This is a genomic window from Acidimicrobiales bacterium (assembly GCA_041394245.1).
Lineage (GTDB): Bacteria > Actinomycetota > Acidimicrobiia > Acidimicrobiales > Aldehydirespiratoraceae > JAJRXC01.
The window spans coordinates 2,802,273-2,916,008 of sequence record JAWKIR010000002.1; the positions used below are offsets into that span (position 1 = coordinate 2,802,273).

General features: G+C 68.6%; 106 protein-coding genes (1 of these 106 cut by a window edge). 45 read left to right on the top strand and 61 right to left on the bottom strand.

The features are described from left to right. Together R2707_13920 and R2707_13925 are read left to right on the top strand one after the other, a co-directional pair. Positions 1–956 carry the end of a xanthine dehydrogenase family protein molybdopterin-binding subunit gene (locus R2707_13920; protein ID MEZ5246193.1) on the top strand. 1,327 nt of this gene lie to the left of the window's left edge, so the window shows 956 of its 2,283 coding nt (coding positions 1,328–2,283); its start codon lies beyond the left edge, outside the window; its stop codon occupies positions 954–956. A 67-nt stretch (positions 957–1,023) separates the two neighbouring features. Beyond that, positions 1,024–1,989 carry a type IV toxin-antitoxin system AbiEi family antitoxin domain-containing protein gene (locus R2707_13925; protein ID MEZ5246194.1) on the top strand — a complete coding sequence of 322 codons (966 nt, stop codon included), beginning with the start codon at positions 1,024–1,026 and terminating at the stop codon, positions 1,987–1,989. 23 nt (positions 1,990–2,012) lie between these two features. Here R2707_13925 and R2707_13930 read toward each other — a convergent pair whose 3' ends face one another. Further along, positions 2,013–3,581, bottom strand: coding sequence for a long-chain-fatty-acid--CoA ligase (locus R2707_13930; protein MEZ5246195.1), 1,569 nt, complete (start codon positions 3,579–3,581; stop codon positions 2,013–2,015). A 72-nt stretch (positions 3,582–3,653) separates the two neighbouring features. Here R2707_13930 and gnd point away from each other — a divergent pair, with 72 nt between their 5' ends. Together gnd and zwf are read left to right on the top strand one after the other, a co-directional pair. Continuing rightward, positions 3,654–4,679 (top strand): decarboxylating 6-phosphogluconate dehydrogenase, encoded by a 1,026-nt coding sequence (gene gnd, locus R2707_13935; GenBank protein MEZ5246196.1) that lies wholly within the window; start codon positions 3,654–3,656, stop codon positions 4,677–4,679. Continuing rightward, on the top strand, positions 4,676–6,055 hold the full coding sequence (gene zwf, locus R2707_13940; protein ID MEZ5246197.1) for a glucose-6-phosphate dehydrogenase: 1,380 nt from the start codon (positions 4,676–4,678) through the stop codon (positions 6,053–6,055). The genes gnd and zwf overlap by 4 nt, the downstream gene beginning before the upstream one ends. A 67-nt stretch (positions 6,056–6,122) precedes the next feature. Here zwf and R2707_13945 read toward each other — a convergent pair whose 3' ends face one another. Continuing rightward, complete coding sequence (locus R2707_13945) at positions 6,123–7,535, bottom strand: ABC transporter substrate-binding protein (protein MEZ5246198.1); 1,413 nt, start codon at positions 7,533–7,535, stop codon at positions 6,123–6,125. 175 nt (positions 7,536–7,710) lie between these two features. Here R2707_13945 and R2707_13950 point away from each other — a divergent pair, with 175 nt between their 5' ends. Then, positions 7,711–8,262 (top strand): TetR/AcrR family transcriptional regulator, encoded by a 552-nt coding sequence (locus R2707_13950; protein ID MEZ5246199.1) that lies wholly within the window; start codon positions 7,711–7,713, stop codon positions 8,260–8,262. Between the two features lie 72 nt (positions 8,263–8,334). Next, positions 8,335–9,756 (top strand): carotenoid oxygenase family protein, encoded by a 1,422-nt coding sequence (locus R2707_13955; GenBank protein ID MEZ5246200.1) that lies wholly within the window; start codon positions 8,335–8,337, stop codon positions 9,754–9,756. 39 nt (positions 9,757–9,795) lie between these two features. On the opposite strand, the gene R2707_13960 is transcribed toward R2707_13955, so the two are convergent. Both R2707_13960 and R2707_13965 read right to left on the bottom strand, forming a co-directional pair. Continuing rightward, positions 9,796–10,797, bottom strand: a complete 1,002-nt coding sequence (locus R2707_13960; GenBank protein ID MEZ5246201.1) for an LLM class flavin-dependent oxidoreductase — start codon at positions 10,795–10,797, stop codon at positions 9,796–9,798. After that, entirely contained in the window at positions 10,779–11,147 is a 369-nt protein-coding gene (locus R2707_13965) for a PGPGW domain-containing protein (protein ID MEZ5246202.1), read from the bottom strand. Before R2707_13965 ends, R2707_13960 begins: the two co-directional genes overlap by 19 nt. A 60-nt stretch (positions 11,148–11,207) precedes the next feature. On the opposite strand from R2707_13965, the gene R2707_13970 reads away from it, so the two are divergent. The 4 genes from R2707_13970 to R2707_13985 are packed head-to-tail and all read left to right on the top strand — an operon-like array spanning position 11,208 to position 14,788. Continuing rightward, positions 11,208–12,026 carry an arylamine N-acetyltransferase gene (locus R2707_13970; GenBank protein ID MEZ5246203.1) on the top strand — a complete coding sequence of 273 codons (819 nt, stop codon included), beginning with the start codon at positions 11,208–11,210 and terminating at the stop codon, positions 12,024–12,026. Between the two features lie 41 nt (positions 12,027–12,067). Then, positions 12,068–13,498, top strand: coding sequence for an AlkA N-terminal domain-containing protein (locus R2707_13975; GenBank protein MEZ5246204.1), 1,431 nt, complete (start codon positions 12,068–12,070; stop codon positions 13,496–13,498). Continuing rightward, the gene (locus tag R2707_13980) at positions 13,498–13,995 is read left to right on the top strand and encodes a methylated-DNA--[protein]-cysteine S-methyltransferase (protein MEZ5246205.1); all 498 of its coding nucleotides are present in this window, start codon (positions 13,498–13,500) and stop codon (positions 13,993–13,995) included. The genes R2707_13975 and R2707_13980 overlap by 1 nt, the downstream gene beginning before the upstream one ends. A 22-nt stretch (positions 13,996–14,017) precedes the next feature. Continuing rightward, positions 14,018–14,788, top strand: a complete 771-nt coding sequence (locus R2707_13985) for a class II aldolase/adducin family protein (protein ID MEZ5246206.1) — start codon at positions 14,018–14,020, stop codon at positions 14,786–14,788. 7 nt (positions 14,789–14,795) lie between these two features. Here R2707_13985 and R2707_13990 read toward each other — a convergent pair whose 3' ends face one another. The 3 genes from R2707_13990 to R2707_14000 form a co-directional block, all read right to left on the bottom strand. After that, positions 14,796–15,182: a VOC family protein gene (locus tag R2707_13990; protein ID MEZ5246207.1), complete on the bottom strand. Its 387-nt coding sequence runs from the start codon at positions 15,180–15,182 to the stop codon at positions 14,796–14,798. A gap of 9 nt (positions 15,183–15,191) precedes the next feature. Continuing rightward, the gene (locus R2707_13995; protein ID MEZ5246208.1) at positions 15,192–17,348 is read right to left on the bottom strand and encodes a malate synthase G; all 2,157 of its coding nucleotides are present in this window, start codon (positions 17,346–17,348) and stop codon (positions 15,192–15,194) included. A 125-nt stretch (positions 17,349–17,473) separates the two neighbouring features. Next, positions 17,474–19,744 (bottom strand): arylsulfatase, encoded by a 2,271-nt coding sequence (locus R2707_14000; GenBank protein ID MEZ5246209.1) that lies wholly within the window; start codon positions 19,742–19,744, stop codon positions 17,474–17,476. Positions 19,745–19,817: 73 nt separating this feature from the next. Between R2707_14000 and R2707_14005 the strand changes: the two genes are divergently transcribed. From R2707_14005 to R2707_14015, 3 genes are all read left to right on the top strand, one after another. Next, complete coding sequence (locus R2707_14005; GenBank protein ID MEZ5246210.1) at positions 19,818–20,951, top strand: hypothetical protein; 1,134 nt, start codon at positions 19,818–19,820, stop codon at positions 20,949–20,951. A gap of 115 nt (positions 20,952–21,066) precedes the next feature. Next, on the top strand, positions 21,067–21,843 hold the full coding sequence (locus R2707_14010; GenBank protein MEZ5246211.1) for an SDR family oxidoreductase: 777 nt from the start codon (positions 21,067–21,069) through the stop codon (positions 21,841–21,843). A 7-nt stretch (positions 21,844–21,850) separates the two neighbouring features. Then, positions 21,851–22,357 (top strand): N-acetyltransferase family protein, encoded by a 507-nt coding sequence (locus R2707_14015; GenBank protein ID MEZ5246212.1) that lies wholly within the window; start codon positions 21,851–21,853, stop codon positions 22,355–22,357. A gap of 13 nt (positions 22,358–22,370) precedes the next feature. On the opposite strand, the gene R2707_14020 is transcribed toward R2707_14015, so the two are convergent. Next, positions 22,371–23,411 (bottom strand): TIGR03857 family LLM class F420-dependent oxidoreductase, encoded by a 1,041-nt coding sequence (locus R2707_14020; GenBank protein ID MEZ5246213.1) that lies wholly within the window; start codon positions 23,409–23,411, stop codon positions 22,371–22,373. Between the two features lie 55 nt (positions 23,412–23,466). On the opposite strand from R2707_14020, the gene R2707_14025 reads away from it, so the two are divergent. Both R2707_14025 and R2707_14030 read left to right on the top strand, forming a co-directional pair. Further along, positions 23,467–24,147 (top strand): hypothetical protein, encoded by a 681-nt coding sequence (locus tag R2707_14025; GenBank protein MEZ5246214.1) that lies wholly within the window; start codon positions 23,467–23,469, stop codon positions 24,145–24,147. Further along, a complete protein-coding gene (locus R2707_14030; protein MEZ5246215.1) occupies positions 24,144–25,343 on the top strand; it encodes an MFS transporter in 1,200 nt (399 codons plus the stop codon). The genes R2707_14025 and R2707_14030 overlap by 4 nt, the downstream gene beginning before the upstream one ends. A 26-nt stretch (positions 25,344–25,369) precedes the next feature. Here R2707_14030 and R2707_14035 read toward each other — a convergent pair whose 3' ends face one another. The 5 genes from R2707_14035 to R2707_14055 are packed head-to-tail and all read right to left on the bottom strand — an operon-like array spanning position 25,370 to position 30,239. After that, positions 25,370–26,242, bottom strand: a complete 873-nt coding sequence (locus R2707_14035) for an ATP-binding cassette domain-containing protein (protein MEZ5246216.1) — start codon at positions 26,240–26,242, stop codon at positions 25,370–25,372. Beyond that, positions 26,239–27,021: a hypothetical protein gene (locus tag R2707_14040; GenBank protein MEZ5246217.1), complete on the bottom strand. Its 783-nt coding sequence runs from the start codon at positions 27,019–27,021 to the stop codon at positions 26,239–26,241. The genes R2707_14035 and R2707_14040 overlap by 4 nt, the downstream gene beginning before the upstream one ends. Further along, positions 27,018–27,557: an RNA polymerase sigma factor gene (locus R2707_14045; protein MEZ5246218.1), complete on the bottom strand. Its 540-nt coding sequence runs from the start codon at positions 27,555–27,557 to the stop codon at positions 27,018–27,020. Before R2707_14045 ends, R2707_14040 begins: the two co-directional genes overlap by 4 nt. A gap of 10 nt (positions 27,558–27,567) precedes the next feature. Then, positions 27,568–28,587, bottom strand: coding sequence for a sterol desaturase family protein (locus tag R2707_14050; GenBank protein ID MEZ5246219.1), 1,020 nt, complete (start codon positions 28,585–28,587; stop codon positions 27,568–27,570). A 44-nt stretch (positions 28,588–28,631) separates the two neighbouring features. Beyond that, entirely contained in the window at positions 28,632–30,239 is a 1,608-nt protein-coding gene (locus R2707_14055; protein ID MEZ5246220.1) for an S-layer homology domain-containing protein, read from the bottom strand. A gap of 120 nt (positions 30,240–30,359) precedes the next feature. Between R2707_14055 and R2707_14060 the strand changes: the two genes are divergently transcribed. Together R2707_14060 and R2707_14065 are read left to right on the top strand one after the other, a co-directional pair. Next, positions 30,360–31,214, top strand: a complete 855-nt coding sequence (locus tag R2707_14060; protein MEZ5246221.1) for a TauD/TfdA family dioxygenase — start codon at positions 30,360–30,362, stop codon at positions 31,212–31,214. Further along, positions 31,204–31,668 carry a nucleoside deaminase gene (locus R2707_14065; GenBank protein ID MEZ5246222.1) on the top strand — a complete coding sequence of 155 codons (465 nt, stop codon included), beginning with the start codon at positions 31,204–31,206 and terminating at the stop codon, positions 31,666–31,668. Before R2707_14060 ends, R2707_14065 begins: the two co-directional genes overlap by 11 nt. On the opposite strand, the gene R2707_14070 is transcribed toward R2707_14065, so the two are convergent. Then, positions 31,665–32,795: a glycerophosphodiester phosphodiesterase family protein gene (locus R2707_14070; GenBank protein MEZ5246223.1), complete on the bottom strand. Its 1,131-nt coding sequence runs from the start codon at positions 32,793–32,795 to the stop codon at positions 31,665–31,667. The two genes, R2707_14065 and R2707_14070, sit on opposite strands and share 4 nt — an antisense overlap. Before the next feature lie 17 nt (positions 32,796–32,812). Then, positions 32,813–33,613, bottom strand: a complete 801-nt coding sequence (locus R2707_14075; protein MEZ5246224.1) for an exodeoxyribonuclease III — start codon at positions 33,611–33,613, stop codon at positions 32,813–32,815. Between the two features lie 33 nt (positions 33,614–33,646). Here R2707_14075 and R2707_14080 point away from each other — a divergent pair, with 33 nt between their 5' ends. After that, positions 33,647–34,465 (top strand): methyltransferase domain-containing protein, encoded by an 819-nt coding sequence (locus tag R2707_14080; GenBank protein ID MEZ5246225.1) that lies wholly within the window; start codon positions 33,647–33,649, stop codon positions 34,463–34,465. A gap of 13 nt (positions 34,466–34,478) precedes the next feature. Here R2707_14080 and R2707_14085 read toward each other — a convergent pair whose 3' ends face one another. The 4 genes from R2707_14085 to R2707_14100 all read right to left on the bottom strand — a co-directional run bounded on the left by R2707_14085 (position 34,479) and on the right by R2707_14100 (position 39,648). Then, on the bottom strand, positions 34,479–35,186 hold the full coding sequence (locus R2707_14085; protein ID MEZ5246226.1) for a dienelactone hydrolase family protein: 708 nt from the start codon (positions 35,184–35,186) through the stop codon (positions 34,479–34,481). A gap of 68 nt (positions 35,187–35,254) precedes the next feature. Next, positions 35,255–35,716: a proteasome activator gene (locus R2707_14090; protein ID MEZ5246227.1), complete on the bottom strand. Its 462-nt coding sequence runs from the start codon at positions 35,714–35,716 to the stop codon at positions 35,255–35,257. A 48-nt stretch (positions 35,717–35,764) separates the two neighbouring features. Then, on the bottom strand, positions 35,765–37,582 hold the full coding sequence (locus tag R2707_14095) for a hypothetical protein (protein ID MEZ5246228.1): 1,818 nt from the start codon (positions 37,580–37,582) through the stop codon (positions 35,765–35,767). Continuing rightward, a complete protein-coding gene (locus R2707_14100) occupies positions 37,582–39,648 on the bottom strand; it encodes an alpha/beta hydrolase (GenBank protein ID MEZ5246229.1) in 2,067 nt (688 codons plus the stop codon). Before R2707_14100 ends, R2707_14095 begins: the two co-directional genes overlap by 1 nt. 34 nt (positions 39,649–39,682) lie before the next feature. Here R2707_14100 and typA point away from each other — a divergent pair, with 34 nt between their 5' ends. Then, the gene (gene typA / locus R2707_14105; protein ID MEZ5246230.1) at positions 39,683–41,542 is read left to right on the top strand and encodes a translational GTPase TypA; all 1,860 of its coding nucleotides are present in this window, start codon (positions 39,683–39,685) and stop codon (positions 41,540–41,542) included. A gap of 16 nt (positions 41,543–41,558) precedes the next feature. On the opposite strand, the gene R2707_14110 is transcribed toward typA, so the two are convergent. From R2707_14110 to R2707_14125, 4 genes are read right to left on the bottom strand one after another with little or no spacing between them, the layout of a single operon-like run. After that, the gene (locus R2707_14110) at positions 41,559–42,185 is read right to left on the bottom strand and encodes an RDD family protein (GenBank protein MEZ5246231.1); all 627 of its coding nucleotides are present in this window, start codon (positions 42,183–42,185) and stop codon (positions 41,559–41,561) included. Between the two features lie 31 nt (positions 42,186–42,216). Continuing rightward, on the bottom strand, positions 42,217–42,822 hold the full coding sequence (locus tag R2707_14115) for an RDD family protein (protein MEZ5246232.1): 606 nt from the start codon (positions 42,820–42,822) through the stop codon (positions 42,217–42,219). After that, positions 42,822–44,015 carry a cytochrome P450 gene (locus tag R2707_14120; GenBank protein MEZ5246233.1) on the bottom strand — a complete coding sequence of 398 codons (1,194 nt, stop codon included), beginning with the start codon at positions 44,013–44,015 and terminating at the stop codon, positions 42,822–42,824. The genes R2707_14115 and R2707_14120 overlap by 1 nt, the downstream gene beginning before the upstream one ends. Positions 44,016–44,021: 6 nt before the next feature. Then, positions 44,022–44,399, bottom strand: coding sequence for an FKBP-type peptidyl-prolyl cis-trans isomerase (locus tag R2707_14125; protein MEZ5246234.1), 378 nt, complete (start codon positions 44,397–44,399; stop codon positions 44,022–44,024). A gap of 151 nt (positions 44,400–44,550) precedes the next feature. Here R2707_14125 and R2707_14130 point away from each other — a divergent pair, with 151 nt between their 5' ends. Further along, positions 44,551–44,781 carry a hypothetical protein gene (locus R2707_14130; protein ID MEZ5246235.1) on the top strand — a complete coding sequence of 77 codons (231 nt, stop codon included), beginning with the start codon at positions 44,551–44,553 and terminating at the stop codon, positions 44,779–44,781. A 21-nt stretch (positions 44,782–44,802) separates the two neighbouring features. On the opposite strand, the gene R2707_14135 is transcribed toward R2707_14130, so the two are convergent. Genes R2707_14135 through R2707_14150 form a run of 4 tightly spaced genes read right to left on the bottom strand, consistent with a single transcriptional unit; the run spans position 44,803 to position 48,915 of the window. Further along, positions 44,803–45,687 (bottom strand): aldo/keto reductase, encoded by an 885-nt coding sequence (locus R2707_14135; protein MEZ5246236.1) that lies wholly within the window; start codon positions 45,685–45,687, stop codon positions 44,803–44,805. Positions 45,688–45,709: 22 nt separating this feature from the next. Further along, positions 45,710–46,306: a ribosome biogenesis GTP-binding protein YihA/YsxC gene (yihA, locus tag R2707_14140; GenBank protein ID MEZ5246237.1), complete on the bottom strand. Its 597-nt coding sequence runs from the start codon at positions 46,304–46,306 to the stop codon at positions 45,710–45,712. 9 nt (positions 46,307–46,315) lie between these two features. Then, on the bottom strand, positions 46,316–47,962 hold the full coding sequence (locus R2707_14145; protein MEZ5246238.1) for an alpha/beta hydrolase domain-containing protein: 1,647 nt from the start codon (positions 47,960–47,962) through the stop codon (positions 46,316–46,318). A 14-nt stretch (positions 47,963–47,976) separates the two neighbouring features. Further along, positions 47,977–48,915: a haloalkane dehalogenase gene (locus R2707_14150; protein ID MEZ5246239.1), complete on the bottom strand. Its 939-nt coding sequence runs from the start codon at positions 48,913–48,915 to the stop codon at positions 47,977–47,979. A 36-nt stretch (positions 48,916–48,951) separates the two neighbouring features. On the opposite strand from R2707_14150, the gene R2707_14155 reads away from it, so the two are divergent. Continuing rightward, entirely contained in the window at positions 48,952–50,211 is a 1,260-nt protein-coding gene (locus tag R2707_14155) for an aspartate aminotransferase family protein (GenBank protein ID MEZ5246240.1), read from the top strand. 4 nt (positions 50,212–50,215) lie between these two features. Here R2707_14155 and R2707_14160 read toward each other — a convergent pair whose 3' ends face one another. The 13 genes from R2707_14160 to R2707_14220 form a co-directional block, all read right to left on the bottom strand. Next, positions 50,216–50,683: a VOC family protein gene (locus R2707_14160; GenBank protein MEZ5246241.1), complete on the bottom strand. Its 468-nt coding sequence runs from the start codon at positions 50,681–50,683 to the stop codon at positions 50,216–50,218. Between the two features lie 63 nt (positions 50,684–50,746). After that, entirely contained in the window at positions 50,747–51,499 is a 753-nt protein-coding gene (locus R2707_14165) for an SDR family oxidoreductase (GenBank protein MEZ5246242.1), read from the bottom strand. Next, positions 51,496–52,569 (bottom strand): DUF2855 family protein, encoded by a 1,074-nt coding sequence (locus R2707_14170; protein ID MEZ5246243.1) that lies wholly within the window; start codon positions 52,567–52,569, stop codon positions 51,496–51,498. The genes R2707_14165 and R2707_14170 overlap by 4 nt, the downstream gene beginning before the upstream one ends. 54 nt (positions 52,570–52,623) lie before the next feature. Then, on the bottom strand, positions 52,624–53,253 hold the full coding sequence (locus R2707_14175) for a DUF480 domain-containing protein (protein ID MEZ5246244.1): 630 nt from the start codon (positions 53,251–53,253) through the stop codon (positions 52,624–52,626). A gap of 27 nt (positions 53,254–53,280) precedes the next feature. After that, positions 53,281–54,246: an alpha/beta hydrolase gene (locus R2707_14180; protein ID MEZ5246245.1), complete on the bottom strand. Its 966-nt coding sequence runs from the start codon at positions 54,244–54,246 to the stop codon at positions 53,281–53,283. Positions 54,247–54,273: 27 nt separating this feature from the next. Beyond that, the gene (locus R2707_14185; protein MEZ5246246.1) at positions 54,274–55,467 is read right to left on the bottom strand and encodes a DUF6596 domain-containing protein; all 1,194 of its coding nucleotides are present in this window, start codon (positions 55,465–55,467) and stop codon (positions 54,274–54,276) included. Between the two features lie 60 nt (positions 55,468–55,527). Next, the gene (locus R2707_14190; protein ID MEZ5246247.1) at positions 55,528–55,887 is read right to left on the bottom strand and encodes a YciI family protein; all 360 of its coding nucleotides are present in this window, start codon (positions 55,885–55,887) and stop codon (positions 55,528–55,530) included. A 115-nt stretch (positions 55,888–56,002) separates the two neighbouring features. After that, positions 56,003–58,015 carry an ATP-dependent helicase gene (locus R2707_14195; protein ID MEZ5246248.1) on the bottom strand — a complete coding sequence of 671 codons (2,013 nt, stop codon included), beginning with the start codon at positions 58,013–58,015 and terminating at the stop codon, positions 56,003–56,005. Between the two features lie 22 nt (positions 58,016–58,037). Further along, complete coding sequence (locus tag R2707_14200; GenBank protein ID MEZ5246249.1) at positions 58,038–59,150, bottom strand: EAL domain-containing protein; 1,113 nt, start codon at positions 59,148–59,150, stop codon at positions 58,038–58,040. Next, positions 59,147–60,289 carry a response regulator gene (locus tag R2707_14205; protein ID MEZ5246250.1) on the bottom strand — a complete coding sequence of 381 codons (1,143 nt, stop codon included), beginning with the start codon at positions 60,287–60,289 and terminating at the stop codon, positions 59,147–59,149. Before R2707_14205 ends, R2707_14200 begins: the two co-directional genes overlap by 4 nt. Beyond that, positions 60,286–61,512: an HDOD domain-containing protein gene (locus tag R2707_14210; protein MEZ5246251.1), complete on the bottom strand. Its 1,227-nt coding sequence runs from the start codon at positions 61,510–61,512 to the stop codon at positions 60,286–60,288. The genes R2707_14205 and R2707_14210 overlap by 4 nt, the downstream gene beginning before the upstream one ends. Beyond that, positions 61,509–62,810 carry an ATP-binding protein gene (locus tag R2707_14215; GenBank protein ID MEZ5246252.1) on the bottom strand — a complete coding sequence of 434 codons (1,302 nt, stop codon included), beginning with the start codon at positions 62,808–62,810 and terminating at the stop codon, positions 61,509–61,511. The genes R2707_14210 and R2707_14215 overlap by 4 nt, the downstream gene beginning before the upstream one ends. After that, on the bottom strand, positions 62,803–63,384 hold the full coding sequence (locus R2707_14220; GenBank protein MEZ5246253.1) for a heme NO-binding domain-containing protein: 582 nt from the start codon (positions 63,382–63,384) through the stop codon (positions 62,803–62,805). The genes R2707_14215 and R2707_14220 overlap by 8 nt, the downstream gene beginning before the upstream one ends. A gap of 130 nt (positions 63,385–63,514) precedes the next feature. Here R2707_14220 and R2707_14225 point away from each other — a divergent pair, with 130 nt between their 5' ends. From R2707_14225 to R2707_14235, 3 genes are all read left to right on the top strand, one after another. Next, a complete protein-coding gene (locus tag R2707_14225) occupies positions 63,515–66,190 on the top strand; it encodes an adenylate/guanylate cyclase domain-containing protein (protein MEZ5246254.1) in 2,676 nt (891 codons plus the stop codon). A 67-nt stretch (positions 66,191–66,257) separates the two neighbouring features. Continuing rightward, positions 66,258–68,285: a hypothetical protein gene (locus R2707_14230; GenBank protein MEZ5246255.1), complete on the top strand. Its 2,028-nt coding sequence runs from the start codon at positions 66,258–66,260 to the stop codon at positions 68,283–68,285. Then, positions 68,285–68,665, top strand: coding sequence for a hypothetical protein (locus R2707_14235; GenBank protein ID MEZ5246256.1), 381 nt, complete (start codon positions 68,285–68,287; stop codon positions 68,663–68,665). The genes R2707_14230 and R2707_14235 overlap by 1 nt, the downstream gene beginning before the upstream one ends. On the opposite strand, the gene R2707_14240 is transcribed toward R2707_14235, so the two are convergent. Beyond that, a complete protein-coding gene (locus R2707_14240; protein ID MEZ5246257.1) occupies positions 68,662–70,245 on the bottom strand; it encodes an ABC-F family ATP-binding cassette domain-containing protein in 1,584 nt (527 codons plus the stop codon). The genes R2707_14235 and R2707_14240 overlap by 4 nt on opposite strands. A 77-nt stretch (positions 70,246–70,322) precedes the next feature. Here R2707_14240 and R2707_14245 point away from each other — a divergent pair, with 77 nt between their 5' ends. Further along, positions 70,323–71,342, top strand: coding sequence for an alpha/beta hydrolase fold domain-containing protein (locus tag R2707_14245; protein MEZ5246258.1), 1,020 nt, complete (start codon positions 70,323–70,325; stop codon positions 71,340–71,342). Positions 71,343–71,369: 27 nt separating this feature from the next. Here the strand turns inward: R2707_14245 and R2707_14250 are convergent, their stop codons facing one another. Beyond that, positions 71,370–72,134, bottom strand: coding sequence for a DUF429 domain-containing protein (locus R2707_14250; GenBank protein ID MEZ5246259.1), 765 nt, complete (start codon positions 72,132–72,134; stop codon positions 71,370–71,372). Between the two features lie 23 nt (positions 72,135–72,157). Here R2707_14250 and R2707_14255 point away from each other — a divergent pair, with 23 nt between their 5' ends. After that, the gene (locus R2707_14255; GenBank protein MEZ5246260.1) at positions 72,158–72,592 is read left to right on the top strand and encodes a nitroreductase family deazaflavin-dependent oxidoreductase; all 435 of its coding nucleotides are present in this window, start codon (positions 72,158–72,160) and stop codon (positions 72,590–72,592) included. Here the strand turns inward: R2707_14255 and R2707_14260 are convergent. After that, the gene (locus R2707_14260; protein ID MEZ5246261.1) at positions 72,568–73,773 is read right to left on the bottom strand and encodes an MFS transporter; all 1,206 of its coding nucleotides are present in this window, start codon (positions 73,771–73,773) and stop codon (positions 72,568–72,570) included. The genes R2707_14255 and R2707_14260 overlap by 25 nt on opposite strands. Positions 73,774–73,850: 77 nt before the next feature. Between R2707_14260 and R2707_14265 the strand changes: the two genes are divergently transcribed. The 5 genes from R2707_14265 to R2707_14285 are packed head-to-tail and all read left to right on the top strand — an operon-like array spanning position 73,851 to position 81,490. Then, a complete protein-coding gene (locus R2707_14265) occupies positions 73,851–76,136 on the top strand; it encodes an SGNH/GDSL hydrolase family protein (protein ID MEZ5246262.1) in 2,286 nt (761 codons plus the stop codon). Positions 76,137–76,141: 5 nt separating this feature from the next. Next, positions 76,142–77,113: a TerC family protein gene (locus R2707_14270; GenBank protein MEZ5246263.1), complete on the top strand. Its 972-nt coding sequence runs from the start codon at positions 76,142–76,144 to the stop codon at positions 77,111–77,113. 20 nt (positions 77,114–77,133) lie between these two features. Further along, positions 77,134–78,765, top strand: coding sequence for a glycerol-3-phosphate dehydrogenase/oxidase (locus R2707_14275; GenBank protein MEZ5246264.1), 1,632 nt, complete (start codon positions 77,134–77,136; stop codon positions 78,763–78,765). Next, complete coding sequence (locus R2707_14280) at positions 78,762–80,156, top strand: FAD-binding oxidoreductase (protein MEZ5246265.1); 1,395 nt, start codon at positions 78,762–78,764, stop codon at positions 80,154–80,156. The genes R2707_14275 and R2707_14280 overlap by 4 nt, the downstream gene beginning before the upstream one ends. Continuing rightward, positions 80,153–81,490, top strand: coding sequence for an FGGY family carbohydrate kinase (locus R2707_14285; protein MEZ5246266.1), 1,338 nt, complete (start codon positions 80,153–80,155; stop codon positions 81,488–81,490). Before R2707_14280 ends, R2707_14285 begins: the two co-directional genes overlap by 4 nt. Here R2707_14285 and R2707_14290 read toward each other — a convergent pair. Continuing rightward, a complete protein-coding gene (locus R2707_14290) occupies positions 81,480–82,352 on the bottom strand; it encodes a hypothetical protein (protein MEZ5246267.1) in 873 nt (290 codons plus the stop codon). The genes R2707_14285 and R2707_14290 overlap by 11 nt on opposite strands. Positions 82,353–82,392: 40 nt before the next feature. Continuing rightward, positions 82,393–84,555, bottom strand: a complete 2,163-nt coding sequence (locus tag R2707_14295; GenBank protein MEZ5246268.1) for a hypothetical protein — start codon at positions 84,553–84,555, stop codon at positions 82,393–82,395. A 55-nt stretch (positions 84,556–84,610) separates the two neighbouring features. On the opposite strand from R2707_14295, the gene R2707_14300 reads away from it, so the two are divergent. Beyond that, positions 84,611–85,741 (top strand): adenylate/guanylate cyclase domain-containing protein, encoded by a 1,131-nt coding sequence (locus R2707_14300; protein MEZ5246269.1) that lies wholly within the window; start codon positions 84,611–84,613, stop codon positions 85,739–85,741. Here R2707_14300 and phnE (R2707_14305) read toward each other — a convergent pair. From phnE (R2707_14305) to R2707_14330, 6 genes are all read right to left on the bottom strand, one after another. Then, complete coding sequence (phnE, locus tag R2707_14305) at positions 85,682–86,584, bottom strand: phosphonate ABC transporter, permease protein PhnE (protein MEZ5246270.1); 903 nt, start codon at positions 86,582–86,584, stop codon at positions 85,682–85,684. The genes R2707_14300 and phnE (R2707_14305) overlap by 60 nt on opposite strands. Next, positions 86,584–87,390, bottom strand: a complete 807-nt coding sequence (phnE, locus tag R2707_14310; GenBank protein ID MEZ5246271.1) for a phosphonate ABC transporter, permease protein PhnE — start codon at positions 87,388–87,390, stop codon at positions 86,584–86,586. Before phnE (R2707_14310) ends, phnE (R2707_14305) begins: the two co-directional genes overlap by 1 nt. Continuing rightward, positions 87,387–87,662 carry a hypothetical protein gene (locus tag R2707_14315; protein MEZ5246272.1) on the bottom strand — a complete coding sequence of 92 codons (276 nt, stop codon included), beginning with the start codon at positions 87,660–87,662 and terminating at the stop codon, positions 87,387–87,389. The genes phnE (R2707_14310) and R2707_14315 overlap by 4 nt, the downstream gene beginning before the upstream one ends. 9 nt (positions 87,663–87,671) lie before the next feature. After that, a complete protein-coding gene (locus R2707_14320; GenBank protein MEZ5246273.1) occupies positions 87,672–88,160 on the bottom strand; it encodes an ATP-binding cassette domain-containing protein in 489 nt (162 codons plus the stop codon). Positions 88,161–88,275: 115 nt separating this feature from the next. Beyond that, the gene (locus tag R2707_14325; protein ID MEZ5246274.1) at positions 88,276–89,469 is read right to left on the bottom strand and encodes a PhnD/SsuA/transferrin family substrate-binding protein; all 1,194 of its coding nucleotides are present in this window, start codon (positions 89,467–89,469) and stop codon (positions 88,276–88,278) included. 71 nt (positions 89,470–89,540) lie between these two features. Continuing rightward, positions 89,541–90,128, bottom strand: a complete 588-nt coding sequence (locus R2707_14330; protein ID MEZ5246275.1) for a hypothetical protein — start codon at positions 90,126–90,128, stop codon at positions 89,541–89,543. Between the two features lie 44 nt (positions 90,129–90,172). Between R2707_14330 and R2707_14335 the strand changes: the two genes are divergently transcribed. Continuing rightward, positions 90,173–90,832 carry a hypothetical protein gene (locus tag R2707_14335; protein ID MEZ5246276.1) on the top strand — a complete coding sequence of 220 codons (660 nt, stop codon included), beginning with the start codon at positions 90,173–90,175 and terminating at the stop codon, positions 90,830–90,832. A gap of 10 nt (positions 90,833–90,842) precedes the next feature. Continuing rightward, entirely contained in the window at positions 90,843–91,304 is a 462-nt protein-coding gene (locus R2707_14340; GenBank protein ID MEZ5246277.1) for a nitroreductase family deazaflavin-dependent oxidoreductase, read from the top strand. A gap of 3 nt (positions 91,305–91,307) precedes the next feature. Here R2707_14340 and R2707_14345 read toward each other — a convergent pair whose 3' ends face one another. Beyond that, complete coding sequence (locus R2707_14345; GenBank protein MEZ5246278.1) at positions 91,308–91,577, bottom strand: DUF4404 family protein; 270 nt, start codon at positions 91,575–91,577, stop codon at positions 91,308–91,310. Between the two features lie 136 nt (positions 91,578–91,713). Between R2707_14345 and R2707_14350 the strand changes: the two genes are divergently transcribed. From R2707_14350 to R2707_14380, 7 genes are all read left to right on the top strand, one after another. Then, entirely contained in the window at positions 91,714–93,078 is a 1,365-nt protein-coding gene (locus R2707_14350; GenBank protein MEZ5246279.1) for a M20/M25/M40 family metallo-hydrolase, read from the top strand. A 25-nt stretch (positions 93,079–93,103) separates the two neighbouring features. Next, the gene (locus R2707_14355; GenBank protein ID MEZ5246280.1) at positions 93,104–93,235 is read left to right on the top strand and encodes a hypothetical protein; all 132 of its coding nucleotides are present in this window, start codon (positions 93,104–93,106) and stop codon (positions 93,233–93,235) included. A 1-nt stretch (position 93,236) separates the two neighbouring features. Continuing rightward, on the top strand, positions 93,237–93,527 hold the full coding sequence (locus R2707_14360; protein ID MEZ5246281.1) for a DUF1971 domain-containing protein: 291 nt from the start codon (positions 93,237–93,239) through the stop codon (positions 93,525–93,527). Between the two features lie 71 nt (positions 93,528–93,598). After that, positions 93,599–94,480: an SDR family NAD(P)-dependent oxidoreductase gene (locus R2707_14365; GenBank protein ID MEZ5246282.1), complete on the top strand. Its 882-nt coding sequence runs from the start codon at positions 93,599–93,601 to the stop codon at positions 94,478–94,480. 75 nt (positions 94,481–94,555) lie between these two features. Further along, on the top strand, positions 94,556–95,740 hold the full coding sequence (locus R2707_14370) for a sulfotransferase (protein MEZ5246283.1): 1,185 nt from the start codon (positions 94,556–94,558) through the stop codon (positions 95,738–95,740). After that, positions 95,740–96,798, top strand: coding sequence for a zinc-binding dehydrogenase (locus R2707_14375; GenBank protein ID MEZ5246284.1), 1,059 nt, complete (start codon positions 95,740–95,742; stop codon positions 96,796–96,798). The genes R2707_14370 and R2707_14375 overlap by 1 nt, the downstream gene beginning before the upstream one ends. Positions 96,799–96,822: 24 nt before the next feature. Continuing rightward, on the top strand, positions 96,823–97,743 hold the full coding sequence (locus tag R2707_14380) for an aldo/keto reductase (protein MEZ5246285.1): 921 nt from the start codon (positions 96,823–96,825) through the stop codon (positions 97,741–97,743). 12 nt (positions 97,744–97,755) lie between these two features. On the opposite strand, the gene R2707_14385 is transcribed toward R2707_14380, so the two are convergent. Next, positions 97,756–99,012: a saccharopine dehydrogenase NADP-binding domain-containing protein gene (locus R2707_14385; GenBank protein ID MEZ5246286.1), complete on the bottom strand. Its 1,257-nt coding sequence runs from the start codon at positions 99,010–99,012 to the stop codon at positions 97,756–97,758. 256 nt (positions 99,013–99,268) lie between these two features. On the opposite strand from R2707_14385, the gene R2707_14390 reads away from it, so the two are divergent. From R2707_14390 to heR, 3 genes are all read left to right on the top strand, one after another. Then, positions 99,269–103,051, top strand: coding sequence for a pre-peptidase C-terminal domain-containing protein (locus R2707_14390; GenBank protein ID MEZ5246287.1), 3,783 nt, complete (start codon positions 99,269–99,271; stop codon positions 103,049–103,051). 94 nt (positions 103,052–103,145) lie between these two features. Further along, on the top strand, positions 103,146–104,471 hold the full coding sequence (locus tag R2707_14395) for an oxygenase MpaB family protein (protein MEZ5246288.1): 1,326 nt from the start codon (positions 103,146–103,148) through the stop codon (positions 104,469–104,471). An 80-nt stretch (positions 104,472–104,551) separates the two neighbouring features. Next, complete coding sequence (gene heR, locus R2707_14400) at positions 104,552–105,349, top strand: heliorhodopsin HeR (GenBank protein ID MEZ5246289.1); 798 nt, start codon at positions 104,552–104,554, stop codon at positions 105,347–105,349. Between the two features lie 305 nt (positions 105,350–105,654). On the opposite strand, the gene R2707_14405 is transcribed toward heR, so the two are convergent. Further along, the gene (locus tag R2707_14405; protein ID MEZ5246290.1) at positions 105,655–106,920 is read right to left on the bottom strand and encodes a DUF3089 domain-containing protein; all 1,266 of its coding nucleotides are present in this window, start codon (positions 106,918–106,920) and stop codon (positions 105,655–105,657) included. Between the two features lie 251 nt (positions 106,921–107,171). Here R2707_14405 and R2707_14410 point away from each other — a divergent pair, with 251 nt between their 5' ends. Continuing rightward, positions 107,172–108,656, top strand: coding sequence for an NAD(P)/FAD-dependent oxidoreductase (locus R2707_14410; GenBank protein MEZ5246291.1), 1,485 nt, complete (start codon positions 107,172–107,174; stop codon positions 108,654–108,656). A 13-nt stretch (positions 108,657–108,669) separates the two neighbouring features. Here R2707_14410 and R2707_14415 read toward each other — a convergent pair whose 3' ends face one another. The 7 genes from R2707_14415 to R2707_14445 form a co-directional block, all read right to left on the bottom strand. After that, positions 108,670–109,734 (bottom strand): glycoside hydrolase family 43 protein, encoded by a 1,065-nt coding sequence (locus R2707_14415; protein ID MEZ5246292.1) that lies wholly within the window; start codon positions 109,732–109,734, stop codon positions 108,670–108,672. Positions 109,735–109,750: 16 nt separating this feature from the next. Beyond that, on the bottom strand, positions 109,751–110,323 hold the full coding sequence (locus tag R2707_14420; protein MEZ5246293.1) for a GerMN domain-containing protein: 573 nt from the start codon (positions 110,321–110,323) through the stop codon (positions 109,751–109,753). Between the two features lie 98 nt (positions 110,324–110,421). Further along, positions 110,422–110,910: a hypothetical protein gene (locus R2707_14425; protein MEZ5246294.1), complete on the bottom strand. Its 489-nt coding sequence runs from the start codon at positions 110,908–110,910 to the stop codon at positions 110,422–110,424. A 208-nt stretch (positions 110,911–111,118) separates the two neighbouring features. Continuing rightward, positions 111,119–112,072 carry a tyrosine-type recombinase/integrase gene (locus R2707_14430; GenBank protein ID MEZ5246295.1) on the bottom strand — a complete coding sequence of 318 codons (954 nt, stop codon included), beginning with the start codon at positions 112,070–112,072 and terminating at the stop codon, positions 111,119–111,121. A gap of 14 nt (positions 112,073–112,086) precedes the next feature. Next, entirely contained in the window at positions 112,087–112,305 is a 219-nt protein-coding gene (locus tag R2707_14435) for a hypothetical protein (protein ID MEZ5246296.1), read from the bottom strand. Positions 112,306–112,423: 118 nt separating this feature from the next. Beyond that, a complete protein-coding gene (locus tag R2707_14440) occupies positions 112,424–112,957 on the bottom strand; it encodes a hypothetical protein (protein ID MEZ5246297.1) in 534 nt (177 codons plus the stop codon). A 333-nt stretch (positions 112,958–113,290) separates the two neighbouring features. Further along, positions 113,291–113,698 carry a hypothetical protein gene (locus tag R2707_14445; protein MEZ5246298.1) on the bottom strand — a complete coding sequence of 136 codons (408 nt, stop codon included), beginning with the start codon at positions 113,696–113,698 and terminating at the stop codon, positions 113,291–113,293. Between the last annotated feature and the right edge of the window lie 38 nt (positions 113,699–113,736).

Genomic DNA, 113,736 nt, shown 5'->3' on the forward strand with positions numbered 1-113,736 from the left:
TCTCGTCGGTCGCGTCGCTTCCCCCGCTCGCCGACGGCGATCCGAGCATCGTCCGGGGCCGCGGGTTCGCGGCCGGCATGAAGAACGTCGGCTTCAGTTTCGGGTTCCCCGAACGCTGCGAAGCCGAGGTGCACTACCACGGCGAGCCGGGCGACGAACGGCCGACCGCGGTCGACGTCTTCCACGGCGGCGCCGAGGTCGGACAGGGCAACCATGCCGTCATCCTCCAGATGACCGCCGACGCCGCCGGTGTCGATCTCTCGGTTGTCCGGGGCCACTTCTCCGACACGGCGACGAGTGGCGACTCGGGTTCGGCGTCGGCGTCGCGGCTGACCTTCATGGCGGGCAACTCGGTGCTCGGCGCGGCCGAGGAGGCCGAGAAGGCGTGGCGCGACGGGCAGCGGCCCGCGATCGGGTCGTTCCGCTACACCCCGCCCCCGACCGAGGTGCTCGATCCCGTCACCGGCGCAGGCCAGCCCAACTTCTCCTACGGCTACATGGCCCAGGTCGTCGACGTCACCGTCGACACCGCAACGGGCCACATCCGCGTCGATCGGGTCGTCTCGGCCCACGACGTCGGCCGCGCCATCAACCCGGAGCTGGTGAAGGGGCAGATCGAGGGTGCCGTCGTGCAGGCCCACGGCTACGTCCTCAGCGAGAACCTCGTCGTGGCCGAGGGTCGGATCCGCAACCCGCGGCTCTCGCAGTACCTCATCCCCGGCATCGGCGACGTGCCGACCAGGGTCGAGAGTGTCATCCTCGAACTCGCCGACCCGGTCGGGCCGTGGGGCGCCCGGGGCGTCGCCGAGATGCCCTACATCACCTACGCCCCTGCGGTGATCGCCGCCGTCCACGACGCGACCGGCGTGTGGTTCGACAGCTTTCCGCTCACCCCCTCCCTCGTCCTCGCCGCCCTCCGATCTGCGTCGGCAAGCCCGTCGCCGGGCGAGGGGTAAGTCGACACAGATCCGGCGGGGAGGGGTGCGACGGCGGGGTGTCACACCCGTTTGATGGACTCAGGGCATGCGAGACCTCACGAGGCTCGTTCGGACGGCCACGAGTCAACACGGCCTCCTCTCCACCGCACAGATCCGCGCTGCGGGAGTGTCGGAGCCGGCCCAGACCCGGCTCGTGGTCTCTGGCGTGTTGGCGCCCGTCCGACGCGGCGTGCTGCGCATCGCCGGGTCGACGGCGTCGTGGGAGCAGGAACTCATGGCGGTGACCATGGCGCCTGGGCCGCAACGCGTCGCGAGTCATCGCAGCGCGCTTCGCCTCTGGGGGCTCCGGAGTCGCGACGACGTGCTCGAAGTGTCCGTCCGGCGGCCGGCGACGGGTGCGCTGAGGGGCGCCGTGGTCCACCGGAGTGTCGACCTCGATCCCGACGACATCACCGAGTGCGACGGCATCGCCGTGACGACAGTCGCCCGAACCCTCTGCGATGCCGGGCTGATCTTTCCGGCTACGGAAGTGCAGCGCCTCGTCGATCATGCAGTGGCGACGAAGATGGTGGCTGCAGCGGAGCTCCGCTGGCTGCGCCGGCGCGTCGGCGAGCACGGCCGAAACGGCGTCGTGAAGCTCGAGTCCGCGATTGACGGATTACCGGGGAATGCTCACTTCACCGACTCGGGGCCCGAGATTGCCCTGCTTCGTGTGATCGAAGCGGCGGGGCTGCCGGCGCCGGTCCTGCAGCACCCGGTGCCGGTGTCGGGTGGGCGTCGGTTCATCGACGTGGCCTACCCGTCCTTGCGGCTGGCGCTCGAGTACGACGGGGTCGACGAACACACGCGTATCGATCGATTCGTCGACGACCGGGTTCGACAGAACGATCTGACGCTTCGGGGTTGGACCGTTCTGCGCTACACCCACGTGCAGCTGCGCGACCGTCCGTGGGAGGTCGTCGCACAGATCCGCCGCCTGATCGCCCAGCGATCTGCGCTGGAAATGCCCTCGGCGGGCATGGGGCAAGTCGACACGAATGGGGGTGGTTGACACAGATCGCCGGGTGGTGGGGGCTAGTTGACGCCTCGGCCGTGGCCTTCCCAGTAGGGCGCCCGCAGGTCTTTCTTCAGGACCTTCATGGCGCCCGAGAGTGGCAGTGGTTCGTCGCGGAACTCGATGGATTTCGGCACCTTGTAGCCGGCGATCGACTCCTTGGCGAAGGCCTGGAGCTCCTCGGCAGTGGCCTCGGCGCCGGCGGCGAGGACGACGACTGCGTGGACCTGCTCGCCCCACGTGTCGTGGGGGATCCCGATCACCGCGACCTGCTCGACGGCCGGGTGCTTCGACAGCGCGCTCTCGACCTCGGCGGAATACACGTTCTCGCCGCCGGTCACGATCATGTCCTTCACGCGATCGACGAGGAAGAGGTAGCCGCCGTCGTCGAGATAGCCCGCATCGCCGGTGTGGTACCAGCCGCCCTCGAAGACATCCTCGGTGGCTTCGGTCTTGTTCCAGTACTTCTGCATGAAGTTGCCCCCGCGGGCCCAGACCTCACCGGTCTCGCCCTTGGCGACCTCGTTGCCGTTGTCGTCACGAATCGACAGGATGACGCCGGGGACGGCACGACCTGCGGAACGCAGCCGGGGCCCGCCGGCTCGGTGGTCGTCGGCGTTGAGCATGGTGAGGATCGCCGAGCATTCCGTCATGCCATAGCCCTGGATCACATCGATGTCGGGGAGCAACTCCATGATCCTGTCGAGGATCGCCGCCGGCATCGGCGACGCGCCATAGATCAGCTGTTGCAGCGACTGGATCCGCTCCGGTGCGAACTCCGGATGGTTCAGCATCATCCCGATCATCGTCGGGACCATGACCGTCTGGGTGACGCCGTGCGCCTCGATCAGCGCCATCGCTCCCGCCGGGTCGAACAGCGGCATCGTGACCGCGGTGCCACCCGTCATCGGCGTGCCGAGGATCGCGCCCATCGATGCCGCGTGGAACATGGGGGTCTGGACCAGGTTGACGGCGCCCTCCTCGAAGCCGAAGGCGATCGCCACGTGGTAGAGGTTCAGGATCTCGGCGCGATTGTCGAGCAGCACCCCTTTCGGGAGGCCGGTCGTTCCGCCCGTGTACATCAAGACGACGGGATCGTCTTCTTCGGGTTCTTCCGGAACTACCACGTCGACGCCGTCGATGAGGTCGTCGTATTTCATGTCGTGCGGGACGTCGCCGTCACCGATGAGAACGATCTGGCGGACATGATTCGGTTCGTCGGATGCGTCGAGCGCCTGGGCGATCGCGTTGGCGAAGAACTGGTCGGCGAAGATCACCTCGGTCCCGGAGTCGCGGATGATGTAGTCGAGCTCCTTGCCCGCCAGACGGAGATTGAGCGGGTTGACGATGCCGCCACCGAGATACGCCGCATGGTACAGCTCGAAGTATTCGTGGCTGTTGAGGGCCATCACGGCGAAACGGTCGCTACGGCTGAGGTCGAGTCGCTCGCCGAGCGCCCGCGTCAGTTGCATGGCCCGGTCGGCGTGTTGTCGATAGGTGGCGCGATAGTCGCCGTCGATGATCGCCGTGCAATCGGCGTACTTCTCAGCCGCAGGGAGGAAGGTTCGCTGGTAGATGAGCTCTTTCATGGGGAAAGACTCGCACGTTCTGGTGCGTTGTGAGAGAGGATGGCCACTCGGCTCTTCGAAGTGGAGAAGCGAATGCGGATTGCGATGGTCGGACTCGGACGGATGGGCGGCGATCTCAGCCGCCGTCTGATGGCAGGTGGACACGAGGTGGTCGTCAACGATCTCGACGCGGCGGCGGTCGACGCCCTGGTGGCCGACGGTGCCATCGGGGCGCGCTCGCTGCTCGATGTCGCGGCGGCGTTGCCTTCGCCACGAGTCGTGTGGGTGATGGTTCCGGCCGGGGTGACCGGTGCGGTCGTGGGTGCGGTCGCCGAGGTGCTCGACGCAGGCGATGTGATCATCGACGGCGGCAACACCAACTGGAACGACGACCTGGCTCGCAGCGCCGTGCTCGCCGAGAGGGGCATCACCCTGGTCGACATCGGCACGTCGGGCGGTGTTCACGGCCTCGAGCGCGGGTACTGCCTCATGGTGGGCGGCCCCGACGAGGTCGTGGCCGAGCTCACGCCGATTCTCGACACGATCGCGCCGGGCGAGGATGCGGCCGAGCGCACCCCGGGTCGCACCGGCCCGGCGGTTCCCGCCGAGAAGGGATGGCTCCACTGTGGGCCGAGCGGTGCGGGCCACTTCGTGAAGATGGTCCACAACGGCATCGAGTACGGGATGATGGCGGCGATCGCCGAGGGGTTGAACCTGCTCGACCACGCCGACCTCGGCTCGCTCGACCGGGAGGCCGATGCCGAGACGGCGCCCCTGCGAGATCCCGCCGCCTATCGCTACGACTTCGACCTCGCGGCGATCACCGAGGTGTGGCGGCGGGGCTCGGTCATCGGGTCCTGGCTCCTCGATCTCACGGCGGGAGCGCTGGCGGCCGACCCTGAACTGGCGGCCTTCGCGGGCAGGGTCAGCGATTCCGGCGAGGGTCGCTGGACGGCCCAGGCGGCGATCGACGTCGGTGTTCCAGCGGCGGTGCTCACGGCTGCGGTCCACCAGCGGTTCGCGAGTCGCGGCAACGACGAGACCGCGGGCAAGGTGCTCTCCGCGATGCGCCACGCCTTCGGCGGACATCACGAGAAGTCGACCGAGGATCGCGCATGACGACCCCCGGTGATGTTCTCGTGCTCTTCGGCGCCAGCGGCGATCTGTCACGGCGCAAGCTGTTCCCTGCGCTCTACGAACTCGAATGCAACGAACGCCTCCACGTCCCCGTGGTCGGGGTCGGCCGCACGGAGATCGACGACGAGGGGTTCCGGGCCCACGGCCGCGCCGCGCTCGAGGAGTTCGGTCCCGAACTCGACGAGGCGGTCGTCGATCGGCTCCTGGCTCGGTTGCGCTTCGTGTCGGGCGACTACCGAGACGGCGAGATGTTCGACCGGCTGGCCGAGACGCTCGACGGCGCCACGCACCCGGTCGCGTATCTCGCGGTGCCGCCCGGTCTCTTCGACGACGTCGCCTCGGGCCTGGCCCGTGTGGGGCTCAACAAGGGCGGCCGCATCGTGGTCGAGAAACCGTTCGGACGCGACCTGGCGTCGGCGGTGCAGCTCAACGAGATCCTCCATCGCCACTTCGACGAGTCGTCGGTCTTTCGCATCGACCACTTCCTCGGCAAGGAGCCGGTGCAGAACCTCATGGTGTTCCGTTTCGCGAACTCGATCCTCGAGCCGGTCTGGAACCGCAACCACGTGGCGTCGGTTCAGATCACGATGGCCGAGAGTTTCGGTATCGAAGGACGAGGCAGCTTCTACGACGATGTCGGGGCGCTGCGCGACGTGGTGCAGAACCACCTGCTCCAGATCGTCTCGCTCCTCGCGATGGAGCCGCCCGTCTCGAAGCACCCCGACGCGATGCGCGACGAGAAGGTCAAGGTCATGCGGGCCATGAAGTCGCTCACGGCCGACGACATCGTGCGCGGTCAGTACCGCGACTATCGCGACGAGGACGGTGTCGACCACGCCTCCGACACCGAGACCTATGTGGCCGTGCGTTTGGAGATCGACTCGTGGCGGTGGGCGGGTGTCCCGTTCATCATCCGTGCCGGGAAGGGTCTGGCCACGACCGCCACGGAGGCGGTGGTCGAGTTCCGCGAGCCGCCGAGTGCGATCTTCGACGATGGGGGTGCGCCGACGGCGAACATGCTTCGGTTCCGCATGAAGCCCGACGATGTGATCACCCTGACGATGCAGGCCAAGGTGCCGGGTCTCGGGATGATGGCCCGACCGGTCGATCTCGAGGTCGACTACGACGAAGCCCTCGGGGGAGGTGCGACGGAGGCCTACGAGCGCCTGCTCGGCGACGCCCTCGCCGGTGATGCACGGCTTTTCGCCCGCCAGGACAGCGTGGAGGAGTCGTGGCGCATCGTCGAAGGTGTGTTGACCGACGCGCCGCCCGTTGCGCTCTACGAGCGGGGGACGTGGGGGCCCGTCGAGGCCGATCGTCTGCTCCCCGACGGGATGTGCTGGCACCGCTGCGACTGAAACACGCCGCTGCTGCGGAGGTCTGACCCCCGCAGCAACGGCGTGCTCGGTGCTTCGAACGCCTCGCCTACTCGAAGATGTCGACGAGGTCGCCGACGGCGACGGCCTGGCCGTCACCCGCGGTGCTGTCGTACACCGCAAGCGAGTACATGTCGTCGGCGTAGAACTTCTCGGGCGACAGCGACGCGTTGGGCGAGCCGGCGAACGAGAAGTCGCTCAGCGACTCGGCCGCGGCGCGGAACGTGTCGTGGTTGAGCTCGGGCCCGGCCGCGTTGGCGATCACCGCGAACAGGTCGATCAACCGGCAGCCGTAGCGGATGCCGTTGAACCAGTTCTCCTCGTTCTCGGCGTAGTCGAGCGGGGGACGGATGTCGGCTTCCGGCAGGGCGGCCGCAACCACCTCGCTGCACTGCGACTGGTAGGTCGGATCGTCCCAGATGTCGGTGTCGCTCGGACCGGCTGCGGTCACGACGCCGTTCGCCACCGACTTGTCGGTGATGGTGTTGCCGAGGTTGGCGAGACCGGCCGGGTTGTTGGCCCAGATGTCGAGCTCGGTGATGAGGCCGGCAGCGGCGAGACCGCGGATGCTCGACGACGGGGTGCCGTGGATGAAGACGGCTGTGGCGCCCGAGCTCTTGATCTGCTCGGTGATGATGCCGAGCTCGTCGTCCTGTGCCGCAGTGTCGCCGTCGACGGCGAGAACGAGGTTCTGGCCGACCACTTCGACGCCACGGTCGGCGAGCTCCTGGAGTACCTGTCCCTGGCTCGCCTCGTCGGCGAGTCCGCCCATGACGAACACCTTCGCGCCGTCGAGCGCGCCGCTCTCCTCGAGCAGGTTGAGCAGGATGACGGTCGAGGCGTTGGCGGCCTGGCCGGGCATGTACCACGGCGCGACCGACTGGGCGAGCTCGTCGTCGTTCTGGTCGCCACCGATCAGGATGGTCTCGTTGAGACCGGTGATGCACGGATCAGCGGTTCCGGCCAGCGGGCCGACGAATCCACCGAGGACCGCGAAGACCTCGTTGTCCTGGGTCAGGGCGGTGCAGACACGGTCTGCGTCGCCCGGGTCGACCGGGGAGTACAGCTCGTAGACGGCTTCGACCTGACGCCCGGCGATACCGCCGGCGGCGTTGACCGAGTCGAACATCGCCTCCCATGCGGCGACCTGATCACCCCAGCCCGCGGGGCTGAGGTTGAGGTCGACCAGCTTCTGGAAGTCGAGCAGCGAGACGCCGACGGTGATGGTCGTCTCGGTGACGCCGGTGTACGACGCGGTCAGGACCTCGTCGGTGGTGTCGTCGGGCGGCGTGGTGTCGTCGGGCGGGGTGGTGTCGTCGGGCGGGGTGGTGTCGTCGCTCGGAGTGGTGTCGTCGGTGGCGGTGTCGCCGTCGCCGCTGTCGTCGCCGCACGCGGCGGCGATGAGCACGAAGCTCAACAGCAGGGCGAGGAGACGCAGCAGACTGCGTCGTCGAGAACTCATGGATTTACCCTCCAGGGTGGATGTCGTTTCGGGACTGGTTCTGGGATTTGTCCCAGGGTGGGACATTAATCTGGGTATCGTAGCGCCGATGGCCGGTCGACAACCAGCTCTTGCGTCTTCGGACGAGACACTCGTGCGGCGCGGGCGACCGCCGATCGGTGAACATCGGGTAGCCGTGCTCGAGGCCACGCGCCGGCTGCTGGCCGATGTGGGCTATGAGCAGATGACCCTCGAAGCGGTCGCCACCGAGGCGGGCCTCTATCGGCGCTATCTGTCGCGGACCTGGCGATCGAAGGCCGAGCTCGTGCGTGATGCGCTGTTCGAGGATGTCGCCGCCTTCGTCGTGCCGAATACGGGCGATCTCGTCGAAGATCTCCGCGTGACGGTTCGCCAACACGTCGAGCTGATCCTTCGGCCGGAGTTCCTCCGGGGCCTGCCTGCGCTGCAGGAGGCGTTCCGGGTCGATCCCGAACTGTGGGCCACCACCGTCGCGCGACATGTGCGACCGCCCGTCGAGGCGTTCCGGCAGGTGCTCGACTCGGCGATGGGTCGAGGTGAGATCATCGCCCACCTCCCGCCCGACGTGGTGCTCAACACGATGACCGGAGCGCTGCAGCAGCTCGCCCGGCTCGGCTCGATGGACTTCGACCAGCTCGTCGAGCACGGCGTGCAACTGGTGGCCGGCGCAATGGTCGAGTGGCCGGACGCACTATCTCTCCAACCCTGAGCGGCGGGTGGAATTGCGTTGAACGGCGCCGCAGGTTAACACTGTTAACCTCGACGTTCGAAAGGTCCCTCCATGACGCTCACCGGTCACGTCACCAACGCCGCCGCACAGTCGGACCTCGGGGGCAACATGTTCCCCGTCGATCGGGAGATCGATGTCGACCGGTGCGAGGTGATCGGCGAGATCCCCGCCGGTCTTCGCGGCTCCTTCGTGCGCAACGGACCGAACCCGATGTTCGAGCCCATCGGCAAGTACCACATGTTCGACGGTGACGGGATGCTCCACGGCGTCGATTTCGCCGATGGCGCGGCCTCGTATCGCAACCGCTGGATCCGCAGTCGAGGGCTGGGCGCCGAGATGAAGCTCGGTCGAGCCGTCTATCCCGGCCTGAGCGACGTGATGAACTTCCCCGACGCGTCGCTCACCGGTGATGCCGGACCGGTCAAGAACCCGGCCAACACTCACATCGTCCGTCACGCCGGCAAGCTGCTGGCGCTCTGGGAGCAGGGCCTGCCGACCGAGATCGCGCCCGATCTCGAGACCATCGGCGAGTGGAACTTCGGCGGCGCGCTCCAGGGGGCGATGACCGCGCACCCGCGCATCGACCCCTTCACCGGCGAGATGTTCTTCTTCGCATACAACTTCTTCCCGCCGTACCTCAGCTACTACGTGGTCGACCCGAGCGGCGCGATCGTCAAGCAGGTCGGCATCGACATGCCGGCTCCGGTGATGATGCACGACATGCTCATCACCGAGAACTACTCCGTCTTCATGGACAGCCCGATCGTGTTCGACATGGACGGCATGGCCAATGGCGAGTCGATGGTCAAGTGGAAGCGGGAGAACGGTACTCGGCTGGGCATCATCCCGAGGATGGGCGACGCCGACGACGTTCGCTGGTTCGAGGTGCCCACCTCACACGTGCAGCACTTCTGGAACGCATGGGAGAACGGCAACCGCATCGAGGTCACCGGTGTGCGCTTCGAGCAGGTCGACTTCGGGATCGAGTCGGAGAGCTCCGACAAGGGCAGCGGCGTCGAGACCAATGCCGGCTCGCCGGCCCGGTACTGGATCGACCTCGACACCGGTACTGCCGGCAGCGACTACTTCGACGACTTCAACGGCGAGTTCTGCCGGTTCAATGACGACCTCACCGGCCGCGAGACGAACTGCCTCTACATGTCGGGTTTCACCCGGCCGAATGCCGCCGCCGGCGATTTCGACACCGTCGTGAAGTACGACACCACGACCGACACGCGCACCATGTGGTACTCGGGCGACCATGGCCACATCGGCGAGGGCGTGTTCGCTCCCGACCCGAACGGCACCGCGGAGGACGACGGCTGGATCGTCAACTCGATGCATGATTCCGAGACGAATCAGAGCGAGGTCATCGTCCTCGACGCCCGTCGGATCGAGGACGGCCCGATCGCCCGGGTGCAGATCCCCCAGCGGATGCCGTTCGGCTTCCATGCCAATTGGTTCCCCTCCTGAGGAACGTGCCAACTGGTTCCCCTCTGGGGAACGTGAGCGTCAGCCCAGGAGCTGACGGGCCAGGAGCTCGTAGCTGCGGGCCCGGGCTTCGTGGTCCCACGTGATCGTGACGGCCATGAACTCGTCGGCGCCGTAGGCGTCGGCCATCGCCGTCACGTTGGTGGCCACCGTGGCGGGGTCGCCCTGGATCATCGGTTTGCGGCTCGGCTGGACCGCCAGCGGCCCGGGCGACGCGTCGCGAACCTGCTGCGGCGAAGGAATCGGGCCCTGGAGGCCACGTTGGCGCCACAGCTTCACACCGGCGGCGAGCTCCTCGGCTTCCTCGTGGGTGTCGGCGCAGATCACGCTGGCGGCGACCAGGATCTCGGGCGTGGGGTGCCGGTCAGTGGGCCGGTAGTTCGCCCGGTAGTTGGCAGCGATCGCCGCGCCGTCGGACTGGGAGATGAAGTCGGCGAAGGCGAGCGGCAGACCGAAGTGGGCGGCGTAGGCGGCGCTGTCGGGGCTCGACGCCAGCAACCACAGCTGGGGTGCGTCTCGCGGCACCGGTGTTGCCGTCACGCGGCCCTTGAAGGGATTGCCGTCGGGGAGGTCGTCGTGGAGGAAGCCGTCGAGCTCGGCGATCATGGCCGGATACTTCTCGATCGAGATCGGCTGGTGATCGGCGGCAAGGGCGACCATGGTGGCCTGGTCGGAGCCGGGAGCACGGCCGACACCGAGGTCGATCCGGTCTCCGTGCAGGCTGGCGAGCATCCGGAAGGTCTCTGCCACCTTGTAGGGCGCGTAGTGGGGCATCATCACCCCGCCGGATCCGACCCGGATCCGTTCGGTCGCCTCGGCGATGTGGGCGATCAGGATCTCGGGCACCGAACCGGCGAGGCCGCCCGTGTTGTGGTGCTCGGCCACCCAGTAGCGGTGATAGCCGAACCCTTCGCACCGGCGGGCGAGGTCGATCGAGTTGCGCAGGGCCTCGCCGGCGCTGGTCCCGGCAGGGACGGGTGACTGGTCGAGAACGGAGAGGCGCATCACCGGATCAAGAACCACCAGACCGACGCGAGAATTCCTGCGGTGCCCGTCATCGCCATCGTGACGAGCGCGCTGCGGCTGATGCCGCCGTCGTCGTCGGTCGGAATCCGATCGGTGACGTGCGCGAGCAGACGCTCGGCCCAGGCGACGTCTCGGGCGAGGATGGCCAGACCGGCGGCGACGATCGGGAGCCCCGGGCCGGGCAGCGGCATCATGGCCAGACCGGCGAGGGTGAGGATGCCGCCGACGGTGATGCGGGTGATCCGGATGGCGACATGGGCCTTGGCGCCTGCCTCGGTTCTCTCTCGGCGACCCGTCTCGTACTCGGCCGCGATGAGCGCATCGGCCAGCGTTTCGTCGTCGTGCACCCGGTATTGGTAGCAGCTGGGGTTCGGTGGGGCAGCGCGGGCCTGTGGCAGATTGAGACCATGGCGATCAAGCCCCTCTCGTCGACGGCGGTCGATCAGGTCGTCGCACGGCTCGGATTCGTCGAACGGCCGGCGGCCGACGTGGCCGGACTGCATGCCGTCTACTCGGCGTGGTGTCGCCGTGTTCCCTTCGACAACCTGCGCAAGCTCGTCGGGCTGCACTTCGCCATGCCCGAGCTCCCCGGCATCCACCCCGACGACTTCTTCGCGGCATGGCAGCTCACCGGCGCCGGTGGCACCTGTTGGGCGAGCAACAACGCGATCCATGCCCTGCTGGTCGGGCTCGGATTCGACGCGCGGCTCTTCGCCGCATCGATGTTCGACGGCGAGATCAACCACGGCACGACGATCGTGACGATCGACGGCGATCAGTGGCTGGTGGACACGGCCGTACACGGCGACGTGCCCGCTCCGCTCCGAGGCGTCTCGACGTCGGTCGAGCACGAGGGCTACGTGACGACGGTTCGTCCCGACGGTGGCAGCTGGGTGTTCGAATGCCCGACCCCCGATCCGGGGATGCGTATTCCGTGCCGGATCCACGGCACGATCGATGCCGCGTTCACTCTCGAAGCCAGCGAGAAGAGCCGCGGTTCGAGCCCGTTCAACCAGGGGATCATGGCCGGCATCAATGACGAGGCCGGTGTGTGGATGCTGAAGGAGGGCAGGTTGGTGCGATACGAGTCGAGTGCGACCACCTCGCGAGAACTGTCCGACGCCGAGGCCGACGAGTGGCTGGTCGAGGTGGCGGGGCATTCGCCCCAACTCGTGGCCGAGGTGCGCGCGATCCTCGATTTTCAGGCGGAATCCGCCGATTCGTGACATGTCCGAATGTGTCCGGACGAAACGGGCATGCTGGGCTCGTGAGAACGACGGGCACACAGGTCAGCGCAGTGGCCACGACCGGTATCTATTGCCGACCCCAGTGCAGCGCCCGCCCCGACCCGAAGAACGTCGCGCCGTTCGCCTCGCCCGTCGCTGCTGAGGCCGCCGGCTACCGGTCGTGTCTCCGCTGCCGTCCCGACCGTCATCTCCCCGGGTCGTCGACCCCGGTCGGTGTCCCGCCGGCGGTGGCAACCGCGCTGGCGTTGATCAGCGACGGCTTCCTCGACCGTTTCGACGAGGAAGCCCTCGCCGACCGCGTCGGCTACTCGACGCGGCAGCTGCGTCGACTCTTCGAGCAGCACGTGGGGGCGACTCCGGCGTTCGTCGGCCGTTCCCGTCGGGCCCACTTCGCCCGGCGACTGCTCGACGAAACCGACCTGGCGATGCCGGTCGTCGCGGCGGCATCGGGATTCGGCTCGGTCCGTCAGATGAATCGGGTGGTCGAGAGCATCTTCCGGTTCTCGCCGGGTGAGCTGCGTCGCAAGCGGCGTGGGGGCGACGTGCTGGTGGCCGACGGAGGTCTGCGGCTGCGGCTGCCCTTCGTGGAGCCGCTCGACCGGACCGCCGCGCTCGCCCATCTTCTGCCCCGGGTCACGCCCGGCGTCGAGGCCATCGAGGGATCTGTCTACCGCCGGACGCTCGAGGTCTGCGGCAACCCCGGGATCATCGAGGTCCATCTCGGCGGGAGTGACGCCCACCTGGAACTGGTGGCCCACCTCCCGACCTTCGACGCGATCATCGACGATGTCGCCCGCACCCGCTCGATGTTCGGGCTCGACGACGACGTGCGGGCGGCCGAGGACCACCTCCTCGCCGACCCCCTGCTGGCGCCGGTCGTGCGGGCACAGGCGGGACTGCGCGTGATCGGTGGTTGGGACCGCTTCGAGACGGCAGTGCGAGTGATCGTCGGTCAGCAGGTCTCCGTCGTCGGCGCCACGACCATCACCGCCCGGATCGTCGAGCGACACGGCCGGCGACTTCCCGGCGAAGCGCTCGGTCTCACCCACCTGTTCCCGACGCCCGACGCGCTCGTGGAACTCGATCCGGACGGACTCGGGATGCCGGCGTCACGCACCGCGACGATCGCGGCGCTCGCCGCCGCCGTGCTCACCGGCGATGTCGATCTGGCGGCATCGCCGGACCACCTGCGCTCGCAGCTGCTCGACGTGAAGGGCATCGGCCCGTGGACCGCCGACGTGATCGCGATGCGGGCCACCCGCGACCCCGATGCCTTTCCTTCGGGCGATCTCGGTGTCCGCCAGGCGGCAGGTCGTCTCCTCGGGCGGGACGGACCGCCGACGGCCGAGGAGGTCGCCGACCTCGCGAGGGTGTGGAGCCCCCACCGTTCACTGGCTGCCCAGCACCTCTGGGCCTCATTGCGTACCGTTGACCCCAAGGAGCGTTCCTGATGCAGATCCGTCGCCTCGACAGCCCCATCGGCTTGCTGACGCTGGTCGCGTCCTCCGCCGGCCTCACGCATGTGCTCTTCGAGGGCCAGCAACCGACCGACGTCGGTCTGCCGGCCGATCTCCCCGAAGCCGACGACGACCCCGCTCTCGAAGCAGCGGCCGCGCAACTGGCCGAGTACTTCGAGGGGCATCGGCGTGAGTTCGACATCCCGCTCGACCTGCACGGAACCGAGTTCCAGAAGGCGGCGTGGATGGCCCTTGCCGCGGTTCCCTACGGCGAGACCCGGTCCTACGGCGAGCAGGCCGACGCCATCGGACGTCCCGGTGCGTTCCGGGCCGTCGGTGCGGCCAACGGCCGCAATCCGGTCCCGGTGATCCTCCCGTGCCATCGCATCGTCGGGGCCGACGGGTCGCTCACCGGCTTCGCCGGCGGACTCGACACCAAGCGGCGGTTGCTGAACCTCGAGCAGGCCCAGCAGGGGCTTCCCGGGTTCTGAGCGAGGGATCTACGCTGCGCCCATGTCGCTGACCCTCGACCGCTACCCGGACCTCAGCTACGAGGCGGTGCCGCCGTCGACCGACGACCTCGAGGAGCTGCGGCTGCTGCGCAAGTGGGAGGTCGCCATCGGGTACCGGATTTTCGCCGGTCATCGCTGGGGTCTCCTCGGCGACGGTCACATCTCCGCTCGGGACCCGATCCTCACCGATCACTTCTGGGTGCTCGGCTACGGGACTCCCTTTCGCGACGCCACGGTCCACAACCTCACCCTCGTCGGCCCCGACGGTCGGGGAGCGGACGGGTCCGAGGTCAACACCGCCGGCTACTGCATCCACCACCCCATCCTCGAGTCACGGCCCGATCTGGCGTCGGCGGCTCACACCCACACCGGCTTCGGCACGCCCTGGTCGGCCAACGTGGAGCCCTTCCAGGCGATCAGTCAGGAGGCCTGCGCCTTCGTCTTCGACCAGTCGCTGTTCGAGGGCGAGGACCTCGAGGTGCTCACGACCGAGGTCGGCCATCGCATCGCTCGGGCGATGGGGAGCAGCAAGCTCTGCATCCTGCGCAACCACGGTCTCCTGACCGGCGGGAGGTCGCCGGCCGAAGCGGTCGGGTGGTTCGTGATGGCCGAACGGGTCGCCGAGGTCCACGTGAAGGCAACTGCGGCCAAGGCGATCTCCGACGCAGCGGCGAAGGAGGTCGCGTCGACGCTCGCGGTGCCCGACGTCGGCTGGCGGCTCTTCCAGTGGGCCGCTCGCGGCCTCGTCCCCGATCCCTCGGTCGTGCTCTGAGGCGACCTCAGTCGCCGGCGAGTGGTGCGTAGAGATCGACCGGGTTCATGTCGGGATCGTGAACGGTCGCGTAGCGCTGGCCCCAGGGCGCGTCGAACGGCGGGGTCTTGACCGTCGCTCCGGCGGCGGTCACGGCGGCGAAGAGGGCGTCGACCTCGGCCGGGGAGGCACATCCGAACGCGAGCGCGACGTTGCGACCACCCGAGGACGCTTCGTAGGTCGAGAACGACTCGATGGTCGCCACGCTGTCGAGCATCAACCGGAAACCGCCCGTCGTGGTGGCCTCCTGGTGGCCCTCGCCGAAGGCGGTGAACTCGAGACCGAGGCGGCGGTAGAACGCCACCGAGGCGTCGAGGTCGGCAGCGATGATTCCGATGGCATCGAGTTGCGGCATGGGCCGACGCTATGCGGTGAGGCTCGCCTTCATGGCCCGACGGTTCTTGCGCAGGATGCGTTCGGTGTAACCGTTGTGCTCGTCACGCCCGCCGAGCACGAGCTCGAGTGCGGCCTGGAACGGGATGCTGTGCTCCAGGTCGGTGGCCATCGGGTGGTAGTCGGCGTCGTCGGCGTTCTGCTTGTCGACGATCGCGGCCATGCGGCCCATCGTCTCGCGGACCTGCGCCTCGGTGAGCACACCGTGGTGCAGCCAGTTGGCGACGTGCTGGCTGGAGATCCGCAGCGTGGCGAGGTCCTCCATGAGGCCGACGTCCTCGATGTCGGGCACGGTCGAGCAGCCGACACCGATGCCGACCCAGCGCACGATGTAGCCGAGGATCGACTGGCTGTTGTTGTCGAGCTCGGTCTGGATCTGCTCGGCGGTGAGGTCTCGGTCGAGCAGCGGGATCGCGGTGAGTTCCTCGATCGGCCGCGGGGTTCGCGAGAGGAGCTCCTCCTGACGGGCGGCGACGTTGACGTCGAAGTAGTGCGTGGCGTGCAGGGTCGCCGCGGTGGGCGAGGGGACCCACGCGCACGTTGCCCCGGCCGACGGGTGGCCGACCTTCGTCTCGACCATCTCGGCCATCTCCGAGGGTTTCGCCCACATGCCCTTGCCGATCTGGGCGCGGTTCTGCAGACCGCAGGCGAGGCCGGTGTCGACGTTGGCGTCCTCGTAGGCCAGGAGCCAGGTCGCACCCTTCATCTCGCCCTTGGGAAGGACGGGGCCGGCCTCCATGTCGGTGTGGATCTCGTCGCCGGTGCGGTCGAGGAAGCCGGTGTTGATGAACACGACCCGGTCGGCGGCCTGCTCGATCGCTGCGGCGAGGTTGAGCGACGTGCGGCGCTCCTCGTCCATGATCCCCATCTTCATGGTGTGACGCTCGAGCCCGAGGGCGTCCTCGACGCGGCCGAACAGCTCGCAGGCCCAGGCCACCTCGTCGGGGCCGTGCATCTTCGGCTTCACGATGTAGATCGATCCGGTGCGGCTGTTGCGGAAGGCGCCGTGGCCGAGCAGGTCGTGTTTTGCGGCGAGCGCGGTGACCATCGCGTCGAGGATGGTCTCGGCGATCGGTTCGCCGTCGTGGGTGACCGCGTCGGTGGTGAGGTGATGGCCGACGTTGCGCACGAGCATGAGTGAACGGCCCTGCAGCACGAGCTCGGACCCGTCGGCGGCGGTGTAGGCGCGGTCGGCGTTGAGCCGGCGCTCGAGGGTCTGTCCGCCCTTCGGGAAGGTGGCGACGAGATCGCCCTTCATCAGGCCGAGCCAGTGGCGGTAGACGACGACCTTGTCGTCGGCGTCGACCGCGCTGACCGAGTCTTCGCAGTCCATGATCGTCGAGACGGCCGACTCGAGGTCGATGTCGGCAACACCGGCGGCGTCGTCCTTGCCGATGCGGTCGGTGCGGTCGATGCGGATGTCGGCGTGGAGGCCGTGCTTGCGCACGAGGATCGACGCCGGGTCGGCGGCGTCGCCGCTGTGGCCGACGAACTGCGTGGTGTCGGCGAGCCCCGAGCTGGTGTCGCCGAGTCCGACGACCAAGGCCCCGTCGACGACGGAGTAGCCGGTCGCGTCGGCATGGCTGCCGGCGGCGAGGGGGAAATGGGTGTCGAGGAACCTCCGGGCATGGGCGATCACCTTGGCGCCGCGGACCGGGTTGTAGCCCGTGCCTGCCTCGGCGCCGCCCTCGTCGCTGATCACATCGGTGCCGTAGAGGGCGTCGTAGAAGCTGCCCCATCGGGCGTTGGCGGCGTTGAGGGCGTAGCGGGCGTTGTCGAGCGGGACGACGAGCTGCGGTCCCGCGGTCGACGTGATCTCGGTGTCGACGTTCTCGGTGCGGATCGACACGTCGGTGGGCGCGTCGTCGAGGTAGCCGATGCTGCGCAGGAAGTCGATGTAGGCCGCATGGTCAGGGTTGTCGCGATGGTTGGTGTGCCACTCGTCGATCCGGGCCTGGAGCTCGTCGCGGCGGGCGAGAAGCGCGGCGTTGCGGGGACCGAGGTCGGTGACGATCGCCTCGAGCGCGGCCCAGAACTCGACCGCCGACACGCCGCTGCCGGGCGTCAGTTGTGTCTCCACGAAGTCGTGCAGAACCGGGGCAATCTCGAGAGAACCGATCGTGACCATGACCCGACAGGCTACCGAGAAGGTATGCGGGGTCAGACACCCATACCTTCTCACGGCTCCTGCCGAGATCTGGGAGCCGCCACCGAGGCCGTGCGAGAAGGTATGGGTGTCTGACCCCGGCGTACTTACTGGGCGGCCATGGCGGTGGCGGTGTCTTGTTCGGGGTCGTGGTGGGCGGGGCCGGCGACGTCGATGACGACGGTCTCGAGGTGATCGGAGAACGAACGGGCAGCGCCGGGGTCGTCGCACGGAGGCAGTGCTTCGGGGCGACCGATCCGCAGGCCCGAGCCCGTCATCGACCAGCGGGTGAGGCAATGCCACGACACGTCGCCCTCGGCGACGGCCTCCCCGTCGACGAGCAGTGTCGCCCGCCCGCCGATCTCGGTCGTCTTCACGTAGCGGACCGCGAGCTCGTGGCGGCCCGGGGAGAGCGCCACCGGTGCCCGAACCTCGTGGATGCGACGCGTGGCGACGTTGCAGTGCCAGACCAGCTCACCACCGTCGAGGTGGAAGGACCAGCCGCCGAGCACGTTGCCCTGTTGGGCCAGCACGCCCTCGGGCGTGTGCTCACCCACGTGGATCGTCGCGGTCACCCGATGGTCGCGGTTGCGGATGTCGGCAGCCGACTCCTCGGGGATCATCCCGGAACTCGGCCGGTAGACGTAGCGCTCCCGGGCGGGGACCGCGTTCGGTCGGTCGACGACGCGGTCGCTGAACGCCCGATTGTCGATCGGCAGCACGTTGTGCGCTTCGGCCCGCTCCCACCACGTCGCGATCATGGCGGCGAGCCGCTCCGGCTCGCGGTCGCTCAGGTCGTGCAGCTCCGTCGGATCGGATCGGAGGTCGTAGAGCTCCCAGTGTTCGTCGTCGAGCGGCGCGTCGTCGTCCTGGATCGCTACATAGGTGACGGCCTTCCAGCCCTCGTCGTAGAGCGCCCGGCAGCCGAGCATCTCGTAGTGCTGTGTGGTGCGGATCTCGTCGGCCCCGGGGTCGGCGAGCACCGGTTGCATCGCCGTTCCCTCGATCGGACGCTGCTCGACCCCGCCGATCATCGCCGGTGGCTCGACACCGCAGGCCCGCAGGATCGTCGGTGCGAGGTCGATCGCGTGCACGTAGTGGTGGCGCAGCGCACCGCGTGCCTCGATGCCCGCAGGCCAGTGGACGACGAGCGGATCGGCGATTCCGCCCTCGTGGACCTCGCGCTTCCAGCGACGGAACGGCGTGTTGCCGGCCACCGTCCAACCCCACGGGTAGTTGTTGTGGATCCGAGGGCCGCCGATCTCGTCGATGCGCTCGATCGACTCGCGCAGCGAGGTGCCCAGCCCGTTCCACTGTCGGATGTCGTTGAGCGAGCCGCCGACTCCTCCCTCCGAGCTGGCGCCGTTGTCGCTCAGCACCATGAACAGCGTGTTGTCGAGGTCGCCGGTGGACGTGAGGTGGTCGACCAGACGGCCGATTTGTTCGTCGGTGTGGCTCAACATGGCGGCGAACGCCTCCATGAACCGGGCGTGGACCCGGCGTTCATCGTCGCTCAGATCGGCCCAGGCCGGCACCCAGTCGGGTCGAGGCGACAGCTCGGCGTGTGCCGGGATCACACCGAGCTCCTTCTGGCGGGCGAAGGCTCGGTCCCGCCAGACGTCCCAGCCCTCGTCGAACGCGCCGAGATAGTGGTCCAGCCAGCGGCGCGGGGCCTGGTGCGGCGAGTGGCAGGCACCCGGCGCGACATAGAGGAAGAACGGCTTGTCGGGATCGGCGTTGCGAAGGTCGGTGACATGGTCGATCGCATGGTCGAGCAGGTCCTCGGTGAGGTGGTAGCCGTCCTCGTGCGTGGCCGGCGGCGGTACCTGGTGGTTGTCGTGCATGAGCGACGGACCGAACTGGTGGTTCTCGCCCTCGAAGAAGCCGTACCAGCGTTCGAAGCCCCGACCTGTCGGCCAGGTCGTGCGGGGCGACCCGAGATGCTGGAGATCGCGTGGGGTGAGATGCCACTTGCCGACCATCGTCGCTTGGTAGCCGGCGGGAACCAGCATCTCCGGCAGGAAGCCGTTGGCCTTCGAGATCGTCGCGTCGTAGCCGGGGAAGCCCATCGCCAGATCGGTGATGCGGCCCATGCCGACCGAGTGGTGGTTGCGGCCCGTCATCAGGCACGCCCGGGTCGGCGAACAGAGCGCGGTCGTGTGGAAGTTCGTGAACGTCAGTCCTCCCGCGGCCAACCGATCGATGGTGGGCGTCGCGATGTCGGACCCGTAGGGCCCGGTCTGGGCGAAGCCGACGTCGTCGAGCAGCACGACGACCACGTTGGGGGCGCCCTCGTCGGCCCGAACCGGGTCAGGCCACCATGGTTCGGCGTCGGGATACCAGCGGCTGATGCGGCCTTCGAACTGTCCGGGTTCCATACCCGGACGCTAGTCACCCCCGGTCGGTCGTTGTCGAGTGGTGCGTGGGGCGGGCGTCGACTACCACTGAGCCATGCTCTCCCCGCTCGACGACTATCCGATCCACCAGGCACCACGGCCGATTGCGGTGCCCGCCACCGGTGACCGCAACCACTACGGCCGCTACTGGTTCGGGGCCTTCCATCGCAACGCCGAGTTCTCGGTCGAGGCCGCCTTCGGTCGCTACACGAACCTGGGCGTGGCCGACTGCTCGCTGTCGATCGTGAAGGGCGACCACCAATACGCGTTCCACGCGTCGGGCCACGCCCCCGAGGATCCGATGGTGACGACGATGGGGCCGTTCCGGCTCGAGATCGTCGAGCCCATGAAGGAGCTGCGGATCACGGTCGAGGAGAACGACACCGACCTCACCGCCGATCTGGTCTGGCGCGCCCGCGCCGGCGCGCTGGCCGAGGACCACACCTACATGGACGCAGGCCCGGTGCGCGTCATCGACATGATCCGGTTCACCCAGTTCGGCACCTGGGCCGGTGAGGTGACGGTGCGGGGCGAGACGACGACCTTCACGCACGACGAGATGGTCGGGGTGCGCGATCGCTCGTGGGGCATCCGTCCCGTCGGGGAGAAGCCGGCCGGCCGCGAGATGCGCGCCGGCGGCAACTGCTGGTTGTGGGCGCCGATCCACTTCGACGACGAATGCCGGCTCTTCGGCTACTTCCAGGAGCCGGGCGGGAAGTTCTGGCGGGCCGACGGGTTCCGGGTGCCCATTCTCGAGCCCGTGCCCGCGTCGATCGACGAGTCCACCCCCGGTGTCTTCCGCCTCGACCCGGTGGCGCAGCGGCTCGAGTTCCGATCGGGCAGCCGATGGATCGAGCGGGCCGAGTTCGATCTCGTCCCCGAGGAGGGCGACCCCTACACGATCACGCTCGAGCCGCAGCTCCGCTTCCAGATGAAGGCACTCGGCTACGCCAACGTCGACTGGGGCCACGGCTTCCACCACGGCGAACTCGCAGTGGGCGCGGAGGAGTGGGACCTGTCGACGCTCGACCCGGCCGACCCCACGGTGCAGCACGTCCACCACACCGTTCGGGCGACCATGCCCGACGGCAACGGCGGCGAGAAGGTAGGTGTCGGTCTGCTCGAGCAGATCATCTACGGCCCCCACACCCAGTTCGGCTTCAACGAACTGCTGGACCTGGCGCCCTGAACCGACGCCGGCCCGTGTCTGCCCGCCCGCCCGTCCGATCGGTCGGGCCCGGGTACGATCCGCGGGAACGCCACGACAACACGACGAACACGAAGACGACGAAGGGGACACGGACATGGGGCAACTGGACGGGCGGGTAGCCGTCATCACCGGAGCGGGCGACGGCATCGGGGCGGGTCTCGCTCGCGTGTTCGCCCGCGAGGGCGCGAAGGTCGTGATCGGCGAGGTCAACGAGGGCACCGGTCAGGCCATGGCCGACGAGCTCGGTGACGCCGGCTCGTTCATCCGTACCGACGTCGGGAAGCGCGACGAATGCGAGGCGATGGTCGAGCACGCCGTGTCGACGTTCGGTGGCATCGACATCCTCGTCAACAATGCGTGGGGCGGCGGTCAGGTCTCCCGCGTCGAGAACAAGACCGACGAGCTGATGCAGGGTGGTCTCGACGTGGGCTTCCTCGGTCCGTTCTGGACGATGGTCGCGGCCCACTCCCACATGGCGCCGGCCGGCTACGGCCGGATCATCAACATGTGCTCGCTCAACGGCGTCAACGCCCACATGGGCACCGTCGAGTACAACACGGCAAAGGAAGCGCTGCGGGCCGCCACGCGGACCGCAGCGAGGGAATGGGCGCCGACGGGGATCACCGCCAACGTCATCTGTCCCGCAGCGATCTCGGCGTCGTTTCGCGCCGTGATGGAGCGCAATCCGGAGTTGGTCGCCTCGGCCGGCGCCAACAACCCGATGGGACGGATGGGCGATCCCGAGACCGACATCGCCCCGGTCGCCCTGTTCCTCGCGAGCGAGGGCAGCCGCTACATGACCGGCAACACCCTGTTCGTCGACGGCGGCGGCCACATCAACGGGTCCAGCTGGAAGCCCGACCTCGATTGAGCCGGTCATGATCCACGTGCGTGAGGCGCGGGCCGCTGATGTCGGTGACATCACCCGGATCCTCAACGCACTGATCGAGACCACGACGATCACGTGGCGGACCGATCCCCACCCGACCGGGGAACGAGAGGAATGGTTCGAGAGGCAGTCGGCCGCCGGGTTGCCGGTGCTGGTCGCAGTCGACGACGGCGTGGTCGTCGGGTTCGCCAGCTATGGCCCGTTCCGTGACAACGAGAAGTGGCCCGGTTACCGGTTCACCGTGGAGCACTCGGTCCATGTCGACGAATCGGCGTGGGGCTCCGGCGTCGGACGGCGGTTGATGGACGAGTTGATCGTGCGGGCCGCAGCCGCCGGTGTGCACGTGATGGTGGGCGCCGTCGATGCCGCCAACGCGGGTTCGGTCCGGTTCCACGAGCGGGTCGGCTTCGTGGAGCAGGGCCGGCTCCGTGAGGTCGGGTGGAAGCACGACCGATGGCTCGATCTCGTCTTCATGGTGCGGCGAATCGACGGGTGACCGCCGGGGTCTCTCAGCCGGCGTAGGCCGCGACGATCGGTGCGAGTTCGCTCGGCGTCGCCCCGTGCATGATCACGCCGTCGCAGCCGAGAGCCAGCTGGCCCTTGATCGCGTCGGCGCACTGTGCAGGCGAGCCGCTCGCCATCGGGGCCAGCCATTCCTCGGGGAGCAGCGTCGCGACGTGGGCGAGCACCTCGGGCGTGCCGGCCACGTCGAGGCCACCGTGGAAGTTGGCGACTGTCTCGTCGGCGCGGAAGCGCTCGAGCACGGCCGGGTCCCAGTTGTTGGTCGACACGAGCAGGTCGCCGTAGCCCTGGAGGTAGGTGGCGAGGCGGCCCACGGTCTTCATCAGCCGGCGTTCCTCGGGGATCTGGTCGCTCACCGTCGCGAAGCAGGACCACACCTTCACGTCGTCGGGGTTGCGGCCCGCATCGGCGGCTGCGTTCTTCACGGTCTCGACGGCCCGCTTCGTGGTCTCGTCGGTGAAGAAGGTGTGGAGGACGATCTGATCGAAGCAGCGGCCGCCGAGGGCGAGCGAGTTCGGTCCGAAGGCGGTGAGCCCCATCGGCAGGTACTCGTCGAGATCGGCCGACAGGTGCAGGACGGGGTACTTCCCGGCCGGGCCGTCGTGACCCATGATGACCTCGCCGCGGAAGAGTCGCCGGAGCAGATCGACCGCGTCCTCCATCTGCGCCGTCGTGATCCGGCTGATGCCGTAGGCGTCCTGCATCCGGGCGATCCCGCGTCCGAAGCCCAGGACGAAGCGGCCGCCGGTCAGGGACTGCATGGTGCGCGCGAATCCCGCCGTGACCATGAGGTGGCGGGTGTTGTGATTGGTCGATGCGGTGGCGATGCCGATGCGATCGGAGACCGCACCCGCCGCGCCGCACAGGGTCGCCGCCTCCTTCTTGTCGTAGCGCTCGGAGATGAACGTCCACCCGAGGCCGAGATCCTCCGCGGCGCGGACCTCGTCGACGAGATCGCGTGAGCTCGCGGCCTGGCCGGCGAGTGTGTAGAAGCCGAGTTCGGGGAATCGGAGATCGTTGCCTGACATGATCGGGACAGTATTCGCTGGGGTACTCCGGCTCCCCATTTGGCATGCTCGTGGCGTGGGGGAATCTGACGCAGTGGCCGATGCGCACGTGGTCGACGACGACGGTGTCGTCCGGATCGGGTCGGTGGTCTTCGCCATGATCCGGCCGGCAGCGGGCCACGAGCGGGCCTTCAATCACTGGTACGAGCGGGACCACTTCTACACGGCCGGTTGCGCGGCCCCCGGGGTGTTCTCCGCCGGCCGTTTCGTGGAGCCGATCACCGGCGTTCATCTGGCGTTGTACTTCGTGCTTCCCGGCTACGACGACGCACGGATCGCCTTCGCCATGGAGCAGGTGGCGCTCGCCGCGACCGAGAACCGGATGTTCACCGAACGCGAGCATCTCCACACCTGGAGCTACGCGGTCGAGTCGGCGACGCCGGGGACGGACGGGGTCCCGCTCGCACTCGCGCTCGACCATCGCTACGGCGCGCTCGCCGTTGCCATGGTCGATCTCGCCGGGCCCGACGATGCCGGCCCCCCCGGGCCGGGTCCCTCGCTGACGCTGCGTCCCCGCACGGCGATCATGCCGTCGGACTGGGAGGGTGAGATCGACCCCGACCGCCGACGGATCGTGATCGACTTCCACCGTGAGGCGCCGGCACCCGTTCGAGACGACGCCGTCTGGTCCGGGGCCTTCCTGCCCGTCGTCTTCGGAACCGACACCCACGTCACCGACTCGTCGCCTGCGGGATGACGACCACGCCGCCGTTGCGGCCGGCGCTGCGCCGTCTGCTGCTGCCGCTCTATCTGCCGTGGGGGATGGCAACCCTCGGGGCCGGCATCGTCCTTCCCGTCCTGCCGCTGTACCTGGAGGAGTCGGGTCTCAGCCTTGGATCGATCGGGACCGTTCTCGCCGCGAGCGGGATCGGCTCCGCGCTGGGCGGTGTGCCCGCGAGTTCGCTGGCTGAACGGCGCGGCACCGATCGACTGCTCCTGGTCGCGACGGTGTTCCTCGCGGCGACGACCGTGATCCTCGGCCTCACGAGCGCGGTCGTCGCGCTCGTCGCCATGCGGGTCGGCTACGGCTTCGCCTTCGCAGGGTTGTCGCAGTCACGCCAGCTGGTCGTCGCCCGTCAGGTGGCGGTGGGCCTGCGGGGGAGGATCAACTCGTTCGTCGGTGGGATGCACCGTCTCACGTATGTCGTCGGGCCGATCCTGGGGGGCCGGGTCTACGAGAGTTGGGGCGCCAACCCGACGTTCATCCTCTCGGGCGTGCTCACCAGCATCGGCCTGCTGGCGCTGGTGCTTCCCGGCGGGAGAGACCAGCACCCCATCGCGCCGGCCACGGAACGGGTCAGGATCGCGGCGTCGTTGTGGCGCCATCGCCGACGGCTGGTCGTCGCCTCGCTGGGGCCCCTCCTCGTCGCGTCGGCCCGGCAGGGCCGCTACGTCGTGGTGCCGCTGATCGGCGACGAGCTCGAGCTCGACGCTGCGGCGATCGGTCTCCTGGTCGCGGTCGGCACGGCCGCCGACTTCGTGCTGTTCCCGATCGCGGGCTGGCTGAGCGACCGTTTCGGTCGGCTCACGGCGATGGTCCCGGCCTTTTCGCTCATGGCGCTCGGGCTGGCCCTTCTCGGTTTCGCCGACACCGTGACCCAGGCTGTGGTCGCGGGGGTGATCATGGGGTTCGGCAACGGCCTGAGCGCGGGAAGCATGCTGACGCTCAGCACCGACCTGGCCCCGGTCGACGAGCCGGGCCCCTTCATCGCCGGATTCCACACCCTGTCGGGTGCCGGCACGTTCGTCGGCCCCTTCGCCGTCGGCTGGGTCGCCGATGCCCACGGCCTCGGCACCGCCGCGTTGGTCCTCGCCGTCACCCTCATGGCCGGCGTCGCCTGGCTCGCGTTCGTCATCGGCGAGACCGCCCGCCCCGCCTCAACACCCCTCTGACCCGCCACACCGGTGTCAGACACCCGTCACAGCTGTAGCGGGTGTCTGACACCGGTGTGGCGGGGGAGGGAGGCGAGGTAGCCGTCGGCGACCGTGGGGACGACGGGGCGGGTGCCGGGCGGGAGTGCGTTGCCGACACAGCGGAAACGCCCGGGGCCGACGGCGCGGGACACGGCTCCGGGTGTCTGTTCGCTCGACTCCCAGACCCGGCCCTCGGCCAGCGCCGCGAGGTTCGTCGGCGTGCCCACGAAGACGGGCCGGCCGCCGTCGACGACCACGACCCGATGGAACAGGCCGGCCAACTCCTCGGCGTGGTGGGTGGCGCAGATCACCGTGGTCGATGTCGACATCGACACCAGCAGGTTGCCGATCTCGGCTCGTTGCTCCGCGTCGAGACCGGCGAGGGGTTCGTCGAGCACGAGCAGGTCGGGTCCGCCGAGCAACGCCTGCGCGATCGAGAGCCGCCGCTGCATCCCACCGCTGAGGGTGCCGATCCGATCGCCGGCGACCTCGGCGAGGCCGACGCGGTCGAGGGCCCACGCGGTCCAGCGGCGCCGCAGCCGGCTCGACTCGATCTCCTTCAGTGCACCGACGTAGTTGCAGAACGCGTCGACCCGCATCCTCGACGGCAACCCGTCGCGCTGGGCGACATAGCCGAGCCGGCGACGGATGGCGGTGCGCTCGATCTGATCAGCGGGATCGAGATCCCCGACGCTGATCGAGCCGGACTGCCGCTCGGTCACGGTCGCGAGGAGGCGCAGCAGGGTGCTCTTGCCGGAACCGTTCGGCCCCAGCACCGCGGTCGAGCCCGGCTCGAAGACGAGCTGGTCGACCGCCAGCGCGTCGGACGAGCCGTAGCGGTGGCGTACTGCATCGAGGGCGACGGTCGGCGCGCTCATCGGTCGGTCATCACGTCGAGTCGGCGCCGCCGTTGCGCGAAGGCCACTGCGCCCCCGGATGCGACGAACAGGCTCAGTACCTGCATCGTCGGTCCGAAGGCGGCCGCAGCATCGGTTGCCGACACGGCAACGGTCACGATCAGGATCCACATCGCGGACACCACGCCGGCGGCGACGCGGGGATCGAGCCGGGTCGAGAGCGCCATGGTCACGGAGGTGGCAGCCAGCGACGGCAGCAACCAGGCGACCCGATGGGGACCGCCGGCGGGAGCAAGCATCGACGCGAGCAGCAGGACGATCGTGCTGGCGCCCACGACCGTCAGGGCCCGGATCAGGAAGAGGCGAAAACCATCGATCGGGGCCGCCACCGCCACCTCGTGCGTGGGGTCGACCCGCGGCCCGAACGCAACGGCCACGCCGGCGAGCGGGATCAACGGGGCCATGGTGAGGAAGACGACGATGCGGTCGACCCCCTCGGCCGACGTGTTGTTGTTCGCCGCCGACAGCGCGAACAGCACGGCGACAACGACCGAGACGAGGAACGACCGTCGCAGCGCCGGAGTGGCGGTCACCAGTGGCACCGTGCCCTCGCCGACGCCGAGGCGCAGCAGAATGCGGGCGAGAAGGCCTGGCGTCGGCGCGTCGAGTTCTGCCTCGATGACGGCGAAGTTGGCGGCGAGCCGTGCCGCGGGCACGTCGTCGGCGGACCCCTCTCCGGCGAGGAACCGGGGTCGGCCGGCCGCCCGCTCCAGGGCGGCGTCGAGTTGGTCGATGGTCATCGGAGGTGCTCCTGGAGGATCTGGCGGGCCCGCGCGAGCCGCGATTTCACGGTTCCCGCGGGGATGCCGAGCAGGTCGGCGGCTTCGCGATTGGTGAGTCCGTCGAGCGCGGTTGCCGCCATCACGGCCTGCAGCTCGGGCTCGAGGGCGGCGAACGCGGCGCCCAGGTCGGTGTGGCCCAGTGCCAGGGGGATCTCGTGCACGATCACCTCGGCGAGCGGCACGACGTCGGCCACCGGGTCGGGTGGCGGTCGCTTGCGGAGCTGGTCGATCAATCGTCGGATCGCGATCGTCCAGAGCCAGGCACCGACCTCCCCGGTCGGCTGGTATCGATCGGCCTGTCTCCACACCGCCAGGAAGGTGTCCTGCAGCGCCGTGTCGACGAGTTCGGCGTTGCCGCACCGCCGTTGCAGGCGCACTGTGAGCCAACCGGCATGGCGCTCGTAGAGTTCGGCCAGCGCGACACGGTCGCCCTTGCCGATGCGCTCGATGATCAGCGCGTCGTCGGCGACAGGCGCTGCGGGGTCGGTGGCCACTGTTGCCATGCTAGGAAGCCAGCGTTCGGCGCCGGCGGAAGGGCACGAGTCGTGCCAGCCGGGTCCGCCATGCGGGAGGGAACGGGTAGCGGTCGCGAAGCGGCCGCCGGAACGGGGCCAGCAGCTGGCCGGGCACGCTCGGCGGCGTGTGCTCGCCGTTCCCGTAGACCTCGGGTCGACGATCGGCCGGCATGTAGTAGGTGCCCCACACCGTGTCCCAGAGCGGGAGGAACACCGAGTAGTTCGAGTGGATGGATTCCGGGGTGTTCGAGTGGTGCCAGTGGTGGAACTCGGGTGTCATGACGATGCGATGCAGCGGCCGTAGTCGCCATCGCACGTTGGCGTGGGCGAACAGACCGAGGATCGTCTGGATGACGGCCGCCGCGCCGACGACCTCGAGCTGGAATCCGGCGGCGATCAGCATCACGGCGGGAACCGCGACGATGACACCGTCGAAGGGATGCACCCGGATGCCGGAGATCCAGTCCATCCGTTCGCTCGAATGGTGGATCGAGTGGAATCGCCAGAAGAAGCCGACCTCGTGGCTGAGCTTGTGTGTCCAGTAGATGAGGACGTCGAGCAGGATCACGCCCTCGATCGCCATCACCCAGCCCGGCTGACCCATCACGAGTGGCCGGAGCAGCAACATGGGGACCCAGAGCGGGAAGACGATGAGGGCGAGTCCGACGCCGACGACCACCTGGGCGACGTTGAGCGCCGGCGAGACGAGTGCGTAGGTGAGGTCGGTGCGCAGTCCCGGCCGCCGCAGCTTCTGGTCGTGTCGTCGGAACAGTTTCTCGAGCGGGACGACGAGGACGAACAGTGCGACGATCGCGCCGGCACCCTCCAGCCCGAAGGAGATCCCGGCCGCGATCGCGACGGCCAGGGCGACGATGTGCGCCCACCGCAGCAGCCGCCACCGCAGCGGGCGTCGGTCGACGTCGGCCCGGGGCGGCGGCGGGGAAAGGGTGGAACGCCGGCTCTCGGCCGTCGGTGGACGGAGTGGCGGTGGGGGAAGTGTCGACCTCATCAGGCCTCCTTTCCCCCTCTATCGAGTCGACCAGCGGATTCGGTTCAGTGGAGGGCAGAGGCGAAGCGGGCCAGGAGGGCGGCCGCCTGGCCGCGGGTGACCGTTGCGTCCGGGGCGAACAGAGAAGCGCTGATGCCGGTGGTGACCTCGGCGGTCGCCGCCCATCGGATCGGTGCTGCTTGCCACGGCGCGGTGAGGTCGGCAAAGGGGATCGAGGTGTTGGTCGTGGGCTGGTCCACCAGCCGCCAGAGGAAGGTCACGAACTCGGCTCGGGTCGCAGGGGCGGAGGGTGAGAATCGGTTGCCGCCGGTGCCCGTGGTGATGCCGTGGCGGGCCATCCAGCGGACGGCGTCTTCGTAGTAGCTGCCGGCGGGGAGGTCGACGAAGGTCGGCGCGTCGGGCGGCGGGGTCGGGGAACCGGCGAGGCGCCAGATCAGGGTCGCCGCCTGGGCCCGGGTCAGCGAGGCGTCGGGCTGAAAGCTCGTCGGACTCACCCCGGTGGTGATGCCGTTGCCGACGAGCCAGGCGACGGGTTCGCGCTGCCACGTCGCGGTGACGTCGGTGAAGTCACCCAGGGTTCCACCGTCGCTCCAGCACGGCGCCGTCCAGACCGCGAACTCGATCGCCGCGCAGTTCCCCGGGTCGGATTCGGAGTCCGAGAGCGGCTGCGACGAAGGGTCGAAGTCGGGATCGATCACGCACGTGCGGTAGGTGAATGCCGGCTCTGTGGCACCGCCCACCCGCACGCCCGAGATGGTGACCGTGTAGCACTCATCGCCGTTGTCGGGGGCCGCGAGCAGGGACGAGTCGGTGTCACCGCCGACGGCCCAGACGATGGACGCTTCGGGAGCGATGCGGCTGGACGGATTCGTCGGCTGGATGCGTTCGAGGACCTGGACCCCGATCGCGCCGAGGGAGTCCCGGACCGAGACGGTCGCGGCCGCGAAGTCGGCGCCGGCGAGAGAGAACGACCATCGCCCCCACACCGTGTCGGGCGGGACGTAGCCCGAGGGCGGCCATGCGATGAACCCTCGGCTTTCGCGTACGGCGGGACGGGCTCCCCAGAGATTGTCGTCGAAGACGTGCAGCGTGTTGGCCGCCGAATGTCCGCCGCCGCCGGCCACGTCGCCGCTCCCGACCTCGCGCAGCTGTGGGTACAGGATCGTGCGGCGGTGTCCGACGGCGTGATTGTTGCCGCCCGGGTCGCGGATGTAGGCATCGATCGCGTCGATGCCGTTGAGGCCCAGCGCGAGGTTGCTCTTGCCGGCCGCGGTGGCTCCGGCGTCGGTGTGGCAGGCCCAGCCGGCGCCGGGAGTGTGCGACAACGACCCCTGCGCCGACATCATCGTCGACGTCTGCTGCGTGGCCGCCGAGTAGGCGGAGCGCTCCGACACGGTGCCGAGTCCGGCCATCCGGCGGTACCAGTTCACGCGTTGCACGACGCTGTCACGAAAGGCCTGTGAGGTCGTGCCGGCGTTGCAGGAACCCACGTCGCCCGTGTGTCCGAGGTCGGGTTCGATCCGCTCGAACTCGGCGAGATAGGCGGCGAGCACTTCGGCACGGTCGCTGGTGTCGATCCAGGGACCGTCGGTGGCGGCGGCAGGTGCGGCCTGAGCGAACGACAGGAGAGGAGCCAGGAGCAACCCCGCCATCACCGATCCACGCAGACGCCCCGTTCTCATGCAGGGGGCAACGGCAGCTTCGCGCGGTCACTTGACCCTGACATGATGGGCCGTTCGGCTCATATCCGGTCGGGCGCGTAGCATGCCGTGATGGATGAACCGATCGAGATCCGACCCGCTGCGGGGTCCCTCGGCGCCGTGGTCCACGGCCTGTCGGCCGATCAGGTCGACGAGTCGGTTGCCCCGCTGCTGATGGATGCGTTGGCGACACACCTCGTGCTGTTCCTGCCGGGGCTGGCCCCGACCATCGAGCAGTTCCGCGACATCGGTGCGCTCTTCGGCGACCTCGAGGTGCATCCCTACATCCCGAAGGTCGACGAACGGGTCCCCGAGGTCGTCGAGCTCGACTCCGAGGTGTCGCCCAAGGCCGACCTCTGGCACACCGACGTCACCTTCTCCGAATCGCCTCCCGTCGCCGCGTTGTTGCACATGGTCGACGGCCCGGAGTTCGGCGGCGACACGATGTGGATCAATACGCTCGACGTCTACGACACGCTCAGCGAACCCATGAAGGCGATGCTCGACGGGCTCACGTGCACGCACCACGACTCGCGGGGGACCTTGACCGCCGAGCATCCGGTGGTTCGGGTCCAACCCGGCACCGGCCGGAAGAGCCTCTTCGTCAACAAGCAGTTCAGCCGCAGGATCCCTCAGCTGTCGAGGCCCGAATCGCAGATGCTGCTCGCGTATCTGTTCCGCTGGCAGGAGCAGGTGAGGTTCAGCTGCCGGTGGCGCTGGTCGACCGGCGACGTGGCCATCTGGGACGAGCGGTTCACACTGCACGCCGTGGTCGACGACACCAAGGAACGACGCCTCCTCCATCGGGCGACGGTGCTCGGCGACGGTGCGTCGCTGGCGGTGCCCGATGCTCCCGCATGGCCTGCGCACGAGCGCGACAAGATGGCCTCCAGTGGCTTCTACGGGATCGGTGGATATGAGTTCTGACCTGGGCCCCGACGACCGACGAGGCCTCGACGCGGCGATCGCCGAGGCCCGACTCGGCCGCGACGAGGGCGGCATCCCGATCGGTTCGGCTCTGATGATCGACGGCGAGATCGTCGGGCGGGGCCACAACCGTCGTGTGCAGCGCGGCAGCGTGGTGCTCCACGCCGAGATGGACTGCCTCGAGAACGCCGGCCGCTTGCCTGCGTCGGCCTACGCCCGGGCGACGCTCTACACCACGCTCTCGCCGTGCGACATGTGCACCGGCGCGGCCCTGCTCTACGGCATCCCGCGGGTCGTGATCGGCGAGCACACGACCTTCATGGGGGGCGAGGACCTCCTCGCCCGGCGCGGCGTGGCGACGGTGGTGGCCGACGACCCCGAGTGCGTCGCGATCATGCGCGATTTCATCGCCGCCGAGCCCGCCCTCTGGAACGAGGACATCGGCGAGGACTAGGGGATGGCGCCGATCTCGCGCCAGCGTTCGACGGCGATCTCGGGGTGCCCGGCGATGAGTCCGTCGATGTCGAATTCGAGGAGTGCCTCGTAGAAGTCGGCGTTCTCCTGGGTCCCGGCGTCGTTCGGCCACACCCAGATGCCCAGTCCCTCGGCGCGGGCCTTCTCGAGGAAGCCGGGGAGACGCAGGACGTCGAGGTCGTCGAACTGTGGTGGCACCTGCAGCACGCGATGGCTCTCGAGCAGCGGCTCACCGGCGAGGAACCAGTCGGTCAGCGCCCCGGTACCCGGGCTCGTGGGGATGTCGGGTGCGAACTCGTGGAACGCGGCGATCACGTCGTCGTCGAAGGACACGACCACGACGGAGTCCTGCCGGCCGAGCGCGTCGATCTCCTCGGCGAGCACCCGGGCCCCTTCGATCGCGAAATCGAGATCGGGCTCGCCGTCGTCGCCTCGGGGGATCTTGATCTCGACGTCGAGGACGTGGTCGGGGAACGCCTCGGCGATCGCCCGGAAGGTCTCGACGCGGAAGTCGTCGGCGGTGTAGCCGGCCGGAGGATCGACCTCGCCGACACGAACCCCCCGCCACACGTAGTCCTCGTCGGGCAACGACTGGTCGCTCCACTCGCTCGACCACCAGTGGCCGTTGTCGAGGGCCTGGAGCTCGTCGTAGGTGAAGTCGCGCACCCGGCCGGTGGTCTCGGTCGTGCGGTCGACGGTGTCGTCGTGCTGGACGACCAGGACCCCGTCGCCGGTCAGCTGCACGTCCATCTCGAGCACGTCGGTGCCGGCGAGCGCCGCCTCGCGGAACGCGAACATCGTGGAATGGGGCCACGACTGGTCGCCGCCCGCATGGCCGATCACGACCGGGCGACCGAGGGCGAACAGACCCTCGACGGTGCTGGCCGCGGGGGTGGGGATCTCGGGGAGTGGGGCGACCGTCGTGGTCGTGGAGGTGGTCGGCGAGGTGGTCGTGGGCGGCGCTGTCGTGGTCGAGGAGGTGGTCGACGACGCAGGCGTGGAGGCGGTGGTCGCGTCGTCGGCCGTCGTGTCGTCGCCGCACGAGACGGCGAGGAGGGCGGCCACGGCGACCGCCGCGGCGAGTCGGAGACGGAGGGGACGGCGCATGATCGCGACGCTACCGCTCAGGGAGCCGGTGTGGCGATGTCCACGATGAGCGGCGCGTGGTCCGACGGGCGGGGCAGCGCCCGGGCGTCGCGGTCGATCCACACGCGACGGATCGCCCGTGCCGCGTCGGCGGAACAGAGCGCCAGATCGATGCGCAGACCGTGGTTCTTCTCGAACTGACCCGGCCGGTAGTTCCACCAGGTGTAGACGCCGGGATCGGGCAGATGGTCGCGGGTCACGTCGCGCAGGCCGATGTCGACGAGCGCCCGGATCCCGGCCCGTTCGGGTTCGCTGGCGTGGGTGCGCCGGCGCCATCGCGACGGCATGTAGATGTCGTCGTCCGTCGGCGCCACGTTGAAGTCCCCCGCCACGATCGACGGGACGCCGGTCGCGTGCGCCTCGAGCAACTCGTGACGGAGGCGTTCGAGCCAGACCAGCTTGAACGCGTAGTGCGGGTCCCAGAGCTCGCGCCCGTTCGGCACGTAGACCGACCAACAGCGGATGCCACCACAGTCGGCGGCGATCAGCCGGGGCTCGTCGAAGGGCTCCGCCTGCGGCCCGCGGAATCCCCGGGCCACGTCGGTGAGGCCGATCCGACTCGCGACAGCGACCCCGTTCCAGTGGTTCACCCCGTGATGGGCGACCTCGTAGCCGGCACTGGCGAAGGCGTCGAACGGGAAGTCGCCGTCGCCGCACTTCGTCTCCTGGAGCAGCAACACGTCGGCGTCGGCCCTCTGAGCCCACTCGATCACCTGGTCGACGCGGGTCCGGATCGAGTTGATGTTCCAGGAGACGATTCGGCGCAGCTTTCCGGGCACCGGGTGACCGTAGCTGTGTCAAAGTGGCGAGCAATGCCCCGCACCGACGCCCACGATCCGTCCGACTGGCGAGCCCTCAACCTCGCGTGGTGGGACGAGAGAGCCCCGTTGCACGAGGAGTCCGTCTTCTACCGCACCGGGGGAAGTGGCCTCGAGGACTTCGAATGGGACGATCTCGGGTCGGTCGAGGGCCTCGACGTGTTCCACCCGCAATGTCACATCGGCACCGACACCTTGTCGCTGGCCGCGCGCGGGGCTCGCGTGGTCGGCCTCGACTTCTCCGCGAACGCCACGGCCGCTGCGGCCCGACTGGCCGCGGCAGCCGGTGTCGCCGACCGGGCCGAGTGGGTCACGGGCGATGCCTACGACAGTGTGGAGGCGGTCGGGGGGCGGACCTTCGACCTCGTCTACACGGGCAAGGGGGCGCTGTGCTGGTTGCCCGACATGGACCGCTGGGCTGCGGTGATGTGGCGGCTGTGTCGGCCCGGCGGGACGCTCTACGTCTCGGAGTTCCACCCGCTGCAGGACATGCTCGAGGAGGAGACGACCGAGATCGAACGCGACTACTTCCCGGTGGGTGGCGACGTCTTCGACGACGGGCCCGGCTCGTACGCCGACCCGGATGCGACGACGACCCACAATGTCATCGTCGACTTCATCCACCCGCTGTCGGAGGTGATCCAGGCCTTGCTCGACGTGGGTTTCCGCCTCGAGTTGCTGCGTGAGTTCCCGTTCACCGTCTACCACCGCTGGCCGTTCCTCGAGGAACGCGAACCGGGCGTCTGGTTCATGCCCGACGACCGGCCACAGCTGCCGCTGATGTACTCGTTGCGGCTACGTCGTCCCGACTGACACCCCGCGGCGGTCAGCTCTTCAGGTTCGCGGCGAGGAAGGCCGAGGTCTTCGCCCAGGCCGCGGCGGCGGCATCGGGGTTCGAGAACATCGGGTTGCGATGGTTGTCGAACGCGTGACCGGCGCCCTCGGCGACATGGATCTCGACATTGCCCATCCCCTCGGTGGCGGCGCGGAGCGCGTCGACGTCGTCATTGGGGAGGAACGCGTCGTCGCTGCCGAAGTGGAACTGGATGGGGCAGGTGATCGACGCGGCCTTGTCGAGGTTCGCGCCGATCATCGACCCGTAGTACGAGACCGCACAGGCAGGATCGTGGGCGGCGGCCGCGAGATAGGTCATCGAGCCGCCGAAGCAGAAGCCCATGACTCCGACCCGGCCATCGACCTCGGGGCGTTCGGCGAGGTGGGCGAGCGCGGCGCCGACATCGGCCACGCCGTCGTCGGGGTCGTGCTGACCGGCCACTGCGAACGCGGTGGGTAGATCGTCGGGCCCGGTGGCCTCGACGGCGAAGTCGGCTTCGATGCGCCAGTACATATGGGGTGCGAGAGCGACATAGCCCTCGTTCGCCAGGCGCTCGGCAACGTCGCGGATGTAGTCGTTGACGCCGAAGATCTCCTGGACGAGCACCACGCCCGGGCCGCTCCCCGAGTCGGGGACGCAGAGGAGGGCGGGGATGTCGCCGTTGGCGCTCGGCACGAAGATGTCGGATGACGTGGGCATGGACGGATCGTAGGCGACGCGCGACCGCGCCACGACGGGCGACCGTCTCTCCCCGGGGGGAGCCTCTGTCAGAGGTAGGGGCCGTTCTGCTCGGGATGGCCAGGGGTCCCCGCCGAGCTCATGCCCTGGCCGGACCCCGGCCCTCGGCCGGCGCCGAGTTGACGGAGGTGTTGGGCGGCCGCGGCCTGCTGTGCCGCCATGGAGGCCTGCAGGCCCTGGAGCAGCCCCTGCAGCCACCCGACGAGCTGGGCCTGGGCGACGCGGATCTCCGCCTCGGTGGGAACACCGTCGTCATCGCAGGACTTGGTGAACTCCGAGAGCTCCGCCATCAGGTCGGACGAGAGGATCGTCCCGAGCTCCTCCATGGTCTCGGCATGGATCCGGGCGAGCAGGCGCCGGCTCGGCTCGTCGGTGTCGGCGCCGCGCACCTCGGCCATGAGGGTCTGCAGCATGGTGCCCAGACGGATCAGCTTCGCCGGATCGGAGATCATCGGCTCGGGTTCGGCGGGCGGCTCGTCGGTTTCCGTCATGGGGAGAATCTGTCACAGATCCTTGCCCGGTCGCTTCGCGTCCTCGCCTCAGCGCACCACGATGGCGTCGAGTGCCGGGATGAGGACGTCGTCGGCCAGCCGGGTGGCCTCGGCCTCGGACGATTCGAGGATGACGGCCACGATGGTGTCGTCGATGCGGCTCGTGGCGATCTGGATGGCGGTGTCGACATCGCCCGTCCCCTGTGCGATCAGCCAGATGTGTTCGCCGAACTGGGTCGAGGAGAGCTCGGGGTCGATCACCCCCCATTCCGAGACGATCTCCTCGCGGGCCGTTTCGGCGTCGGTGGCGTCCCAGACGTAGACGTCGAGGTTGGTCAGGTCGAGCGGATCGGCGTCACGCCACCAGGTCCCGAAGCCGGAGTCGGACCAGCTGTCGGGAACGGACAACTCGATGGTCCGGTCGCCGCTGTCGTAGACACCGCGGATCAGCACCGCCGGCTGGGTCGGATCGCCGATCGCGAGCGGTGTGGCGCATTCGGAGTCGTCGACGTCGTTGCGACCGAACCAGGCCGCGGCGGCGGCGCGGACACAGCCCGACGTGGGTGGTCCGACGGTGGGTTCGACGATCACGGGACCGGCAGCGACCGCAGTGTCGTGGTCGGCCCCGTCGGTCGGCGCCGACCGCGTCAGCACCGTGAGCCCTGCGAGGGGTGGCGGCCGGTCGGCCCGAGGTTCGAGGGGCCAGACGGCGCAGGCGTTGGCGAAGACCTCGATGCCGTCGGCGACGTCTTCGCGAAGAGGTGACGGAAGGGTTGCCGCGGCGGAACGCTCCGGGTCGAACAGCGAACACGTGACACCGAGGAGGTTGACCTCGGTCGAACCCGAGCTCGCGGCCTGGACGAACGCGCTGACCGTCTCGGCGTCGCGCTCGAGGATCGCGGTGTGGATCAGGGGCAGGTAGGAGAGGTCCGACGCCCGGCCGCTGTTCGACACGATCGCCCCGATGAGCCGTTCCGCATCGATCGGGCGAGGTTCCTCGGAGAAGGCGTCGGCGGTGTCGTCGAGCGGGCGCGCATCGAGGCCGACGACCGCGGCGAGGAACTCGTCGACCGTCCCGGGCGTCGTGCACGACGCCACTTCTGCGCATCGCTCCCACACGGCCTCGATGGATGCGAGGGCCGACGCGGCTGCGCCGACCGCGCGATCGGTCGAGAGCCACGGGTCGACGTAGACCACCCGTCGCACCCGCACGTGGTCGGCGATCGTCGCAACCGTCAGGGCCCGCCAGCTGGGTGCGATCAGGTCGACCTCGTCGTAGCCGAGCGCTGCGATCGTGGTGCCGGCGTCGTGGCCCAGCTGCGACGGCAACGTTCCGGCCGGATCGATCCCGGCGACCCGGAGCCGTTCGGTGCAGCCGGTCATCAGTGCCTCGACGTCGGCATTCGTCTCCGCCCGATACAACTCGGGGCAGGAAAGGCTCGGGCCCCCGGGGGCGAGGCCACGGGAGCCGAGCACCACGAGCGGTCGATCCGGCAGGGCATCGGTCGTGAGCAGTTCCTCGCCCGACCCGTCGGCGAGATGGACGACGGGGACGCCGGACCCGGTGCCGGCGAGCACGCGGTACTCCAGGGTGACCATGTCGGCCGCCCCCTCGGTCTGGGGCACCGCGGCGACCCCGCACCGCACCTCGTCGAAGAAGCACTCGTCGTCGATCAGCCGGACGGTGTCATCTTGCCCGATGTCGTCGTTCCCGCTGCTCGCGGTGTCGACCGGGGTCGGCAGTCGATCGACATCCGGTGATGTCCAGGGACTCTCCGGGGTCGATGAACACCCGGCCGCGACGACGCCGGCGGCCAGCACGGCGAGGGCCCAGCGGGTGAGCGATGGAGCGGACCTCGTGCCCATCAGGAGGCACCGCCGATGGATCGTGCGACCGGAACGAGCACGAGACGTTCGAGGTCGTCGGGCTCGCCGGGTTCGAGGACCAGCACGAGACCGACGCCGCTGACGTCGTGTGTGTAGCGGATCATCGTCCCCGCGGTGGTCACCATCTCGTCGCGTTCCCAGCCGGCGGGGGTACCGGGCACGGGACGCGGCTCCCAGTCGGGAATGCGGCCGCCGAACGGCAGATGGTCGATCACCTCGTAGGAGGAGTCGACGTCGAGCAGGATCAGTGCGGTCTGGTCGAGCTGATCGAGGGCTCGCCAGAGGATGAGTGCATCGTCGGCCCACTCCGGACTCCAGTCCGGACCATCGAACACCACGGCTTCGCTGTCGCCGTCGAAGTCCTGGGTGTGGTCGACGAGCGACAACGGCTCACGGAATCGTTCGGCCATCTCGTCGACTTCGAGGTGATCCGAGAACGCGGCGCAACTGGTGTCGAGCAACACCTCGGGTTCGCGAACGAAGTCGCCGATCAGCCCCTCGGCGCACCATCCCTCGTCGCTGTCGTGGGCGAGGTCGGCGATGTTGACGAGGCGGGCCCGCGGCAGCCGCTCCGCCATCGCCGCCGCCCACTCCGGAGGAGTGATCGGATCGACGGCTCCGGCCAGCAGGAGGGTCGGCACATCCCATGTCACCGGATCGTCCTCGATCGGATCGGTGGGGCCGGTCTCCCACTCGGCGCAGATCGTGAGGGAGTCGACGCCGTTCAGTGAAGGGGCCAGATCGGCCGCCCGGAGGAACTCGTGGTCGAGCGGCCGCGCCAGGAGATCGGCGGTGGCGAAGGCGGCCTCGTCGGCGCATTGGACGAGGATGAAGACGGTGATGTCGGAGTGGTCGAACACACTCACCCGTGCCAGCCGTTCGATCCGGCGGACGTCGCCGTCGAGCCAGTCGATCAGCAGATCGGGCACGCCGGCGGCCTGGAATCCGACATAGAGGAGCGAGTGCAGCCCGTTGAGCAGGTCGGTGCCGTCGAACACGAGCGTGAAGGTGTCGGAGGCGGTGGTGGACACCTCGACGACCATCGGGTCGGCATCGAGGCTGCGCACGAGCGCCTCGAGTGTCGCCCACGGGTCGGGAAGCGCTTCCGCGCAGCGCTCCGAGGCCGCGCACCCGGCGAACACCGCATCGAGCGACGACTCCATCGAGACCGGCACCGAGCCCATGAGGTTCACGTCGGTGGGATACACACCGGAGAGCACCAGCGACCGCACGCCCTCGGGGGCATCGCGCATGATGGTCTGGGCGAGCCGGGTGCCGTAGGACGACCCGTGCAGGTTGTACTCCTCGATCCCGAGCGCCCACATCAGGTCGACGAGATCCTGCGCGTTGGCCGCACTGTCGAAGGCGGTGAGGTCGACATCGCCGTTGTCGCGGATGCGGTTGGCGCACTCTGCGAGGGCGGCGAGGAAGTCGTCGCGCAGCGCGTCGTGGCGTGCGCCTTCGGTGTAGAAGCGGTCGCTCGACTCGCCGGTCTCGCGGCACGACGGCAACGGCGTCGAACGACCGGCGCCGCGCTGGTCGTAGAGGATGACGTCGCGGGTCGCGATGTGGGGGCGGACGATGCTGTCGTACCAGTAGTCGGCCGACTCCAGAATGGCGCCGCCCGGGCCACCGTGGAGGTAGACGACGGGATCGGGCTGCTTCTCGTCGTCGCTGCCGGTGGCACTGAAGCGGACGAACGACAGCTCGATCGTGTAGTCGGGGTCGGCGCCTCGACCCGGGAGCTCGATCTTCCCGCAGCGAGCGGTCGTGGTGAGGGTGCGATCGAACGGGCAGCGGAACTGCTGGATCTCCGGGCGTGGACCGCGACGCGTCACGTCGTCGGCGGTGTCCGCCGACAACCAGGGCTCGTCCTCGTCGAACTCCTCTTCCGAGAGGTCGGTCGACGGGTCACGGGAACCGGTGTCGAGTGACGCCACGGTCTGGTCGAGCAGGGCCTGTTCGTCGGCAGAGATCTCGGCGCAGGCCGATGTCAGCAAGCCGACGACCGCGAGCGCGGCGATGTGGCGCAGGGCACGGCGCATCTCGACCACCCTATGTGTCGGTACCATTCCGGCGGTGACCACCACCCCCGCGCCCGCGTTGCAGCGAGTCGAATCGCTCCGCAACGTCGCCATGATCGCCCACGTCGACCATGGCAAGACCACCCTCGTCGATGCGCTGTTGCGCCAGGCGGGAGCATTCCGCGAGGGAGCAGAGCTCACCGATCGGGTCATGGACTCGATGGACCTCGAGCGTGAGAAGGGCATCACGATCCTCGCCAAGAACACGGCGATCCGTTTCGGCGACGTCAAGATCAACATCGTCGACACTCCGGGCCATGCCGACTTCGGCGGCGAGGTCGAGCGGGCGCTGACGATGGTCGACGCGGTGGTGCTGCTCGTCGACGCGTCGGAGGGGCCGCTGCCGCAGACACGTTTCGTGTTGCGCAAGGCGCTGGCCCGCCGGCTCCCCGTCGTTTTGGTCATCAACAAGATCGATCGGCCGGACGCCCGCATTTCTGATGTTGTCGACGAGGTCTACGAACTCTTCCTCGATCTCGACGCCGACGAGGAGCAGATCGACTTCCCGATCGTCTACACCGTTGCTCGCGAGGGGTTGGCCACGCTCGACCCCGATGTGCCGGGCACCGACATGCAGCCGCTGTTCGACGTGTTGCTCAACACCGTGCCGGCACCGCTGCACGACCCCGACCATCCGATGCGGGCCTGGGTCACCAACCTCGACTCGTCGCCCTACGTCGGCCGCATCGCGGTGTGCCGTGTCGAACACGGCACGATCCGCAAGGGTCAGGCGATCGCCTGGTGCCGCGAGGACGGCACGATCGCCAGCGCACGTGTCGGCACGCTCACGATCACCGAGGCGCTCGATCGGGTCGAGGTGGATTCGGCCGGTCCGGGCGAGCTGATCGGCGTCTCGGGGATCGACAACGTCACCATCGGCGAAACGCTCGCGGACCCCGACGATCCTCGTCCGTTCCCCGCCATCACCGTCGACGAACCGACGCTCTCGATGACGCTCGGCGTCAACACCTCGCCGCTCGCGGGTGCCGACGGCACCAAACTCACGGCCCGTCAGATCAAGGCCCGCCTCGACACCGAACTCATCGGCAACGTCTCGATCCGGGTCTTCACGACCGAACGCTCCGACACCTGGGAAGTGCAGGGTCGCGGTGAGCTCCAGTTGGCGATCCTGGTCGAGACGATGCGTCGCGAGGGGTTCGAGTTGACGGTGGGCAAGCCGGCGGTCCTCACCAAGGAGATCGACGGCACGATCCACGAGCCCACCGAGCGGCTCACCATCGACGTTCCGGAAGAACACGTCGGCTCGGTCACCCAACTCCTCGGCGAGCGCAAGGCCAAGATGGAGGACATGTCGAACCACGGCACCGGCTGGGTGCGGCTCGACTATGTCGTGCCGGCCCGGGCCCTGATCGGCTTCCGTACCGAGTTCCTCACCGAGACCCGTGGCACCGGCATGCTCCACCACATCTTCGAGGGCTACGTGCCCTGGGTCGGCGAGATCCGCAACCGCACCAAGGGCAGCGTGGTCGCCGACCGCACGGGCGACACCACCGGCTACGCGATCGCTGCGCTCCAGGAGCGTTCGGCCCTCTACGTCCCGCCGGGTGTGAAGGTCTACGAGGGGATGATCGTCGGCGAGAACCCGCGGGCCGAGGACATGGATGTCAACATCTGCCGCGAGAAGAAGCAGACCAACATCCGCACCCAGTCGAGCGACGACACCATTCGGCTCACGCCGCCCAAGCTGTTCTCGCTCGAGCAGGCGCTCGAGACGATCGCCGACGACGAGTGCGTCGAAGTGACGCCCACCAACGTCCGCATGCGCAAGACCGTCCTCGACGCCGGCGAGCGGGCCCGCATCGTCAAGAAGATGAAGGCACCCCGCGACAGCTAGCCGTGGTCGGCCCGCGCTACTTGCGGACCACCCTGGTGTTGGCGATTCGATCGAACAGGCTGCGACGTTCGGTGTCGCTGCTCATCATGATGAGCGATCCGATGACGACCCCCAGCCAGGCGATCACCCCGAGAAAGGGGATCATCGTCGGGAGCCAGGGCAGGACTCGGATCGTGGCGGGCCCGTAGCCGATGGGCGTGGTGCCGTCGGCCATCGTGACGCGGAGACCGAGCATGAGCTTGCCGGGCGACCCGCCCCGGGTCGCGACGAGAAAGATCGTGAGCGCCAACATGGCCAGTGGGCCGATGAGGGTGCTCACCCCGGTGGCCTGGAACTCGAACGAGCCACTGTCGGGGTCGGTGTCTTCGAGGAACGGCACCGTGGTCGCGATGGCGAGGACGAAGAAGACGAGCCCGTCGAGAAGGATGGCGCCGATCCGCACGCCGGTGTCGGCGAAGTTGCCCGCCGCTCCCTGCACAGCACCCGGAGGGGGCGGCGCCGCCGCCGACCCTGGAGGCGCAGGGACCGGGCCGCCGACCCACTGGGTCCCGTCCCACTGGCGAACGGTGCCGGGCGGGTCGCCTTCGGCGTGGTACAGACCCGGCGCGATGTTGCCGGAGGAGTCGGGTGTGGGACCGGTCATGGTGCCTCGTTGGGGATCGGGTCGAAACCGGTCACAGGAGGCGCTTGCGGACGACCCGCGTGCCGGCGATTCGATCGTAGGCGCTGCGTCGCTCGGGATCGTTGTTCACCATGATCAGGCTGGCGATCGCGAAGCCGACCCCGACGAGCGGTCCGATGAGCGGGATGATGCCGGCGAACCCGGGAAGGGACCGCACCGCGGCCGGCGCGAGACCGGGTGGTGTGGTCGTGCCGTCGGCGAGCGTGACCCGCAGGCCCAGGAGCAACTTGCCCGGTGAACCACCGAGGAAGGCGACACAGAGCATCCACGCCACGCCCAAGACGAACCCCAGCAGGTACGTGGCACCGGGCAGCTCCACCGAGGTGCCGTCGCCGCCTGCGTCGATGTCCTCGAAGACGTCGATGAGATACGGAACCAAGAAGACGAGACCGATGGCGGCGCTGATGAAGCCGTCGATGAGGGTTGCGCCGATGCGGACCCAGACCGTCGCGAAGCGTTCGTCGCCTGGTCGTCGGTCGGGATCCCATCCCGGCGGCGGAGGCATCGGCTCGGCCGACCACTGGATGCCGTCCCAGTAGCGGACGGTTCCGGGCGGGTCGCCCTGCGCCGGGTAGTAGCCGGGTGGCGCGGCCTCCATCAACCCACTCGAACCGGCAGCGACTTCAGCGAGTTGTTGAGGTTGGACTGCTGATGGCGGGGCTCACCAGCGAGCTCGATCGTCGACCACCGATCCAGCACCTCTTCGAAGAACACCCGGCCCTCGAGTCGAGCCAGATGCACCCCCAGGCAGAAATGGGTGGCGATGCCGAACGAGAGATGGTGGTTCGGGGATCGGGTGATGTCGAACGCCTGTGCGTTCTCGAAGACCGTCTCGTCGCGATTCGCCGAGGTGTACATCATCGCGACCTTGTCGCCGGCGGCGATCGACTTCCCGCCGAGCTCGGTGTCGACGACGGCGGTGCGCCGGAAGTAGTGCAGCGGGTTGGCCCACCGCAGGATCTCCTCCACTGCGGAAGGAATGAGCGAGCGGTCGGCTCGCAGCATGTCCATCTGATCGGGGTGTTGCAGCAGGGCCAGGAGCCCGCTCGAGAGCATGGTGCGGGTCGTGTCGTTGCCTGCCGTGACGAGTTGTACGAAGAATCGACCGAAGTCGATGTCGGTCATCTGCTTGCCGTCGAACTCGCCACCGAGCAGGAGGTCGGTGAGGTCACCCTGCTCTGGCATGGTGCGGCGGCGGGCCGCGAAACCGATGCCGTACATCGCCATGTCGACGCTCGAGTCGTTGAGGTCGGCGCTGTCCGCGATGTCGGGGTCCTGTCCGCCGCTGTTGCGTTCGGCCATCGCGTGGATCGCCGGCCAGTCCTCGCGGGGCAGACCCATCAGCTCGCCGACGACCTGGCTCGGGAGATGGGCGCACACGTCGTGGACGAACTCGAGCTCGGCGCCGAGGTCGTCGGCTCGGCCGAGGATCTCCCGGGTGATGGTGCGAATGCGGTCTTCCATCTCGCCGATGACGCGGGCCTTGAACTCCGGGGCGATCGGTCGTCGGTAGGCGGTGTGGCGGGGCGGGTCCATCGCCAGCAACATGTCGCGCATGCGTTCGAGCGACACCTCGTCGAGGTCTTCGAGCACCACACCACCCTCGCTCGCCGAGAAGATCTCGGCGTGCTTCGCGACATGCACCACGTCGGCGTGGCGGAGCACCGCCCAGTAGCCCGGCTGGTCGTCCATCTCCTGGAAGACGACCGGCTCCTCGACCCGAAGCCGGGTGAAGAGCTCGTGGGGTGCTCCGTCGACGTAGGTCTCCGGTCGGTGGAGGTCGTAGCCCACGGTCGATCAACCCACCCGACGGAGGTCGACGACGAAGATCAGGGTCTCGTTGGGGCCGATGACCCCGCCGGCGCCGAACTGGCCGTAGCCGAGATCCGGCGGAATCGTGAGTCGGCGTCGTCCGCCGACCTTCATGCCCTGCACACCCTGATCCCAGCCGGTGATGACCTCGCCGGCCCCCAGATTGAACGAGAATGTGTCGTTGCGGTTCCACGACGCATCGAACTCGTCGCCGGTCGACCACGACACGCCGACATAGTCCACGGTCGCCAGCATCCCGGCGGCAGCCACGGGTCCGTCGCCCTCGACGAGGTCGTCGATCAGGAGTTCGGCGGGTGGTTCGCCTTCGGGCACGGTCACGGCTGGTTTCACGTCGGTGCTCATGAGCCCGAAAGCTACACGCCGAAGAGCGACGTTGGGGAAGCCATGGCCAGCCCCTACCCTCGATAGTCGGCCACGCGTGGTGGTCGTTCGGCTCGAGGAGGACGACGTCATGGCAACAGGACGATCAAGCTTCGCGAAGCGTCAGCGTGATATGGCCAAGAAGGCCAAGGCGTCGGCAAAGCGTGACAAGAAGCTCGAGAACAACGAGGAAGATCTGGACGACGTCGACGACACGACCGTCGACGACGGACCTCAGTTGTCCAACGAGACGATCATGGACAAGGTCGCCGACCTCCATCGCCGCTACGACGACGGCCAGATGGACCTCGACACGTTCGACGAGGAGCGAGCCAATCTGATGGCTCAGATCAGCATCGACTGATCCTTCGCCGGGTCCCGGTGATCAGCTGATCACCTCGAGATCCGCACCGTCGAAGATCGGCGTTATCCCGGCTTCGGCGCGGTCCCGCTCGAGTTGCTCGGCGTCGGGTGCGTGTCGCTCGCCCGCGGCGACCGTCAGGATCTCCTCGAGGAGTCGGGCGTCGCTCGACGTGTTGAGGAAGAGGTCGGGTTCGGCGAGGACGAACTCCGTCGCGCGGGCCCGGGCCCCTTCCTCGTCGATCGGCTCGTACCAGCTGAAGCGCGGTCCGTCGTCGTCGGTCCACCTCCGACGGGCGATCGACTTGATCGACTGGGCGGCGATGCCCTGTTGTGCGCACACGTCGCGCAGGAGCCCGACGTCGGCCGCGTAGTCGGGGAACGTCGCCGCCAGCGAATGGTTCCAGGGGAAGAGCACCGATGCGAAGGGCGCCTCACCGAGGCTGCGCAGATGCATGCGGGCGATGCGCAACCCGTGGCCGGTGACGCCGACATGGCGACACAGGCCGGCGTCGCGGGCGGCGAACAGGGCTGGAACGGCACCCCCGGGGGAGAAGGCGGTGCGCCACTCGTCCTCCTCGACCAGGTTGTGGAGCTGGATCATGTCGACGTGATCCACGCCCATTCGTTCGAGGCTGGTCTCGAGGCTGCGGCGGGCGCCGTCGCCGTCGCGGTCGCCGGTCTTCGTGGCCAGGAACACCTCGCGACGGTGGTCTTCGAGAAAGGGCTTGAGTCGGTCCTCGGATGCGCCATAGCTCGCGGCGGTGTCGATGTGGTTCACGCCGAAGCGCATGACGGTCTCGAGGGTCGCGTCGGCCCGCGCCTGGCTCATGCCGCCGAGCGCCGCCGCACCGAAGATCACCTTCGTGCTCGTGTGGCCGGTGCTGCCGAAGGGTTGCCGCGTGATCATGTGGTCGCTCCTGGGAAGGCGGTCAGGTGATGCCGAGGGTCTCGAGTACGAGTGCGCGCAGTTCGGGAATCCCCGTGCCCTTGTCGGCACTGACCCACCGCACGTCCTTTCGTTCCACGCCCAGCTTGCCCGTCAGCTCGGCGCGGCGCTTCTGGCTCTTCGACGACCGGACCTTGTCGGCCTTGGTGGCCACGTAGAGGATCGGGCGCCCGAGGTGGTGGAGCCAATCGACGGTCTGGAGATCGAGCGCGGTCGGCCCGATCTCGCCGTCGATCAGGAGCAGGACCGCGACGAGGTTCTCCCGCTGCTCGACATAGGCGTTGAGCATCTCGGCCCACTTGGCCTGCTCGGTCTTCGAGACCTTCGCGTAGCCGTAGCCGGGCAGGTCCATCAGCCAACGACCGGAGTCCTCCCGGCCGACCTCGAAAGCGTTGAGCAGGCGGGTCGCTCCAGGGGTCTTCGACGTCTTGGCCAGTCCCTTGTGTTGGGCCAGGGCGTTGATCAGCGACGACTTGCCGACATTGGAGCGACCCATGAGGGCGACCTCGGCGTTGACGAACGGCAGCTCGTTCGGATCGGCGTACGAGCGCAGGAAACGCAGCGGGAGCGGGGCGGCCACCCGCCGACCCTACAAGCCGATGTCGTTGTCGGCGGCGTACTGGAGGATCAGCTCGGCATCGAGGGGCCGCAGGAACCCGTCGGCCACCGACTGGTCGATCGACGCGGTCATCGCGTCGAGGTACGCGGCCTTGGTCGGGTAGAGCTCGGCCAGCGTGGCGTCGTCGAACAGCGTCGTCGATCCGAACAACCCGCAGAACGAACTGCCGCCGACGGGCTCACCGGTGAGCCGGGCAACGGGGACGTCGACCCACGCGGTGCGCACGCCGCCGAGGATGTTGCCGTAGTCGTCGGTCACCGGGGCGTGGGTGGCCTGCCGGCCCTCCGCGTCGGGGTCGACCTCGACCTCGACCACCTCGGCCCGGGGTGCCGACGTGGGCGGCTCGCCACCCGCGGCCCAGCGGGCCAGCGCGTGGACCGCGGCGTTCATCACGTAGTGCTGGGGACCGGAGTTGATCGGGCCCCCGCAGTCCATGATCCCCGGAATCGGCGACGCGACCTCGACGACCGCGGCGATGGCAGGATCATTGCCGAGGTCCTGGGGCCCGACGTCGAGCGAGATCGAGTAGACGTCGCCGTGGGCGGTGCCGGCGACCTCCCACAGCACGAAGTTGTCGCTGTCGGGTTGGCGGTCGGGCACCCAGCCGAGCAGCAAGAGGTCGGAGTCGGTCTGGAAGGTCAACACCGGCACCCGGACGTCGTCGCGGATCAGGACCTGTTCGGGGGTGGGGGACTCGGCCTGTGGCCCCTGCGACAGGTCGGCCGAACCGCCACCGCGGCTGTGGATCAGGAACCCGTCGAAGAGTTGGGCGACGGGGTCGATCGCGTTGACATAGGTGGTGAGACGGAACGCCGACTGCGACTCGCCGACGGCGATGACGTGTTGGAGCGGGAGACCGCCGAGCGGGTCGATGCTGTCCCCGGGGTTGCGGACCGCCTGGGCGGCCTGGCTGAAGATGTCGTAGGAGAACGAGTCGCCGGGGTGCTGCAGTGGTGCGTAGCGCTCGGGCTCGGCGCCCTTCAGGTGGATGGGGAAGCCGACGTCGACGCCGCCTCCGCCACCCTCGATGCCGCGCTCCTGGGCCGACACGCCCACGTAGGCATAGCCCTCGCGCAGCTGCTCGACGTGCGACATCGTGAAGTTCGGTGCCGCATCGAGTCCGCCGCTCACGTTGAACCACTCCATCATCACGGTGCCGTTGAAGTCGGCGGGGTCGCTCGGCCGGACGACGACGATGCGGGTCGTGTAGTCGGCCTCGTCGGCGGCTTCGACCACCCACCGGCCGTCGGGCGTCAGTTCGCCGACGGGAGCGAACGAGCGGGCCGTTCCGGTCAGGAAATACTCCGACTGCTCGTAGCCGACGAGCGAGAGGTCGAACCCGACGCCCTGGTAGAAGGTCGAGCCGGCGTCGGGGGGAAGGCGCACCTCGGGGTTCGGGGTCGGGACGGGATCGCCGATCAGGTCGTCGGCGGGACTCGGCGGCTCGGCGACGGCATCGGTCGTCGTGGTCGTGGCGGCCGGCCCGAACGTGGTCGTCGATCCGTCCGACGGGTCGGTGGTGTCGCCGGCATCGCCGGTGTCGTCGCTGCAGGCGGCGGCGAGCAGTGCCAGCAGGGACAGGATCGCGAGTGCTGACGTGACGGAGCGGCGGTGCATCGCGAAAGGATCGCTCAGCGCAGGCCGGAGAGCCAGTCGACGACGGCGTCCGCCAGCGGCGCGCCGATGTCGTCCTGGATGAAGTGGCTCGCCGCATCGAACGCCTGGTGGGGTTGACCCGCCGTGCCCGGGATGAGCTCGAGCAGGTCGTCGCGGAGGGGGCCGAGCACGAAGTCGCTCATGCCCCACAACGACAGCACCGGCGAGTCCCACGCCGCCAGCACCTCTCGGGCTGCCGTGTTCTCGGCGACGCCCCCGTGCTCGGGGGTGATGGCCACGAGGCAGGGGAACTCACGAGCGCCGGCCATGTACGACTCGTCGGGGAATGGCGCCCGGTAGGCGTCCTTCTCTGCATCGGTGAGGTCTCGGGTGGCGATCGCCTGGTCGACGAGGGCGCCGGCGTCGAACGGGTCGACGGTCTGGGAGAGTTCCAGCCAGAAGTCGAAACCCGGCCCGAGGTTCTCGCCGTGCGGGAGCGCGGTGTTGGCCACGACGAGATGGCTGAACCGAGAGGGCCGTTCGGCTGCCACCCGAAGGCCGATCAGGCCGCCCCAGTCCTGGAGGAAGGCCGCGAACGAACCGATCCCCTCCGTGTCGATGATCTGGTCGAGAAACGCGTGCATCCAGCCGACATGACCGTTGTAGGAGTACGCCGCGCGATCGGTCGGCTTGTCGCTGCGCCCGAACCCGATGAGGTCGGGGGCGATGATCCGGTGGCCGGCGTCGACCAATGTCGGGATCATCCGTCGGTAGAGGTAGCTCCATGTCGGCTCGCCGTGGAGCAGGAGGATCGTCTCGCGGTCGCCAGCGGTGGGGCCCTCGTCGAGGTATGCCATGCGAAGGCCGTCGACGGTGACGTACTTCGGTTCCCACGGGAAATCGGGCAGGTCGACGAAGCGCTCGTCGGGAGTGCGGAGGAACTCGATGCCGGTTTCGGTCGTGTGGGTCGTCATCGGATCGACGCTATGGCCACGCGGTACGGTCACGCCATGCCCGAATCCGAACTGAGCCAGCAGGGCCGATCGGTCGACGATGTCATCGCCGACCTCGAGGCGAAGCGCACCCACGACGTCAAGTGGGCCGACGGCCGCGCCTTCGGCATGGTCTACGACGGCGGCCCATCGGTCCACGAGGTGGCCGAGCGGGCCGCCATGATCTACCTCCACGAGAACGCGCTCAACACGAAGGCGTTCCCGTCACTCGGTGAGATCCAGTCCGAGGTCGTCTCCTGGACGGCCGGACTGCTCCACGGCGACGGCGCCGCAGGCTTCCTCACCAGCGGCGGCACCGAGTCGATCCTGTGCGCGGTCAAGGCCGCGCGGGAGCGGGCGAAGGCCGAACGCGGCATCGTTGCTCCCGAGATGATCGTCGCAGAGAGCGCCCACGCCGCGTTCCACAAGGGCGCCCACCTGTTCGGGTTGACGCTCCACAAGACACCGGTGCTCGACGACTGGACCGCCGACGTCGACGCGATGGCCGCCATGGTGAACGACAACACCGTCCTCATCGTCGGATCCGCTCCCCAGTATCCGCAGGGCGTGATCGACCCGATTCCGGAGATCGCCGCCCTGGCCGCGTCGGCCGGTGCCAACTGCCACGTCGACGCGTGCATGGGCGGGTTCGTGCTCCCGTTCGTCGAGCGTCTCGGGCGCGAAGTCGGCCCGTGGGATTTCAGGGTCGAGGGTGTCACCTCGATCTCGGCCGACATCCACAAGCTCGGCTACGCGCCCAAGGGCGTGTCGGTGATCCTGCATCGCAACAAGGAGCTGCGCCGCTACCAGACCTTCGTGTTCGACGACTGGCTCGGCGGGTTCTACGCGTCGCCCAATCTGCAGGGCACCCGCAGCGGTCTGCCCATGGCGGCCGCCTGGGCGGTGATGCAGCACCTCGGGATCGACGGCTATGTCGAGCTGACCCGCCAGACGCTCGAGAACGCCGACGAGATGCGGGCGGGGGTGGCCGCGATCGACGGCATCAGAGTGCTCGGCGACGGGCAGTTCCATCTCGTGGCGATCGCGTCCGACCCCGAGGCCGATGATCCCGTCGACGTGTTCGCGCTGGGCGACGCGCTCGAGCGCCGCGGCTGGTTCCACGACCGGCAGGGTCCGCCCGACTCCCTGCACTCGACCGTGTCGAACTCGAACACCGGGGTCATCGGCGACTATCTCGAGGCGCTTCGGGCCGGTGTCGACGAGGTGCGGGGCACCACCACCGACGACCGCTCGACCAACTACGCGACCCTGGAGTAGGCGCTCACTGCGCTGCCATCTGCTCCATTGCCGCGGTCATCTCGTCGTCGGAGACGTCGCGGACGTGGGTGTGAAACGACCAGAGGTGCCCGAACGGGTCGGCCACGAGGGCTGCTCGATCGCCGTAGAACTGGTCCGCCGGTTGTCTGAGAATGGTGCCGCCCGCCTCTGCGGCTCGCGCGACGACGGCGTCGACATCGCTCACGTACTGGTGCAGGAGGACACAGGTGCCGCCGAGCTTCGCCGGGTTGGCTGCCTCGTGCTCCATGTCGTCGGGAGCATCGCTGAGGTAGACGGTCGCCCCGTGGACCACGATCGCCGCGTGGCCGATGCTGCCGTCGGGCATCTCGAGGCGGCCCTCCTCCGTGGCCCCGTAGGCGCGCACGTAGAAGTCGATCGCGTCGGCGGCGCCGTCGATCATCAGATACGGGACGATGCGGTCGCTGAGACCCTCGGGTACGGCGTGGACCATGGTGTGCTCCTGTCTCGGTGAACCACCATGCCAGCACCGTCACGGACACACCGCAACCGGTGTTCAGACCGACCAGCCGCCGTCGAACTGGATGGTCTGACCGGTGGCGAACCCCATCCGGCCGTCGAGGAAGACCTTGCAGAACTCGGCGAACTCGTCCATCTCGCCCATACGCCCCATCGGGACTTGCGCCTCGAGCTTGGCCCGCTTCTCGGGCGTCTCGCCGCCGAGTGCGGCCCAGTAGCCGGGGAAGTTCATGTAGTTGGTGCCGACGGCATTGACCTGCACGCCGTGGGGCGCGGCCTCGGCGGCGACGTTGCGGACCAGATGGTCGGCGCCGGCCCGCAGGGCCGAATAGAGCGGGGCCCGCGGCGTCGTGCGAGCCGACGTGGCGCTCGTGATCACGAGCACCTGACCGCCGCCCTGCTCGACCATGACGGGCACGACGGCATGGAGGAACTCGAACGGCGCGTTGATGACGCCCTTGGTCAGCCGGTCGAGATCCTCGGTCGACGCCGACTTCAGGAACCAGCCGCCGATGATCGCGCCGCTGAAGAGCGTGGCGGCGTCGATGCGGCCGAACTCGCCGAGCGCCCGTTCGACGAGCGTGGCCGCGAACCGGGGGTCGTGCTCGGGGCCGAGCTCCTCGGCGGTGCACACGGCAACCCGGGCGCCGGCGGCCTCGCAGCGTTCGACGAGACCGTCGGCGGGTGCGCCGAGAACGAGATCGTGGCCGTCGCTCGCAAGACGGACGGCCAGCTCCGGGCCGACGTAGTAGCCGGCAGCGGCGATGAGTGCGACGCGACGACCGGTCATGGGGCGATCCGGACGACGTGGCCGATCGTCGGGTCGACCCGGCCGGGCACCATCTCCGCCCAGAGTGCGGCCAGCGCGTCGGTGCCCTCGTGGCGAACGACCGTCATCCAGTCGTCGGACCACGCCGAGTAGCGCGTCCAGGCCTCGCGCACCCGGCGGTTCATCTCCTCACGGCCCCACTCGGCGTTGCGCTTCTCGATCTGGGAAGGGGCGAAGAACAGCTCCGGCTTCGGACCGGGCAGGTCTCCTCGGCCGTCCATGTGCTCCCAGTCGGTTGCCCCGACCGAGCTGCTGGCCTTCAGCTCGCCGGCGAAATGGCGGTGCACGGCGTGCCGGAGATCGCCGGCGGCCGACATGTCGACATAGACGGCGGGCCTCCGTTCGAGGGTCGAGACCCGGTCGTAGGTGACGACCTGGTCGTAGCAGCCGAGCGATTCGGTGAAGGCCACGTTGCCCGGCGAGGTCAGACCGACCACATGGACGCCTTCGCGTCGGGACATGAGGTGGGCGACGCCGATCGCCGTCTTGCTCGATGCACTCGAGAGGACGACCGTGTCGGCTCCGAACAGATCGTGGTCGCCGCACCAGTCGTCGATCACGAACGACGTCATGAAGAGGGGATGGAGCAGCATCCGCTGTTCTTCGCGATCAGCGTCGTGCAACGGATCGGTCGCCGTGATCTCGTAGCGGTTGTAGACCTTCGACATCGGCTGTCGATGTGGGGCCATGTCGCTGAAGGAGAACGGGCTGAGACGACCGGGTTCGAACACGACGTGGGACGCCATCGGGAGGTAGCCGTAGACCCGGGTGCCGGGCTCGACGCCGTCGCAGCGGCTCTCGACGATCTCGGCGTAGCCGAACGCAGGGACCCGCCCCCAGCCCTCGTCGGCCGGTGGGAAGAAGTCCCAGTAGCCCATCATGTGCCCGATCACGGAGTAGGTGATGTTGTTCGACGTCAGGGCGAAGTGGTCGATGCGGGCCAGCACCTGCCCCTCGCGGATCTCGACCGATTCTTCGACCGCCCGAGTCTCGGCGCGGTCCCCGCGGTTCACCTCGAAGGTCGTGATCATCAGGCGACGCTAACCCGAGAAAGTACGGGTGTCTGACCCCAGAAAGTATGGGGGTCAGACACCTGTACTTTCTCCGAGGAGGTTGTCGAGGCGGCGGGTCTGTTCGGCGAGGGCGGTTTCGAGGGCGGCGACGCGTTGTTCGAGATCCGGCGCTGCTGGCGCCGGGGAGGCCGGGGGCTCGCCGTCGTGCGTGGCGGCCCAGCACTGGTCGATCCTCGGTTCGCGCTCGCCGGCCTGGCGGTCCAGCCGGACCACCAGCGGCTCGGGCCGGGCCGCGAGCCGGTCGATCGCCGCGTCGACGGCCTCCTTGTCGCCCTGTGGCCCGTCGGTGTAGCGCTCGGTGCGGGTGGCGATCTCGTTGCGCGTCTGTGGTCCCCGCAGCAGGAGTGCGGCGAGCACCGCCAGCTCGTGACCGTCGATGCCGAGGGTCTCGTCGATGATGTGCTTGTGCTTCCCGACGCGGTGGCCGCTGCCGCTGACCGTGCGGGCGAGCTTCATCTCCCGCAGCTCGAGCATGAGTGCGTCGACCTCGCGTTCGGTGTAGTCGACGACCGGGTTGCGGTTGGTGCTCTGGTTGCACGCGTTGGTCAACGCGTTGCTGCTCAGCGGGTAACTGTCGGGCGTGGTCTGTGCCTTCTCGACGAGGCAGCCGATGACGCGAGCCTGGGCAGCGGTGAGATCCATGGGCGACACCGTACGGGCGAGTGGCCCTCAGCGCAGCTCGGCGAAGAAGTGCTCGATGAGGCCGTTGACGATGTCGGCCCGCTCCCACTGGAGGAAGTGGCCCGCCCCCGGGATCGCGACCGGGCCGACCCGGTTACGAAAGGCCACCTCGCAGCAATGGATGAAGTCGGGGCCGACCACCTGGTCGTCGGGGCCGTAGAGCACAAGGGTCGCCACATCGACGAAGTCCGACATCAGCGGTGGCTCACTCTGGGGCCGGCCGTAGCGCGCTTCATAGGGGGCCCAGGCCGACCGGAGCCGGTCGCGCTCGCGGAACGGTTCGGTCATGAAGGCCAGATCGTCGTCGGTGAACGAGCCCGGTGAGGCCAGCAGACGGTGGGTGTAGAACCCGCGGACCCAACGTTCGCGCTTGTCGGGTGTGTCGAGCTCGGCGATCAACGCGTCGGGTCGCTCTCCCTGATCGACCTGGTAGTCGGTGGTGGGGCCGTCGCCCATGGACCTGATCGTGGTGAGGTCGATGCCGGCCTCGACGAAGTCGTCGAGCAGGATCGGGGGCACGGTGTTGAAGTAGACCAGCTTGTCGACCGTGTTCGGGAAGCGGTGGAGGAGGTCGACGGCGACCGCGCCGCCCACGTCGCCGGCCACCACGCCGAAACGCTGGTGGCCGAGACCGCTCATCAGCGCGTGACAGTCGCGGCTGTAGCGGGCGAGGTCGTAGGTGTCGTCGCTGGACAGGTCGGAGTCGCCGTAGCCGCGGAGGTCGGGGACGATCACCTCGTAGCCCGCGGCGGCGAGCGGTTCGATGTTGCGCCACCACACCCGCTTCGTCTCGGGATAGCCGTGGATCAGCAGCAGCGGGTAGCCGCCGACGCCTTCCCGGACGAAGGCCAGCCGAAGGTCGCCGTCGACCGGCGCGCGATGGATCGTGAACGCGTCGGCCGATGGAGTGGAGGGCTGGGCCGGTCGGAGCCGGTGGTCGTAGAGCGCGGACATGGCCAGCATTGTGGTCGCCGGTCGACCTCAGCGCGAAACCTCGGCGAGGCGATGCTCGAGGAATCGGCGGTCGGCTTGGTTCCCGGTGAGGGCGAGCGCCGTTCGATACGCCGCTGCGGACTCGGTGGTGCGGTCGAGTCGGCGCAGGAAATCGGCGACGGCGGCGTGGTAGTGGGGATAGTTCGCGAGCGGGTCGCCGATCGCCTCATCGCGCAGAAGCGCGAGCCCGGCAGCGGGTCCCTCCGCCTCGCCGACGGCCACCGCGAGGTTGAGGGCGACCACGGGTGTCGGTCGCCAGTCGGCGAGCCGACGGTAGAGCGCGGCGATCTGGGCCCAGTCGGTTGCCGCCGCGCTCGGCGCCTCGTTGTGGAGCGCCTGGACCGCGGCCTCGATCTGATAGGGCCCCGGTCGCTCGAGTCGCAGCGCCCGGTCGAGCTGGTGCTGCCCCTGCTCGATCAGGGTGGTGGACCACCGGCTGCGATCCTGCTGCGGCAGAAGAACCGATTCGCCGTCGGCGCCGCCGATGCGGGCTGCTCGACGGGCGTGGATCATGAGGAACAGGCTGTGCAGCCCGAGGGTCTCGGCATCGTCGACCATGAGCTCGGCGAGCAGGCCGGCGAGTCGGATCGCCTCTTCGGCGAGGTCGACCCGCGTGGGCAGTGAACCGGTGCTGGGGTACGCGCCCTCGTTGAACACGAGGTAGAGGACCTGGTGGACGACATCGATCCGGCTGAGCATCTCGCTGTCGTCGGGAACCCGGAACGGGATGGCGGCGGACGCGATCTTTCGCTTCGCTCGGACGAGTCGCTGGGCCATCGTGGCCTCGGGAACGAGGAAGCCGCGGGCGATCTCGGCAGTCGTGAGTCCACCGAGGCTGCGCAGTGTGAGTGCCGCCTGGGCGTCACGACCGAGGGCGGGATGGCAGCAGCCGAAGAAGAGCCCGAGCTGATCATCGGGCATCGGCGCTGCGTCGGCCAACGGCTCTTCGAGTCGCCCCAGCAGCTCGACCTTGTCGCGGCCGGTGCGCTCGCGCCGGATCCGGTCGACTGCCTTGCGTCGCGCGACCGTCGTGATCCAGGCACCGGGCTTGTCGGGGATGCCGTCGTCGAGCCATCGGGTGAGCGCGAGGGTCGCCGCCTCCTGCGCGGCGTCCTCGGCGGCGCCCAGGTCGCCGAGGTCGCGGTAGAGGATGGCCATCAGGCGCGGCCATTCCTGCTTCACGACTTCGGCGACTCGGGCGCCGACGGGATCCGGGGTGATGTCCAGGGGTGATGTCCGGAGTCAGCCGAAGTCGAGAACGGGGCGGATCTCGATGGTCCCGGTTGCCGCGTGGGGGATCTTCGCCGCCCACGCCATGGCCTCGTCGAGCGTGTCGCACTCGAGGATGTAGAAGCCTCCGAGGTGTTCCTTGGTCTCGGCGAAGGGGCCGTCGGTCGTCGTGACCTCACCGTCGCGAACGCGCAGCGAGGTGGCGGTGGCGGTGTCGTCCAACGCCTCGCCGCCGAGGATCACCCCGGCGGCACCGGCTTCGGCACCGAAGGCGGCGTAGCCGGCGATGATCGGGCCGTAGGCCTCGCTGGTCCGCTCGGGGTTGACGGTCTTGTCGTGTTCGTCGGAGTAGATCAGGCATGCGTATTTCATCGGGGTGCTCCAAGTGGTCGTCCGGGGTGATCCGGTTGGTTGTTCGTGACGACGACGAACGAGATCGTGGGTTCTCGACAGCTTCGCGAAGATTTCTCCGCCGGATCCCGCCGTCTCAGTCCCACAACGCGGCGAGCAGCGTGTCGACCTCGTCGGCAACACCGACGGTCGAGAGCTCCATGTCGCTGCGCAGGTCGACCTCGGGCGCGGCCGACTCCTCGTCGAACAGTTCGCGCACCGGGTCGATGAAGCGGCTGAGCTGGGCGTAGACGTGGCGATCGTCGGTCGCGTGGCGGTTGACGTGGAACCGCAGCGGGAAGTTGACGGTGAGCTCGTCCTTCGCCCGGGTGAGGGCGACGTACATGAGCCGGAGCTCCTCGGCGAGTCCGTGTTGGTCGCCGAGTGCCATCTCGGAGGGGATGTTGCCGTCGGCCGCGTGGAGCAGATGGACACTTCGCCACTCGAGTCCCTTGGCCGAATGGATGGTCGACAGTGTGAGCCAGTCGTCGTCGAGGTGCGGAGGGCCGGCCTGGTCGCTGGTCTTGCTCGGAGGGTCGAGGGTCAGCTCGGTCAGGAAGCGGCTGCGGGTGGTGTAGGCCGACGCCGTGGCGGCGAGCTGGTCGATGTCGGCGACCCGGGCCGCAGCGTCGTCGTAGCGGTTGGGGAACACGAGGGCGCAGAAGGCCTTCAGCCGGTCGACCTGTTCGGCCGGCGCGATGTCGGACAGGCACGCGGTGAACGCGGCACGGAGCGCGATGGCCTGCTCGTCGGCGGCCGCCGGCACGCGCCCCGCACCGTCGAGGAAACGGGCGAGGGCGTCGTCGTGGTCGCGGTCGACGCCGATCTCGTCGCACAGACGACGGATCGTGGCGGGGCCGACACCCTCCAGGGATGCGAGGACGCGATGCCAGGCCAGCTGGTCGGCCGGATTGTCGAGGATGCGCAGGAGCGCCAGCAGATCTTTGACGTGGGCCGACTCGAGGTACTTCAGTCCGCCGTATTTCACATAGGGGATGTCGCGTCGGGTGAGTTCGAGTTCGAGGCCGTCGGCGTGGTGGCCGGCCCGGAAGAGCACGGCCTGTTGGCGGAGATCGATCCCCCGCTCGCGGGCGTCGAGCACGGCGGTCGCGACGGCGGCGCTCTGGGCACCCTCGTCGTGATGGGTCTTCAGCTTGGGGGTGAGGCCGTGCGGACGGGACGACCAGAGCTGCTTCGCGTAGTGCTCGTCGCTCTGGGACAGCACGGCGTTGGCGACGGCCAGGATCGGCATGGTCGATCGATAGTTCTGTTCGAGGGTCACCCGCGTGGCGCCGGGAAACTGCTCGGCGAAGTTCCACATGTTGGCCACGGTCGCCGCCCGGAACCCGTAGATGGCCTGGGCATCGTCGCCGACGGCGCACAGGTCGGTGTCGGGGCGGCACATCCCCCGGACGATGTCGGCCTGGATCGGGTTGGTGTCCTGGTACTCGTCGATGAGGACGTGGTCGAAGAGATCCCGCATCGCGTCGCCGACTCCGCTGACCGTGAGCCCACGCCAGAAGAGCAGCAGGTCGTCGTAGTCGAGCACCTGATGGCTGCGCTTGCGAGCGGTGTAGGCGGTGAAGATCGTCCGCAGGTCGTCGGCGTGATCGGCGCACCAGGGGTAGTCGCGCTCGAGCACCTCGCCGAGCTTCGCCTGGCTGCTGACCATGCGCGAGTAGACGCCGGCGATGGTCTCCTTGCGGGGGAACCGCTTGCCCCGCTCCCCGAATCCCTCGTCGGTACGCACGATGCCCATCAGCTCGGTGGCGTCGGACTGGTCGAGCACGGTGAATCCGGGTGACAGCCCGGCGCTCTGTCCGAAGTTGCGCAGGAGTCGGTTGGCCGTGGAGTGGAAGGTGCCACCCCAGACCCGGGAGGCGGCCCGGTCGGTCGACACCGCCGCCACCCGGGCAAGCATCTCGCTCGCGGCACGTCGGGTGAACGTGAGCAGGAGGATCCGGCTCGGGTCGGCGCCGTCGTCGATGATCCGACAGACCCGGGCTGCGAGGGTCTTGGTCTTGCCGGTACCCGCGCCGGCGACGATGAGCAAGGGGGAGCCGGTGTGGTCGACGGCGGCCTGCTGCTGTGGGTTCAGCGAATCGAACATGCGTTCGATCGTAGTCGAGACCTCAGCGGATCGAGGGAAGGGAGACGAACGGGGGCTCGGGTTTCGAGAGCGCGTATCCCTGGAAGAGCTCACAGCCGAGGTTCACGAGATGGTCGATCTCCCGGTGCGACTCGACACCTTCCGCCAACGTGATCGAGCCGAGGTCGCGACACACGACGATCATCGACTGGACCAGCGTGCTCTGGGTCGATCGCACATGGATGTCGCGCACGAGTTCCATGTCGAACTTCACGATGTCCGGTTGCATGGTCGCGAGGCTGGTGAGTCCGGCGTAGCCGGCGCCGAGGTCGTCCAGCGCCAGCCGGTAGCCGAGGCGGCGAAGTGCGTCGAGCCGCGTCTCGACGTCGGAGATCATCGAGAGGGGTGCCCGTTCGGTGATCTCGAGCACGATGCGGTCGCGGTGAGGCGCCAGTTCGTCGCGGCCCTCGATGAGCATCGGGTCCTCGAGCGACTCGGGCAGCAGGTTCACGAAGACGGCGACGTCGTCGGGTGCCGACGGCATGTCGGTGGCGACCATGTGGCGGACCAGCCGGTCGAGATCGAATCGGCGATCCAGCTGCGTGGCGGCATGGATCAGGTCGGGGGGTGACGCGATCACCGGATGATCCACGCGGATGAGCGCCTCGTAGGCGAAGACGCGACCCGCGGGAAGCGCAACGATCGGCTGGTACACCATGCGACAAAAGCCGAGTGCTTCCTCGAACGCCTCCTCCAGGCCGGGATCGACGTCGACCGAGCGAGAGGCGCGCCCTGCGGCCAGGGCGTCGTTGATGGCTTCGACGAGCACGTCGGACGGGCACGGCTTGACGAGGAACCGGTGGATCGCCGCGTCGTTGATCGCCGAGATCGTGGCTTCGAGCGATGCCTCACCGGTCAGAATGATCCGCTGAACGTCGGGATGTTCCTCGCGGACGCGGGCCAGGAACTCCGTGCCCGTCATCTGCGGCATGCGCTCATCCGACACCACGACGTCCACGTCGCCCGCAGCGAGTGCGGCGAGTCCGTCTCGTCCGGAGTTGGCCGTGCGGACTTCGAACGGCATCTTGCGGAGTGCGACCCGCACGGCGTCGGTGACACCGACCTCGTCGTCGACGAAGAGGACGACCGGGCTCACCGGGCCAGCTCCCGTGCCATCGACAGGGGTGCGAGCACCCGGATCGGTTCGACGATGCCCGGACCGGCCCCGAAGGTGCGGATGCGGCCGACGAGCACGGTGGTCAAGGTGACGCCTTCTGCCGCCAGTTTCGATCCGGTCGTGGTCATCACGTCCTCCGTGAGCTTCATTCCCGCCGCGAGCTGGTCGGCGGTCGTGTCGATCTCGACCATCGCGTTCGACGACGGCTTCACCTTGCCGAGGGCGGTGAGCAGGAACTCGGGTGGTGGATGGCTCTCGGCGGCCAGGAGCGCCAGCGCGGCGACGCGGCTCTCGCCGGAGCTCACCAGGTCGTCGAAGCGGTACGCGAGTCGGAGCAGTTCGGTCTTCAACGCCGTGTCACCGCACTCGGCGAGCGTCTCGGCGGTCATCGCCGGCCGGGTGTCCTGCTGATGCGAGACGATCTCGGCGACGGTCTCGAGGCGTGGGATCCGTGTGAGCAAGTCGCCGGCCACCGTCGAGTGCAGGGCCACCGACCCGGGCAGCAGATCACCGTGGTCGTCGCCGACCACGACACAGCCGATCTGGGAGAGGCGCGCGGCGAGGAGGAGGTCCCAGTCCACGTCGCGCTCGAGCTGACGGCACAGACCGGTCACGATGTCGACGATGCGCATCGTCTTGCTGTAGGCGCCGACGCTGACCAAGCCGAGCACGTCGGTGAGCATGCCGACGGCGCCACTGAGCGTCTGGTCGAGCAGGTCACGTTCGACGGTGCGAAGTCGCGACTGTTCGATCGCCTCGTCGATGGTCTCCGTGAGGAGTTCCGGAGGGCACGGCTTGGTCAGGAAACGGAAGACCCTCGCGTCGTTGACCGCAGCGATCGCCGCGTCGAGATCGGCTTGTCCGGTGAGGAGGATCCGGGGCAGCTCCGGGTGGCGTTCGCGCACCGCGGTCAGGAACTGCGCGCCGGACATCTGCGGCATGCGCATGTCCGAGACGACGGCGTCGACCCCGGCCTCGCGCGTCTCGGCGAGATACGAGAGCCCCTCGGCACCGCTCGACGCAACCGCGACGTTGTAGCGCTTGCGCAGGCCGAGACGCATGCCTTCGAGGAGCTCTGATTCGTCGTCGACGAAGAGAACGGTGGGCTTGTCGGTCACGGTCTTGCCTCGACGAGCCCCGCCTCCCAGCGGTCGAGGGCGGCGGTCATGGTGTCGTCGAGTCGGGTGACGAGCGGCCGACCGAGTGAGTCCCCCAGACGTCGCTGCACGATCAGGGCGGCGGCTTGTACCGCGGTGGTGCAGGTGAACGGCGTGTCGATGTCGGGGTCGGGAAGGTCGCTGGATGCGGCCACCGCGAGCACGAGTTCCGACGGAAGGCCCCAGATGGACAGCAGGTGTCCGGCCAGGTCGGTGTGGCGAACCCCGAACAGCATCCGCTCGGCGGTCGGCAGGTCGATGTCCTCGGCTTCGGCATGGTCGTAGGCCGCACGGAGGCGACCGGGCGTGGTCGAGGCTTCGAGCAGGATGCCGACGTGCGCGAGCAGACCGCCGACGGCGGCGATCGTGGCGTGCTCGGGACGGGCCAACGCCGAGGCGACGTGTCCGACCGAGGAGCCGTAGGTCGCGAGGGCATCGGGCGGGAATCCCCGGATGTCGGTGTCGGTGTCGAGGGCGCGCATCACCTCGACGGTCAGGGCGAGCTGGGCGACGGCGACGATGCCGATCCGGCCGACGGCATCGCGCACGGTCGTCGACGGCGTCGCGCCGGCGAACGCCGAGTTCGCGAGCTGGAGCAGCTTCGCGGTGATCGCCGGATCGGTTTCGGCAGCGGCCGCCACCGCGTCGAACGACACGTTGGGGTCGGCCAGAAGGGTCTGGATCCGCAGGTAGTGCTCGGGCAGGCTGGGCACGTTGTCGGCTCCGGCGATGACGCCGGCGACCTGATCGTCGAGGTGGAGCGAGCGATACCGGACCGCGTCGGCCAGGGCGGCGAGCAACTGCTCCCGCGGGCATGGCTTCGTCAACCAGCGGTGGGCCTCGAGCATCGACCTCATGACGAGTTGGGGCTCGGCCTCGCCGGAGAGGACGAAGCGCACGACATGGGGGTGTTCGCGTCGAATCGTGACCAGCAGGTCGGCGCCGTTGGCTCCGGGCATACGCATGTCCGTCACGACCACGTCGACGTGGTGTGCGTCGAGGATCTCGAGGGCCTCCTCGACACTCCCCGCCCAGAGGAAGTGATAGCTCTTGCGGGCCTGGCGCAGGGCGAGGCGAATGCCGTCGAGCACCCCGGGTTCGTCGTCGACGAACAGCACGGTCGGGCGAGGCTCGGCGCCGCCGGCCGGGGCACCGGTCGTGTCGTGGGTCGCGATCGTGGTCATGTCGGCGGCTCCGACGGCAACCAGATGCGGAAGGTGGTGCCGACCCCTTCCTCGACATCCACACCGATCTTGCCGTTGTGGCCGTCCACGACGACAGAGCGCGAGATCGCCAGTCCCTGGCCGGTCCCCCTGCCGGGTTCCTTGGTCGTGAAGAAGGGATCGAAGATCCGGTCGCGGATGGCTGCGGGGATCCCGCCACCAGTGTCGGCGATCGTCAGACAGACACCGCCGCCCTCCTCGACACACCGGATCGTGATGGTTCCCCGGTCCGGGGTCCCCTCGACCCGATCGGCGATGGCATGTGCGGCGTTCACCACGATGTTCAGCAGCACCTGCGACAGGTCACCCCGCTTGCACACGACCTGCGGGATCTCCGCCGGTACGAAGTCGACGTCGGCGATGTACTTGTACTCGTTGCGGGCGACGATGAGCGTCGTGTCGATCATCTCGTTGAGATCCTCGGGAGCGTGCTGCTCACTGCCGGGATGGGAGAACTGCTTCATCGCCTTGACGATGGTCGACACCCGTTCGACGCCCTCGAGGGTGCGGCGTACGGCTGCGGGCCCCTCGACGGCGATGAACTCCAGGTCGGCCTCCTCTTCGGCCTCGTCGACAGCTGCGATCGCACTGTTGATCGCACTGTTGGTCGCGGCGTCGGCGCTGATCATCGTGCGGAGCGCACCGTGGGCCTCGGCGACTCGCAGGAGGTCGTCGATGACATCGCCCAGGAAGTGGACACTGTCACCGATGTACTGGATCGGCGTGTTGATCTCGTGGGCGACGCCGGCGGCGAGCTGACCGACCGACTCGAGCTTCTGGGAATGGCGGAGTTCGAGTTCGAGCTGTCGCCGCTCGCTGATGTCGGTCGCGACGCAGACGGCGCCGGTGGTCTGCCCTTCGTCGTCGACGAGGGCCGACGTCGCGACGAGGACCGGAAGGCTGCCGTCGGCCGTCGCCAGGGATGCCTCGCCGGACCAGACGAGGTCGTCATCGGAGACCACCTCGCCCGTCCGGCTGATGAGGGTCCAGAGCGACTCGCCGAGCAGTTCCGAGACGTCGGTGCCCGTGAGCCCGGCCGTCGTGCCCTGGGCCGACACGATCCGCGCGTCGGCATCGGTCACGATGACCGCCGAGTCCATACTCCGCAGGATGCTCTCGAGGAAGCGGCTCTTCGCGCTGATCTCCTCCTTCGCGAGATACAGCGACCGGGTGTTGTCCTCGATCATCCGCTCGAGGATCGAGATCTTCTCGCGGGCTCGCTCGAGTCGTCCCTCCAGCCGTTCGTGGGTGTCAGGCATCGACGGGAATGCCATCCGCCGGAGTCTGCGTCGTCCGTCCGTCGGCCAGGACGATCCGGAAGGTCGCGTTGGTTCCCTCCGAGCTCACCATCTCGTGGGTGAACTCGGTCTCGAACCAGTCGCCGGCGCCGTCCAGCAGACCGTGGACCAACCCGAACAGCCCGAACGGCGACGCGTAGTGCATGAGGAGCTCACCGTCGCCGATCCGCTCGACGGCGAATCGGGCCGGGGACGCGTCCTGATCAAGCTTGCGGACCTCGGTGTGGACCACCGATTCCAGACCCAGCAGGAACGCCTCCAGGTCGTCGAAGTGCGCCATGAGGGAGGGAACGGCGCCCGCCAGGGTCGGGAAGGCGTGGCGGCCGCAGGCCTGGAGGGCCTCGTCGACGGTCACTCCGAGCTTGGCCGCCGCGGTGACGACGAGCGCCACCAGGTCGCCGGCCGGATAGGTCCCCGGTCCGACGAAGGGCTCGGTGGTCTCGATCGTCGTGTCGGCCACGATGTCCTCGAGCACGTCCTCGCCGAAGGTCTCCACGACGAAGTTCTCGAACACGTTGAAAATGACGCCCTTCACGGAGGACTCCTCTGCCGATCGATGTCGGCCGCAGCGTCGGTTGCCCCCTGCGCCACATGAGAGACTGGGTCGATGCTGTCGATCGCTGCGCTCCGATCCGCCCCGTCGTCGGGCGAGGGGTAGGTCGCTCGTGCCCGAGATTCCGGCGGGGATCGTGACGTTCCTGTTCACCGATGTCGAGGGGTCGACGCGGCTGTGGGCGGCCGACGCCGAGGCCACCGCGCGGAGCTTCGAACGCCACGACGAGATCATCCGCGACGCGATCGAGCGCTGCGGCGGCTACGTCTTCGGTTGGGCCGGTGACCACTTCCGCGGCGCTTTCGGTGATCCCGAGGCGGCGGTCGCCGCAGCGGTGGCTGCGCAGGCGGCGCTGGCGTCGTGTGACTGGCACGGCGACCCGGCACTGCGGGTGCGGATGGGTCTGCATCGCGGCCGCTCGACCCAGCGGGCCGGCGACTACTTCGGGCCGGTGCCCAACACGGCGGCGCGGTTGGAGGCACTCGCCGCCGGCGGGCAGATCCTGCTGTCGGCCGCCGTCGCCGACCTGGTCGACGTCGAGATGCTGGCGCTCGGCCAGCACCGTTTGCGTGACGTCCCCGAGCCCGTCGACATCTTCCAAGTCGGCGTCGAGTCGTTCCGGCCGCTCCAGGTCATCGACCCGTCGCTGTCGACCCTCCCGCTCCCCGGGTCACCGCTGATCGGACGACAACGCGAAGTCGGGCGGATCCGCCAGCTGCTCGAGACCTCGGCGATGGTGACGCTCACCGGATCCGGTGGCTGTGGGAAGACCCGGCTGGCCGTGGAGGTCGCCTACCAGGAACTGCCGAGCCGATCCGACGGCTGCTACTTCGTCGACCTGTCGAGCGTGTCGGACGGGTCCGAGCTGCCGGCCGCCCTCGCGATCGCGGTGCGCCTCGAGTTCGGCGGCTCGGACGAAGGAGCGCTCGATCAGGTGATCGCGCACCTGGAGCGACGCGATGCCCTCCTCGTTCTCGACAATTGCGAGCACATCGTCGACGACTGCGCAGTGTTCGCCGAGCGCCTCCTGGCCCGCAACAGCGCGACCGCGGTGCTCGCGACCACCCGGGAGCGTCTCGACGTGGCGGGAGAGGATGTGGTCGCCGTCGGTTCGCTGAGCATCGAGGGCGACGCTCCGGCCGTGCAACTCTTCGTCGAGCGGGCAAGGGCGGCGAGCCCGACCTTCACCTGCGGTGATGAGCCCGACGATCCTGTGCGGGCGACCGTGGGCGAGATCTGTCGACAGCTCGACGGCATGCCACTCGCCATCGAACTCGCCGCCGCCCGAGTGTCGGTGCTGACGCCCGCCCAGCTGCTCGATCGTATGTCCGACCGATTCCGTCTCCTGTCCGGCGGGCGCGGTCGGCACAAGCGGCGGACACTCCAGGCGACGCTCGACTGGTCCTACGACCTGCTCGACGAGGACGAGCAGCAGTTCTTCCGGCGTTGCGGGGTCTTCGTCGGGTCCTTCGACCTTCCCGCCGCGGTCGCCGTTTCGGGCTTCGACGACTATGACGCCATCGACTTGCTCGGCTCTCTCGTCGCCAAGTCGCTCCTGGCGATCGACGACTCGCCCGGCAATCCGACCACGCGGTACCGGATGCTCGAGACCATCCGCATCTATGCCGGTGACCTGCTCGCACGGTCCGACGATGTGCTCGCGGCCCGCGAAGCCCACCTGCGCTGGTTCCGTTCCCGAGCGGTCACGCAGGATTTCGTCGAGGCGGCCGACCTGAACCGGGCGCGCGGGCTCAGGGCCGACTGGCCCAATCTCGCGAGTGCCCTCGAGTGGGCGCTGGTGCGTGGCACCGATCCGGAGACGGGCGCCACCGGGAGCGAGGTCGCCGCCCACCTCGCGTTCGGTTGTCAGGGCCTCTGGGAGGCGCAGGTGCCGGCGATCGAGGGACGTCGCTGGGTCGAGCAGATCGCCGAGGACCTCGAGGCCGGGGAGTGCCGTGACTGGATGCGATACATCAGCGTCGTGCTCTCCATGCAGCTCGACGACTTCGCCGTGGTCCACCGGCAACTCGAGGAACTGATCGCGGCCGAGGGCACGGTGCCCGAGGTGTTGGCACAGGCGGCGGGGCTGATAGCGTTCCTGTGCGGTCGTCAGGACCGGGATCGGGCCCGAGCGCTCGCCGAGCGAGCCGAGCAGGTGGTGACCGAGCACCGTTTGGCCGGGGAGCATCTCACGCCCGGTATATGGGCCAGCGGGTGCCTGGCGCTCTACGAGAACCGCGCCGACGTGTCGTTGCCCGAGTTCGCCAGGGCTTCTGCACTGTTGGAGGCCACGGGGCGTCACACCAACCATCGGGTGATGGCCGGGCTCGCGCTGGCATCGGCCCACATCCTCATCGGCGATCCGGCCCGGGCGCTCGACATCGTCGAGTCGGGAGAATGGGCGTCGTCGGTGTGGGATTCGTCGCCGACCGTGCGGGCGCTTGCGCTCGTCGACCTCGGACGGACCCCCGAGGCCGCCGAGCTGGTGATCGACTTCGGCTACGCGGCGCTACGAGGTCGGCTCAGCCGCATGGCCAACGACGCGCTGGTCGGGTTGGCCGCACTGGCGATCAAGCGCGGCGAGGAGGCACATGCCTGGGTCCTGCTCCAACAGGCCGCGTCGCCGAAGACCCCCTTCACCATCGCGCTGGCGGAGGGACTGGCCGATCGGCTCGGCCACGGCGAGGACCTGCGAGCCATCCATCGCGACCGTCGGCGGCCGCTGACGGAGCTCGACGCGTCCGAGCATCTCCGGGCCGAGCTCGACCGGATTCGGCTCGTTCGCTGAGCGCGCCGGAAGGGGGACGCGAGAGGACCCTTGACAGAGAACATCGAAAACGCATGAAATGCATTCAATGTCTCCACAACTCACGCCGCGACCCGCTGATCTCTCGACGACCGGATCGTCCGACACGCTCGTTCTCGACGTGCCGGCCGCCCGCGAACTGGTCGGGGCGCTGACGAACGCCGCCGAGGCGCTGGCCGTCGATCACCTTGCGCTGCGGTCGATGCTCGACGAAGCCACCGCCATCCTCCGAGCCGACCACACGGGCGCACTGGTGCCGCTCACGGCCGCGCGTCAGGCATGCGCCGGACTCGCTGCGGATCTGAGGTTCCGTGTCGATCTGGTCGAGCGGACCACACACTCGCTCGACCGGATCGACGAATTGTCGCGGGGCGACTCGGCCTGGGGAACCCGCGAGCGCCGACGCCTGCTGCTCGGTCTGGTCGGCGGCGATGTCGACCACGCCCGGCGGGTCGAACGGGCGATGGCGGCAGGGCACGATGCCGCCGCGGCATTCCGGATCGTCGATGCCGAGCTGCGCCTCGAGTATCGGGTCGGTGCGCTCATGGAGGCGTTTTCGATCGACGAGGCCGCCGCCCTCGCCATGGTCGAACGGGTCGACGCGGCACTGATCGATCTCCTCGACCGGGGCTACGCCACCGACGACGCAGTGGCCGCGCTCGCGATCGTCGAGAACTTCGGGCTCGACCTCGCCACCGCACTCGACCATGCCGCTGCCGTCGGGATCGACCTGCACGCCGCACTCGGACAGATGCTCACGGCCCGCGCGCTCGGGGTGACCCTGGCCGAGTATGTCGCGCTCACCGGTCTGGAGGAGCACTTCGCGGTGTTCGACAACGCCACCGGAGGCTCCCGCGACCAGCGGGTGTCGGCCAAGGACCTCGAGTTCGTCGTCGCCCATCCGTGGCGGTTCACTCCGAGCCAGGTACTCGCCGCCCAGGCGCTGCTCGACCAGCCGCTCCTGCGCAATCGGCTCGACACCGCCAACCACAACGCCGACCTCTTCTCCGGCACCGCCTTCGGGTCGATGGAGCCCGGCGACGGCCTGATCGCCGACGTCGACCTGCACGCCTTCCTGCTGAAGGCCCAGCTCCACACGATCCTCGGCGACTACGCCGACCGGATCGACGTCGCGAACGATCCGTCGGGCATCGTCGACGGGTTCCGTTCCGAGAACGACTTCCGCGCGTTCATCGCCGACAACCCCGACCTCCCCGAGTCGGTCCTGGCCGCGGCGACGGTGGCACTCGAGTCCGGATGGTTCGACCAGACCTGGTGGGACGAGCACAAGGACGAGCTGGCGATGGGGGCGGCGCTGCTCGCCGCAGGGCTGGTCGTCGTCGCGACCGGTGGTGCCGCCTCGATGATCCTCGTGGTCGGCGCCGGCGCGCTCGCCGGTGGAGCGACGACGGTCGCCATCAACCTCGCCACCGGCGCACCGATACTCGACGACGCCCTCATGAACTCGGTCAGGGGTGGCTTCATCGGCGCCGGCGTGCATGGTGTCGTCACGGGCGCAGCGGCCTACGGGACGGCGTCGACGGGGGTCGCTCGGGTCGCCGCCGTCGCCGGCGCGACATCGGGTGCCGCCGACGTCGTGGCCGCCGGAGGCGTCGACCTGCTCATCGACGAGCAGTATGAGGCGGCCGTCCACGGCATGGCCAACGACGTCGGCAATGTCGCCGGGGCGATCGACCTCGGCCTCAGTGCCGGCGAGTGGGCGAGCCGTACGCCGGTCACCTTCGATTCGGTCGAGGAGCAACTCGCCGCGCTGTCCGACCGGATCAGCCGACAGCGCCAGCTCCGCCACATCAAGGATTCACCGCTGCACCGGTCGGGGGGCTACTTCGTCGATCCGGCCGATGCCCAGCGGGTGCTCGACGCCGTCCACGATGGGTCGGCGGAGGTCTTCGGGATCACTCGCGGTCAGGATCTCCTGGTGCGCTACGACGAGGTCATCGGGATCCATGTCAACCGCAACGGCGGAGTCGTGCCGGGCATCGAGACCACGACGTTCACCGTCAAGGGAAGCGCGAAGCCGAGTGTGGTGCCGGTGCGTCCGGGGAGGACGGAGTGATGGACGACCATCTGGGGGAGGACCGTCGGTCGGAGGCGCACCAGTTCACGACGCGCATGTTCCTGGCGGTGTGCGAGGCGGCCTTGGGCGCGTTCGACGACAACCTCTGGGGTATCGCCTTCACGACGGAGTTCGAGACCGAGACCGTCGATCTCCATCTGTTCTTCGAGGTGGAGCCGACCGATCTCGACCGCTACGAGATCTCCGAGTTCGCATTCGCCTTCGATGCCATCGGCGAGGTCGGACTGCGCATCCATCGAACCGTCATGGCTGCCGAGAGGTTCGTCCCCGACCACGGCCCGTTGATCTGGTGTTTCCGCCGTCGCCATCCCGCGGCAGAGCTGCCCGACGACGTCGGCTTCGAGGAGCTCGACTACTAGCTCGACCAGGCAACAGCGGGATCGTCGACCTCTCGCACGTCGGCGTCGTCGGTGAAGGCGACGAAACGATCGAACGAACGCAGGAACCAACGGTCGTGGGTGACGCACACCACCGTCCCCTCGAACACTGCGAGTCCGGCCTCGAGGGCCTCGGCCGACGCGACGTCGAGATTGTCGGTCGGTTCGTCGAGCAGGAGCAGGTTGGCGCCGTCGATCTCGAGCAGCAGGATCTGGAAACGCGCCTGTTGACCTCCCGAGAGGGTCTCCCATGCCTGATCGGCGGCCAGGTTCAGCTCGTAGCGCCGGAGCCGCGCCATGGCCGGCCCCCGATTGAGGTCGCGGGCCGCGAGGATGTCGATCAGGGGGCGTCCGCGGAGTTCGGGATGATCGTGGGTCTGGTTGAACAGGCCCGCCACGACTCGGGCGCCCAGTTTCCACTCGCCCTCGTGGTCGACGTCGCCGCCTGCGAGGAGGCGCAGGAAATGCGACTTGCCGGTGCCGTTGCGGCCGACCACGGCGACCCGTTCACCGAACCAGATCTCCAGATCGAACGGATACGTGAGGTCGCTGAGTTCGAGCTGTTCGCACATCACGACGCGCTTGCCGGTGCGGCCCCCCTCGAGTCGCATGTCGATCTTCTGCTCGCGGGCGAGCTCGCGGGGTGCACCCTGCTCGTCGAAGTGACGAAGCCTGGTCTCGGCGGCGCGGGCCCGACTCGCGTTGGCGTCGCTCATCGCGGCGCGGCGCTTCTGCTCCTTCATGTGGTTCACGAGACGCTTGCGCTCCTCGGCCCACCGGCGCTGCTCGTCGCTGATGAGCGACAGGCGATGCTCGCGCGCCTCGCTCCAGGTCGAGAACGATTCACCGTGGGTCCACGCGCCGTTCGCCTCGATCGTCACGACCTTCTGCGACGCCTCGGCGAGCAGCTCGCGGTCGTGGCTGACGAAGAGCACCGCCTTCGGGGTCGCTCGGATCCGTTCGGCCAACCACTCCTTGCCCGGCACGTCGAGGAAGTTGTCGGGCTCGTCGAGCAGGAGGACGTCGTGTTCGGAGCGCAGCAACAGTTCCAACGCCATGCGCTTCTGCTCACCTCCGGAGAAGGTCGCCATCGACCGATCGGCGATGTCGGACCACGGGAGGTCGGTGACGCGATGGGCACACTCCTCCCAGAGGACCTCGGCGTCGTAGCCGCCGATGCCGCCCCAGAGATCGAGCGCCTTCGCGTACTTCATGCCGTCGTCGGTGCCATCCATCATCTGGCCGTGGGCCCGATCGAGGCGAGCGCCGACCTCCCGGAGCTCGGGGGAGGACAGCGACAGATAGAGATCGCGCACGGTCGTCGAGCTGTCGAGGGCACCGACCAGCTGGGTCATCACGCCGAGCGAACCCTGGACGGAGATGGTGCCGTCGGTCGGCGTTTCCGTCCCGGCGACGAGTCGCATCACCGTGGTCTTGCCGGCGCCATTGGCGCCGACCAAGGCGACGTGCTCGCCCTCGCCCACGCGAAACGACACGTCGTCGAGCAGCATCTGCCCGTCGGGAAGCGACCATCCGAGATGGCTGACCTGGATGGAACCCACGGCCGTCGACGCTAGCGGGCACCGCGCCGACCCCAGGCCGGTTTCCGCGGACCCGTCGACATCGGTAAGTTCGCCGGATGCCCGACATCGCGAACGACCGCCGTCTCGACCCCCGGATCAAGGCGATGCTGGCGGCCATGCCGGAAGCGGAACCCCGCGATGTGTCGAGCTGGGAGGAACTCGTCGAGGAGGCTGCGGCCAACGACATGGCGCAGACGGTCACCGCCTTCATGGAGATCCACGACACCGAGGAGGTCGCCCCGTCGGCCGGGCTCCGGATGTCGGAGTACTCCTTCACGTCGTCGCCCGACGGCAACACGGTCAAGATCAACCTGATCCGGCCCGACAACGACGAGACCGTGCCGTGCGTCTACTACATCCATGGCGGGGCGATGGCCACGTTGTCCGCCTTCGACGGGAACTATCGGGCGTGGGGAAAGATCATCGCCGCCAACGGTGTGGCGGTGGCGATGGTGGACTTCCGCAACTCGGTCGTGCCGTCATCGGCGCCCGAGGTCGCGAAGTATCCGGCCGGTCTGAACGACTGCGTGGCCGGCCTGCACTGGGTCATCGACAATGCCGAACTCCTCTCCATCGATGCCGGCCGGGTCACCCTCGCCGGCGAGAGCGGCGGTGGGAACCTCGCGATCGCGACCACGATGCGGCTCAAGGCGAGCGGTGAACTCGGCCTGATCCGGGGGCTCTACGCCCTGTGTCCCTACATCGCCGGGGAGTGGCCGCTCCCGCAGTATCCGTCGTCGACCGAGAACCACGGGATCTTGTTGAGCCTGCACGACAACCGGCCGCGGATGGGCTACGGCATCGAGGCCTTCGAGGCGAAGGACCCGATGGCGTGGCCGGCGTTCGCCACCGTCGACGATGTCGCCGGGTTTCCGAAGACGATGATCAGCGTGAACGAATGTGATCCCTTGCGCGACGAGGGGATCGAGTTCTATCGACTCCTCCTCGAGGCCGGCGTGGACGCCCGATGCCGCCAGGTGATGGGCACGATGCACGGCATCGAGATCTTCCCCCTGATCTGCACGGAGATCTCGCGCGACACCGCCCGCGATCTCGCCGCCTTCGCCACGGACTGACCGGGTACGACGACCGACCGCGGCGAGTCAGGTGCCGCGGGCGTCGGGCAGCGCGTCGAGCGCGATCACCGGCACGTGGATCCAGCCCTCGACCCGGGCGACGTCGCGATGTTCCGGCGGCGCCGACGTCGTCAGTCCCATGTGGGCGAGACCGGCGACGACGGCGGTGATCACCGCGTCGAGGTCGTCGTCGTTGTCCACGAGTCGGCCGGCCGTTCCGGCGAGATCGATGTGGTCCGCCAGCGCGTCGACGATCGCGCGGCGGGCGTCGGTCCCCGCCTCGTCCTTGTAGCCGGTGGAACGCAGCCCCCACTTCGCGAGCGACCCGCCGGGATACGTCTCGTAGACCCCCGCCGCGCCGCTGCGGTCGGCTCCGGCTCCGGCGATCCGTTCGAGGATCCGGATCCCCCGCAGCGCGACGATGCCGAGCCGGTCGGTCGACACGCTCAACGGATCACGCGGCACATGGTTGGTGCGGATCCACTGATCGGTGGTGCGCAGTCGGAGTGCTCGCGGTGTCGTGTCGACATCGGCGACCGAACGGCCCTCGTGGTGTCGGCGCACCGTCTCGACGAAATCGGATGGCCAACCGAACGGGCAGTCCAGGCCTGTCGCGTCGGCCGCATCGGCGTGGGCGACGATGAGATCGTCGTCGGCGGGGCGGGCCAGCTCGACGACCCGTGGGTGCTCCTCCCACTCGATCACACAGAGGCTGGACTTCTTCGGCTGCGACGCGAGGTCGACGCCCACGACGCGGAGTGGGCGGTCGGATGGATCGGGCCGCGTGGACATCCGAGCCACGGTAGGTTCACCCCATGCCGAGTGACGCGATGCTCAAGGGAATGAATGCGCTCCACCGAGGGCTCCTCAAGGTCAGCGGCGGCCGCCTCGGGTGGACGGCCGCGAAGATGCCGGTGCTCGAGCTCACGACGACGGGGCGCAAGTCGGGCAAGAAGCGTTCCGTGATGCTCACCTCGCCGCACCAGGACGGCGATTCGCTCCTGATCGTCGCGTCACGAGGCGGCGACGACATCCATCCGGCGTGGTTCCTCAACCTGCGCGACGATCCCGCGGTCGAGGTGGCACTCGGGGGCAAGGAGGCCAAGCCCTACACGGCTCGAGTGCTGTCGTCGGAGGAGCGGGCCGAGCTGTGGGACAAGGTCACATCGGACTTCGCGAACTACGGCGGCTACCAGAAGAAGACCGACCGTGAGATCCCGCTCGTCTATCTCGATCCGGTCGAGACGTAGGCGAGGCTGCGGCTGCGGTCCTGGATGAACGGCCAGGCGAGCGCCACGCCGATCGCCGCCAACACGACCATGCCGACCGCCGCGGCGCCGTAGGCGACGGCTCGACCCGGGCCCTCGTAGAGACCGGCGATCACGGGGGCCGCGATGCCGGCCGTCAACGACTGCGCGGCGCCCATGAGGCCCTGCGCTCCCGCCTGACGCGCCTCGGGCACGGCCATGGAGATGGCGACGCCCGACGACGCCACGGTGATCCCGTCGGCGCAGGCATGCAGCATCGCGACGGCGAAGATCCAGCCGCCGGTCGGGAGCTGTCCGTAGGCGAACATGAAGGCGGCACCTGCGAGCAGGCCCGCGGTGCCGATCCGGAACGGCCCGATGCGCTGGGCCAGCCGTCCGCTCGTCGGCCCGAGCACCACGAGGGGGACCGCGAACAGGGTGATGCCGAGGTTGGCGAGCCAGTCGGTGGTGGCGAGGTCCTCGTGGACGACGTCCCACAGGGCGTCGAACGCGCCGATCATCAAGAAGACGGCGCTGCCGAGCACGACGGCACCGGCGACGACCCGATTGCGCAGCAGGCCGAGTGCGAGGCGCTGGCCGGTCTCGTCGGGGGTCTCCTCGACGGCGATCGCGAGGGCGAACGGGATGATGGCGATCGTGAGCGCGCTGACGACGACGAACGGCGAGGCGAGGCCGAACGGGCCCACCAACGCCGCACTGATGGCGGGGCCGCAGGCGAAGCCGAAGACGTCGGCACTGAGCAGCCGACCGAGGTTCTGACCGAGATTGTCGGGGTCGGCCAGGATCACGATCCGGCGAATGGCGGGCAATGACGCGCCGATGCCCACACCCGACACCAGGCGGCCGGCGAGGAGCGGGACGAGCGCCGTGCCGAACGCCATCATCAGGAGGCCCACCACGTTGGCCAGGACGCCGGCGATGATCAGCTTCCGGGCGTGGCCCCGATCGGCCAACGGCGCGATGAAGATCTGGGCCAGGAACGCAGAGATGAACCCGGCACCGATGAGCACGCCCAGCCAGGTCTCCGCGATCCCGTACTCGTCGCGATAGTCGCCGACCACGGTGAAGAGCACGCCGTAGCCCGACGCGAGGGCGGCCGAGAGCGCGGAGAAGACCCACGCCGGCGGGATGCGGCTGCGCAGCGACGTGGCGGTCTCGGACACCCGGGCAGGCTACGGACTCGCCGCGGCGATCGCCGCGATTTCCAGACGCCCGGACCACGCGGGCCTAGGCTCCGGCGATGGCGCAACGGTTCAGCGGCGGCTTCCGGTGGCTCATCGGCCTCATCCTCACGCTCCTGGCGCCGGTCGTGGTCGAGATGCTCGGTTGGAACGACCCGTGGGTGATCATCGTCCCGTCGGCGCTGCTCGGGGCGTTGTGTCTGTGGAACATCAACGCCGCGTACGCCCACTGGGTCAACGAGGCCGGTCGCTGGGACGTGCGGAGCTGGCTGTCGCATCACCTGACGCTCGCGGGCGCGGGCATCGCGGTCGTTGCCGTGGCCGCGCTGCTCATGGCCTGGTCATCGACCGACAACGTCCAGGCCGGTATCGCCTACGCGCTCGGTCTCTGGCTCGCCGGCACGGTGCCGGTCGTGCAGGTGGTCAGGGCGAAGCTGGCCGACATCGCCGACGCGTTCCCGTTCGCGCTCGCATGGATCCTCAACGCCCTCCTCATCGCCGGAACAACGGTGCTGCCGGCCGGGCTGCTCACGGGATGGGAGTGGTCCGGTCTCGCCGTCGGCGCGGTCGCCGGCGGGGTGTGGCTCGCGTTCGAGGTCGCCCGTCGGCTCATCTCGGTGTGGCCGTGGCTGGTCGGCGTTGGCGCGTTCGCGATGCTGCTGCCGATCGCTTTCGTGCTGTTCGCCGAGGCCGACCGCGTGCGATGGCCACTCCTCCTGCTCCTCCCGGTCGGGTTGGCGCTGGTCTCGGCCCGTCAACGTGGTCCGCGGCCGGTGGCCGTGGGTCCGACGCGGGCCGACCCGTGGAAGATCACCGCCCTCGCGGCAGTGGTGCTGTTGATCGTCGGCTTCGTCTGGTGGCTCGTTGTCATCGGCGACGACGTGTCGACGACCCTCGTGTTCGCCGGTGCCCTCGGCTCCCTGCTCTTCGGTGCGTCGCTCGTCACCCGCGGTGAGGGGCTCGTGGTGCTGGTGCTCGTCGGCCTGCTGATGGTGTGGGTCGTGCAGGACCACACCGGCCCACCGGCACCGATTCCCTCCGTGTCGTCGGACGCGGTGCTCGCTGCGTTCGGCGACTCGTATCTGTCGGGTGAGGGGATCGGCACGTTCTACGCCGACACCAACACGGGGACATCGGGCGATCCCGACCTCGCGATCGGCGGTGTGAACTCGTGTCGCCGCAGCGACGATGCGTACAGCCCGATCGTCGCGGCCGCGCGCGGCCTGGAGCTCGCGTTCTACGGGTGCTCCGGCGCGCTCGCGACGTCCGGCGGGTTCTCCGGTGCGCCCGACGACATCGAGACCGAGCGCGGCGTCAACTCCGTCTACGGCCAACTGCTGCGGTGGGAGGACGAACGGGGAACCGACAACGATCCCGAGCTCGTGCTGCTCTCGCTCGGCGGCAACGACGCGGGCTTCGCCACGATCGGTGCGGCCTGCTTCCTGCCGGGATCGTGCGACGACGCGCTCGATGCCGGGGCGACGCCGGCGCTCTCGGGGGTCACCGACCGGGTCGAGATCGCGCTCACCAAGGCGAGGGAGCTCTTTCCCACGTCACCGATGGTCGTGGTCGCCTACCCGCAGATGTTCGGGCCCGACGTCGACCGCTGTGGCGGTCAGGTGCCGTTCAACGGCACCGAGACCCGCGCGCTCCAGGGTTTCGTCGACGCCCTGAACCGGGCGGTCGGCGCGGCGGTCGAGCGGGTGGGCGACAGCGGGATCGTGCACTTCACCGGCGCGTCGACCTCCTATGAAGGGGAGCGGTTCTGCGAGGTCGATACCGGCGGCGCCCTGGTCGAGCCTGCGGCGATTCGGTCCCTCAGCTTCCAACCGACCGAGGGCGATGACCTCCTCGATCGACTCGTGCCGTCCAGGATCATCCACAACACCTTCCACCCGACACGGCGCGGTCACGAACTCGTCGCGGCGAAGCTCGTCGAATTCCTCGATCACGATTGCCACCTCGGAGCGGCCGACGGGTTCTGCGAGACCAACACCGCACCCGTGGCGGCCCCTGGACAGGCGCCGCCCATCGAGCCGAGCGGCCTGGCCGGTGTCGGCGGGCCGGCCGCTGAGGGTCCCGGTGCCGAGGTCGTCGCCGACGCGCCGGTCGGCGGCTGCGACGACCTCGAGTCGTTCACCCAGTGCACCCTCATCCAGAGCCTTCGTCTGGTGTTGGTGCCGATCGTGTTGATGGTGCTCGCCGGGCTGCTGCTCGTGCTCGCGGCCGGGCAGGGACAGCTCCTCGCCGTGGTCCGCAACCGGCTCCCGGGGCTTCGCCGAGTGATCCAGGCCACGCCGCTGGGGGAGGCGAGTCAGCGCCGACCGGAGGGTCCGCTACGTTGACGCGGGTGTCCCCGTTCCTCGCGACCGAATCGGCTCGCGACAACTTCGTCGAACTCGAGGTCGGGGTGGGATGGTGGGCCGGCCTTGCCGTGGCGATCGTCGCTCTCCTCGCCATCGACCTCTACCGGCACCGCGAGGATCACGAGCCGACGACCCGCGGCGCGTTCGTCGAGACGGCGGCCTGGATCACCGTCGGTCTCTCGTTCTCGCTCGTGGTCCTCGCCGGTTTCGGCGGGGCGGCGTTCGGTGAGTACCTGTCGGGCTACCTGATCGAGAAGTCGCTCAGCATCGACAACGTGTTCGTCTGGTCGATTCTCTTCTCCACCATGGCGATCCCGCTGCGGTTCCAGCACCGGGTGCTGTTCTGGGGCATCTTCGGCGCGCTGGCACTTCGGCTGGTGTTCATCCTGCTCGGCTCGGCGCTCATCCAACGCTTCGCCTGGATCCTCGTCGTCTTCGGCATCTTCCTCGTGGTCACCGGATTTCGGATCATCCGTCACCGTGACGACGAGGGTGAGGACGCGTCGACCGTCGGACTCGGCATCCTGCGACGGATCATGCCGGTGACCGAGACATTCGACGGTCACAAGTTCTTCACCGTCCACAACGGGATGCGGGCGGCGACGCCGCTGTTCGCCGCGCTCGTGGTGGTGGAGGCGACCGACGTGATCTTCGCACTCGACTCGGTCCCCGCGGTTCTCGCCGTCTCCAACGAGTCGTTCATCGTGTTCTCGTCGAACGCGTTCGCCATCCTCGGTCTGCGGGCCATGTACTTCCTGCTCGCCGATGCGCGTCAACGGTTCCACTATCTCTCGCATGCCCTCGGCGGCATCCTGATCTTCGTGGGTGCCAAGATGGCGGCGAGCCACTGGTACCACCTCGACACCTACGTCTCGCTGTCGATCATCCTCGGGATGCTCGTCGGAGCGATCGTGTTCAGCGAACGCAAGACCCGTCGCGAAGCGCTCGTCGGTTGAGATCCCGCTAGAACGGGGCGATGGTTTCCGCCGGTGCTCCCACCCTCACGCCCCCGTCGAGGTCCGCCCGCCTCGACGAGTTGGAGGCCGATCGCTTCGACGTGATCGTCGTCGGCGGGGGGATCACGGGGGCCGGTGTCGCCCGTGACGCGGCGGGGCGTGGGCTTCGGGTCGCCCTTCTCGAGGCCGACGACTTCGCGGCCGGCACGTCGTCGCGGTCTTCCAAGCTGATCCACGGAGGTTTGCGCTACCTGGCCAGCGGCGAGGTCGACCTGGTTCGCAAGACGGCACGCGAACGCGCCGCGGTGCACGCCATGGCCCCCCATCTCGCCGAGCCGTGCTGGATGGTGGTGCCGGCCCGCAACCGGGCCGCCGTCACGACCTTCCGGGCCGGGATCGGTACCTACGAGAAGCTGGGCGGGATCGACGGTGTCGACCGCCACGAAGTCTGGAAGGGCGCCGACATCACGGCCCATGAGCCGCATCTGCGCACCGACCCCTACCACTTCGCCGTCGCCTACCGCGAGTACCTGACCGACGATGCCCGGCTGGTGCTCGCCACCCTCCGGGCCGCGGTCGGCACGGGCGCGGTGGTCGCGAACCGGCTCCCGGTCGTCGGAATGCTCCATGGCCCCGACGGCGTCCGCATCGAGGGTGTCGTCGCCCGTTGTGCCCGCACCGATCGTGAGGTGAACGTGCGGGGCGCGGTCGTCGTCAATGCGGCGGGGCCCTGGGTCGAGGGGATCGCCCGGATGGAACAGGATCCCCCGGCGACCCCGTTGCACCTGTCGAAGGGCGTGCACATCGTCGTGCCGAGGTCCCGCTTCCCGGTCAACCACCTCGTGATCTGCAACACCCGCGACAAGCGGTCGATCTTCGTGATCCCGCGGGGCGACACCGTCTACATCGGCACGACCGACACCAGCTACTACGGCGACCGTCCCCTCTGGCCCGAGATCGAGCCCGACGATGTCGAGTACCTCCTCGATCCGATGACCCGCTACTTCGACATCGATCCGCTGACGCCCGACGATGTGATCGCGTCCTGGTCGGGCGTCCGGCCGCTGATCGCCCAGGAAGGCAAGGAAGCCAAGGAGATGTCGCGCAAGGACGAGATCACGGTGGGGCCGGGCGGGATGATCTCGATCGCCGGCGGCAAGCTCACCGGCTTCCGGCGCCTCGCCGAGGACGTCATGGACGTCGTCGCCCGCTCCCTCGACCGCCCCTTGGGCGCGGGCCCCGGTCTGGCCCGCGTGCCCGGTGGGGCCCCCGTCGACGCCGATCCCGATCGTCAGGCGACCCGCCTTCGGCGCCTCTACGGATCGGAGGCCCCCGACGTCCTCGCCCTCGGCGCGGGCCATCTGGTCGACGGTGAGCCGGTCGTCGTCGGTGAGGTCGACTGGGCGATCGACATGGAGGCGGCGACCACGCTGGTCGACGTCGTCTATCGACGCACGCGGCTCGCCTGGTACGTGCCGGCTCGTCGTGACGAACTGAGTGCGGCGGTGGCCGCCCGCATGGCGGAGCGCCTGGGTTGGTCGGCCGAGGAGCGGCTCGCCCAGGAAGCGGAGGTGCGCGCCCGGTTCGCCGATGAGCTGGCCTTTCGCGACGACGACCCATCGGCCCACGGAGAAGACGGAGACCCCACATGAGCCTGATCGACGACCTGGGCGCGGTGCTCGGGAGTGATGCCCTGCTGCTCGACGACGGCGACCGCGCCGCACGCTCGCGCGACACCTGGATGCGCTCGCAGATCCCGCTGTCGGCCGGCGAGACCGTTGCCGCGCCGGTGGCGGTGGTGGCCCCCGAGTCGACGGCCGAGCTGGCCGAGGCGGTCAAGGTCTGCCGCGCCCACGGCGCCCCGATGATTCCCCGCGGTGGCGGGTCGGGTGTGGTCGGTGGGGTGCTGGCGTCGGCCGATTCGGTGGTGCTGTCGACCGAACGCATGGCCGGACTCCGAGGGCTCTCGTCGACCGACCTCACCGCCACGTTCGGTGCCGGCACCAACGGTCTCGCCGCCGAGGAGCGGGTGCAGCAGGAAGGCCTCACCATCGGGCACTGGCCCCAGTCGATCGAGCTGTCGACGGTCGGCGGCTGGGTGGCGACCAGGGCATCGGGCCAGTATTCGACGGCCTACGGCAACATCGAGGACGTCGTCCTGTCGCTCGAAGCGGTGCTGGCCGACGGCACCGTCTACCGGGGCCGCGACACGCCTCGCGCATCGGCCGGCCCCGACCTGCGGCAGCTGCTGTTGGGTTCGGAAGGGACGCTCGGCATCGTGACCGAGGTGACGTTGTCGCTGCGGGAGCAGCCCGAACCGGGTGTGCGCCAGGCGTTCCACTTCACCGAGTTCTCACAGGGGCTCGACGCCATTCGCCGTGTGATGCGGGCGGGCTGGCGTCCGCCGGTCGTGCGTCTCTACGACGGTCGCGAGTCGTGGCGCCACTTCCGTGACCAGATGCCCAAGGGCCACTCGATGCTGATCTTCCTCCACGAGGGCCCCCCGGGACTCGCTCCCCTCGAGGCCGAGGCGGTCGCCGGGATCTGCACCGCCGGTGGCGGCGCAGCAGCCTCGGTGGAAGCGGTCGACGCGTGGTTCGCCCATCGCAACACGGTGCCGAGCTGGGACGAGTTGCTGACATCAGGGGTCGTCGCCGACACCATCGAGGTCGCCACCGACTGGTCCCGACTTCCAGCTCTCTACGACGCCGTCGTCGACGCCCTCAACGACGTGCCCGGCGTGGTGGCCGCATCGGCGCACTCGTCGCACGCCTATCGCTCGGGGGCCAATCTCTACTTCACGCTCGCGGCGACGCCCGGCGACGCCACCGAGTACGCCGCGACCTACGACGCCTGCTGGGACGCAGCGATGCGGGCGGCCGACGGCCTCGGTGCCGGCCTCGCGCACCACCACGGCATCGGGCGCGTGCGGCGCGACTGGATGCAGGCCGAGATCGGCGCTGGTGGGGTGTCGATGCTGCGGGCCGTGAAGTCGGCCCTCGATCCCGATGGCCTGCTCAACCCGGGCGTGCTGATCCCGTGAACGCGCGCAGTGGGCGGAGCGGTCGGCTGGTCGCCGGGCTCGATGTCGGCACGACGACGATCCGGTTCGGTCTGTTCGATCCGGCGTCGGGCGAACGGGTGGCCATCGCCCGCGAGACCCTCGACCTGTCGGTGCCGTTCGCCGGCGCGGTCGAACAGGATCCGGCTGCCTTCGTCGCGGCGACGCAGCGGCTGTGGGGATCGGTCCTCGCCGATGCCGGCGTGGTCGCCGGCGACGTCGGCGCGCTGGGCATCGCCAACCAGCGGGCGACGATCGTGTGCTGGTCGTCGGTCGACGGGCGGGCCATTCGGCCCGCGGTCGGCTGGCAGGACGCCCGCAGCGCCGGGGCCGTCGCCGAGCTGGTCGCCCAGGGGATTCCGGTCAACACCGCCGCGTCGTGCACGAAGATGCGCTGGCTGCTCGACAACGACCCGGCCGTCGCAGCGGCGGCGGCCGACGGCACCTTGCGGATGGGCACCGTCGATTCATGGATGACCTGGGCGCTGTCGGATGGGCAATCCTTCGTGACCGATCCCGGTAACGCGGCGGCCACCGGGATGTACGACCCCCGGGTCGGTGATTGGTCCGACGGCGCGCTCGAGCTCTTCGGGGTGCCACGAGCACCCCTGGCCGAGATCGTCGCGTCCGATGCCGATGCCGGCGCAGCCGTTCTCCTCGATCCGGCCGGTGGCATCGCCCTCACTGCCCGCGTCGGTGATCAGATGGCGGCCTGCGCGGCCCACCGGCTTGCCGAGGGTGAGGCGAAGATCACGCTCGGCACCTCGGCGATGCTCGACGTGCACGCGGGGCCCGAACCCGGCACGGCCCCGGTTGGCTGCTACACGCTTCCGTTGTGGCGACGCACACCGACCGGCGGCGCCGCGCCGGTCGAGGAGTTCATGTTCGAAGGCTCGATCACCACGGCGGGCAGCGTGGTCGAATGGCTCGTGCGCATCGGGATGCTCGACCGGGTCGACGCGCTCGACGCCGTTGCGTCGGAGGGGCGCCCGGGCGCAGTGCGGTTCGTGCCCGCGCTCGCCGGTCTCGGGTCGCCGCATCACGACCCGGGGGCTCGGGGTGAATGGACGGGGCTCGCCCTCGACACCACCCGACCCGACATGGTGCGGGCCGTGGTCGAGGGCATCGCCGACCGGGTCGCCGAGCTCGCGGTGCACATGGGGGTGCCGTCGCTCGCCGTCGACGGCGGATTGAGTCGCTCGCAGGTGATGGTCGACGCGCTGGAGCATCGGGGTCTCCACATCCGGCGGGCCGCCGACGACGAGGCGAGCCTGCGCGGCGCGGCCGAGATCGCCGCGTCGGCGCTCAGTCGATGACCGCCTGAAGGCCGATGACGGGGAGGTCGACCGACGTGGTCAGGCTGACGGTGCCCCACACCACCCAGGATCCGGCGGTGCGGTCGGTCCGCTGCCAGATCGTCCAGCTGGCGGTCGCCGATATCGGCCCCGGGTCGGAGGGTGATGGCGCGCGGGTGAAGGTGTGGATGCAGCGACTGTGCTGGTCGTCGGGTCCGGTCGGGTCCCATCGGGTCGTCGCGTCGTCGGTGCAGACGAGGCGGGCGCCATCGCCGAGATCCCAGGTGACGTCGCGAAAGACCGGGCGCACCGTCGCCCACACCGGGCCGGCCTGCGCCGACGCGGGGGCGTAGTCGAGTTCGCTGTCGACCGCGAACCACGAGGGAATGCCGACGATCTGGATACCGGCGGGCGAGGTCACGACCGACGGACGCTCGAACTCGATGCTGTCGAGTGCGTACCGGGCGGCTACCGGGGTGGTGATCAGCGGACCGGGAGGATCGACGATCGGGTCGTAGACGGCAACGAGCGGGTAGCCCGGGTAGCGGTCGTCCCACGGGTCGACGAACCAGCAGTTGTAGACGTAGGTGGCACCGACCTCGGGGTCGGCGATGCGCACCGCGTCGAGGGTGGTTCCGCCGATGACGAGCGTGAACCACGCGCAGTGGATGCGGGGGCCGTCGTAGGGGGCGCCGGGGGTGTCGGTCAGCTCGAGGGTTCCGGGTGCCGCGGCGGTGACCACCAGCGTGTTGTCGCTCCATTCCGTCGTCGTCTCCGACGGTGGCGGGTCGTCCTGGGCGGCCGCACCGCGCTCGGTCGGGACGAGCACGCCGATCAACCCGACCAGTACCAGTGGGAGGAGAGCGGTGCGATGTCGGTGCACGGTGGATCCTCCGTGGTCGGCCGTGGTGGGCTGCGTGGTGCTACATCCGGGTCAACGCCTCCAGGATGCTGGCGCGACTCCAACTTGCATGGTGGTATCGCAAGCCTGCCACGTCAAGGCCTTGGCTGGTGCGGTGGCCGCAATGGGTCCAGATGAGTACGACCAGGTCGCGGTCGGGGTCGACGGCGCCGGCCCAGTCGAGCGACGGTGGCTTCTTGCGCTCGCTCTCGTGCCATCGCAGATCCTTCAGCCCGAGATCGGTCGCGAGGCGCTCGGCCCAGGGTTGACGACGGCCGCCCACGATGTGGAGGACCTTCCCCTGTACCGTCGATCGCAGCCTCGACGCCACGTCCCCGTCCCGTTTCTCGCGCCACTCCTGGAAGTCGACGAGCTCGTCGAGCACCGTCCGGAGCCGCTCGACCGCGGTGTCGACCGCCTCGTCGGCACCGGCGGGCCAGCGCTCGCGAAGGGTGAACGCCAACTCGGTGGAGATGTCGGGATCGCCGAGCCCGGCGCTCTCCGCGGCGGCTTCGAGGAGGAGATCGCGGGCGATCGGAAGCGTCTCGTCCTGCTCGAAGAACAGGCGGGCGGTCGCGATCCGGAGCCGCACCTGGTCGAGGCGGGGCAAGAGCGAGCGGCCCCGTTCACCGAGCTCGAGGACGTCGTCGAGCTCCCCGGCATCGATGTGGTTCTCGATCGCTTCGCGCAGGTAGGGCGCCAGCGCCGCGGCGTTGATGTCCCAGGTGAGAATCTCCCGCAACGCGTCGTCGGGCATGCGGTGTGGGTCCGGCCAACGGGTGAGGGCGCGATCGAGCCAGGCGTCGGGGTCGGCGGGTGCACATTCGCGAGCGACGCGCAGCGCGAGATCGTCTCGCAATCGCAGGAACACCGATGGCAGCAGCCGGTCGAGCACCTCCTTGCCGGCCAGCTCGTCGAGGATGACCTCGGCGATCTCCCTCACCGCGCCATCGGGAAGGCGGGGGAGCTCGGCTGCGAGACGAGCCACGTTGGACTCGACTCCGAGGTCGATCTCGCGCAGCAGCGCGGCGACCTGTGTCGGAATGCTGAAGTGCAGGCCGGCACTGAGTCGTCGAAAGGCATCGCCGGTGCGGAACCGCGCCGGGTCGTCGAGCAGATCGATGACCACCTGGTAGTCGCCGATGTCGTAGGCGGCTTCGGCGGTCATCGATCGGACCACTGCGTCGTCGGGGGCGAGCGGGAGGATGTGGTCCTGGAGGAGGTTGAGCCACTGGGCGGGCTCGATGGCGTCGAGTCGTCGCAGGCGTTCGGCCAGTGCCTGCACCAGCGCCGGATCGGTGGCGACCGGCGCCGGCAACGCCGCGGCTTCGGCGGACGGGGTCGGCGCCGCCGGGAGCCTCGGCGGGGGAGGCGGTGAAGGAGCGGGAGCGGCGGCCTTGTGCGCATCGATCGCGAACGTGATCCGTGTCGAGAGCAGGGGCTCGGGCACGAAGGCCATGTCGATCGTGTGGGTGCCGGCGGCGAGTGGGCGGACGGGCACGTGGAGATAGTCGTCGTGGTCGGCGCGCTCCTTCTCGATTCCACCGACGACGGCGCCGGGCGGATTGGAGTCGACGAGGACGGAGTGGACGTGGTCGTCGCCGCCGGGGGAGTGGACCTCGATCACCGCGTTGGCGATCTCGCCGAGTTCGAGGCTGCGCTCGCGAACCTCGTGGCCGTGCGGATCGAGCACACGCACCAGACGGGCGAAGTTCGATTCGGCGTAGAACTGGTTACCCCGGAGGCGATGGACGACGTGGCGCCACGCCTCGCGCAACTCGTGGTCCGACCGTGGCGGCCGCAGCCCCTCGGCCGGCGCCCGCCAGGCGAAGTAGGGCGGCTGGGTCGGGTGCGGGCGCAAGGGCGCGATCAGTGCGTCGTCGTCCTCCACGACCGGCCATGGCCCGACCTTGATCGTGACCTGGAGCCCGTTGCGGGTTCGTTCGGCCGCGGTGATCGAGGCGTAACGGGCGGGGTCGACCTGGCTGTACGGGGAGTCCGACAGGATCACGATGGCACCTTCGCCGACCTCCACGTCGAGCCCGGGGGCCAGCCATCGTTCGGCGTAGACGATGTCGAACTCGGTGCCTTCGGGTGCGGAGACGAGCGCGACGTTCTGTTGTCGGTACTGCAGGATCCGTCCTGCCTTGAGCAGGTGGAGCAGCTGTGGTGCCTCGTCCGCCATGGCGGGAGGATACGGCTGGTCGCCCCGGGAGACCAGCGAGTCGTACGCTGCACGGATGGCTCGCTATCGACGTCGTCGGCCCAAGTCGGTTCGAGAGGTACTCGACGGTCTGGGCTTCGATCCCGAGACGATCGAGGAGGCCGAGGAGACCGGCACCGCCGAGTTGCTCGCGATCGACGGCCTGGTGCTCCCCGAACGAGGGAAGCTGACGCTGGCCGAACTCGCCGACAAGGTCGGTGCGGAGCCCGCCGCGGTGCGAGTGCTCTGGCGCAGCCTCGGCTTCGTCGAACCGGTCGAGGACGACCCGATGTTCACCAAGACCGATGTCCGGATCCTGCGCAACCTGATCGGCCTCACGAAGGCCGGGGCCGTACGTCCGGCGGTCGCGCTGCAGCTCGGGCGGGTCCTCGGGCAGGCGATGTCGCAGGTGGCGACGGCGGTTGTCGATGCGACCGAGGCCCAGGCCGCCGAGGCTCGCGACAGCGATGACGAAGCCGAATCCCCCTTCGCGGCCAGTGCCGGTGAGATCCTCCCGTTCCTGTCCGACGCGGTCGACTACACGTTTCGACGTCACCTCAGGGCCGCCGCTCGACGTCGCGTCGATCTGGCGATGCTCGTCGAGGGCACCGGCCAGGTCGTCGGCTTCGCCGACCTCGTCCGGTTCACCGAGCTCAGCATGCAACTCGCCGACGACGAGCTGGCCGAGGTCGTGGGCCGCTTCGACGACCTGGTCCATCAGGTGGTCGTCGAACACGACGGCCGCATCGTCAAGATGATCGGCGACGCGGCGATGTTCACGGTCGTCGATCCGGTGCAGGGCGCGATGATCGCGCTGGAGATGGCGGAGGCCGTTGCCGCCGAGGACGCCCTGGGAAGCGTGCGAATCGGTATGGCCTACGGGCCGATCCTGACGCGTGACGGTGATCTCTACGGGCCGGTCGTCAATCTCGCGAGTCGGCTGGTGGGAGTCGGCCGTGCCGGTGCGGTCAACGTGAGCCACGAGTTGCGCGACGCGATCGGCAGCGACCACCGGTTCGCACTGCGCAGCCTCGGGCCCAAACCGCTCAAGGGCATCGGGGATGCGCGGGTGTATCGCCTGCGTCCGGGTGAGGACTGGGGACTCGATCTACGGACGAGCGCTCCAGCCGCGGCCGCCGAGATCGCGGATCAGCTCCATCATCCGTGACGGGTCGCCGCTGGTCCCCGCGATGATCCGCTTGCGGATCGCCGACGAAACGGTGTCGATGAACACCACCACGGCGATGGTGATGATGAGCACGGCGCCGACCTGGGGGAAGTTGCGGAAGTTGAGCTGTGCGATCAGCTCCGAGCCGACGCCGCCGGCCCCGATCATGCCGAGCACGGCGGAGGCGCGGACGTTGATCTCGAAGCGGAACAGCCAGTAGCTGGTGATCTGCGGCATCACCTGGGGCAGCACGCCCCAGCGGACCCGTGAGACGAATGTGCCGCCGCAGGCCTCGACGGCCTCGACGGGACCGTGGTCGGACGACTCGATCTCCTCGCTCGAGAGCTTGCCCAGCGTGCCGATCGAGTGGAGCCCGATGGCGAGGGCGCCGGCCCACGGGCCGAGGGGCACGACCCCGAGGAGCACGACGGCGACGATCAGTTCGGGTACGGCCCTGATCACGTTGAACAGCTGGCGAATGGGCAGACGAACGAAACTCGGCGAGACGTTGTTCGACGCGAGGAACGCGAGTGGCAGCGACAGCGTTGCCGCGATGACGGTGCCGACCCACGCGATGTAGACCGACTCGAGGACCTTGCCGAGCACGCCCCGGTCGATCTCCGTGGCGAAATCGGGTGGCCACATCAGGCGGATGATCGCCCACGCATCGCCGGGGGCGGTGCGGAGCCGGGTCCAGGATGCGTCGAGTCCCGAGACGCCCCAGACGAAGGCCAAGCCGATCACCACAACCATCGCGAGGCGGAAGACCTGCGACCCACGCGGGGGAGCGGGTCGGGTGCGGGCCGCGGTGTCGGCCTGATCGGGCGGAATCGTCGCCGTCATCAGACGAGCCTCCGGCGGAGCGCCACGCTGATCTGCTCGATCACGAAGACGACCACGAATACCAGGATCAAGATGCCCAGGATCCGGTCGAAGCGGAAGAAGCTGCGCTGGGCTTCGATGATCCGACCGATGCCACCGGCGCCGACGAGACCGAGCACGATGGAGGCACGGATGTTGAGCTCGAACACGTAGAGCGCGTAGGCCACATACGACGGGAGAACCGTCGGCAACACGCCGGTGCGGACGGCCGGCACGTGACGGGCGCCCGCGGCCCGCGCGGCCTCGAGCGGCCCGGGATCGGCGCCGTCGATGGTCTCGGAGAAGAGCTTGACCATCACGGCGAACGAGAAGATGGACAGCGCCCACGACCCGGCGAACGCCCCGATACCGATCGCGGTCACCAGGATCTTCGCCCAGAAGAGATCGGGCACCGCGCGCACGATGCTCATGAGGATGCGGCTCACCCAGTAGGTGGGTGCGTTGGGGGTGGTGAGCCGACTCATGGCGAACGCGGCCGGGAGCGCGAGTCCGCAGCCGATCACGGTGGCGACGATCGCGATCTGGAAGGTCTCGATCAGCGGGTCGATCACGTTGCCGCGGTCGAGGACCCAGTCCCATGGGATCGGCCAGAACAGGCCCCAGAGCTTGTTGGTCCAGATGTCGATGAAGGTCGACCAGCGGAAGCCGACCTGGCGGGCGGTGAAGACGGTCCACGCCACGAGCGCAATGGCGACCAGATAGACGAGCGGATTTCGCCGCGGCTTCGTCGGACGCTGGGTTGCGCCGGGGGTTGTCGCCCCGGTCACTTGTCGTTGTCGGCGAGAACGTCGCCGGTGGTGATCGAGCGCCCGTAGATCTCGCGGAACGTGTCGTCGTCGACGTCGGCGATGTTGCCGTCGAAGACGAGCTCGCCGGCCCGGAGACCGATCAGGCGTTGGCCGTATTCCTGGGCGAGATCGAGATAGTGGAGGTTGATGAGGGTGGTGATGCCGAGTTCGGTGTTGATGCGGGCGAGGTCGCCCATCACCTGGCGGCTCGTCACCGGGTCGAGGGCGGCGACGGGTTCGTCGGCGAGCATGAGTGTCGGCTATTGGGCGAGAGCCCGGGCGATGCCGACGCGTTGTTGCTGGCCACCCGACAGGTTCGACGCCCGCACGTAGGCCTTCTCGACGATGCCGACCCGTTCGAGGGCCTCGAGGGCGATCTCGCGATCGGCCGCCGGCCACAGGCCGATGGTCGAGCGCCAGGCGGGCACGTTGCTGAGGCGGCCCATGAGCACATTGTTGAGCACGGTCGTGCGCTCGGCGAGGTTGAAGGTCTGGAAGATCATGCCGATGCGCGAGCGCACCTGGCGAAGGGCCGCTCCCGAGGCACCCACCACCTCGATGCCGTCGACCTTCGCCGAACCGCTGGTGGCGGGGACCAGCCCGTTGAGGACGCGCAGCAGGGTGGACTTGCCCGCGCCCGAGAGGCCGACGACCACCACGAACTCACCGTCGTCGATGGTGAGATCGACGTTGCGCAGCGCCTTGACCCCGTCGCGATAGGTGACGGACACGTCCTCGAGTTCGATCATGTGTCGGGCCTGACTCCTCGTGCGGTGGGCCGAACGTGGCACCGGCTGCGGACCTCCTGTCGGGGGTTCCGCAGCCGGTGACCATCACGGGATGGCGGGAGACCCCGCCGAGTGATCAGCCGGGGGGCTCGGTGATACCGAGGGCCGTGGCGGCTTCACGAACGACGTCGAAGTCGGCGTCGTTCGCCGGTGCGATGTCGGTCCAGCTGTAGATCTCGTCGAAGACGGCTTCGCCCTCTTCGGTCTGCAGATACGCATCGATCGCGTCGTAGATGGCGTCCTTCAGCGACTGCGGGAGTGCGGTGCGGACGGCGACGACGTCGTTCGGGATCTCGTCGGTGATCGAGAACACGATGACCTTCTCGCCGACATCGGGGTTGACGTCGTCGATGGTGCTGCGGGCGTCGTCGAAGGACAGGCCGAACTTGGCGCTGCCGTCGTAGACGGCCGTGACCGCGGCATCGTGGCCACCGGTGAAGATGGGGGTGATACCGGTCGCGGGATCGATGCCCAGGTTGGTGAGGTCGAGCGCCGGGAAGAGGTAACCCGAGGTCGAGGTCTCCGAGGTGAAGGCCACGGTCTCGCCGGCGACCGACGACAGGTCGCCGATGCAGCTCGTGCCGGAGCTGATCACGTCGCCGTTGTCGTTGACCTTGCCGAACTGGGGACCGTCGTCGCCGAACTCCACACCGACCTGCAGGGCCACTGCTTCGAGTGCCGGGACCTGGACGATCTCGCCGTTCTGGTTCTCGAGGGCGGTCGCCTCGGCGAGGGTGCCCTCCTGACAAACGGACGGGTCGTTGGTGAACCACTGGCCGTGGTAGGTGGCCGAGCCGAAGCGCACCGACTGGATCAGGGGCTCGATGTTGCCGAACTGGTCCTTGCCGAGCGTGTAGCCGAACGGGCCGAAGGCGCCGAGGTCGGTCTGGTCGGTTCCCATCGAGGTGACGAGGCCGGTGTAGTCGGTGGTGACCACGCCGTTGACGGTGATGCCGAGGGCCTCCTCGAGGACTGCGATGAACGGGTCGATGTTGTCCTGCAGCGTCGCCTGGTCCTGGCTGGGAACGAAGCCGAACGTGATCGACTCGGGCCAGTCGGCCATGTCGTCGTCGGCCATGTCGCCGCTGTCGTCGGCCATGTCGCCACTGTCGTCGCTCATGTCGTCGCTGGCGCTGTCGTCGGCCATGTCGCCGCTGTCGTCGGCTGAGCTGTCGTCGGCGGCATCGCCGCTGTCGTCGTCGCCGCACGCAGCGGCGAACAACGCGAAGCCGAGCAACAACGCCAGAAAGCGCATCATTGTCTTGTTCATGTGGTCCCTCCAGGGATGTGGGTTGGAAGCGACCGTAGTCAGCTCGAGCCGGCTTTGCGTCGCCGACCGCGTTACGTGCCTGTGAACGCCGCCCGGCGGTCGACGATCTCCTGGAAGTCGGCCCAGTCGTAGACGTCGATCGCGCCGGCGATCGGGCGGTTCCACGGGCGGACGTATCGGCACACCTCGGCGTCGGGGTGGGCGCCGGTGAGGGCCTCGAGGTTGTGGTCGGCATCGTCGAGGTACACGTCGCAGGTGACCTGGGTCTTGTCGTCGAGGATGTGGATTTCCGTCGACGGGATGCGGTGGCGGGCCAGCCAGTCGTAGGTGTCGTGGACCGAGAAATGCGGCTTGGTGGTGAGGATCACCAGGTGGTGACCGGCGCCGCGCAGTGCGTGGAGGGCGTCGAGCGCACCCTCGTAGGGCTCCAATCCGTGGAACAGGCTGCGTCCGTCGGCACACGTCTCCGCCCACTTCCAGAACGCGGACATGCTGGGGAAGTGGCTGAGGGAGGTGGGTGCATCCCACTCGACGACGTCGTCGGCGCGGAGTTCGCGCTCGAGGTGCTCGGGAAAGTCGCGGTTGTAGCGAGTGGTCCAGCCATGGTTGAAGTCGGCGACCACGCCGTCGAGATCGATGCCGAGTCGGAGTTTGCGCACAGACCAACTCTCGCAGCTCGGCTCCGATGTGGCACCCTCGGGGTATGTCCCGGCCATCTCGCCCGTTCGTGTTCGGCGTCGACCTGGACGGCGTCGTGGCCGACTACACCGCGGGCTTTCGCGAGATCGTGGCGGAGGATCGCGGGGTCGATCCGGCGACCCTTCCCGTCGAGCGTTCGTGGGACTTCCACGAGTGGGGACTCGACGCCGACGAGTTCAACCGGCTCCACAACTACGCCGTCAACGAGCGCCGCATGCTCGCGACATTGCCTGCGTTCGACGGCGCGGCCGACGCGCTGTGGCGTCTCTCCGATGCCGGGATCTGGATCCGTGTCGTCACCCACCGGCTCTATGTGAACTGGGGTCACGCCGCCGCGATCAACGACACCGTCACCTGGCTCGACGTCAACCGGATCCCGTATCGCGACATCTGCTTCCTGGGCGCCAAGCCCGAGGTCGAGGCCGACTGCTACATCGACGACGCGCCGCACAACATCGAGCAACTGCGCGCCGCGGGCAATGATGTCATCGTGTTCGATCAGCCCTACAACGTCGACTTCGACGGCCTCCGGGCCCGCGACTGGCGAGAGGTCGAGGCGATCGTGGTCGAACTCGCGGCGGCCAAGGCCGGTGCCGTCGAGGTGCAGCTGCCGGGGATCGAACCGGGTGCCGATCGGCTGACGCGTCGAGTCGGCCCGGCGTAGCCTCTTCATCATGAGCACAGATGCAGACAGCGGCAGCGACTACGAACCGAGCGCGTGGGGATGGGTGGCCGACCAGGTCGCCGAGTACGAGGCTTCGGGTGGCGAGCGGGCCAACACGCTGATGGACACGGGCATCCCGATCGTGGTCACCACGATGGTGGGGCACAAGAGCGGCAAGGTCCGCAAGGTGCCGTTGATGCGGGTCGAGCACGAGGGCGAGTACGCACTCATCGCCTCGAAGGCGGGCATGCCGCACCATCCGGGCTGGTACTACAACCTCGTCGACGCCACGCACGTCACGGTGCAGGACGGCCCCGAGCCGAAGAACTACACCGTCCGCGAAGTCACCGGCGCCGAGCGCGACGAGTGGTACGCCCGTGGGGTCGCGGTCTATCCGGACTATGCCGACTACGCCGTGTCCGCGGCCGAACACGGCCGGGTCATCCCGGTGTTCGTCGCCACACCCGTGTAGGGGTCAGAGGCCGCCGGCCGACAGTGCGTTGGCGATGCGGTTGAACGTCTGCACCAGGCCGAGGTGTTCGGTTTCGAAACGAGAGAGCGACTCCTCGAGGCTCTCGATGAGGTTCGGATCGTCGTCCTCGTTCTCGTCGGCCTCGACCTCGATCCGTCGAACCAGTTCCGCGAGGTGGGAGCGGTCGTCGTCGCCCAAGCCGTCGGCGGCGGCGATCGCCGACCGCAGCTCGTCGAGCAGTTCCTCCATGTCGCGGTCTTCGGTCTCGCTCACCACATCCCCCTCGGTCGCGTACATCAGCCCTTGCCGGTCAGCCCTGTTTCTACTCGCTCCCACCCGCCACAGCGGTGTCAGACACCCGCCACAGCGGTGTCAGACACCTGCCACGAGGTGGTGGGAGACTGCGTCGGTGTCCGATCTGCGCATGAACCAGACCATCGATCTGCTGCGGGAACTGATTCGCAACGAGTGTGTCAACGACGGCACGGCGGCGTCGGGCCAGGAGGTGCGCAACGCCGATGTGTTGCAGCATTGGCTGGAGGGATCGGGGCTCGATCTCCAGCGCTACGAGCCGGCGCCCGGCCGGGTGTCGCTCGTGTCGCGTATCGAGGGCACCGACCCGAGCGCGCCGAGCCTGTGCCTGATGGGACACACCGACGTGGTGCCGGTGAATCGCGACGGCTGGAGTCGCGACCCGTTCGGTGGCGAACGAGTCGTGTCGCCTGCCGGCATCGACGAGGTGTGGGGCAGGGGCGCGGTCGACATGTTGAACCTCACCGCGTCGATGGCCGTCGCGTTCCGTGAGCTGGCGCGCAGCGGGTTCCGGCCGCGGGGTGACCTCATCTTCTTCGCCGTTGCCGACGAGGAGTCGGGGAGCGCGCACGGCGCTCGGTGGATGGCCGACCACGAACGCGACGCCATCTTCGCCGACTACGTGCTCACCGAGAACGGCGGGCTCCACTCGGGGTCCCCGGAGGCACCGAGGATCGGCATCAACGTGGCCGAGAAGGGAGTGGCGTGGCGGCGGCTACGGGTCAAGGGCACACCCGGTCACGGGTCGCGGCCCTATCGCGGCGACAACGCGTTGGTGAAGGCCGCCGCCGTCATCCAGCGAATCGCCGACTACCGACCGCCGCCGCGATTCCACGAGCTCTGGCCGCAGCAGGTGGCCACCATGGACGTCGACGACGACACCAAGGCGGCGATGCTCGATCCCGACCGACTCGACGATCTGCTCGCCGAGCTTCCCCACGCCCCGCATGCGTCGCACCTCTACTCGTGCACGCACACCACCTTCTCGCCGAACCTGATCGCGGGCGGCGACGGCAGCCGGATGAAGACCAACGTCATCCCCGACTCGGTCGACATCGACGTCGACATTCGCACGATGCCCGGCGACACCACCGACGAGGTGCGGGCCCATCTCGACACGGCGCTCGGTGACCTTGCCGACGAGGTCCACGTCGACGTGATCATGAACGACCCGGCCAGCACGAGCCCGTCCGACACGCCCCTGTGGCAGAGCCTGCAGCGGGCGGTCGAGAAGCCGTTCCCGGGTGCACGGTTGGCCCCCCAGTTCGTCGTCGGGTTCACCGATTCGCGGATCTACCGGGAGATGGGAGCGGTGGCGTACGGCGCAGGGCTGTTCAGCCCCGAGCTCGATGTCGGTTCGTTCGGGCAGCGCTTCCACGGCAACGACGAACGCATCGACGTCGAGTCACTGCGACTCAGCACCGACCTGTTCCACGACGTGGCGAAGGATCTCCTGGGATGAGCACGGCACCACCACCGAGGTCGCGATGGCGCCGCCGACGCAGGTGATCGGCGACATGCTCGATCGTCACGAGCGGATCGAACCGGCGGGGTCGGTCGAGCGAGTCCGCAGCAACCTGCTCCACGGCGTGGAGCACCGGCCCGTGCGGCTGCGCTGACATGGGCGACGATCCCGTCGTCGAGGAGCTTCCACCTGGCCTGGCGCTGGTACGCACGACGCCGGAGTTCACGATCGACACCGTGCCCGCCGGCCTGCTCGGTGCGCATCGCGTGGCCGACGACGTGTGGGGCGTGCTGCGCGTGAATCGCGGCACGGTGGTCTTCGTGCTCGAAGACACCGGCGTGCGGCGGTCGTTGACGACGAACGACGCGCAGGTGATCGAACCCGGGGTGTTGCACCACGTCGAGCCCTCGGCCGACGCCCGTTTCGTCGTCGAGTTCCACCGCTAGGTCCGTCTCGCTCGCGGTGCTCGCGGGCGGACTGTGGTCAACTGGTTCCGAACCCGACGAGAGGGGCCTCCGTGGCGGACAGGAACGTACTCATCACCGGTACCTCGACGGGGATCGGTGCGGCCTGCGTGCAACGCATGGCGGGCTCGGGGTGGCGGGTCTACGCCGGTGTCCGACGCGAAGAGGACGGCGAACGCCTCGCCGCCGACGCCGACGCCGGCGCCGCGGGCGAGGTCGTCCCCGTCCTCCTCGATGTCGTCGATCGGGGGCACGTCGACGCCGCCCTGGCCCGGATCCGCGACGAGGCGGGCGTGCTGCACGGGTTGGTGAACAACGCGGGGATCGGAGTCGGTGGACCGATCGAGCTCCTGACCGACGAGGAGTGGCGCCGCCAGTTCGACGTCAACTTCTTCAGCCTCGTGTCGCTGACCCGAGAAGCGATGCCGCTGATGGAGGACGTCGGCGGCCGGTTCGTCCACATCGGTTCGATCGCCGGACGAGTGTCGCAGCCGGCACTCGGTCCCTATGCCGCGAGCAAGCACGCAGTGGAGGCGTTCAACTGGTCGTTGCGCGGTGAGCTGGCGCGGACGTCGATGAACTCGTCGGTCGTCGAGCCGGGCGAGATCAAGACGGCGATCTGGGACAAGGCCGACGACACGATCGCCGGGTCGGAGGCGCGGATCGATGCTGCGGGGCGGCGGGCTCGCTACGGCTTCCTGATCCAGCGCCAACGGGCGTTCAACGTCGAGGGCCGGGAGAAGGGAATCGATCCGGATCGGGTGGCGCAGGCGGTCGAGCACGCACTCACGGCGTCGAGGCCGAAGGCCCGCTATCTCGTCGGTCCCGACGCCAAGCTGATCGGTCTCATGGCCCGTTTGCCGGACCGCGTGCTCGAGCCGCTGCTCGGTCTCAACGGCCGGCGTCTGGAACGGGCAGGCCGCAAGCTCGTTTGATCGGCGGGGCCCGAGGGCACCTACAGTCGGTGCGGTCCGGGCCGGTGCGGTCCGGTGTCGGCAAGGGGGAATCCGATGGCAGACGACGTGGCGGCGCTCGACGTCGACGGGGTGTTGCGCACCGCGTCGGAACGGGCCGGAGGGCTCGACGACCTCGACGACGGACCGGGCGGTTCGTTCATGGAGGGACTCGGTCGCTTGGTCGACTCGCTGTCCGCCGAGGCGCAACTCAACGACATCGGCCGGATCATCAGCAACGAACGGATGTTGCTCCACACGGTCAACCGCCTCCACTATGTCGACGATCGCAAGCGCCATCCGGACATCGCGACGCAGAAGATCGTGCGTCCGGTGTTCATCATCGGCATGCCTCGAACGGGTACGACGATCCTGCACGACATCCTCGCCTGCGACCCCCGCAGTCGGGCCCCGATGACCTGGGAGGTGATGTTCCCGTCGCCGCCACCCGAGGCCGCCACCTTCGACACCGACCCCCGCATCGCCCAGTGCGCGGCGACGATGCCCGACCGCGACATGCAGCTGCCCGGCTTCGACGCGATCCATCCGATGGGTCCGCAGCTGACACAGGAGTGCGTCGTGCTGATGGGTGAATCGATGTGCACTCCGCTGTTCCACAACCAGTTCCGGGTGCCGAGCTACGAGGACTGGGTCGACACCGAAGCCGATTGGCGTCCGGTCTACGACTTCCATCACCGTCAGCTCCAGCACTTCCAGGCCCGCAACCCCGGCGATCGCTGGGTGCTCAAGACCGGCGCCCACCTGTGGGGTCTCGATCAGCTGCTCGAGACCTACCCCGACGCCCGCATCGTGTTCACCCATCGCGACCCGGTGAAGTCGATGACCTCCTACTCGAGTCTCACGTCGATCGTGCGTCGGGTCGGCAGCGACGCCGTCGACCCGATCGAGGTGGCCGACGACTGGATCGACCGACTGCGGAGGGTCCTCCTGCGCGGTATCGAGATCCGTCAGGCCCGCGAGTACCCCGACGCGATCTTCTACGACATGTACTTCCCCGACTTCATCTCGGATCAGTTCACCGAGGTCGAGAAGATCTACGAGGCGCTCGACCTGCCGATGTCGGGCGAGGGCGCCGACGCGATGAAGGCGTTCATCGACGACAACCCGCCGGGCAAGCACGGTATCCACCGGTATTCGCCCGAGGAGTTCGGTGTCGACCCGGCCCAGGTCCGCGCCGAGTTCCGGACCTACATCGACCACTTCGGATTGACGGAGGAATGATGGCCGAGGACGTGACGATGCGGGCCTGGCGGGTCCACGAGTACGGGGCCCCACTCGAGGTGCTGCAGCTCGAGACGGTGCCGGTGCCCGAGCCCGAGGCCGGTGAGGTGCGGGTTCGGGTGCAGGCGATTCCGCTCAACCTCAACGACATCGAGCGCATCACCGGCGGCAACATGATGGCCCCGCCCGAGTTCCCCTACAGCCCGGGCATGGAGGTCATGGGTGTGGTCGACGCGTGTGGTCCCGGTGCCGAGGCCTGGCAGGGTCGGCGGGTGGTGGCGACCACGCGGCGGGCGTTCGGCGGGTTCGCCGAGCAGGCGATCTGCTCGACCCCCGCGGTGTTCGACATGCCCGACGACATCCCACTCCCCGACGCAGCCGCCCTCTATTTCCCGTTCCACCTCGCGTGGTTGGGCTTGTTCGACCGGGCCGAGTTGAAGGCCGGCGAGAGCGTGTTGATCCATGCCGCAGCCGGTGGTTCGGGCTCGGCCGCCGTGCAGCTCGCCGCCAACGCCGGAGCCCGGGTGTTCGCGACCGCGGGGACCGACGAGAAGGTGCAGCAGTGCCTCGACCTCGGCGCCGACGTCGCGATCAACTACGCCGACACCGACTTCGCCGAGATCGTGTTGGCCGAGACCGACAATCGGGGCGTCGACGTGGTGTTCGACAACGTCGGCGAGGCGGTGATGGAGCAGTCCATGAAGTGCACCGCCTACAACGGGCGCTACCTCATGATGGGCTTCGCCTCGAACAAGACGGTGGCCGACGAGCCCTTCATCGTTCCCCGTCGCGTTGCGCTCGGGAACTTCAAGCTCTGTGGTGTGCTGCTCAACTATGCCGGCGACGACATGATCCAGATGATGAAGACGGCGCTCGGCTGGAACGTCTCGCCCACCGCGTTGGGTGAGCGGATCACGGCCGACATCGTCGACCTGGTCCGGGCGGGGGCGGTGAAGCCGGTGATCGGTTCCGTCGTCGCGTTCGAGGAGCTCCCCGGCTTGATCGACGACATGGCCAACCGTCGCACCACCGGCCGCGCCATCGTGATGGTTGACTGAGTCGTCGAAGGACCAAGGGGAGACATGGACACACGCACGATCGGTTCGCTCGAGGTCTCGGTGGTGGGGCTGGGGTGCAACAACTTCGGTATGCGCATCGATGCCGACCAGACGAAGGCCGTGGTCGACGCCGCGATCGACGCGGGGATCACCTACTTCGACACGGCCGAGGCCTACGGCGGCGGGAAGTCCGAGGAGTTCCTCGGCGCCGCGCTCGTCGGTCGCCGTGACCGGGTCCACATCGCCACCAAGTGGGGCATGCGCCCGGCGGAGGACGGCGCTCCGGCCAACGGCAGCCGCGACGCGGTGCGGACCGCGATCGAGGGGAGCCTGCGGCGGCTCGGGACCGACTACATCGATCACTACCAGTTCCACAATCCCGACGCCGACACGCCGATCGCCGAGACGTTGGCCGCGCTGGCCGAGCTCGTGGCCGAGGGGAAGGTGCGTGAGGTGGGGTGCTCGAACTTCAGCGCCGCACAACTCGACGAAGCGGCGGCGGCCGGGCCGATCCCGTTCGCGACGGTCCAGAACCACTACAGCCTGCTCACGCGTGACCCGGAGACCAACGGTGTGCTCGACGCGTGCCGTCGTCACTCGATCGGGTTCGTGCCGTACTTCCCGCTCGAGTCGGGCCTGCTGACCGGCAAGTACCGGGACGGCGAGGATCTGCCCGAGGGAAGCCGGCTCGCTGCCTGGGGCGACCGGGCCGGCACGTTCATCACCGACGAGCGGCTGGCCACCGTCGCCGCGATCTCCGAATGGGCGGCCGACCGAGGCCACACCGTGCTCGACGCGGCGATGAGCTGGCTGACGAGCAACCCGCAGGTCGCAACCGTCATCTCGGGGGCGACCAAGGTCGAGCAGGTTCGGGGCAACGTGGCTGCGGGCGGCTGGGCGATGACCGCCGACGAGCGATCCGAGCTCGAGGCGCTGCTGAGTTGATCGGAGCCCCGGTCAGAGCACGTCGAAGGTGAGCCCGGCGTGGGCCTGCAGCGCCTCGATCAGGGTGTCGCCGAGGGCCGTCGACGGCGTCCAGAAGCCGCCGGCCACGCCGGCCTCGCCATCGCGGGGAAGATGCAGCAGCGTGACCGCGCACTCGCCGAGCATCCTGGCGGTCGACCCGTAGCCGGGGTCGCGGTCGCCGGTGACCTTCGTGGCGATCGTGCGACCGCTCGCCGTGGTGCCGAAGAAGCGGATGTCGAAGAAGCCCTTCTCCTGCGCTTCGGGACTCGGGCCGTCACCCGGCTTGGGCAGCACGAACCGGTTGAGGAGGCGGCGTGCCGGTCGGAGTGCGGCGATGCCGACAAAGCCGCCGAGGCCGCCGGCGAGGCCGGCCGCCTTGGCCGCGCCCTTCGGGCCGGCCCCCATCATCATCGCCTCGTCGTAGAGGAAGTCGTCGCCCCACGGACGGCCGAGCAGTGCATGGCTGCGGTGCACGACCCGGGTGTTGATCGCCGCCATCACGAACGGGGCGATCCATTCGCCGGATGCCTCGTCGTTCTTCGGCACCAGCACATTGGGCTGGTCGACCCCGCTCCGCATGCCGTCGGGCGCGAGCGCGTAGGGGTTGGCGAGCATCTTGCGGAGCGCCGGGTCGCCCGCGGTCTCCTCCAGAACGTTCATCATGCTGGCGATCGTGCCGCCGCTCGCTCCGCCCCTCATGGCCTTGACCCTCATGGCGATCGTCGTGCACGGCTCGCCGAACTCCTCGATGGCGGCGTGCTGCGTGAACCACACGCCGAGGTCGGAGGGGATCGAGTCGAAGCCGCAGGTGTGCACGATGCGGGCGCCGCTCGCCTGGGCCGTCGCGTAGTGGGCGTCGATCATCTTCTGCATCCATTGCGGTTCGCCGGTGAGGTCGCAGTAGTCGGTTCCGGCGGCCGCACACGCGGCGACGAGCTCGGATCCGTAGAGCGCATAGGGCCCGACCGTCGAGACCACGACCCGGGTCGAATCGGCGAGTGACGCCATGTCGGTGGCGCTCGACGCGTCGGCCACGATCTGCGGCACCGTGGCGCCGGTGGCAGCGGCAACAGCGTCGAGCTTGGCGGTGCTGCGACCGGCGATGGCCCACCGAAGCCCGCCCGGGTCAGTGCCGGGTCCAGGGCCGATGCCGTGGCGGTCGACCAGATACCGGCAGAGAATCTGGCCGACGAAGCTGGTGGCGCCGAACAGCACGATGTCGAACGGTCGGTCGTCGCGAGATGTCATGGACCCCGAGGCTACGGGCGGGACGGGGTCCCAGTGATCAGCAGAATCAGCGTCTCGGTCGCCTTCGCGATGTTTGCATCGGGAGTGACGTTCTCAGGGAGTGCCACTGAGCGGCGTGACGATGGCACCAAGCTCATTCCCGTCGAGAGCCCTCCGCCCGTGAACGATCCTCCGCCTCGCGCAACTTGTACCACTCTGCGTGGCTGTGTAGCCTCCCGCCCCTGGCCTGTTCGGGGGCAGGTCGAGGGGTTGGGCGATGGTTGCACGGGTCAGGATTCTGATCGTTCTCGCGGTGTTGGCCGCCGGAATGGGAACCGCGAGCGGGGCATCAGCCCAAAGTGACGGCGAGGTCCCGGCCGGCGATCCGCCGATCGTCGATGGGCTGCTGGACTCGGCGCTTCGCGACCTCGTCGCCAATGCCGGATCCTCGCGCTCCACGTCCGCGGGGACCGTGCTCGTCGAGGCGCATTACAACGTGGGGTCGGCTCAGGCCCGTGCCCTGGTCGAGGGCGCCGGTGGTGTGATCACCGGTGAGGTTCCCGGCTGGCTCATCGAGGCCTCGGTGCCGGTGGGCAACCTCGAAGCCCTCGAGGCGGAGGCCGGGATCGACTTCCTGCGTCTGCCCGGGGCCAGCTCCCCGATCTTCGACCCGCCGTCACCCGAACCCGGGCCGGGCCAGGCGGTCAGCGGCCAGCACGTGGTCGAATCGAACGCCGACGACTGGCACGCGGCCGGATACGACGGCGCCGGCATCAAGGTCGGCATCATCGACTTGTTCAACCTTCCCGACTGGAACAACGCCGTCGCGAGTGGGGATCTTCCGGCTGTCAGCGGCACCTTCTGTCGGTGGTCGGGTTCGTCCTGCAACGTCTGGAGTGTGTTCGCGACCGTGGCAACACACGGCAACAACGTGGCCGAGATCATCCACGACATGGCGCCTTCTGCGGAGCTCTACATCGCGTCGGTGTCGACAGCATCCGACTTCCAGGCCGCGGTCGACTGGTTCGACAGCAACGATGTCGACATCATCAGCCAGTCGCAGACGAACCGGTACGACGGTCCTGGCGACGGCACCGGACCGTTCGGCTCGGTCGTCGACGATGCCGTCTCCAAGGGGATGGCCTGGTTCAATGCAGCCGGCAACAACAGCGGCACCACGGGCAACGGCTCCTACTGGCGAGGCACCTGGACCGACACCGACAACGACGGCTGGATGAACTTCAACGGCGGCGACGAGGACCTGCAGTTCTGGGCCACGTTCCAGAACGGCGTCCGATGGGACGACTGGGGCGAAGCCGGCGTCACCGACTTCAACATCTGCGTCTACAGCAACCCGAATGCGGTCGGACTGCGCGGTTGCAGCTCGAACAGCCAGGTTGGTGGTGCCGACCCGCTGGAGGTCGTGACGAATCTGGCCTATCAAAGCTCGGCCAATTACCTCCGCATCCAGCTCGTTGACCCAGGTGCCGGCGCCGGCACCGACACCATCGAGTTCATGCAGAACGGCGGCGGGGTCGAAGCCTCGTCCAATCCGGGCAACGCCGGAGGACCCTTCTCCGACTCGGCCAACGCCGGGGCGATGTCGATCGGTGCGATCGATCCGGCCACCGGGAACAACATCGCCGGCTACAGCTCCTGGGGTCCGACCAACGACTTTCGCACGAAGCCGGACATGGCGGGACAGGCGTGCCTCACGACGAGCCTCACACCCTGCTTCGACGGGACCAGCTCGGCGACGCCGGTCGTTGCCGGCGCCGCTGCCCTGATCCTGCAGAGCCGGCGGACCACCACGCCCGCCGGTGTCGTGTCGTATCTTCGCAACCAGTCGACGGTCGATCGCGGTGCAGCCGGGGTCGACAACATCTACGGCTGGGGTGAGCTTCTCCTGCCCGCGCCCTGCGCGATCGACACCCACGAAGACAACGACACACAGGCGACCGCCACCTCGATGGCCAACGGCACGGTGCTTTCCGCCTCGGTCTGCGTGGGCGACCCGGACTGGTATTCGTTGCGGGTCACCGAAGGTCAGGACATCTCGGTCGATCTGACCTTCGATCACGCCAACGGTGATGTCGACGTCAAACTCTTCGATCCGTCCGGCCAGCTCGTCGGCTCGTCGACGTCTGGCTCCAGCAACGAGAGCATCACACACACGGCCCTCGCGAGCGGTCTCTACGCCGCTCAGGTCTACGGCTTCGGTGGGGCGGAGAACACCTATCAGATCGACATGCATCGTTCGATCTGTCCGGTCGACGATGCGTTCGAGGTCAACAACTCGCAGGCGACCGCAACGCCGCTCACCGATGGCGTGTCCGTTTCGGCCATCGCCTGCGACATCGCGGGCCCGACCGCCTACGACGTCGATTGGTACTCGTTGCCGGTGCAGGCCGGCGACACGGTCACTGCGACGGCCGAGTTCATCCACGACGGCGGCGACTTGACTGCGATTCTCTATGACCCGTCGGGTCTGACGCAGCTCGGTATCGGGACCTCGACGACCGACAACGAGGTCGTCGCCAGTGTCGCCGAGGAGGACGGGGCGTACGCGGTCCTCGTCTTCGGCGCCGGCAACGAGGAGAACGAGTACACGATGACGATGTCGGCGAGTTGTGTCGATGACGCGTTGGAGGACAACGACACCCGGTCGACGGCGACGGCATTGGCGAACGGGTCGTCGCAGAGCGGGGTGCAGTGTCCGGCTGATGATGACTGGTTCTCTCTCGATGTGGCGGCTGGCCTCGATGTCACAGTCGATCTCGCGTTCGTGGATGCCTACGGCGATCTCGATGTGCGGTTGTTCGATCCGTCGGGGTCCGAGGTTGCCTCGGCGACTTCGGGAACCGACAACGAGTCGATCGTGCACACGGCGCTGTCGGACGGCACGTACACCGCTCGGGTGTATGGCTATCTGGGGGCGCAGAACGTCTATGACATCACGATGTCGAAGTCGATCTGTCCGGGCGACGACACGATGGAACCCAACAACACGCAGGCGACTGCGACACCGTTGGGGAGTGGCGTGACGCAGGCGGCGATCGCGTGTGACGTCGACTGGTACTCGATTCCGGTGGTGGCCGGCGAGACGGTCAGCGCCGATGTCGAGTTCGCTGATGCGGCGGGCGATCTCAGCATCGCGTTGTACAACCCTTCGGGTTCGACGCAGGTGTCGAACAGCGTGTCCACGACCGACAACGAGTCGTTGAGTCATGTGGCGACCGAGACCGGCGACTACGGCCTGGTCGTCTTCGGGGCGGGCGGGGCCCAGAACGTGTACGACGTGACATTGTCGACGGTGTGCACCGATGACGGGTTCGAGGAGAACGACACCCGGGCGACGGCGACGCCGCTGTCCAATGACGTGGCCGTAGCCGGGCGTGTGTGTTCCGGTGACGATGACTGGTTCTCGATCCCGGCCGTGTCGGGTCAACTGGTGACGGCAGTGGTCGATTTCGTCCATGCCGACGGTGACCTCGACATCAGCTTGGTCGACCCGGCCGGGACCGAGGTGGAGTTCTCGACATCGACGAGCGATGGCGAGGCGATCACGTGGACGGCGGCGTCTTCAGGGACCTACAGCTTGGTGGTGTTCGGCTACAACGGAGCGGCGAACGACTACACCGTGTCGATGAAAGCAGGAGCACATCCGCGGGTTCGTCCGTTCGGTGCGGTGGCGAACCCGGAGGGCGACACGGGATCACAGATCGCGGATCTGTACCTGTACCTCGAGGATGCGTCAGGTCAACCGTACGCGTCGCCCACACCAGTGACGGTGTCGTGGACCACGCTCGATATTCCGAGCAATCCGCTGGTCGCGCATCCGGGTGAGGATTTCGTGGCGGCGTCGGGGGTGGCGACGTTCTTGCCGGGGGAGACGATCACGACGGTGCCGGTGGAGGTGTTGGGTGACACGGTCGACGAGCCGCCGCTGCTCTATGGCGAGTGGGGCTTGTGGACGGTGAGCAACCCGTCGTTGAACGCAAAGATCGACACAACGACCTTCTTCGGAATCGGCCTGCTGATCATCATCGACGACGACTGATCGGAAATCGCAAGCCACCGGGGCCTCACGGCCCTGGTGGGACCAGACCACACTTCGTGCCGACGCCGCCCTGGGAGCGGACTACCGTGCGCTCATGAAGACCCAGGCCTACGCCGACACCGTGGTGCGGCAGCGAGACGCCATCCCCGGGATCTACGGCGACGTCGACTTCTCGATCGTGCCCGAACGCTACGACGCCGGGGCGGCCGTCGACGATGCCCGATTCGCGAAATCGCACGCAGCGGTGCGGCGGGTCTTCGACGACCCGGCCCTCAGGGAGATGGTGCGCGACTACACCATGACCGGCGACCGGGTCGCCGATGCCTACGCCGCCCTGATTCCCGAGTACGGGTTCCGGACGCTCGTCGAGATGCTCGACGCGGCATGTGAGGGTGGTCTCGAGAGCGTCGAGAATGCACCCCCGGAGCTCGCAGCCTTCATCGAGGCGATGGAGGCGACGCCGGATTGGGTCGACATGGCGCTCGTCGAGCAGGGGGCCCGGGCCGAACGCATCCCGATGGCGACCGCCACCCCGTTCGCGATCCGCGGCGCCTTCCTCGCCACGTTCCTCAACAAGTACGCCGCGCTGCCCATGACCATGACGGGCACGCTCTCCGACGCCGCCGCAGCCAAGCGGGTGTTCGAGACGGCGAGCTTCTTCACGGCCACCACCATGCCGGGCGCGCTCGAACGCGACGGCAAGGGATTCCAGGCCGCGGCGAAGGTCCGCCTCATGCACTCGATGGTGCGCTTCCATCTGATGAGCTCCGGAAAGTGGGACGTCGCCACCTACGGGATCCCGATCCCACAGATCGACCAGATGCCGGCGGGGACGATCGGTGTGTTCCTCATGTCGGCGCGGCTCCTCGCGAAGGGCAGGACCGAGTTCACGCCGGCGCAGAAGGCGACCGTCGAACTCGCCCGCTACCGCTGCTTCCTGCTCGGCCTGCCCCAGGATCTGCTCGGCGAAACGCCCCAGGAGATCGTCGACCTGCTCGTCGCCCGCCACGTGTCGTTGCGGGAGGCCTACGACGACGAAGTCTGCGGCGCGCTGGTGCGAGGGACGATGAAGGCGGATCTCTTCGACACCTCGTCGACCAAGGGACGGGTTCACGCGTGGCTCGAGAACGGCTTCTCCCGTTTCGTCCTGATCAACAACTTCCTGGGCGGTGACCGGGCCCGCGCCGAGTCGATCGGCATCACCTTCGGCCGGATGGACAAGGTCGCCGCCGTCTTGTCGATGGGTGTGATCGCGGTCAAGACCGCGTACTACACGCTGGGCGTGCGAGTTCCGCTGCCGGTGGTTTCCGAACGGATCGACGCGCAGCTCAACGCCCGGCTGGCCCGGCTGCTCGACATGTACGGCCACGCCGACTTCGTGACCGACCCGGACCAATACGACCTCAGCGCCGCGCCATAGGTGCCATCGCATCGGATGTGAACGTTCCCCTGCGTCCGGAGCGAGGTTTCGCTCCGTAGGAGGTGGGGAAGGACGTGGCAATGCTCGATTTCGACCGACAATCCGTGGAGATCGGCGAGGGCCGTCTCGCCAAGCTGCGCCGCTTCAACCTGGTGATGGGTCTGGTCCATCTCGTGTCCGGTGCGCTGATGGTGGTGCTCGGCAACGACTTCGAGCTGGAGATCAGCTCGTTCAGCCTGGGCGGCCCCCCGGGCACCCCGCTCGCCGACGGCACCCTCGATTCGGTGATCGGCGTTCCACTCGCGTGGGCGACCGCGTCGTTCCTCTTCCTGTCGGCCTTCTTCCATTTCGTGATCGCCACCGTCGGGTTCCGTGCCTACGGCTCGGAGCTCCGCCACGGGCGCAACCGGTTCCGCTGGGTCGAGTATGCGCTGTCGTCGACGCTGATGATCGTGTTGATCGCGCTCGTCACCGGCATCACCGATCTGGCCGCGCTCATCGCGATCGCGTTCGTGAACGCCTCGATGATCCTCTTCGGCTGGATCATGGAGATGGTCAACGACGCCGACCGCCCGGTCTGGTGGACGCCCTTCTGGTTCGGGTCGATCGCCGGGATCGGTCCGTGGGTCGCCATCGCGACCTATCTCGTGGTCAACCTCAGCCGTGAAGGCGCCGAGGGTCCCCCCGGCTTCGTCTACGGGATCATCGTCACGATCTTCGTGCTGTTCAACATCTTCGCCATCAACCAATGGCTGCAGTACCGCAGGGTCGGCCGTTGGGCCGACTACGTCTACGGCGAGACCGCCTACATCGTGCTCAGCCTCGTGGCGAAGAGTGTCCTGGCATGGCAGATCTTCGTCAACACGCTGATCGATTGATCGGGTCGATCAGCCGCCTGCGGCGATGCGGCCTTCGACGCTGCGATGATCGCGGCGATCCGCGAGGTCCCGGCGCCGGTCGAGTGGGCCGGCTGACCGAGTCGGTCGTTCTCGATGCGATCGTGTTCGATGCGATCGTGGAGGGTTGCCCGCGGGGTCTGGGGTGCGTTCCGGGGTTCGGTCATGAGCATGCTGCTCGATTCTGGGCCAGTGGTCTCCCCCAGAAGTCGGGGGCCTACTCCTACAACGGCGGAAACGCGACGAAGTCGCGTGATTCGTCGGAACAATTCCCGAATCGGTGTCGTTCAGCCGGCGTAGGCCGAGATCTGGGCGTCGACGAGGGCGACGAGATCTCCCATTGCCACCTGCGCGTCGGCGAGGTGCAGGCCCCACTCGGGGGTGAGGTCGCCGTTGATGTCATCGGTGCGGGGATCGGCCGGGTCGCCCAGGATCTCGATCGACAGGTAGCCGAAGGTGCCGTCGTCGACGCATTCGGCGACGATGAAGTCGGGGTAGCCGACCCATGGGGTCGTGATGGCCTCGGCGTCGGCGGGGTCGGTGAACGGGCTCGCGCCGGCGAAGGCGGCCGAACCGGCGTTGAAGAGGTACTCGGGGTGTGTGGTGGCCGCTGAACCTTCGAGGTTGGCCGGGTTGGTGCACAGCGCGGGGCCGGCGTCGTTGCGGCCGAAGAAGGAGTTCGAGGGCGGCGGGGCGGTTTCGCGGAAGGTCGCGTAGCTGATGACACAGCCGATCTCGCCGACCTCGGTGCACCCCGGAATCGTGTCGTACGCCCGGGCGGAGCTGCCCAGGATGTGGGCGGTCACGAACTGGTCCTGGATGCCGGGCACACCGTCGATCTCCTCGGCGATCAGGTTGGCGATGAGGCCGGCGCCCTGGGAGTGGCCGAGAAGGACGAAGCCGCGGCCTTCGTTGGCCGTGGCCATGTAGTACTTGAAGGCGTCGAGCACGTCGGCGTAGGCGACCGCGTAGGTGTCGACGCCCTCGTCGGCCTGGACTCGGCCGGTCATCGAAGCGAGCGTGTTCTGTCGGTAGACGGGAGCGAACACCCGACACACCGAGCCGTAGCGGGCGGCCTGGCTGCGGGTGGTGAAGATCTCCTGTTCGGGCTGCGGGTCGAAGTCGCTGTTGGGGGTCTGGTCGCCACTGATGGTCGGGTAGACGTAGAAGCAGTCGACCGGGGCGTCGTCCACGGGGGTGAAGGGGACGACCTCGAGGCTCCCGTCGGGCGCCACGAGGGTCAGGTCCTGGTTCTCGGCGCAGGTGTCGTCGGCGCCGGGCCAGCAGATCCACACCGCCGGGTCGTCGTAGATCTCGCTGACGTAGCCCGCGTACGGAGCGGGTGAATCGACCGGATCGTCGGGCGCGGCCTCGATCGTGGTCGTCGTCTCCGCGGGGGTCTCCGCTTCGGTGGTCGTGGTGACGGCCGACTCGGTCGTGGTGGTCGCGTCGTCGGTCGATGTGGTGTCGCCGTCGTCACTGCAGGCCCCGGCGAGCAGGGCGAGCGCGAGAGCGACGGTGACGATGGTGCGGATGGTTCGGCGACGAATCATGGCCGCGACCGTAGTCACAAACTCCGGGTCGGAACGGAACGATTGTGGCGATGAGGCCGGTGGCGTCGCCCCGGCCGGCGAGCAGGCTGCCCGGACCGTCTTCGGGCCGTGCCATGGGTCGAGGTCTTCGGAGGACTCGCTGGCCTGACGTGCCACCGCCTCGGATGGCCGATCCGTGTGAGATCGGCTCCCGGCCCGGGACCCTCCCGGTGGGTTTGCCTGGTCCCCCAGCGGGGAGTTGCATGGGCGCCATGGCAGAACGCGCAGACCGGGGAGCACCCACGTTCGGGATCATCGGGGCGGGGATGTCTGGCATCCTCGCAGCGATCAAGCTGCAGGAGGTCGGCTACGGGTTCACCGTCTTCGAGAAGGCCGATCGGCTCGGGGGGACCTGGCGGGAGAACACCTACCCCGGCATCGCCTGCGACGTGCCGTCGCACATCTACAGCTACTCCTTCGCTCTCAACCCTGACTGGAGCCACTTCGCCTCGCCGGGGGGAGAGATCCTCGAGTACTTCGAGGAGGTGGCCCGGCGCTACGGCGTCGATGATCAGATCCGCTTCTCTGATGCCGTGGTGCGGTGCACCTGGTTCGACCCGACCGAGGATGCCGACGGCCGATGGGAGATCGAGACCGCTTCCGGGCATGTCGAGACGGTCGACTTCGTGATCGCGGCGACCGGGATCCTCCATCACCCGAAGCTGCCCGACATCGCGGGGCTCGACTCGTTCGCGGGTCCGATGTTCCACAGCGCCCGCTGGGATCACGACGTCGCTCTCGACGGCAAGCGCATCGGGCTCATCGGCACCGGTTCCACCGGCGTGCAGATCACCGGGGCGCTCGCGCCGCGGGCCGGCCATCTCAGCGTGTTCCAGCGGACAGCGCAATGGGTGGTGCCGGTCGACCAGGTGGCGTACACCGAAGAGGAGAGGGCCACGTTCCGAACCGACGCCGATACGTTGGCGAAGCTTCACGAAGACCTGAAGAAGTCGTTCAACGACGGGTTCGGGACCACGATCCTCGACCAGCAGTCGGGAATGGTCGACGCCATCGAAGCCCGCTGTCAGGAGGAACTCGCGGCCATCGCCGACGAAGAGCTCCGGGCCAAGATCACGCCGACATATCGCGCCGGCTGCAAGCGGCTCGTGATCTCGCACAACTGGTACGACGCGGTGCAGCGAGACACCGTCGAGATCGTCACCGACGACATCGAACGGATCGAGCCGACGGGGGTGCGCACCGCCGACGGGCGTCTCCACGAGGTCGACGTGCTCGTGCTCGCAACCGGGTTCAAGGTCGACGCCTTCATGCGGCCGATGACGATCACCGGCGCCGACGGGGTGGATCTCGACGACGTGTGGGCCGAGCGACCGAGTGCCTACATGGCGATCACCATCCCGGGTTTCCCGAACCTCTTCATGCTGAACGGGCCCAATTCGCCGGTCGGCAATTTCTCGCTGATCCAGACGGCCGAGCTCCAGTTCGAGTACGTCATGGACATGGTCGAGCGGGTCGTGTCGGGGCAGCTCGATCGGGTCCAGCCGACGCAGGACGCAGCCGAGCGCTTCGAGGAGGAGCGGGTCGCCGCTGCGCGAAACACGGTGTGGGCGACCGGCTGCAACAGCTGGTACCTCGATGATCGTGGCATCCCGTTCGCCTGGCCTTTTCCGTTCGAACGGTTCCGGCGCGAGATGGCCGAGCCTCGCCTCGGCGACTACGAAGCGGCCGGGGTCTGAGTTCGGCGCAACGTCAGGAGCCGACCGGTCGAGGGAGCGGACCCGAGAAGTCGATGGCGATGATCCTCAGGGCGCGGTGGCCCGGATAGCCCGGCGCCTCGAGCCACGCGTGATAGGCGAGCAGCGCCCGCCCCGACCGGTCGACGAAGAACTCGGCGCCGCCCGGACCTTCCGCCCCGGGGGAAGAGGCGATGATCGGCCCCTCGAAGGGCTTGTCGCACGGGCCGACGGCGGACGTGCAACGGGCCAGTCCGATGCCGTAGGCGGCCTGGTTGTACCAGTTCCCCGAGTAGGCGAGCCAGTACGTGCCGTCGACGATGTGCATGCTCGGGGCCTCGACGTGGGGGTATTCCCAGTCCTGGTCGGTGGCGATGAGGCGCACTGGCTCGCCGATCAACGAGCGTCCGTCCGGGGCGAGTCGTTGGCTCCAGATCGATGATTCCCGACGCAGGGTGATGCCATCGTTCTTCCAGAGCAGGAAGATCGAGCCGTCGTCATCGACGAAGGGGCTCGGATCGATGGCGCCGCCGAGATCGGTGGGACAGAGCCAGGGCTCGGTGCTGACGTCGACGAAGGGGCCGTCCGGTGCGGCGCCTTCGGCGACCGAGAGGCAGTGCTTGTCGGTGCCGTCGACCCTGGCCGTGTAGTAGAGGAGGTAGTGGTCGTCGACGGCGAGCACCGCGGGCGCCCAGCTCGACAGTGGGGTCGCCCAGCCGGGAAGCGTTGTGAGTGCGTCGGTCGGACCCGACCACTCGGCCAAGGTCGGCCCGTCGAGTCGCTGCACCTGTACGAACCCCGACGCCGTGGCGTAGGCGTGGTAGCCGTCGTCGTCGGCCAGCACGAACGGGTCGGGGAAGTCCCGATCCCACACGAGTCGATCGTCGTCGACCCGATCCTCGGGAACAGTGGTCGTGGTCGTGGTCGTCGTGGTGGTGGTGGTCGTCGTCGTCGTCGTGGTGGTCGTCGTCGTCGTGGTCGTCGTCGTCGTGGTGGCCGTCGTGGTCGTCGATGGTGAGCCAGCGGTGTCGCCGGCGCCGCACCCGCCGAGCAGGGCGAGCGCCGCGATCAGTACCGGCACCCAGGGCCGCGGCAACTCAGGGTTCCAGGCAGAAGGGGATGGAGTCGCCGGGGGTGTCCGGTGACCCCGTCTCGCCGGCGGGGTCGTAGATCTTCACGGCGTCGATGGACGTGAACTGCAGCAGCGTCGGGACGATCTGGTTGGCCACCGTGAAGGTGGACCCGCCGCTCGAGCAGCCCCCGGCGAGGCGCACCTGGGCGGTGCGCTCGAGTATCGAGAACTCGGCGATGCCGGTCGCCTCCGACGCCACGAACCGGAGTCCGCCCGCCTGTTCGTCACTCGTCGGACCCTCGAAGAGCGCGTCGAGCGCGGCAGCTTCCGGGGAGGCAGGATCCACGGCGCGCTCGACCGGGCGAACGTAGGGCAGGCGCCCGATGTTGAAGGCCTCCTCGTCGAGGAAGAACACCTGGACGACGATGGATTCGGGCTCGCTGGTGCTCGGCGGGACTGTCGTCGATGTGGGAGATGTTGTCGAGGTCGATGTTGCCTCCGGAGCGGTCGTGGTGGATGTGGGCGAACCCTGTGGGTCGTCGCCGCACGCCGCGCTGAGCACGCAGATGGCGACCAACACCGGGAGAACGCGAGACATGACGCGAGTCAATCCGGTGCGGCAGCGACGCGCCAGGGTCCTTGGGCCCGAGCGCCGCTGCCGCCAGGCGGTTGCGGCAGCGCCGGCCGGCGGGCCAATCAGCCGAGTGCGCCCGACGCGAGCAGTGAGGTGATCGTCCCTGCGACGAACACGGCGAGCATCACCGCCATCGTGGCGGCACCGATGGTGACGGCGCGGCCGAGGTCGCTCATGTGGCCCCCGAGGACGTCGATCCGTTCGCCGATGCTGTCCATTCGCATGCTCAGGCTGTCCATGCGCGAACTGAGCGATGCCCCCTGTGCGGCGACGAGTCGGGTGAGCTCCTGCAGGTCGCTCGAGGTCTGATCAGCCCGCAGCGTCAAGGCTTCGATGCGTCCCTCGACCCCGCCGATGCGTCCCTCGACGCCGCCGAGTCGGTCCTCGACGCCGCCGAGTCGGCGGTCGAGCAGCGCGATGTCGTCCTTGGTGGCGAGCTGCGTCCACGGGATCGGCGGCATGGACTCCATCATGGCATCCGCAGCGCTCTCGTCCATCAGTTCGATGAGGTACTGGCGGATACGAAGGCGGGTGTTCTCGTCGACGGGCATCGGCCCCTCCTGGTTCGAGAGTTGGAGGGGAAGTCCGTGTCGTGACCCTAGGACGAGTGTGTGACAGAAGGTCGTGGTGGTGAATGCGATCCCCGGAAAACGCCGGTTGGCGGTGTGCGGGTGCGCTCGCATCGGTGATGGCCCTGCCATGTTGAAGTCGACGTACTCCGCCGCAGCGTCGTCGCACGCGTCGAGTCTGCTGCTGCACTCAGCCGCGTCTCGGCTGTGCCGCGAAGTCGCTGAGTCGTTGCATGACGGCATTGCTCTCGTCGTCGAAGACGCCTCCGTAGACCCCGAGGATCAGCGCCGGGTTCGAGTGGCCGGCCCACTTGGCCGCGGCACGGGGCGACGCCAGCGAGCGGCTCCACATCGCGACGCACGTGTGGCGGAGATCGTGGATCCGGAGGCCGTCGAGCCCGGCGGCTTCGGTGGCCGGTTTCCAGATGCGTCGCCGGAAGTTGGCGTCGCCGAGCGGCTTGCCGTTCGGTGAGGTCCAGATCAGCTCGTCGGGTTCGACGCCGCGGCTCGCCATGTCGATGACGAGCTCTTCCATCACGAAGCTCGGGACGGGGACCGTCCGGCGCCCGGCCCGTGACTTCGGTGGGCCGAAGGTCGGTGTGCCGTCGCGGCTGAGGGTACGCGTTTCGGTGACGTCGATCGTGGTGGTCGCCGCGTGGACTCGCTTGGCCCGGAGGGCTGCGAGCTCGCCGTTGCGGAGACCGGCGTAGGCGCCGACGAGCACGAAGGTGCGATACGGCGCGGCGATCGCATCGGCGAGGCGTTCGACCTCCGCGGGTTCGAGGAACGTCGGCTCCTTGTGGGGCACTTGGGGGAGCGAGAGCCCCCGCGTCGGGTTGTGTTCGAGCAACCGGGACCGCACGGCGATGTCGAGGCTCTGGGCGAGCAACCCGGCGGCCTTGCGCACAGTGCGGGGGGACAGGTCGGTCGCCGCGAGCTCGGCGACGAAACGCTGGGCGTCGCGAAACCCGATCCGGTCGATCGCCACGTCGCCGAAGAACGGCTCGAGATGACACCGGAAGATCGATTCGTCGCGCAGACGGGTCGAGGGTCGGACACCGACCCTCGTCGAGATGAATTCGGCCCACCAGTCGCGAAACGACGGCGCGGGTTCCGCAGGGAGGCCCAGCGATGGCGCGTCCACGGGTCTGGCGCAGTTCAGGCGAGGGTGGTGGCCAGCACCGCGACGACGCCGACGATCCGCGTCATCATGGCGATGACGATCATGCCCGTCGTCTCGGCGCACCGCACTGGCAGCAGCCCTTCGAGCAGCGCCATCTCGCCGGAGAAGTTGTGGATCTGGGGGTCGATGCGTTTCGTTCCTGCGTCGGAGAGGCGCCGGTGGAGGCGGAGGCGTACTGGTTCGTCGACGGACATGGGTTCCCTCGGATCGGAGTGCAAGGAGGGAAGTGACGGCGAACCTACGCGTCGGGTGTGACAGTCCTGCGCCGACGGGATGCCGGCTCGCTCGGTCCGTGGATCCCCGAGGTGAGTGTCAGAGATTGAGCAGACCCACGGCCACGCCGGTGACGGCGAGGAACAACGTGATCATGGCGAACACGAGGATCCGGGTGGTCTCCATCCATCGCAACGACAGCCGCCCCTCCATCGCGAGGAGTTGCCCCTCGAAGACCGAGCGGCTGCCGTCGAGCTGCGCGCCGAACCCTTCGAGCTTCGCGCCGACCCCCTCGAGCTGGGCATCGACGGTGTCGAAGCGCCGGTCCATGGCGTTGAACCGTTGGTCGACGTCGTCGAACCGTCGGTCGACGATGTCGAGGCGCCGGTCGACGGTGTCGAGGCGCCGGTCGACGGTGTCGAGGCGCCGGTCGACGTTGTCGAGGCGCCGGTCGACGTTGTTGAATCGTTGGTCGACATCGTTGAACCGCAGGAGCATCTCGTCGCGGCGAGCGATCTCCGACCAGTCGAACGGCGGCATGGATTCGAGTATGGCATACGCCACCTCGGGTTCGAGCTCGTGATCGATCAGCCATTGGCGGAAACGGAGGCGAGCGTCCTGCTCAGGGGTCATGGGTCCTCCCGGATGGGGTGGGAGGGGAAGTGGACCCACCGTACGCGCCCGGTGTGACACTGGGGGCCGGTCCTCGCGTCGAGCGGTTCTTTGAGAACGCGTCGTCTCGACCGGCCAACAGATACAGAACGCGCCGCCGTTGGTGGGGAAGAGCGGGATCCAACAGCGCGGGAACCCGATCGCGACGCCGGCGAGCACGCGTGCGATCCACGACCAGTGGCGAGCCGAGCTGGAAGGAGGCTGAAATCGGTTGGTCGCGTTCGAAGCTGCACCGGTTGCACCCCACTGAGGGGAGCCCAGGAGAATTCATCGAAGCCGGTGTCTCCAGTGTGATCAGGAGCTGGTCGCGAGGACGCTGACGATGAACACCGCAATGGTGATCGCGAGGGTGGCGGCGCCGATCGTGACCGCCCGGCCGAGGTCGGTCATGTGGTTGCCCAACGCGTCGATCCGGCCGCCGATGCCGTCCATGCGCGTGCCCAACGAGGTGCCCTGCTGGGCGACGGCCCTGGTGAGCTCCTGCAGATCGCTCGACGTCTGGTCCATCCGCGCCGTCAGCGAGTCGAGGCGGTGCTCGACGCCGCCCAAGCGTGTGTCGAGCGCGGCGATGTCGTCCTTCGTGGCGAGTTGCGTCCACGGGATCGGTGGCATGGACTCCATCATGGCATCCGCGGCGGCTTCGTCCATCAGCTCGATCAGGTACTGGCGGATACGAAGTCGGGTGTTCTCGTCGGCGGGCATCGGCCCCTCCTTGGTCGACGTGTTGGAGGGGAAGTGGG

What these genes read in the sequence shown, in the direction of transcription:
- R2707_14175 (MEZ5246244.1), bottom strand. Translation starts at nt 53,253, where the DNA reads ATGGATCTCACCGCTGCCCAGGCTCGCGTCATCGGCTGCCTCGTCGAG.
- R2707_13995 (MEZ5246208.1), bottom strand. Translation starts at nt 17,348, where the DNA reads ATGGTCACGATCGGTTCTCTCGAGATTGCCCCGGTTCTGCACGACTTC.
- R2707_14020 (MEZ5246213.1), bottom strand. Translation starts at nt 23,411, where the DNA reads ATGTCAGGCAACGATCTCCGATTCCCCGAACTCGGCTTCTACACACTC.
- R2707_14040 (MEZ5246217.1), bottom strand. Translation starts at nt 27,021, where the DNA reads ATGACCATCGACCAACTCGACGCCGCCCTGGAGCGGGCGGCCGGCCGA.
- R2707_14135 (MEZ5246236.1), bottom strand. Translation starts at nt 45,687, where the DNA reads ATGATCACGCGGCAACCCTTCGGCAGCACCGGCCACACGAGCACGAAG.
- R2707_14005 (MEZ5246210.1), top strand. Translation starts at nt 19,818, where the DNA reads ATGCTCTCCCCGCTCGACGACTATCCGATCCACCAGGCACCACGGCCG.
- R2707_14100 (MEZ5246229.1), bottom strand. Translation starts at nt 39,648, where the DNA reads ATGCGCCGTGCCCTGCGCCACATCGCCGCGCTCGCGGTCGTCGGCTTG.
- R2707_14395 (MEZ5246288.1), top strand. Translation starts at nt 103,146, where the DNA reads ATGAAGACCCAGGCCTACGCCGACACCGTGGTGCGGCAGCGAGACGCC.
- heR (MEZ5246289.1), top strand. Translation starts at nt 104,552, where the DNA reads ATGCTCGATTTCGACCGACAATCCGTGGAGATCGGCGAGGGCCGTCTC.
- R2707_13955 (MEZ5246200.1), top strand. Translation starts at nt 8,335, where the DNA reads ATGACGCTCACCGGTCACGTCACCAACGCCGCCGCACAGTCGGACCTC.
- R2707_13980 (MEZ5246205.1), top strand. Translation starts at nt 13,498, where the DNA reads ATGCAGATCCGTCGCCTCGACAGCCCCATCGGCTTGCTGACGCTGGTC.
- R2707_14370 (MEZ5246283.1), top strand. Translation starts at nt 94,556, where the DNA reads ATGGCAGACGACGTGGCGGCGCTCGACGTCGACGGGGTGTTGCGCACC.
- R2707_14095 (MEZ5246228.1), bottom strand. Translation starts at nt 37,582, where the DNA reads ATGGGCACGAGGTCCGCTCCATCGCTCACCCGCTGGGCCCTCGCCGTG.
- R2707_14325 (MEZ5246274.1), bottom strand. Translation starts at nt 89,469, where the DNA reads ATGAACAAGACAATGATGCGCTTTCTGGCGTTGTTGCTCGGCTTCGCG.
- R2707_14405 (MEZ5246290.1), bottom strand. Translation starts at nt 106,920, where the DNA reads ATGATTCGTCGCCGAACCATCCGCACCATCGTCACCGTCGCTCTCGCG.
- R2707_14155 (MEZ5246240.1), top strand. Translation starts at nt 48,952, where the DNA reads ATGCCCGAATCCGAACTGAGCCAGCAGGGCCGATCGGTCGACGATGTC.
- R2707_14015 (MEZ5246212.1), top strand. Translation starts at nt 21,851, where the DNA reads ATGATCCACGTGCGTGAGGCGCGGGCCGCTGATGTCGGTGACATCACC.
- R2707_13970 (MEZ5246203.1), top strand. Translation starts at nt 11,208, where the DNA reads ATGGCGATCAAGCCCCTCTCGTCGACGGCGGTCGATCAGGTCGTCGCA.
- R2707_14180 (MEZ5246245.1), bottom strand. Translation starts at nt 54,246, where the DNA reads ATGTCCGCGCTCTACGACCACCGGCTCCGACCGGCCCAGCCCTCCACT.
- R2707_14170 (MEZ5246243.1), bottom strand. Translation starts at nt 52,569, where the DNA reads ATGATCACGACCTTCGAGGTGAACCGCGGGGACCGCGCCGAGACTCGG.
- R2707_14065 (MEZ5246222.1), top strand. Translation starts at nt 31,204, where the DNA reads ATGAGTTCTGACCTGGGCCCCGACGACCGACGAGGCCTCGACGCGGCG.
- R2707_14250 (MEZ5246259.1), bottom strand. Translation starts at nt 72,134, where the DNA reads ATGTCCACGCGGCCCGATCCATCCGACCGCCCACTCCGCGTCGTGGGC.
- zwf (MEZ5246197.1), top strand. Translation starts at nt 4,676, where the DNA reads ATGACGACCCCCGGTGATGTTCTCGTGCTCTTCGGCGCCAGCGGCGAT.
- R2707_14060 (MEZ5246221.1), top strand. Translation starts at nt 30,360, where the DNA reads ATGGATGAACCGATCGAGATCCGACCCGCTGCGGGGTCCCTCGGCGCC.
- R2707_13925 (MEZ5246194.1), top strand. Translation starts at nt 1,024, where the DNA reads ATGCGAGACCTCACGAGGCTCGTTCGGACGGCCACGAGTCAACACGGC.
- R2707_14010 (MEZ5246211.1), top strand. Translation starts at nt 21,067, where the DNA reads ATGGGGCAACTGGACGGGCGGGTAGCCGTCATCACCGGAGCGGGCGAC.
- R2707_13990 (MEZ5246207.1), bottom strand. Translation starts at nt 15,182, where the DNA reads ATGCCGCAACTCGATGCCATCGGAATCATCGCTGCCGACCTCGACGCC.
- R2707_14275 (MEZ5246264.1), top strand. Translation starts at nt 77,134, where the DNA reads ATGGTTTCCGCCGGTGCTCCCACCCTCACGCCCCCGTCGAGGTCCGCC.
- R2707_14335 (MEZ5246276.1), top strand. Translation starts at nt 90,173, where the DNA reads ATGTCCCGGCCATCTCGCCCGTTCGTGTTCGGCGTCGACCTGGACGGC.
- R2707_14050 (MEZ5246219.1), bottom strand. Translation starts at nt 28,587, where the DNA reads ATGAGGTCGACACTTCCCCCACCGCCACTCCGTCCACCGACGGCCGAG.
- R2707_14055 (MEZ5246220.1), bottom strand. Translation starts at nt 30,239, where the DNA reads ATGGCGGGGTTGCTCCTGGCTCCTCTCCTGTCGTTCGCTCAGGCCGCA.
- R2707_14375 (MEZ5246284.1), top strand. Translation starts at nt 95,740, where the DNA reads ATGGCCGAGGACGTGACGATGCGGGCCTGGCGGGTCCACGAGTACGGG.
- R2707_14145 (MEZ5246238.1), bottom strand. Translation starts at nt 47,962, where the DNA reads ATGCACCGCCGCTCCGTCACGTCAGCACTCGCGATCCTGTCCCTGCTG.
- R2707_14410 (MEZ5246291.1), top strand. Translation starts at nt 107,172, where the DNA reads ATGGCAGAACGCGCAGACCGGGGAGCACCCACGTTCGGGATCATCGGG.
- R2707_14300 (MEZ5246269.1), top strand. Translation starts at nt 84,611, where the DNA reads ATGGCTCGCTATCGACGTCGTCGGCCCAAGTCGGTTCGAGAGGTACTC.
- R2707_14210 (MEZ5246251.1), bottom strand. Translation starts at nt 61,512, where the DNA reads ATGACCACGATCGCGACCCACGACACGACCGGTGCCCCGGCCGGCGGC.
- R2707_14230 (MEZ5246255.1), top strand. Translation starts at nt 66,258, where the DNA reads ATGTCTCCACAACTCACGCCGCGACCCGCTGATCTCTCGACGACCGGA.
- R2707_14295 (MEZ5246268.1), bottom strand. Translation starts at nt 84,555, where the DNA reads ATGGCGGACGAGGCACCACAGCTGCTCCACCTGCTCAAGGCAGGACGG.
- R2707_13985 (MEZ5246206.1), top strand. Translation starts at nt 14,018, where the DNA reads ATGTCGCTGACCCTCGACCGCTACCCGGACCTCAGCTACGAGGCGGTG.
- R2707_14165 (MEZ5246242.1), bottom strand. Translation starts at nt 51,499, where the DNA reads ATGACCGGTCGTCGCGTCGCACTCATCGCCGCTGCCGGCTACTACGTC.
- R2707_14150 (MEZ5246239.1), bottom strand. Translation starts at nt 48,915, where the DNA reads ATGACGACCCACACGACCGAAACCGGCATCGAGTTCCTCCGCACTCCC.
- phnE (MEZ5246270.1), bottom strand. Translation starts at nt 86,584, where the DNA reads ATGACGGCGACGATTCCGCCCGATCAGGCCGACACCGCGGCCCGCACC.
- R2707_14000 (MEZ5246209.1), bottom strand. Translation starts at nt 19,744, where the DNA reads ATGGAACCCGGACAGTTCGAAGGCCGCATCAGCCGCTGGTATCCCGAC.
- R2707_14440 (MEZ5246297.1), bottom strand. Translation starts at nt 112,957, where the DNA reads ATGACCCCTGAGCAGGACGCTCGCCTCCGTTTCCGCCAATGGCTGATC.
- R2707_13945 (MEZ5246198.1), bottom strand. Translation starts at nt 7,535, where the DNA reads ATGAGTTCTCGACGACGCAGTCTGCTGCGTCTCCTCGCCCTGCTGTTG.
- R2707_14035 (MEZ5246216.1), bottom strand. Translation starts at nt 26,242, where the DNA reads ATGAGCGCGCCGACCGTCGCCCTCGATGCAGTACGCCACCGCTACGGC.
- R2707_14265 (MEZ5246262.1), top strand. Translation starts at nt 73,851, where the DNA reads ATGGCGCAACGGTTCAGCGGCGGCTTCCGGTGGCTCATCGGCCTCATC.
- R2707_14110 (MEZ5246231.1), bottom strand. Translation starts at nt 42,185, where the DNA reads ATGACCGGTCCCACACCCGACTCCTCCGGCAACATCGCGCCGGGTCTG.
- R2707_14280 (MEZ5246265.1), top strand. Translation starts at nt 78,762, where the DNA reads ATGAGCCTGATCGACGACCTGGGCGCGGTGCTCGGGAGTGATGCCCTG.
- R2707_14190 (MEZ5246247.1), bottom strand. Translation starts at nt 55,887, where the DNA reads ATGAAATACGCATGCCTGATCTACTCCGACGAACACGACAAGACCGTC.
- R2707_14445 (MEZ5246298.1), bottom strand. Translation starts at nt 113,698, where the DNA reads ATGCCCGCCGACGAGAACACCCGACTTCGTATCCGCCAGTACCTGATC.
- R2707_14070 (MEZ5246223.1), bottom strand. Translation starts at nt 32,795, where the DNA reads ATGCGCCGTCCCCTCCGTCTCCGACTCGCCGCGGCGGTCGCCGTGGCC.
- R2707_14435 (MEZ5246296.1), bottom strand. Translation starts at nt 112,305, where the DNA reads ATGTCCGTCGACGAACCAGTACGCCTCCGCCTCCACCGGCGCCTCTCC.
- R2707_14390 (MEZ5246287.1), top strand. Translation starts at nt 99,269, where the DNA reads ATGGTTGCACGGGTCAGGATTCTGATCGTTCTCGCGGTGTTGGCCGCC.
- gnd (MEZ5246196.1), top strand. Translation starts at nt 3,654, where the DNA reads ATGCGGATTGCGATGGTCGGACTCGGACGGATGGGCGGCGATCTCAGC.
- R2707_14080 (MEZ5246225.1), top strand. Translation starts at nt 33,647, where the DNA reads ATGCCCCGCACCGACGCCCACGATCCGTCCGACTGGCGAGCCCTCAAC.
- R2707_14315 (MEZ5246272.1), bottom strand. Translation starts at nt 87,662, where the DNA reads ATGCTCGCCGACGAACCCGTCGCCGCCCTCGACCCGGTGACGAGCCGC.
- R2707_14090 (MEZ5246227.1), bottom strand. Translation starts at nt 35,716, where the DNA reads ATGACGGAAACCGACGAGCCGCCCGCCGAACCCGAGCCGATGATCTCC.
- R2707_14320 (MEZ5246273.1), bottom strand. Translation starts at nt 88,160, where the DNA reads ATGATCGAACTCGAGGACGTGTCCGTCACCTATCGCGACGGGGTCAAG.
- R2707_13930 (MEZ5246195.1), bottom strand. Translation starts at nt 3,581, where the DNA reads ATGAAAGAGCTCATCTACCAGCGAACCTTCCTCCCTGCGGCTGAGAAG.
- R2707_14360 (MEZ5246281.1), top strand. Translation starts at nt 93,237, where the DNA reads ATGGGCGACGATCCCGTCGTCGAGGAGCTTCCACCTGGCCTGGCGCTG.
- R2707_14245 (MEZ5246258.1), top strand. Translation starts at nt 70,323, where the DNA reads ATGCCCGACATCGCGAACGACCGCCGTCTCGACCCCCGGATCAAGGCG.
- R2707_14340 (MEZ5246277.1), top strand. Translation starts at nt 90,843, where the DNA reads ATGAGCACAGATGCAGACAGCGGCAGCGACTACGAACCGAGCGCGTGG.
- R2707_14125 (MEZ5246234.1), bottom strand. Translation starts at nt 44,399, where the DNA reads ATGAGCACCGACGTGAAACCAGCCGTGACCGTGCCCGAAGGCGAACCA.
- R2707_14160 (MEZ5246241.1), bottom strand. Translation starts at nt 50,683, where the DNA reads ATGGTCCACGCCGTACCCGAGGGTCTCAGCGACCGCATCGTCCCGTAT.
- R2707_14385 (MEZ5246286.1), bottom strand. Translation starts at nt 99,012, where the DNA reads ATGACATCTCGCGACGACCGACCGTTCGACATCGTGCTGTTCGGCGCC.
- R2707_14115 (MEZ5246232.1), bottom strand. Translation starts at nt 42,822, where the DNA reads ATGGAGGCCGCGCCACCCGGCTACTACCCGGCGCAGGGCGACCCGCCC.
- R2707_14085 (MEZ5246226.1), bottom strand. Translation starts at nt 35,186, where the DNA reads ATGCCCACGTCATCCGACATCTTCGTGCCGAGCGCCAACGGCGACATC.
- R2707_14425 (MEZ5246294.1), bottom strand. Translation starts at nt 110,910, where the DNA reads ATGCCCGTCGACGAGAACACCCGCCTTCGTATCCGCCAGTACCTCATC.
- R2707_14355 (MEZ5246280.1), top strand. Translation starts at nt 93,104, where the DNA reads ATGGCGCCGCCGACGCAGGTGATCGGCGACATGCTCGATCGTCACGAG.
- R2707_14380 (MEZ5246285.1), top strand. Translation starts at nt 96,823, where the DNA reads ATGGACACACGCACGATCGGTTCGCTCGAGGTCTCGGTGGTGGGGCTG.
- R2707_14255 (MEZ5246260.1), top strand. Translation starts at nt 72,158, where the DNA reads ATGCCGAGTGACGCGATGCTCAAGGGAATGAATGCGCTCCACCGAGGG.
- R2707_14235 (MEZ5246256.1), top strand. Translation starts at nt 68,285, where the DNA reads ATGGACGACCATCTGGGGGAGGACCGTCGGTCGGAGGCGCACCAGTTC.
- R2707_14195 (MEZ5246248.1), bottom strand. Translation starts at nt 58,015, where the DNA reads ATGTTCGATTCGCTGAACCCACAGCAGCAGGCCGCCGTCGACCACACC.
- R2707_14130 (MEZ5246235.1), top strand. Translation starts at nt 44,551, where the DNA reads ATGGCCAAGAAGGCCAAGGCGTCGGCAAAGCGTGACAAGAAGCTCGAG.
- R2707_14030 (MEZ5246215.1), top strand. Translation starts at nt 24,144, where the DNA reads ATGACGACCACGCCGCCGTTGCGGCCGGCGCTGCGCCGTCTGCTGCTG.
- R2707_14420 (MEZ5246293.1), bottom strand. Translation starts at nt 110,323, where the DNA reads ATGTCTCGCGTTCTCCCGGTGTTGGTCGCCATCTGCGTGCTCAGCGCG.
- R2707_14215 (MEZ5246252.1), bottom strand. Translation starts at nt 62,810, where the DNA reads ATGCCTGACACCCACGAACGGCTGGAGGGACGACTCGAGCGAGCCCGC.